The sequence below is a fragment of the Meridianimarinicoccus roseus genome, from assembly GCF_003172915.1.
Classification (GTDB): domain Bacteria; phylum Pseudomonadota; class Alphaproteobacteria; order Rhodobacterales; family Rhodobacteraceae; genus Meridianimarinicoccus; species Meridianimarinicoccus roseus.
This window is the reverse complement of the sequence record NZ_QGKU01000025.1, coordinates 1-112814: the sequence shown is the minus strand read 5'-3', so window position 1 is coordinate 112814 and position 112814 is coordinate 1. Positions and strand designations below refer to the sequence as shown.

Sequence of the window (112814 nt, the reverse complement as noted above, 5' to 3'; positions counted from 1 at the left end):
GGTTTGTGTGATGGTGTAGGGGGGGTTGATGTCGTGTTCTTGCAGGTTCGCTCCGGGGCCGATGCGGTCGATGACGGCGAACAGGCCCGGGGGGTGCAGCGGGGTCAGCACGCCGTGCCAGGTGCCGCGGCGCAGGTTGATGCCCTGGCCGGGGGCCGTCACGAAGGCCAGCGGGCGGCCCGGCACCCCGCCGTCGTCGGGCGCGACCACCACAAGGAACGGCTCGGGCCCCATCGGCACGAAGGCCTGGCTGCCCTCCGGGTGCCGCTCCAGCAGGTCGAGTTCCAGCGGCAGCGTGCGCGGCACGGCCTGGAACAGGCTGATCCCCGCCCGCCCGTCGCCGAAATCCAGCCCCGCCCGGTCGTGGAACCGCCCGCACAGCCCGCGATTGATGATCCGGTCCGGCGCCCCCGCCGCCTCCAGCACCTCGCCGAAGGGCGCGAACCCGGCCTGCGTCAGCGGCTGTGCGGCGATCGTCCGGCTCATCGCGCCAGCAGGTCCCGCACCCGCAGCGCCGCGATCCGTTCCACCTGGCGGCAGGCCTCGGCGAACTCGGCCTCCGGCGCGTTGCCCAGCCGCCGCTCGAACGCGCGCAGGATCCCCGCCTTGTCGTGGTCGCGCACCGCGATGATGAACGGAAAGCCGAACCGGTCCGTGTAGGCCGCGTTCAGCCGCGTGAACGACGCCCGCTCCGTGTCGGTCAGCGCATCCAGCCCCGCCCCCGCCTGTTCCGCCGCGCTGTCCGCCGTCAGCCGCCGCGCCGCCGCCAGCTTGCCCGCGAGGTCGGGATGCGCGCGCAGCACCTCCAGCCGCTCCGCCTCCGATCCGCCGCGGAACGCCCGCACCAGCGCCGAGGACAGCCCCGTCGCCGTGTCATGCGCCGGGCCGAGTTCCAGCGCGAAGGCCCGCTCCGCCACCCAGGGCGAATGTTCGAACACGCCGCCGAAGGCCGCCACGAACCCGGCCCGGTCCATCCGCGACGGGCGCGTTCCGGCCGCCGCGGGCGGATGGGTCGCCGCCCAGTGATCCGCGATCTGCTCGCGCGTGGCGAACCACACCCCGTCATGGCCGCGCACGTGATCGAGGAACCGGCGCAGCGCAACCGCCCGCCCCGGACGCCCGGCAAGACGGCAGTGCAGCCCCACCGACATCATCTTCGGCGCGCCCGCCACCCCTTCGGCGTAAAGACAATCGAAACTGTCGCGCAGGTAGGTGAAGAACTGCTCGCCCGAATTGAAGCCCTGCGGCGTGGCGAAGCGCATGTCGTTCGCGTCCAGCGTGTAGGGCACGACCAGCTGCGCGCGCCCGCCCGCCTCGATCCAGTAGGGCAGATCGTCGGCGTAGCTGTCCGCGACATAGGCGAAGCCGCCCGTCTGCGCGGCCAGCTCCACCGTCTGCATCGAACAGCGCCCGGTGTACCAGCCGCGCGGGGCTGCGCCCGTGACCTCGGTGTGCAGGCGGATCGCCTCGGCCATGTCGGCGGCCTCCTGCGCCGGGTCCATGTCCTTGTACTCGATCCATTTCAGCCCGTGGCTGGCGATCTCCCAGCCCGCCGCCTGCATCGCCGCAACCTGTTCGGGGCCGCGCGCCAGCGCCGTGGCCACGCCGAACACCGTGACCGGAAGGTCCGCCATCATCCGGTGCAGCCGCCAGAACCCGGCCCGCGCGCCGTATTCGTAGATCGATTCCATGTTCCAGTGCCGCTGGCCCGGCCAGGCCGCCGCGCCCACGATCTCCGACAGAAACGCCTCCGACGCCGCGTCCCCGTGCAGAACGCAGTTCTCGCCCCCCTCCTCGTAGTTCAAAACGATCTGAACCGCGATCCGCGCACCCCCAGGCCAGCAAGGATCCGGAACCAAAGGCCCATGACCACAAAAATCACGAGGGTAACGAGACATAAAGAAAATCCTCCGGAAGATCGGGCTTACTGCCCGGACCTTGGCGCGCTTTCATGCCGCGCGAAAGACCCGGATCGTGATTTTCGCACGTCAGTCCGCGCGGCGCAGCGCGCCGAGCCAGCGCAGGTCCGGCTCCTGCGGATCCGACGGCCGGTATTCCGCCCCGATCGCCCCGCGATAGCCCACCCGCGCCAGCGCCGCCAGCACCGCGGCGGGATCGAGCGTGCCGCGATCCGGTTCGTTCCGGGCCGGAACGCCGGCGATCTGCACGTGCCCGATCAGCTTGCCCAACCGCGCCAGCATCGCCGGCACGTCGTGTCCCATGCGGGCAAGGTGGTAGCAGTCGGCCATGATCCGCAGGTTCGGCGCACCAAGCCCGGTGATCAGCCGCACCGCGACATCGGGATCAGACAGCGCATAGCCGGGTACGTCATGGCGGTTGATGGGTTCTATCAGCAGCGTGACCCCGTGCGCCGCCGCGGCCCGGCAACAACACTCCAACGTATTGGCAAACACGTCCAGCGCCTCGGGCGCGGTGCTGATCCCGGCCATCACGTGGATCATGGGCACCCGCGCCTGCACCGCGTAGGCCAGTGCCGTGTCGAAAGCCGCACGCGCTTCGTGCTCGCGGCCCGGCAGCGCGGTCAGACCGAATTCGCCCGCCCCGCCAGGCGCCGTGTTCAGACTTAGCAATTCCATCCCGGCGCGGTCCAGAACCGCGCGCAGATCCGCGGCGGGGATGGCGTAGGGCCAGTGACACTCCACCGCGTCGAAGCCCGCGGCGGCGGCTGCCGCGATCGCGTCCGGCAGGTCGAGATGCGTCCAAAGTAGGCCCAGATTGGCGGAAATCCTCACCCCGCCAGCCGCGCCAACGTGACGCCGTCCGCCTCCAGCGCGCCGCGCACGGCAGCCGCGATCGCCACCGCCTCGGGTGTGTCGCCATGCAGGCAGATCGTGTCGATCCGTGCCGGCAGGCTCAGCCCGCCTTCGGTCAGGATGGCACCCGCCGCGACCATTCCTGCGATGCGCCGCGCGGCCACCTGCGGGTCGTGAATCACAGCCCCCGGCAGGGACCGGTCGACCAGCGTCGCATCATCGTTGTATGCGCGGTCGGCGAAGATCTCGCCCGCAATTCGGCATCCCAGTGCCTCGGCCGCGCGTTCCTGCGCGGTGCCCACCAGCACCATGACGATCAGGTCGGGGTCGATTTCCAGCGCGGCCTCGTAACAGGCGGTGGCCATCGCCGCATCATCCGCCGCCATGTTGGCCAGCGCGCCGTGCAACTTGAGATGTGCCACGCGACCGCCCGCCGCGCGCGCGATCGCCTGCGCCGCGCCAAGCTGGTATTGCACGAGGTTGCGCAGTTGCGACGCGGGCAGAGACATGCGCCGCCGTCCGAAACCCTGCAGATCGGCGAAGCCCGGATGCGCACCGATCCCAACACCGTTTTCGACCGCAAGGCGCATCGTGCGCGCCATAACGTCCGGATCGCCCGCGTGGAACCCGCAGGCGATATTGGCAGATGTCACGATGCGCAGGAGATCAGCATCGCGCCCCATCACCCAGGGCCCGAAGCTTTCGCCCATGTCAGCGTTGAGATCCACCTTCCGTGCCATCGTCATCCTCCGTCTGCTGGTGCGCTCATGGTGGGATGCGGCGACGGGAATGGCAACACGGGTCAGTCATAGCGCAGGTCGGTCGCCTTGCCACGGAACACGGTGTAGGCGAGTACCGAATAGGCGATGATCACCGGCAGCACGACCAGCGCACCGATCAGTATGATGAACAGGCTTTCCGGCGCGGCGGCTGCCTCGAACACCGTAAGGCGTTCGGGCACCACGTAGGGGTAGAACGAATAGGCCAGCCCGCCGAAGGCCAGCACGAACAGGCCAACGGCGCCGGTGAAGGGCAACCAGCACCAACGGTCCTGCGGCGCGGGCAACCGGCCCAGCAGCCGCCACAGCCCGATAACCAGCGCGACCGACCCCAGAGGCAACGGCGCAAGAAGGATCACTTCGGGCCAATTGAACCATTTGTCCCAGATCCGCGCGCTGACCATCGGCGAGGCGGCCGAGACGGCGGCCATGCCCAGCCCCGCGCCCCATAGTCCGCCGCGCGCCCAGCCTACCGCCTTGCGCTGCAGGTCGCCCTCGGCCTTTCCGATCAGCCAGACCGCGGCGATAAAACTGTAGGCGACGGTGAGAAACACCCCGGTCAGCACCGAAAAGGCCAGAGTCGCAGCGGTGATCTGCAGCCCCATGATATAAAGGCCAAGCATCACCCCCTGCGAAAACGCTGTCAGGAACGATCCGGCAAAGAATGCGTGGTTCCACATCACCTTGCGCGGCGCGGGCGCCTTGGCACGGAACTCAAATGCAACACCGCGCAGGATCAGGCCGATCAGCATGACCGCCACGGGCAGGTAGAGCGTGCCGAGGATCGCGCCATGCGCCTGCGGGAAGGCCACCAGCAGCAGGCCCACCGCCAGGACCAGCCAGGTTTCGTTGGCGTCCCAGAACGGGCCGATCGAGCCGACCATGCGATCCTTCTCGGCCTCGGTGGCGAAGGGAAACAGCAGCCCGACGCCCAGGTCGAACCCGTCGAGGACCACGTAGATCAGGATGGAAAGACCCATCAGGCCAGCAAAGGCGAGCGGCAGCCAGATGGCGGGATCACCGAACATGTTCATGGCATCACTCCGCAGGAAGGGGCAGCGGGCCTTGCGGCGCGGACGGGCCGCCCTGCGCCGACGCCTTGCGCGCAAGGTGCAGGACCGCGCCAACATAAGCCAGCATCAGCGCCGCATAGACCGCGAGATAGGCGATCAGCGTCCCGGCGACCATACCGCCCGCCACGTCTCCCACCGCCGCCTCGGTGGTCAGCACGCCCTGCACCAGCCATGGCTGTCGGCCGATCTCGGTAGTGTACCAGCCCGCAAGCGTCGCAACCCAGCCCGACAGGGCCATCGGCACCGCCGCCAGCAGCACCGGGGTGGGCAATCCGTCCACGCCGCGGCGGCGCAGCAGCAGTACCGTTGCCCAGGACAGCGCCAGCATCCCAAGTCCCGTGCCGACCATCACGCGGAACGACCAGAACACCTTGCCCACAGGCGGATGCAGCACCGTTCCATCCTCGGCAACGAAATCGTTCAGGCCCGGCACGACGCCGTCCGCATGGTGCGTCAGGATAATGCTGGCGAGGTTCGGGATGGCAAGTTCAAGCCGGTTCTCGCGGGCCGCCTCGTCCGGTAACGCGAACAGCAGCAACGGCGTGTTCGGTCCGGTCTCCCAGTTGCCTTCCATCGCGGCCACCTTGGCAGGTTGGTGTTCGAGCGTGTTCAGCCCGTGCATGTCACCCATGAAGATCTGCACCGGGATCAGCGACGCGCCAAGCACAGCGCCGGTGACCAGCGTGCGCCGCACTTCGTCCGATCGGTCGCCCCACAGGCGCCGGAGCGCTGAGAGGCCCAGCAGAAGGAAGGCCACGGTCAGGCCCGATGCCAGCAGCATGTGCGCCAGCCGGTAAGGCATCGAAGGGTTGAACACGATTGCCGCCCAGTCGGTCGCATGGGCAACGCCGTCGCGCATTTCGAACCCTTGGGGCGTGTGCATCCAACTGTTCAGCGCGATGATCCAGAACGCCGATACGGTCGTTCCCAGCGCCACGATGACGGTCGCGCCGGTATGCGCCCAGCCCGGCACGCGGCTGTAGCCGAACAGCATGATGCCGACAAAGGCCGCTTCAAGAAAGAAGGCGGTCAGCACCTCGTAGGCCAGCAGCGGACCGGCGATGTTGCCTACCGTGTTCATGAAACCCGGCCAGTTGGTGCCGAACTGGAACGACATGGTGATCCCGGACACGACGCCCATGGCAAAGGAGAGCGCAAACACCTTCACCCAGAAAAAATAGGCCCGCATCCACGCCGCGTCGCCGGTGGCGGCGAAGCGAAACTTGAAGAACACCAGCACCCAGCCAAGCGCGATTGTGATGGTGGGAAACAGGATGTGGAACGAAATGTTTGCCGCGAACTGGATCCGCGACAGGACAAGCGGGTCAAGCACGTCCATCGGTGTCTCCTTTTTGCCGTACGCGGCCCAGCGAGAGCACATCCGCCGGTCCGCTGATGAATTTCTGCAGCCTCGCGCCCATCTTCAACAGCGCGACCAGACGTTCGGTTTCCAGCCGGGCCATATCGTCATGCCAACCGGTCAGAAGCTCGATCAGTTCGCGCATCTCGGTGATGCGGGCGCGCGCGACCGCGTCCTCAGGGGCCGTGTCGGCCAGAAGTTCGAGGTCGCGCAATTTGGTCAAGGTCGGGTCGATCTCGCGCTTGCGGCGTTCGGCCACCAGCGTGCGCAGCATCTGCCACAAGTCGTCTAGGGTGGTAAAATGGTCACGCCGGTCGCCGGGAATGTGCCGCAGCAGAACCAGGTTCCAGCCCTGAAGCTCCTTCAGGCCCATCGAGACGTTTGATCGCGAAACGCCTAGCGCTGCGACGATATCGTCGGCGCAAAGTGGACGTTCGGACAGGTAAAGCAGCGCGTAGATTTGCCCGACCGTGCGGTTGATGCCCCAGCGCGAGCCCATTTCACCGAAATGGAGGATGAATTCCTGACGAAGATGCGAGAGCGCCATCGGCCCCTTCCGTGATTTCAGTTATTTCTGAAAAGACAGATAGGGCGAAAGGCGGATGGTGGATGCGACATATGCGCCGCACCCTGCTCCGTCGCGGAAAGGCGCAGTGCGCGTGCCGATCAGGGCTTGCCGCGCTTGGGAAAAGCGTTGCCGCCCCGGGGGACGCCGCCCTTGCCGTGGGGTGCGCCGCGCGGCTTGCCGACGGGTTTTCCACCGGGTTTCCCGGCAAACTTTCCGGTCGGCTTACCACCCGGCTTGCTGCCCGGCGGGACGAAGCGCTGAGAGGTGTCGCTGGCGCGCGGGGCTGGCGCGCGCGCGTCGCCTTCGGGAGCGCGGCGCGGCTTGCCGTTACGTAAACCGGGCTTGCCGCCCTTACCAAACGGCGCCGAGCCGCGCCCGTCACGGCCCGGCATGCCGCGCGCATCGGGGCGCTTGCCCGATGGCGGGCCTGCCCGCTTGGCTGAGGGATCGGCATCCGCGCGGCGCGGCCCGGGCGTGTCACCGGACTTGTGGCGCGGCTTGCGCTCCGCTGCCGCAGCGTCCGGCGCGGCCGGTCGGGGACGCGCGGCGCGCTCTGCCCTGTCAGGACGTTCGGTCCGGTCCGGACGTGCGGCCTGTGCCTGTCCGTCGGGGTTCCAACCTTCGGCGCGCGGGGACTCGCGCAAAGGCGCGTCGGCGTCGCGCGAGGCCCGGGCGGAGGCAGGATCAACCGCCCGTTCGCCCGCCCGTTCGGGGTCCGGCGCGCGGTCAGGACGCGGGGCACGGTCGGAACGCGGCGCACGGTCGGGACGCGGACCACGGTCGGGACGCGGTGCCCGCGCAGCCGGCGGCCCCATATCCGGCTTTCCTTCCAGCACCGTCAGCACCATCCCCTCTTCTAGCGTCCGCTCCGGGCCAAGCGCGGCAAGAAAGCCCGGCATCGCGGCCTCCGCCAGTTCGACAAAGCTCTCCGTCTCTTGCACGCGGATCGCTCCGATGGCGGTCTTGTCGATGTTACCGGCGCGGCACAGGAGCGGCAGCAGCCAGCGCGGCTCAGCCCGCTGAGCGCGGCCCACGGGTACCGACACCCAGACGCCCGGCCCGAACTCGCGCGGCGCGCGCGGCGCCGCGGCCTGGTCGGGCGCCCCAAGATCCTCGGGCGCGGACACACCCTTGCGAAACAGCCGCAGGTAGGCAGCGGCGATCTGGGACGCGCTGTACCGCTCCAGCAGCCGGTCCGCGAAAGCGGTTTCCGCCTCGGTCGGGCTGTCGGACCAGGACGGGTCGTTCAGCAGCCGTTCCTCGTCGCGCTGCAGGATGTCCTCAGCCGAGGGCGCGACGGTCCATTCGGCCGTCAGGCGGGCAAATTTCAGGATGCGTTCGGCCTTCTTGCGGGACTTCGGCGGCACGATCAGCGCACTGATCCCCTTGCGCCCGGCGCGGCCCGTGCGGCCCGACCGATGCAGCAAAGTTTCGGGATTGGACGGCAGTTCGGCATGAACGACAAGATCCAGCCCCGGCAGATCGATCCCGCGCGCGGCCACGTCGGTCGCCACGCAAACGCGCGCGCGCCCGTCGCGCATCGCCTGCAGCGCGTGGGTCCGCTCGGCCTGGCTCAACTCGCCCGACAGCGCGACTGTTGCAAAGCCGCGGTTGGCGAAGCGCGCCGCCAGCCGTGACACCATCGCGCGCGTGTTGGCGAACACGATGGCATTGTCGGCATCGTGGAACCGCAGCACGTTGATGATCGCGTTCTCGGCATCCGCCTGCGCCACCGCCAGCGCCTGATAGGCGATATCGGCGTGCTGCCCCTTGCCGCCCGTGACCTGCACGCGCTCGGCATCGTTCTGATACTTGGTGGCCAGCGAAACGATCGCGGGCGGAACGGTGGCCGAGAACATCAGCGTACGCCGATCCGCTGGCGCGGCGGCGAGGATGAATTCCAGATCTTCGGAAAACCCGAGGTCCAGCATCTCGTCCGCCTCGTCCAGCACCACGGCGCGCAGCCCCGACAGATCGACAGACCCGCGCTGGATGTGGTCGCGCAGTCGGCCCGGCGTGGCCACGACGACATGCGCCCCGCGATCGAGCGCGCGGCGTTCGTCGCGCATGTCCATCCCGCCGACACAGGTCGTGACCACCGCGCCCGCCTTTGCATAAAGCCAGGACAACTCGCGCATGACCTGGAAGGCCAACTCCCGTGTCGGCGCGATCACCAGCGCCAGCGGCGCTTCGGCACGGCCGAACCGGCCGTTCTGCGGCAGGATCGTGGGCGCGATGGCGAGCCCGAAGCCCACCGTCTTGCCTGACCCGGTCTGCGCCGAGACCAGAAGGTCGGACCCGCTGAGCGCGGGATCAGTGACGGCGGTCTGCACGTCGGTCAGCGTCTCGTAGCCGCGTTCGGCCAGCGCCTGCTGCAATGTCTCGATCATGGTGCGATATCTTTCGTATCAAGCCGGGCCGCGCCCCTTGCGCCTTGGCCCCGAAAGGTCTCACCCGCTCCCATGCCGGACAGACCCGAAGCGCGGGCCATACGCCTGCGTCGCCGCGCTGTCGAGGGGTCTTGTTCATTTGCCCCCCGGCATCCGGCAGGGGCGGCGCGCGCGGCACATCCCCGGCACGCCCCACCGTCCGGTGAAGCTGGCGCGTCAGTCGGCGCCAAGCGGGCCGTCGCCGCTGGCAAGCCCTTGCAGGATCGGGCAGTCCGGGCGGCCGTCCCCGGCACAGGATCCGACAAGCTCCGCCAGCGCCAAACGCATTGCCGTCAACTCTTGCAGCTTGCGGTCGATCCGCCCCAGATGATCCTCGGCAATGCGCTTCACATCGGCGCTGGCGCGAGCCCTGTCCTCATAGAGCGCCATCAGCCCCCGGCAGTCCTCGATGCTGAACCCGAGCGACCGGGCGCGCCCCAGAAAAATCAACTTGTGCAGGTCGCTTTCCCGGAAATGTCGATAGCCGTTCTCGCCGCGCGGCGGTCGCACGAGGCCAATCTCCTCGTAGTAGCGGATGGTCTTGGCCGGAAGTCCCGCACGGCGGGCCACATCCCCGATGTTCATGGCGGCCCCCGTCATTCGGCCGGTTGCCCGCGCAGCGCGCCGCCCGGGGCTCCGCCCGCATCGGGCAGTCGCGGCGGGCGGGCGCGGCGCAGCCGCAGCGCGTTGCTGACGACGAAAACGCTCGACAGCGCCATTGCGCTGGCTGCCAGCATCGGAGAAAGCAGCACGCCGAATAACGGATAAAGCGCCCCGGCGGCGACAGGCACCAGCGCGGCGTTGTAGCCGAATGCCCAGAACAGGTTCTGACGGATGTTGCGCAGCGTGCGGCCCGACATGTCGAAGGCGGCGACGGCGCCACGCAGGTCGCCCGACATCAGCACCACGTCGGCCGCCTCGACGGCGACGTCGGTGCCGGTACCGATGGCGATGCCCACATCGGCCGCCGCAAGCGCGGGCGCATCGTTGATCCCGTCCCCGACGAACGCCACGCGCCTGCCGCCACGCCGCAGATCGTCCAGCGCGGCGACCTTGCCGTCCGGAAGCACCTCGGCGACGACATCGTCGATGCCGACCTGCGCGGCGACCGCGCGCGCCGTGCCCCACGTATCGCCCGTGACCATCGCCGCGCGCAGGCCGAGCCGATGCAGCGCCGCGATCGCCTGCGCGGCCTCGGGCTTGATCGGGTCGGCCACCGCCAGCACCGCCACGATGCGCCCGTCGAGCGCCGCGAAAATCGGCGTTCGGCCCCGCACGGCAAGATCGTCCGCTCGCGCCGCCAGTGCGCCGGGGTCGATCCCTTCGCGCGCCATGAGCCGCGCCGCGCCGACCAGCACACGCCGCCCCCGTACGGACCCGGACACGCCAAACCCGGGATGCGGCTCGAATTCCGTCACCTCGGCGGGCGCAGCTCCCTCGGCCCGCGCTGCCGAAAGGATCGCCTGCGCGACCGGGTGCTCCGACCGGGTTTCCAGCGCAGCAACGGCGGCCAGCACCTCCGCCCGGTCCGCGCCGGGGGCCAGGTGCAGGTCTGTCAGCTCCGGTCGGCCCTGCGTCAGCGTGCCCGTCTTGTCGAAGGCAACGACATCTACACCCTGCAGCGCCTGCAGCGCGTCACCCCGGCGAAACAAAACGCCCAATTCGGCGGCGCGCCCTGTGCCCACCATGATCGAGGTCGGAGTCGCAAGCCCCATCGCGCAGGGGCAGGCGATTATCAGCACCGACACGCCGGCCACCAACGCGTGGCTCAGCCGCGGGTCCGGCCCGACCAGCAGCCAGACGAGTACGGTCAGCGCCGCGAGCGCGAGGATTGCCGGGACGAACCACAGCGTCACCCTGTCGACCAGCGCCTGGATCGGCAGACGTGCGCCCTGCGCGTCCTCCACCATGCGGACGATCTGGGCCAGCGCCGTATCGCCGCCCACCCGCGTCGCGCGCAGTGTCAGCGCGCCGCCTCCAACAACCGTGCCGCCCGTCACCGGATCGCCCGGCCCCTTCGGCACCGGCAGCGGTTCACCGGTCATCATACTTTCATCGACCTGCGCGCGGCCCTCCGTCACCTCGCCATCGACCGCGATCCGCTCTCCGGGCCGCACAAGCAGCAGGTCTCCGACCGCGATACGCTCCAGCGGCACATCCTCGCCCGCCGCGTTGTCGGGCCCACCGCGCAAGACGCGCGCCGTGCGTGGCTGCAGCCCCACCAGCCGCCGGATCGCGGCGCCGGTGCGGCCTTTTGCGCGCGCCTCCAGCCAGCGTCCGACGAGAATCAGTACGACGATCACCACCGCAGCCTCGAAATAGACCGCGCGCGCGGTTTCCGGCAGCAGGCCCGGCGCGAAGGTCGCCACCAGCGAATAGGAATAGGCGGCCCCGGTGCCGACCGCGACAAGGCTGTTCATATCCGGCGCGCCGCGCAGCAACGCCGGAATGCCGCTGGAAAAGAACTGACGGCCCGGCCCGGCGAGTACGAGGCTGGCCAGAGCGCACTGGATCAGCCAACTCGCCTGGTGCCCGATCGTGCCGCCTATCCAGTGATGGAAACCGGGCAGCAGGTGGCCGCCCATTTCCAGCACCACAACGGGCGCGGCGATCAGACCTGCCCCCAGCGCACGGCGCCGTTGCAGCTGCGCCTCGGCCAGCTTGCGTGCGCCGGGCATCTCGGGTTGCGTTGCGTCACGCGGGGTGGCCGGATAGCCCGCTGCACCTGCAGCCTGCGCGATACGCCCGGCATCGGTCGCACCGGCAAGGAAGCTGACCTGCGCCTCCTCGGCGGCAAGGTTCACCGACACGTCCAGCACGCCGGGTACGGCGGCCAGCGCGCGCTCCACCCGGGCCACGCAGGACGCGCAGGACATGTTCGCCACGCTCAGGCGAAGTGTTTCCCGGCGCGGGGGATAGCCGACCTGCGAAAGCGCCTCCGCCGCGCGGGGCAACACACCCGCGTCGGCGACCCCCAGCCGTGCCGTTTCTGCCGCAAGGTTCACCTCGGCCGCGGTGACACCAGGTACGGCAGCAAGCGCCCGCTGCGCCCGCCCGGCACAGCCCGCGCAACTCATCCCCTCGATCGCGACAGTGACGGTCAGACCAGCATCCCCTGTGTTGGGTCCGGGGCGTGTGCTCTGGTCGCTGCGGAGATCGGCGTCGTTCTGGGTCATCAGATTCCCTTTCGCTCTTAGTTCCAGATAGGGGTTCCCACAACTGGAAGGTCAAGAGGCCGCCCGTGCGGATGAATAAAACGCGGACACCGGCGAAACTTTCCGCAAGCACGCGGCGTATATGGTTAACGGGCCTCTTGTCGGGCCCGCACAAAAACAGGGAAGAACCGATGTCAGCTTACCAGATCCGCGCCCGCGCCCTCTGCATGGCGATGGCCGTGACCCTTGCCCAACCCGCCACTCTGGCGGCCCAAACCGCACCCGACAGCATCCGGGTGTATTTCGACACCGGCAGCGCCAGCGTGGCCACCTCTCAGCAGGAGGCACTGGACCGCGCCGCGCGTCTGTTCCGCGAAGGCAACCCGTTCGTCATGATCGTGGCGGGCACCGCCGACCGGGTCGGCGCACCGGGCGTGAACCTGCAACTGTCCGTGCAGCGCGCGGCGGCGGTGGCCAACGGTCTGGCCGCGCGGGGGATCCCCGCCGACCGCCTGCAGGTCGTCGGGCGCGGGATAAGCGAATTGCCGGTAGAGACGCCGCAGGGAGTGCCTGAACCCGAGAACCGAGTTGTCGAGATCACCTGGCGCTGAGATGCGGCAGGCCGGGATACGCGAAAGGGCAAGTGCGGCGCTGTCTATCGCGCTGGCCGCCGCTATTGTCGCGTCGCCCCTCGCCGCCCAGACCCCGCCGGGGGAGGCCGCCTTCGCCGCGCGGGATTTCATTCGGGCCGCGCCCCTACTCCGCCGCGAAGCCGCGGCGGGATCGGCGCAGGCGATGCTGCACCTCGGCACGATGGCCGACCTCGGGCTGGGCGCCGCACAGGACGCGGCGGCGGCATTTCGCTGGTATCTCGCCGCCGCCGGCGCGGGCAACGTGGACGCACAGTTCAACGTCGCGGTGATGCTGGATGCCGGCGCGGGACGGACGAGAGAACCCCGCGCCGCGGCAACGTGGTACGCCCGCGCGGCGGCACAGGGGCACACGCGCGCGCAGTATAACCTCGGGCTGCTCCTTGCGGCGGGTGACGGTGTTCCGCGCAACACCCGGCTGGCAAGACTTTGGCTGAACAGGGCGGCGCAGTTGCTGCCCGCCGCCGCTGAACGGGCCGCACGTCTGCAACCGCCAGCCGATGCGGGCGCCGATCCGGCCGCAGCACCCGAACTTGCCAGCGTTCTTGTCGTAGGTCCGGCCGATGCGCGACTGGGGCTGTTCAGCTGGGCCGCCGCGCCCGGCGCGCCGGGCGAGCGCTTCGTGCTGGAGATCGTCACCCGCCCCACCGCTGCGCATCCGCGCAGCCGCGACGTGGCGCGCATCGACACGCCCGCCACCGCCATCACCGTGCCGCTGGCGGGTCCGAACGACCTCGCGTGGCGGGTGCGCCGCACCAACCGCCGCACCGGCTCGGACGCCGCGAGCGCTTGGCAGGCGCTCGACCTCGGCCCGGCGGCGGCCGCACCGACGGCACTGGCGCAGCCCACTGCGCGCGTCACGCTGCGCCATGCGCCCGGAGACGCCGGCGCAATCCGCCTTGCCGGGCGGCTCGCCGATGCGCTGGCCGAAGAAGGGGCGTGGGTGGACGTGCGGCAGGCTGCGGCTCAGAACGCCACGAAGCGCACGCAGGTGCACTTTGCGGACGCGACCGCGGCGCCCCTGGCCCGCCGCATTGCCGCGAGCCTGCCGGGACCAGATGGCCTGTCCGCTCTGCCCGCGCCCTTCGACACAGCTGCGTCGGCCCCCGGCGAGATCAGCGTGGATATCGTCGGCGGGCCGAACTAAACGGGGCTGCTCAGCCCGGCGGCGTCCAGATCTCCAGCGTTCCGGGCGGGGGCGCGGGACGATAACTTGTGAAATCCTGCACAGGCAGACCCGCGAGGAAGCCCGCCACGCGGGCCGCGTCCCCATCGGATGTATGGAAGAACCGCACCTCTGCGGGTCCGGCCAGTGCGGGCACGGCACGCGGCGCGGGCACCGCAAACCCGGCAGCGCGCAGCGCGGCGGACTGCGCGGCGAAGTCGGCGGCAGCATCGCCGGAACCTGCGCGGTAGACGCGCAGCACGGCAGCAGCCGGATTTACCGCCGCGGTGATCCCGCGCGGGACGGGCTGGATGGCGGGCGGCTGAACTGGCCGCGCCGGTCCGGAGGAGCGCTGTGGTGGGGCGAGCCGCGCCGCTGGCTCCGGCAGCAGTGCCAAGGCTTGCGGCACGGCCCGAGCAACCGGGACGGCCGGTGCGGCTTGCATCGGCGCCGTTCGCACGGGCGGCGGTGTCAGCCGGGCCTCGGGCAACGCGGCGGGGATAGGGGCAGGTGCTGCCGCCATACCCGGCGCAGCGCCGTCGATCCGCTCCTGCGGCACACCTGCCACCTGGTCTGAACCGAAACGCGCGCCCACGACTACGCCGACCCCGCTTGCAAGGCCGATCGCGATGCCGCAGGCCAGTCCGACCGCCATTGCACCAAGGGGAAGGTCGCGGGCCGCCCTGCCTGCGCCTGCCCCGGCACCAACCTGCTCCGGGGCGGGGGACACTGCGGAAACGGGCGGCGGCGGCGCCTGCTGCGCATCGGCCTTGTCCGGCTCCGCCCCGACGGTGTCCTCCGCCAGCGGAGCTGCCCGACCGCGCTCTGGCAGCGCATACGCTGGCGACAAGGCTTGAGCCGGCGCTTGGGGCGGGACGCCGGAAGGCAAGCCCCCCCCGCCCTGCGCCTCCCTCGCGGCCAGAACGGCTTTTCGCCGCGCCCGCGCTTCCTGAAGCCGCGCGTCCCAGTCGCTGTCCTTCAGCAACTCCTCTATGCTCGGCGGCTCCGCCGCGCTGTCAGCGTGTCCCGTCATGGCAAGCCCCCTATCGGCTGTGTCTGCCAGCAGACACGCAGCGCGGGGCCAATTGGTTTCACTCAGCCGCCATCGGACCAGCGCGTGCGGTAAAGATCAAAGCGACGGTCCCGCAGGTTGCGCACAGATCCTTGCGCGCGGGCCCATTGGACCATCGACAGGTTCAGGTCGGCGACGATGATCATCTCGACATTCTCGGACGCCTCGGCCGCGATGCCGTCCCGCGCGAATGGAAAGTCGCACGGCGTCAGGATCGCCGACTGGGCATACTGGATGTCGATGTTGGAAACGTTGTCCAGATTGCCGACCATCCCCGCGGTAACCACGTAGCACTGGTTTTCCACCGCGCGCGCCTGACAACAGTAGCGCACCCTCAGATGTCCGTGTCGCGTATCGGTGTTGTAGGGCACGAACACGATCCGCGCGCCCTGGTCGGCAAGCCGCCGCGCCGCTTCGGGAAACTCGCTGTCATAGCAGATAAGCACGCCGACCGGCCCGCAATCGGTGTCGATCACGTCAACACTGTCACCGCCCTTGATGTGCCAGCTCGACCGCTCGTCCGGCGTCGGGTGCAGCTTTTCCTGCGTGTGCACGGTGCCGTCGCGCAGGAACACGTAGCCGACATTCTGGATGTCGCCGTCATCGGTCACCGTCGCATGGCTGCCCCCGACGATGTTGATCGCTCGACCGATGGCCATGGCCTGCAGCTTCTCGACGAATTCGGCCGTGTGCTCGCTGGTGCGTTGGATCGCTTCGTCCGGAGGCAGTTCGCTGTCCTCGCACGACAGAAGCTGGAGCGTGAAATGTTCCGGGAACACGACGAAATCGGCGCCGTACTCCGACGCGATGTTCACGAAGTAGTCCACGTTGGCATAGAACTCGCCTGTGCTCTTCAACGTGCGCGCCTGAAGCTGCACCGCCGCCACGCGCACCGTGTCGGGATCGGTCCGGGTGACCGGCTGGGCCGCATCCGCGTCCGACACATAGGGATTGCGCCAGACCATCAGCACCGCGTGCCCGCCCGAGGCCGCATCGTCGGGCGCGTAGTTCGGCAGCGCATGCACGGGTTCGAACCCTGCCTTCATCTGGAAGCTCATTACCGGGTCGCGCAGATCGCCCGCGCGCACCGCCGCCACGTAGCCGTGCGGGTCGGGATGGGTCTTGCGGTGGCGCCGGAACCCCGGCAAGCGCCCGCCGAAGGCGATGCCGCGCAGGCCCAGATCGGTGCACAGCCGTTCGCGCGCCTGATAGAGCCGCTTTCCGAGCCGAAGCCGCCGGAACGCCGGATCGACCATAACCTCGATCCCGTATAACCAGTCGCCGCGCGCGTTGAACTGGCTGGCATAGCCCGCGCCGGTGATCTCGTCCCAGCTGTGCGGCGCCATCACCCGCGCCTCCAGCACCCGCAGCGTCGCGGCGTAGCCCGCGACCTCGCCATCATATAGCGCCACAAAGGTGCCTGCGGCGAAAGCGTTGATCTGCCCCATGATCTGCCCGGCGGTATAGGGGCCCTGGTCGGCATAGACCTTGCAAGACAGCCGGACGATGCCTGGCACGTCCGACGGGCGCGCGGTGCGGATCTCCAGCCGGGCGGCGTTGGTGGCCCGGGTCGGGCTGGCGGGCGAACGCGGCGGTGTATCGGTCATCTCGGTCCCTTCGTGCAAACGGCATGACTGCGGCAAAGGGGCCATACATTCTACGCCTTCCGCTGCCAACCGGGCGCGACGCGCGGCGGAAGGACTTGCCCGAAGCCCGCCACTCGCTCAGGTTGACGATAGCTTCGCAGGAAAAGGACCGCATGACGACAGAGACGACCGATGAGATCCGGCACGCGGCCGAGACGCTGGCGGCTTTCGATGCGCGCCACGGGCCACGCGGCTTGCTGCAACGCTATGCCAGGGGCCGGATTGCGAATTTCGGCCGCCGGCAGGTTCTGACCGCGACCGGTGCGATCTCGCTTGCCTTACTCAGCGCGCCGTGGGTCGGGGCACTGGCGGCAGGCCTCGCGCTGCTGGGCGAGGCGGTGGATTGGCTCGTGCTGTCCCATGTGCTGCGGCGTCTGGACGCCGGAGCGCCCGATGCCCCGTTGCGCCGGGCCGCAGCGATCGCCGCGGGCCTGCAGGCGCTGAGCATCGCAAGCTGCGTGGTGCTGGCCTGGGTGACCGCCACGGCCGGCGCCGCGACCTTCTTCGCGCTGGCATTCCTGACCGGGGCAGCGATGAACGCGGGTTTGGTGGTAGCGTTCCACCGAGGCGCGGCGCTGGCGCGGCTGGCGGTCTACGCGGCAACACCGCTGGTGGTGTTCGGGCATGACGTCGCCGTCGGTAAAACCGCCGGTCTGGGCTACGATCTGCTGGGCGCGGCGATCATGGGCTACGTCGTATATGTCTTCATCAAGTACGTCTCGCAGGGTTATGCGCGGTCCGCGGACACCAACCGCGACCTGCTGGAGCGGCAGGTCGCGCTGGCCGACTACGCCGCGCAGTTGCGCGCGCAGCAGCGCGAGACACGAAAGCTGGCGCTGGTCGCACGCCATGCCAACGACAGTATCCTGATCGCCGGGCCGGACTGGCGCATCAACTGGGTCAACGACGCCTTCATACGACAGACCGGTTTCACGCTGGACCAGGCGCGGGGCAGGCGCCCGGGCGAGTTGCTGCATGGCCCGCGCACCAGCGCAGACGCGATCGCGCGGATCGATCTTGCCGTGGCCGAAGCCCGCGCTCACCGCGAAGAGATCGTGAACTATTCGGCAACCGGCCGCGAGATGTGGGTTGAGGTCAACATGGTGCCAGTGATCGGACCCGATGGCCAGGTCGAGATGATCGTGTCGGTGGAACGCGAAATCACCGCCGCCAAGGACCACGCCCGCGAATTGGCCAAGGCCAAGCTGGCCGCCGAGGCCGCCGCGCAGGCCAAGTCCGATTTCCTCGCCACCATGAGCCACGAGATCCGCACACCGATGAACGGCGTGATCGGCATGGCCGAATTGCTGTGCGAGGCACAACTCGATACCCAGTCGCACGTCTATGCCCAGACCATACGCGGGTCAGCCGAAGCGCTGCTGAGCATCCTCAACGACATCCTCGACCTGTCCAAGCTGGAGGCCGGCAAGCTCGACATCGTGGCACAGACCTTCGACCCAGCCGCCTGCGTGGAGGATGTCGTTCGTCTTTTCCGTCCAGAAGCGACCGCGAAGGGCCTGACGCTGGACTTTGCGCCCGATCCTGGAGTCCCGCCGCTGGCGATGGGCGATGCAGGGCGCCTGCGCCAGATCCTGCTGAACCTGATCGGCAATGCGGTCAAGTTCACCGCAGACGGCACCATCACCGTCAGTGTCGGCTGCGAGGACGGCCCGAATGGGCATGTACTGCGCGTCGCTGTGGCCGATACCGGCATCGGCATCGCGCCGCAGATGCTGGACCAGGTGTTCGACCGCTTCACGCAGGCAGAGACGACGACAACCCGAAGCTTCGGTGGCTCGGGCCTCGGGCTGACGATCTCGCGAATGCTGGCGCGGCTGATGGGCGGCGATATCGTCGCAAGTTCAGTCGCGGGCAGCGGGTCGGTCTTCACGGCAACGGTGCGGCTTGGCCGCGCCAGCGCCGAGGCCGCCGCACCAGACCAACCCGTAGTTCCCGCGCCGTCCGGGGTGCCGCCCGCTACGTCGGAAACCGAGGCAACGACGCCGCTTTGCGTGCTGGTGGCCGATGACAACGCGATCAACCGGATGCTGCTCGAAAAGGTGCTGGAGACCCTTCAGATCTCGGCGCTGTTCGCCGAGGACGGGCAGGAAGCGGTTGAGGTTACGCTCGCCCGTACGCCGGACGTCGTGTTCATGGATATGTCGATGCCGCGGCTCGACGGGCTGGACGCAACCCGCGCGATCCGCGCCGCGCCGATCGCGCAGCCGGTGATCGTCGCGCTGACCGCAAACGCCTTCGATGCCGATCGCGACAAGTGCCTTGCCGCCGGGATGGACGATTTCCTGTCCAAGCCGGTGCGCAGGCCACAGTTGCTGGAAAAGCTGGCGGCGGCGGCAGTGGCGCGCGGCCGCGCGATCCCGCAGATCGTCGCCCCGCCGCCCGAGGACGAGCCGCGTTGAAACTGCCGCTCAGGGCAACGCGAAGAGCGGCGTGCTGGCTGCCAGCGCCCAAGCCAGCGCCACCGCGCTGCCCAGCCCTGCAGTGGTCGCCCCAGCGCGCATGGCAGTCCAACGCCCGAAGCTGCCATAGACCAGCCAGAACAGGACCAGCACGGGCAGCACCGTAAAGATCAGGCCCAGCGTGCCGGGCGCCGCCATTATCGTGCCGCCCAATGCCCCGAGCACCGCGAGCCGCGATACGACGCGGCGCCACAGTGGCGCCCCCTGTGCCAGCGCGGTGTCCGCCAGCGCGAAGGGCAGCGCGCCGATCAGCAGCAGCAGCATCAGCGGGCCGCGGATCCCGGCGGGCACGAAAGCGGATCCGGCGCGGTCCAGCGCGAGCGCGAAGACCAGGCCCCAAACCAGCAGCAGCCCCAGCGCGGGCCAGTGCGCCCGTCCCGGCCGCCAGCCCGCGCCGCGCAACACGGCCAGTTGCACCGCGCCCCAGACCCCAAGAAACGCGGCAAGCGGCACCATCCCCGCCACCGGCCCCTGTCCGGCCAGCGCCAGCATTGCCGTGGCGGCCGGCAGCACCGGCAGCGCCAGAGCGGCAAGGAATCGCCCACGCGGCGGCACCGGGCCAGGCGCCGGGGGCGCCGCAGCGCCCGGCACGGCATGCAGCAGCGCGGGAAAGGCCAGGACCAGCCCCGCCAGCAGCCCCAGCACCGGCCAGCCGATTGCAGCGACCGGTCCGCCCGGCGCGCGGCCCATCGCCTGCGCGATCCAGTCACGCGCGGCGGCCAGCGTGACGGGGCTGTAAAGCACCCCGACATGTTCGGTGCGCGGGGCCGCGATTGCGCGGCGCAGCACGCCTTCCGCGCGGGCAGTCTCGCCCTCTCCCAGCGCGGGATCGACCTGGTGCAGCAGCCGCAATCCGACTTTGCGCAGACGGCCCTCCCAAGCGCCGGACACGATCAACAGACGTTCCGGAAACCGGGCGGTGACAGCGTCGGAGTACATCGAGATCGCCACAATGGCCGCCGTGTCTGGCACGCCGCGCGCCGCGCGGATCACCACATCCGTTGCCATCGAGTGGCCCAGCAGGGCGACCGGCCCGGCGGCGGCGCCATCCAGCCCGCGCGCGGCCTCGATCACCGCCTGCGTCTGACGGACAAGCTGCGCCGTGGTGCCCTCGATCCGCGCGACGTCCGGCGAAAGCAGCCGGTCGTCGCGGCCGTGGCCGATGAAATCGAAGGCGACCACAAGGAAACCAGACCGCGCCAGCGTCAGCGACAGTGACTGCATCATCCGGCGCGAGCCCGCGAAGCCGTGCGCGACCACCACCAGCGGCGCCTCCCGTTTCGCGTCCGGTGGGCGATAGACCGTCGCCGGGCTGCCCGCCAGCGTCACCTTCGCCTGAACTGTCCCACCATGCGCCGTCCGCAGTTGCCACAGCGACAGCACGACAAGGCCCGCCGCCAGAAGGCCGAGCCCGATCCGCCATGCCGCCGTGATCCGTGCGCCGCGCATGTCATTGAGATAGGGCAACGCGGGCGCAGCGCACAACCCGGGTCCGCGCTCGGTGCTGGCGCACGACGCCAGCGCGCCCTAGATTGACCTGCATGATCTTGATCGCGCCCAATACCGTGTGGAACCCCCGCGCGCTGGAAACCCGCCGCGTGCCCCGCAAGCTGCTGGGCAGGGTCGCCATCCTGCCGCGCCAGCGCCTGCCCGTTCGGATCTGGGCGCGGCTGGTTGTGGAAGGGCAGTTCCTGCGTTTCAGCCTCGCGCTGTCGCCCTTTGTGGCGGCGATGTTCATCTGGCCCGAGAGCGCCCTTCCGATCAGCCAGGCTCCGCTGGCGATGCTGCTGGTGATCGGCGTGGTCGAGATGAAGCTGCTGCGTGTGCCGCGGGACCGGCGCGACGAGGTGGTGGATGCCGCCACTGCGGACCGGACACTCGACACGCTGCGCTTTCGCGCTCGCCGCGTGCTGGGCCGGATCGCGGCGCGGCGCGGCCTTGATCGAGGGGCGATGCACCTCGTGGTGGAACAGTCGGAACTGGCGCGAATCGCGCCGCTTACACTGGTCTCTCTCCAGGCGGAGCCGGGAGTCGGCGCACCGCAGGCAGCAGTGCTGACCCCCGATCCCGAAGAACGCGCATGGCTGGCGGGCCTTTTCGACGACACGCTGACCGAGCGTGACCTGCACCTCGCCAACCAGCGCGCCGACCTGTTCCTGCGCGACATCGCCTTCGAGGCGCAGACCGTGTCGGCCCATTCCCGGCTTGCGGCACTGATGGACGCGGCCCCGGCATGACCGTGAACGCGTCGGAACTGGCCGCGGGGCGCGCGTACGACATCCTGCTGGCCGGCTGGCAAGCGCAGGCGACCGGCGCGCTGACGGCAAGCTGGATGCTGCATGGTCGTCCCGGTGTCGGCAAGACGCAGATCGTGACCCAACTGGCCGCCCGGATCGGCGCACAACTGTTCGACCTGCGTCTGACCACCATTGAACCGCAGGACCTGCGCGGACTGCCCTACTACGACCACGACACGCGCAAGACGGTATGGTATCGGCCCGAAGACTTGCCGGACGACCCGGACAGCCCCGCGATCCTGTTCCTCGACGAACTGACCGCCGCATCGCCCTACCTGCAGCCCACCGTATACGGGCTGTTGCAGGAACGCCGCGTCGGGCGCCACCGCTTGCCGGACAGCGTCATGGTCATCGCCGCGGGCAACGATGTGGGCGACGGCGCGGTGGCTCATGATATGGGCACAGCGTTGTCGGACCGACTGATCCACCTCGTGGTGCGCAGCGATCCCGCCGACTGGCTGGCCGGCTTCGCAGTTCGGGCGGGGGTGCACCCGGCGGTCACCGCTTTCATCCGTGCGCGGCCAGATCTTTTGGACACGACCGAGGACGCGCTGCGCCGCGGACAGACCATCGCTTGCACGCCGCGGTCCTGGGAACGGGTCAGTGCGATCACCGCGGCCGTGCCGGACCGTACGTTGCGCAACGCCATGGTCGCCGGCACCGTCGGCGCGGCGGCGGCGGCCGAGTACGCGGTGGTGGCCGACGACATCGCTGCCAGCCTGCAACTCGATGCGCTTCTGGCCGCAGCGCCGGGCAAACGCGCCGCGCTCTATCCTGACACACTGAACGGGCTCAACGCGCTTGCCTTCGCTCTAGTGGGCGCCGCCGACGCAACCCGCATCGACGCCGTGATCGACACGATGGCGGGTATCCGCACACTCGACCGTGTCCGGCCCGGCGAAGGCTTCGACGCGCTGCCGCTGGCCGAATTGTGCGCCTTCGGCTTCGAGATGCTGATCGACCGCGGGCTGAAGACCGGTCTGCAAGACGCCTTCCTGCAGTCCGAAAGTTATGCCGCCTACGCAGCCGAGCGGCGCGCCACCGGACTGGACTGAGGCAGCGGCGTGCAGGGTCACAGCAGCCGCGCGCGCCGCGCCCTCGCCCACCTGCCCGATGCGGACCCGGCGCTGGCTGCGCTGGCGCTGTGGTGCACGCATCGGGACGGCGACGGGCCCACCTGCACGCGCGGCGACACGGTTCTGTACGGGCCGGACTTCGCCGCGCTCAGCCTGCCGGAACAGGTCGGGCTGGCCGGGCATCACGTTCTGCATGTGGCGCTGCGCCATGGGCGGCGCATGGGCGCGATGGCTGCACGGCAAGGCGATGCCTTCACCCCCGACATTTACAACATCGCGGCAGACGCGCTGGTGAACGAGGCGTTGCTGCAGGCAGGCCATGCCCTGCCGCGCCCGGCTCTGCGTCTGACGGACCTGCTTCGTGCCACGCTCGGCCCGCAGGCAGCGGGCCCCGACGCGCTGGCAGCGTGGGAATTGGACCGGCTCTATCTCGCGCTGCTGCGGGACGGGGCGGCGGCGGCAAGAGCCCATGCGGATGCGCAGGGCACGGCGCGCGACCTTTCGCCGGATGGCACGGGCGATGCAATGGACAGCGGCGCGCCGGACTGGCAGGGGCGACTTGCACAGGCACTGGCAGCGGGCCGCGCCGCGGGTCGCGGGCTGGGGCTGCTGGCCGGGCGGATCGGCGACGCGCCCGCCGCGCGTACCCCATGGGAACGGCTGCTGCGGGGCCTGCTGGCGCGTGCGCTGACAGACACGCCCCGCCGCAGCCATGCACGCCCCGCGCGGCGCTGGCTGGCGATGGATGCACACGCGCACTCGGCGGGCGGACCCGCGCCGGTGTTCGAACCCGGCGCTCTGCGCGGCGGACTTCGCGCGCGCATTGCGGTGGGGCTGGACACTTCGGGATCAATCCCAGACGACGTGCTGGCTCGCTTTGGCGCGGAACTGGCGGGCATCGCAGGCCGCACCGGCGCCGAAACCCACCTACTGGCCTTCGACGAAACTGTGCACCTGCAGCGGTGCCTCGGGCCCGGCGACTGGTCCGGCGGACTGCCCCGCCTGCCCGCGCGCCGTGGAGGCGGCACCGCCTTTGGCGAAATGCTGGCACAAGCGGATCGGCTTTCGCCCGCACTGATCGTGGTGCTGACCGATCTCGACGGCGGATTCGGCGCCCTTCGGCCTGCGGCGCCTGTGCTCTGGGCGGTGACCGCACTGCCTGCTGCGCCCCCCCCGTTCGGCCGTGTTCTCGAGCTCGCGGGCTAGGCCGTCCCGCCTCCGTCCCCGTTGCGTAGCCGGGCAGCCAGCCCAGCCAGCGGCAAGACCGCGCGCGTGACGACCGGGATCAGCGCCACGCCCACAGCAAAGCCGACCGCGACGGTCAGCACAGCGCCCAGTGTCCATTCCAGCGCCCCGCCGACGCCCGGCACCCAGCCCACGAGATGCGCTGCGGCGTGTACCACGTGCTGCGGCGCGGACAGACCCAGGACCTCCAGCCCGTGCAGCAGGATGCCGCCGCCGACCATCAGCATCGCAATCATCCCGATCACCGTCAGCGCGTTGAGCAGTCCTGGCATGACCCGCACGATCCCGCGTCCCAGCGCGGGGATCAGGCGACCGGATCGCCCCGCCAGCGACACGCCCACGTCATCGGCCTTCACGATCAGCGCCACAGCACCATAAACCAGCGCCGTGATGCCGATCCCGACCAGGGCCAGCACCGCCGCCTGCTGCGCAAGACCGGCCTCTGGGACTGTAGAAAGTGTAAGTGCCATGATCTCGGCCGAGAGGATGAAATCGGTCTTTATCGCCGAGGCGATGCGCTTCTCCTCCAGCGCCTGCGGGGTGCCTGGCAACTCCCCACCTTTCGCGCCGTTCTGCGCAGCGGCGTCTTGCCCGCCGTCATGTCCTGTGCCGTGCGCCCAGCCCGGCATCAGAGTTTCGGCGACCTTTTCGGCACCCTCGAAGCACAGGAACAGCCCGCCGAACATCAGCAGCGGCGTGATCGCCCACGGCGCAAGGAAACTCAGCACCAGCGCGCCAGGCAGCAAGAACAGCAGCTTGTTGCGCAGCGATCCCTTGGCGATGGACCAGATGATCGGCAATTCGCGCTGTGCGCTGAACCCGACCACGTAGCGCGGCGTGACCGCGGCGTCGTCGATCACCACGCCCGCGGATTTTGCGCCGGCCTTCATCGCCAACCCGCCAACGTCGTCCACCGACGCCGCCGCCACCTTGGCGATCGCAGCCACGTCGTCCAGAAGTGCCAGAAGTCCCGAAGCCATCGCGCGTCCCTTCGCTGCATCCCTGTGCATAAACGCAAACGGCGCCGGATTGGTCCAGCGCCGTTGCAGTCTTTCGGCCGATCCCCGCCGCAAAGGCGGCGGGGGCCGGATCAGGCTTTTTTCTTCTTCGGCGGCATCAGGTCGGTGATCGTGCCCTCGAACATCTCGGCCGCGAAGTTCACCGTCTCGGACAACGTCGGGTGCGGGTGGATCGTGTGACCAAGGTCCACCGCGTCCGCGCCCATCTCGATCGCCAAAGCGGCCTCCGAGATCAGGTCGCCGGCATTGGTGCCGACGATGGCGCAACCGATCACCCGGTCGTCCTCGGGATCGAAAAGCAGCTTGGTCATTCCTTCGGAGCGCGCGTTCGACAGCGCACGGCCCGACGCGGCCCAGGGGAAAACGCCCTTCTCGTACTTGATGCCCTTCGCCTTCGCCTCGGTCTCGGTCAGGCCGGCCCAAGCAACTTCGGGGTCGGTATAGGCAACCGACGGGATCACGCGGGCATCGAAGGCGCGCTTGTGCCCGGCGGCGACCTCGGCCGCGACCTTGCCTTCATGCACGGCCTTGTGCGCCAGCATCGGCTGGCCGACGAGATCACCGATGGCGAAGATGTGCGGCACATTGGTGCGCTGCTGGTTGTCCACGGCGATGAACCCGCGCTCGTCCACGGCGACGCCGGCCGCGCCTGCCTCGATCTTGCCGCCATTGGGGCGGCGGCCGACCGCGACCAGCACCTTGTCGAAGATCGCGGACGAACTTTCGCCCTTTTCGTCCTCGAAGGTGACCTTCAGCCCGTTCTTCTGAGCCTTTACATCTGTGACCTTGGTCTTGAGCAGGATATCCTCGTAGCGGCCCTTGATCCGGGTCATGAGCGGCTTGACGATGTCCTTGTCGGCGCCTGGGATGATCTGGTCCATCAACTCGACGACAGTGACCTTGGATCCAAGCGCATCGTAGACGCAGGCCATCTCCAGACCGATGATCCCGCCGCCAAGCACCAGCATCTTCTTGGGGATGTCGGCAAGTTCCAGCGCGCCGGTGCTGTCGATCACGCGCGGATCGTCATGCGGCACGAAAGGCAGCTTCACGGGTTCGGACCCGGCGGCGATGATGCACTGGTCGAAACTGACCGTCGAGGTGCCCGCGTCGCCCGCGACCTCGATCATGTTCGGGCCGGTAAAGGTGCCAACACCCTGCACTGTCGTGACCTTTCGGGCCTTGGCAAGCCCGCCCAGCCCGCCCGTCAGCTGACCGATCACGCCGTCCTTGAACTTGCGCAACTCGTCGAGGTCGATCTTCGGCTTGGCGAAGCTGACGCCGTGATCGCCCATTTCCTCTGCCTCGGTAATGACCTTGGCGACGTGCAGCAGCGCCTTGGACGGGATGCAGCCGACGTTCAGGCAAACGCCCCCGAGCGTGGGATAACGTTCGATCAGAATCACGGACTTGCCGAGGTCGGCAGCGCGGAAGGCGGCGGTATAGCCGCCGGGACCAGAGCCGAGAACCACCACCTCGGCGTGCTGGTCGCCCCTCCCGGTCGCCGTGCCCGTCGCGGGTGCGGCGGCGGCGGGCGCCGCCGGCGCGGGCGCGGCGGAGGACGGGGTCTCGATGGCGCCGTTCTCCGCGGTCCCCTCCGCCTCCAGTTCCATAATGACGGTGCCTTCGGACACCTTGTCGCCCTCGGCCACGACGATCTTCGTGACCTTGCCCGCGGCGGGGCTGGGCACTTCCATCGTGGCCTTGTCGCTTTCCAGTTCGATCAGCGGGTCTTCGGCGGCGACCGTGTCGCCGACCGAAACCAGCACCGAGACCACCGGCACATCGGAGAAATCGCCGATATCGGGTACTTTCACATCCATGTGTCTGATCTCCTTACCACATCAACTTGCGCATGTCGCCAAGCAGCGTCTTCAGCGTCACGCAGAACCGTGCCGCCAGCGCGCCGTCGACGGCCCGGTGGTCATAGCTCAGCGAAAGCGGCTGCATCAGGCGCGGCACGAATTCGGATCCGTTCCAGACCGGCGCCATCTTCGAGCGCGTCAGACCGAGGATCGCCACTTCCGGCGCGTTCACGATGGGCGTGAAGCTGGTGCCGCCGATCCCGCCGAGGCTGGAGATGGTGAAGGTCGCGCCCTGCATGTCCGGTCCCTTCAGTTCACCCTTTCGGGCCTTGCCGGACAGCTCCATCAGGTCCTTGGAAATCTCCACGAGTCCCTTGCGATCGGCATCCTTGATCACCGGCACCATCAGCCCGTTCGGAGTGTCCGCGGCAAAGCCGATGTTGTAGTAATGCTTGCGGATCAGCTTGTCGCCGTCGGGATGGATCGAGGAATTGAATTCCCAGTGCTCCTTCAGCGCCGACACACTCGCCTTGATGACGAAGGACAGCAGCGTCACCCGATAGCCGTCGTCCTTGGCCATCGTGTCCATCTCCTTGCGGTACTTGTCCAGCTCGGTGATGTCAGCCTCGTCGTTATGTGTGACATGCGGGATGTTCAGCCAGGACCTGTGCAGCGCGGGCCCCGAGATCTTCTTGATCCGGGACATTTCCACGTCCTCGACCTTGCCGAACTTCGAGAAGTCCACCGGCGGGATCGGCGGAATGCCCATGCCGCCCTGCGCCGCAGCGCCACCGCCCGACGCGACCGGGGCGGCCGCCTGCTTGTAGAACTTCGCCACGTCCTCGCGCAGGATGCGTCCCTTGCGGCCGGTGCCGTTGACCTTGGTCAGGTCGATGTCGAGCGACCGGGCGAAGGCCCGTACCGAAGGTGAGGCATGCGCCTTGCCGAAGCCACTGTCCGTGACCGGAGCCGGCGCCGCTGCGGGCGCAGCGGCCTGCGCCGGAGCAGCCGGTTTCGGCGCCTCCGTCTTCGGGGCTTCGGCCTTGGGCGCATCGCCCGAGCCCTCGCCTTCGAGCACGATGATCAGCGTGCCCTCGCTCACCTTGTCCCCTTCGGAGACCTTGATCTCCTTGACCTTGCCGGCGGCGGGGCTCGGCACTTCCATCGTCGCCTTGTCGCTTTCCAATTCGATCAGCGGATCCTCGGCGGCGACCGTGTCGCCGACCGAAACCAGAACGCTCACCACCGGAACGTCGGTGAAATCCCCGATATCGGGCACATGTACGTCAGTCGTCATAGTCAAAGTCTCCCTCGTCCCTGCGGGCTCATGCCAGCCGCGGGTTCGGCTTGTTGCCGTCGATGTCGTATTTGCTCAGCGCCTTGGTCAGGTCGGTCTTGCTGACCGCCCCCGCCTTGTAGAGATCCACCATCGCGGCCGCTGCGATATGAGCTGCGTCCACCTCGAAGAAGCGACGCAGGTTCACGCGGCTGTCGGACCGGCCGAAGCCGTCGGTGCCGAGCACGGTGAAGCTGCGGCCCTCCGGAATGAAGCCCCGGACCTGTTCGGCATAGTTCTTCATGTAGTCGGTGGCGGCGATGATTGGCCCGCTCGAACGCTCAAGCTGTTCGGTCACGAACGGCACTTTCGGTTCGGCCAGCGGGTTCAGGCGATTGTGCCGGAGCGCGTCCTGGCCGTCGCGTGCCAGCTCGTTCAGCGACGGTGCCGACCAGATTTCCGCGCTCACGCCGAAGTCTTCCTTCAGCATCGCGGCGGCCTTCATGGCCTGGATCAGGATCGTGCCCGATCCCATCAGCGTGACATGCTTCTTGGTGGGCTTCTTGACCTCCTCTAGGCGGTAGAGACCCTTGATGATGTCCTGCTCCACGCCCATCGGCATGTCGGGATGCTGGTAGTTCTCGTTCATCAGCGTGAGGTAGAAATACACGTCCTCCTGGTCGACGAACATACGCTGAAGCCCGTGCTGCACGATCACAGCTACCTCGAACTGGAAGGTCGGGTCATAGGTGATGCAGTTCGGGATCGTGCCGGCGAGGATGTGGCTGTGCCCGTCCTCGTGCTGCAGCCCCTCGCCATTCAGCGTCGTGCGCCCCGCCGTGCCGCCCAGCATGAAGCCGCGCGCGCGGCTGTCTCCCGCTGCCCAGGCGAGGTCGCCGATCCGCTGGAACCCGAACATCGAGTAGTAGATGTAGAACGGGATCATCGGTTCGCCGTGCACGCTGTAGCTGGTCGCAGCCGCGATCCAGTCCGCCATAGCGCCCGCTTCGTTGATACCTTCCTGAAGCACCTGACCGTCCGCGCTTTCCTTATAGTAGGACATCTGGTCCCGGTCCTGCGGGGTGTAGGTCTGGCCAAGCGGGTTCCAGATCCCGACCGACCGGAACAGTCCTTCCATCCCGAAGGTGCGCGACTCGTCCGGCACGATCGGAACGACCCGGCGGCCGATCTTCTTGTCGCGCAGAAGCGTTGTCAGGATGCGCACGAAAGCCATTGTGGTCGAAATCTCGCGGTCGCCGCTGGATTTCAGTTCCTTCTCGAACTTGTCGAGCGCGGGGATCTCCAGTTTGGGGGTATCGCGCCAGTGCCGCACCGGGAATGCCCCGCCAAGCGCCTTGCGACGGTCGGCCAGATACGCCTTCTGTGCGTTGTTCAGCTGTACGAAGGGCGCTTTCGGCAGATCCTCGTCGGACACCGGTATCTTGAAGCGGTCGCGCATGGCGCGGAGCTGATCCTCGGCCAGCTTCTTTTGCTGGTGCGTGGTGTTCTGCCCTTCGCCAGCGGTGCCCATCCCGTAACCCTTCACGGTCTTGACCAGAAGGCAGGTGGGCTGGCCCTTCACCTCGGTTGCCCGCTTGAACGCGGTATAGACCTTCTGGGTGTCGTGCCCGCCGCGGCGCAAGTTCCAGATCTCGTCATCGGTCATGTCCTCGACCATCGCCGCGGTCTCGGGATACTTGCCGAAGAAGTGCTTGCGGATATAAGCGCCGTCCTTCGACTTGAAGGTCTGGTAGTCGCCGTCCACGGTTTCGTCCATCAACTGGCGCAGCCGCCCGGTGACGTCCTTCTCCAGAAGTTCGTCCCAACCGCGGCCCCACAAGAGCTTGATGACTTCCCAGCCCGCGCCGCGGAACTCGCCTTCGAGTTCCTGCACGATCTTGCCGTTGCCGCGCACCGGCCCGTCGAGACGCTGCAGGTTGCAGTTCACCACGAAGATCAGGTTGTCGAGCCCCTCGCGCGCCGCAAGGCTGATCGCGCCCAGGCTTTCGGGTTCGTCCATTTCGCCATCGCCAAGGAAGCACCACACCTTGCGGTCGGCCATGTCGATAAAGCCGCGAGAGTGAAGGTATTTCATGAACCGCGCCTGGTAGATCGCCATGAGCGGGCCAAGCCCCATGCTCACTGTCGGGAACTGCCAGTAGTCCGGCATCAGCCAGGGGTGCGGATAGGATGACAGACCAGAGCCATCGACCTCCGACCGGAAATTCTCAAGCTGCTCGGCGCTGATGCGGCCTTCCATGAAAGACCGCGCGTAGATGCCCGGCACGACATGCCCTTGGAAGAACACAAGGTCGCCGCCATGCATCGCCGACCGCGAGCGCCAGAAATGGTTCAGGCCGACGTCATACATCGCAGCCGAGGAAGCGAAGGATGCGATATGCCCGCCGTATTCGCTGCTTTCCTTGTTGCGACGCACAACCGTGGCCATCGCGTTCCAGCGGTTGATCGCCCGGATGCGTCCCTCGATCTCGAGATCGCCCGGGAACTCCACCTGGTCGTCGGTCGGAATTGTATTTTGGTACGGCGTGGTGGCCGAGAAAGGCAGCATCGCTCCCGCGGCGCGCGCCTGCTGGACTGCCCTGTCGAGCAGGAAATGCGCGCGATCCGCGCCGTCCCGTTCGATCACATCCTGAACCGCGTCCTGCCATTCCTGGCTTTCGACGGGATCGAGATCTTCGTATCCGCTCATGTAGCGACCTCCCTTGGATCTACATTTCCGCGCGGAACATTATGTCCGCGCTTACCGGGGCAAACGAAACAATGTTGCGATGCAAACGTCGTTTTTCCCTTGATTATCAAGTGTCTAGCCTTCGCTGATATCCGTTTACCGAAAGATTCGGGCTTTGCCACCCCGCCGGGACGCATAGCTGACCCTACGGTCGCGCATACCAACGACGCAGACACACCGGCCCGCGCACTGCCCGACCCAGCGTAAAGTCTCGAATCGCAACGGGAATTTCGCGCTGACCAGATAAAGGCGCGGAACCGGACCCGTTGACCGCCCACAGGGTGCGTCAGTTTCGCCGCAATGACCTTCAGCGCTAACACTGCGGGATGTATGACGTTTCCGTCCCGTCGGCGCGCACCGCGCAGAGTAGCCCGCTGCGGTACCTCCCGGAAACGGTCTTGCGACCGCACCATGTCTTCCTCCCTTTTGGGGAAGCTTGCACAGGCGACGTGCAAGGTGCAATCCCGACGCGCATCTGGCCGCGCCGCGCAGACCCGCTAGGTGACCCATGGTGCAACTGCATACCAAAGGACCCGCCATGACCGCCCGCCCGCTCTTTGCCCGTCTGACCGGCGCCGCGCCTCAAGACCTGCCGGACGGCGAGGCCCGCAACGGGCTGATCCACATCGCCGCGCTGAGCCTGAGCAAGACCGCCGACAGCCTGCTCGATCCAAAACTGGTACTGTCCTGGCTGCTGTCCGCGCTGGGGGCGCCTGGCGCGATGGTTGGAGCGCTGGTTCCGCTGCGAGAGGCCGGAGCACTGCTTCCACAACTGGCGCTGGCGCGGCTGGTCGAGGGCACGCGCCGCCGCAAGCTGGTCTGGGCGGTCGCCTCACTCCTGCAGGGTGTGGCCGCGCTCGGCATAGCCGCCAGCGCGATATTGCTGGAGGGCGCGGCGGCGGGCGCGGCGATTCTTGCGCTGCTGGCGATGCTGGCGCTGGCCCGCGCGGGCGCGTCGGTCAGCCAGAAGGATGCGCTGGCCCGCACCGTCCCCAAGGGCCGCCGCGGCGCGATCACCGGCTTTGCGGGCAGCGTCGCCGCAGTGCTTGGCTTTAGCTTCGGAGGCCTGATGGCGCTTGGTGTGTTTCCCTTGGCGGTGCCCACTTTGGCGGGGGCGGTCGCGCTGGCGGGCGGCGCGCTGATCGTGGCAGGCGCCGTGTTCAGCCTGTTGCGCGAGACGCCGCGCGAGCCGCAGGACCCGGAGGGCACGCCGCTCGACGCGCTCGTGCAGCCACTGGCCGAAGACGGCCAACTGCGCCTTTTCATCGCCGCGCGCGCAGCGCTGGCCGTCACCGCGCTGGCCCCGCCCTTCATCGTACTGCTGGCGCAGGGCACCGAACGCAGCGCGCTGGACCAACTCGGACCGCTTGTGATGGCCGCAACGGCGGGGTCGGTGCTGGCCGCCTATATCTGGGGCCGTCTGTCGGACCGGTCGAGCCGCCGCACGCTTATGGCCGCGGGCATTCTGGCCTGCCTGTCCTTTGTTGTGATCGGTGCGGCGGGCACAATGGCGGATGGCTTCGGCAGCGGCACGGCCGGACAGATTGCCGCAGCGGCGGCGATGTTCACGGTGCAGATCGCCTATGAAGGTGTGCGCGCGGGGCGAAAGCTGCACCTGACCGACATGGCCGAGGACGCGCTGCGCGCGCGTTATACCGCGCTGTCGAACACTCTGGTCGGGCTCGCGCTGCTGCTCGGCGGCGCGGCGGGCTGGGCCGCCGACGCCGTGGGCGCGGGGCCGGTCCTTCTGGGCTTCGCCGTTCTGGCCGCCGCCGGGGTCGCGCTGGCCGCGCGGCTGGACGAGGTGCAGCAGGACGCCGACTGATCGGCATCCGGCGCGGTGCGGGCTTGCCGCCCGGCCGCGATCTGCGATGCTGACTTGGCGACTTTCGCCCGGCCCAGCCGAGCAACCCAACGCCACCCGGAAAGGCCCCCGCATGATATCCCGCCATATCTGGAACCTGCGCAACGCGCTGCGGAAGATCTGGGTCCGTGTCGTGGCATTCGCCGTGCTGGCGGTTGCATCTGTCGTACTGGCACAACTTCTGTCACCGCTCCTTCCCGACTGGGCGGCGACGCGCACGGGCGCCGCGTCGGTGGACCGGATCCTGAACCTGATGGCGTCCTCCATGCTGGCGGTGACCACCTTCTCGCTGTCGATCGCCGTATCGGCCTTCGCCGCCGCCGCGCAGAACGCCACTCCCCGCGCCATAGCGCTGCTGCAGCAGGACCCGATCACGCAGAACGTGCTGGCAACCTTCCTCGGCGCGTTCCTGTTCAGCCTGCTGGGGCTGATCGCGCTCGGGGCCGAGCTTTATGACACCGCCGGACGGGTCGTTCTGTTCTTCGTCACAATCGTCGTCACCGGCTTCGTGATCCTGGCGCTGATGCGCTGGATCGGCCACCTGATGAGCTTCGGGCGCATGGGCAACACGCTCGACCGGGTGGAAACAGCGGCGGCGCGGGCACTGGCGGCCTGGCGTCGCGCACCGCATCTGGGCGGGCACCCGGCCAACGGCGCGGCGCCCGGCGGCGGCACCGACGTGACCGCACGCCGGTCCGGCTATGTGCAGCACCTCGACATGCCGTCGCTGAACGCGCTGGCCGAGAAGGCGGATTTGCAGATCCATCTTGCCCTGCGTCCGGGGGGCTTCGTTGCCGCCGGCCAGCCGCTGGCGACGGTGCAGGGCACTCCGCCGGACAGCGCCAGCCGGCAGGGCATCCGCGACGCCGTGACCATTGGAACCGACCGCGTGTTCGAGGAAGATCCGCGCTTCGGGCTGATCGTGCTGTCCGAGATCGCCTCACGCGCGCTGTCGCCCGCTGTTAACGACCCCGGCACGGCGATCAGCGTGATCGGCCGGATCGTCCGGCTGTTGTCGGAATGGCCGGACCGTGGCGCACCGGACATCCGCTTCGCCCGCCTGCACGTGCCGCAGATCGACGCGCAGGACCTGCTGACCGACGCGCTGCGCCCCATCGCGCGGGACGGGGCAGGGACGATCGAGGTGCAGATGCGGCTTCAAAAGGCGCTTGCCTCGCTGAACCGGACAGCCCCCGAAATGTTCGCCGGACCAGGCGCGCGCATCGCCCGCGACGCGCTGGCCCGCGCGGCACGCGCTGGCCTCGGCCGCGACGAGATGGACACACTGGCGGCGCTGGCCGACTGGGCCGGACCGGACCCGGGCACCGACAGCTCAGGCGGCATGTCCGACGGCGCGAAAGGGGGCTAGCCTCCGTCCGGCGCGCGGCGCGCGAGGAACGCCGCGATCCCGGCGGCGGCGTCCGGCGTCTCCCAGATGTCGGCAAGACGCGTGACCGTGTCCTCGATCACCTTGGCATCAATGCGCGGCCCCAGCGCGCGGGCAAGCCCCTTGGCCGCCCCGACCGCCGCCCGAGAGGTCTGCAGGTAGGGCGCGGCTTCCGCCGCCGCCGCGGCCTCCAGCGCCTCCGGTGGCACCACGCGCGCCACGACGCCGAGGCGCGCCGCCTCGGGCGCGCCGAAGACACGCGCCGACATGAAAACCTGCCGCGCCCCGCCTTCGCCTATCCGGGCCAGAACGTACGGCGCGATCGTCGCCGGAATGAGGCCCAGGAGCGTCTCCGTCAGCCCGAAGCGGCAATTGTCCGCGGCCAGCGCCACATCACACACGCAGGCCAGCCCGACCCCGCCACCGAACGCGCCGCCGTGGATCGCGCCAATCAGCGGAACCGGCATTTCGTTCAGGGCCAGCAGCATTTCGGCCAGCTTGCGCGCCTCTGCCATGCGAGTCGCGCGGTCGGCGCGCATCTGCGCCTGCATCCAGCGCAGGTCCCCCCCCGCGCAGAACACGGGGCCCGCGCCGGACAGGATCACCGCCCGCACGGCACTGTCGTCACCGAGGCGGCGAGCGGCATCGGTCAGATCGTCGATCATCCGCGCATCAAGTGCGTTCCGCGCATCCGGGCGGTTCAGCGTCAGCCGCGCGATACCGTCCGCGTCGCACACCATGTCCAGCGTCGGCCAACTCATGCCGGATCCGCCTCGCGCAGGTCCCGCGCCAACGCCTCCGCCCGCCGCAGCGCCGCCGCATCGAGCCCGGTCGCCACCCCCCGCGCCGTCAGCCAGTCTGCCACGGCACCGGTGGACACGTTGCCCGGTGCGCCCGGCGCATAGGGGCAACCGCCCAGCCCGCCAATCGCCGTGTCGAACACCCGCAGCCCGGCATCGAGGCAAACGGCGATGTTGCCGATCGCCTGCCCGCCCGTGTCGTGGAAATGCCCCGCCAGCAGGCCGGGCGGCACTTCGGGCAGGACGGCATCCAACAGCGCGCGCACCTTTGGAGGGCGCGCCCGACCGATCGTGTCGCCAAGCGAAATCTCGGTGCAGCCCATCGCCAGCAGCCGTGCGGCAAGGCGCACCACCTGCTCGGGCGGCACGGGGCCGTCGAACGGGCAGTCCGTCACACAGGAAATGTAGCCCCGCACCGGCAGGCCCGCCGCGCCCGCCGCCGTCACCACCGGCTCGAACCGCGCAAGGCTTTCGGCTACGGTGCAGTTCAGGTTCGCGCGACTGAACCCTTCCGAGGCAGAGGCGAAGACCGCGACGGCGTCGGCCCGCGCCGCATGCGCCGCCTCGAACCCGCGCAGGTTCGGGGTAAGCGCGACATAGGCCACGCCCGCGGCCCTGTCGATTCCGGCCATCACCTCCGCTGCGTCGGCAAGTTGCGGGATCGCCTTCGGGCTCACGAAGCTCGTCACTTCGATCCGCCGGAAGCCACAGGCCGACAGTGCATCGACCAGCGCGATCTTGCGCGCTGCGGGAATCAGCGCCGCCTCGTTCTGCAAACCGTCGCGCGGGCCGACCTCGAACAGTTCCACACGGTCAGGGCACATCGGCGGGCTCCAGCGCCACCAGAACGGCGCCCTGCGCGACCGTGTCGCCGGGCTGCGCCCAGATGGCGGCGATGATGCCGTCGCGCGGCGCGGTCAGGGTATGTTCCATCTTCATGGCCTCAAGCACCGCGAGCGGCTCGCCGGACCTCACCCGATCGCCCGCAGCGACAGGCATGGCGCGCACCAGCCCCGGCATCGGCGCAATCACCGCGTCGCCCGCCGCCTCGGCGGCACCGCGCGCCTCCAGCGGGTCCGGCAGATCGAACACGAAGGGGCGGTTGCCCGCGAAGACTGTGATCCGGCCCGGTGCGCGGTGCAGATGCAGGCGATGCGCCTGGCCGCCGACGGAAAGGGTCACGAACCCGTCCGCCGCAGCGCCGTGCGGGACATCGAATTCCAATGGCGGGCCGCCCGCCACGACCGCATGGCGCGTGCCACCCAGCAGCGTCACCTCGGCGACGAAGCTACGTCCGCCAAAGGACATGTCGGAAAAGCAGCGCGCCGGGCCCCAAGCGCGGAAACCTCTCAGCGCCATATGTTCCGCGCCTTCCTCCTTCAGCAGGCGCGCCGCCGCCAGCACAGCCAGCGCGACCACCTCGGGCGGCGGGTCGGGCTCGGCGCACAGGTCCTCGGCACGGCGCGCGATCAGCCCGGTATCCACCACGCCGCGCGCTACAGCGTCGTCGCTCAGAAGCGCCGACAGGAAAGAAAGGTTGGTGACCGTCCCCGCGATGCGGCAAGAATCCAGACCGCGCCGCAGACGCGCGAGAGCAGTCGCCCGGTCCGGCCCGTGGGCGATCAACTTGGCGATCATCGGGTCGTAATGCGGCGTAACCGTATCACCTGCCGCCACCCCGGCATCAAGCCGCAGCACACCCGGTTCGAACCGGGCGGCTTCGGGCCAGTGCAGCGCCGCGATGCGCCCCGGCGCGGGCAGGAAGTCGGCCGACGCGTCCTCGGCATAGATCCGCGCTTCGATCGCGTGACCGTCGATGCGCAGATCGTCCTGCGCGAAGGGCAGCGGCGCGCCAAGCGCGACCCGGATCTGCCATTCAACGAGGTCGATCCCGGTGATTGCCTCGGTCACCGGATGTTCCACCTGCAGGCGCGTGTTCATTTCCATGAACCAGAACCCATCCGGGCGCAGCCCGTCGGACCCATCTGCGATGAATTCCACGGTGCCCGCACCGACGTACCCGATGGCGCGCGCGGCCTCAACGGCCGCGTCACCCATCGCGCGGCGCACCGCATCCGTCATGCCCGGCGCCGGGGCTTCCTCGATCACCTTCTGGTGGCGGCGCTGGAGCGAGCAGTCCCGTTCAAACAGGTGCACCACACGCCCATGCGCGTCGGCGAGGACCTGCACTTCAACATGCCGGGGCGTGGAGATGTATTTCTCCACCAGCACCGACGGGTCGCCGAAGCTCGCCTGCCCCTCACGCTGCGCGCCTTCCAGCGCTTCTGTGAATCCGGCCGGATCGTCGACACGGCGCATCCCCTTGCCGCCGCCGCCCGCGCAGGCCTTGATCAGCACCGGGTAACCGATGCGCGCGGCCTCCCGCGCCAGCACTTCGGGCGTCGGGTCTGCGCCGTGATGGCCGGGCACGACGGGCACGCCCGCCGCTTCCATGCGCGCCTTGGCGGCGTGTTTCAGGCCCATCGCACGGATCGCGTCCGGCGGAGGGCCGACGAAGATCATCCCGGCCTCGGCCACCGCCTGCGCGAAGGCGGCGTTCTCGGACAGGAAGCCGTAGCCGGGGTGGATGAGATGCGCGCCCGTCATACGCGCGGCGGCCAGGATCGCGCCGACATCAAGATAGCTTTCCGCAGCAGGCGCGGGGCCGATCCGCACCGCGACGTCGGCGGCGCGCACATGAACCGCCTCCGCATCGGCATCGGAATGCACGGCAACGGTGCGCAGGCCCATGCGCCGGGCGGTGGCGATAACGCGGGCCGCTATCTCGCCCCGGTTCGCGATCAGGATGGTCTGCATGGCGGTCACATCCTGAAAAGGCCGAAGCGAGTGTCCGGCACCGGCGCGTTGCGCGCAGCGGCCAGTGACAGCGCCAGCACCGACCGGCTGTCACGCGGGTCGATGATCCCGTCATCCCAAAGCCTGGCGGAGGCGTAGAGCGGGTGCGCCTGCCGGGCGAATTGCGCCCGAACGGGGGCGCGCACGGCTGCATCCTCGGCCTCGGACCACGCGCCGCCGCGCTTTTCGACCGCCGCGCGCTTGACCGTCGCCAGCACGCCCGCGGCCTGTTCACCGCCCATCACGCTGATCCGGCTGTTGGGCCAGGTCCACAGGAAGCGCGGCGAATAGGCCCGCCCGCACATGCCGTAATTGCCCGCTCCGAAGGAGCCGCCCACCAGCATCGTCACCTTGGGCACCGCCGCGGTCGCCACCGCCGTGACCAGCTTGGCGCCGTCCTTGGCGATCCCGCCCGCCTCGTAGGCACGCCCGACCATGAAACCGGTGACGTTCTGCAGGAACACCAGCGGGATGCGCCGCTGGCAGCACAGCTGCACGAAATGCGCCCCCTTCAGCGCGCTTTCGGAAAACAACACCCCGTTGTTGGCAAGGACCCCCACTGCCATGCCGCCCACATGCGCGAAACCGCAGACCAGCGTTTCGCCATAGCGCGGCTTGAATTCGTCGAAGCGCGACCCGTCCACCAGCCGCGCGATCACCTCGCGGATGTCATAGGGGGTTCGCAGGTCGGCAGGCACGACGCCCGGCAGTTCAGCCGGGTCGTAAAGCGGCGGCTCAGGCGGCTGATCCGGGCCAGGCGGGGGCGGCAGGTTGAGGCTTGCCACCGCCTGCCGCGCCAGCGCGAGGGCGTGGGCGTCATTCTCGGCCAGTTGGTCCGCCACACCCGACAGGCGGGTGTGCACGTCGCCGCCGCCAAGATCCTCGGCGCTGACGATCTCGCCCGTGGCGGCCTGCACCAGCGGCGGACCTGCAAGGAAGATCGTGCCCTGCCCTTTCACGATGATGGTCACATCCGACATGGCGGGGACGTAGGCTCCGCCCGCCGTGCATGACCCCATGACGACTGCGATCTGCGCGATGCCCTGCGCCGACATGCGCGCCTGGTTGAAGAAGATGCGACCGAAATGGTCGCGGTCGGGGAATACCTCATCCTGATTGGGAAGGTTCGCGCCGCCGCTGTCGACAAGATAGATGCAGGGCAGCCGGTTCTCCTGCGCGATCTCCTGCGCGCGAAGGTGCTTCTTGACGGTCATCGGGTAATAGGTGCCGCCCTTCACGGTGGCGTCGTTGCACACGATCATTACGTCGCGGCCCATCACGCGGCCGATCCCGGCGATGGCCCCGGCGCAGGGCGCGGCCCCGCCATACATCCCGTGCGCGGCGAAGAGGCCAACCTCGAGGAACGGCGATCCGGAGTCAAGCAGCCGGGCGATCCGGTCGCGGGGGGCCAGCTTGCCGCGCGCGGCATGGCGCGCCTGCGCCTCCGGCCCGCCGCCGGCCAGCGCCAGATCGGCGGCGGTTTGTACCTCGGCCAGGGCGTTCGCATGGGCTTGGGCATTGGCGCGGAACATGTCCGAGCCGGGAAGTACGGCGGAGCGCAGGACACTCATGGCGCCCCCTCCAGATAGGTCTCGAGCGTGGCGACCTGCGCCGCCGTCAACTGCAGCATGCAAGCGCTCGCCGCCGGACCACGGCCCGTTCCGGAGCCCCATTGCGACGCTTCATAGGCGCAGGCAGCGTCACGAAAGTCGATCCAGGCCCGCTGCATGTCGCGCAGCGCTTCTGCCCGCGAAGGGGCGTCGGGTTCCCATTCCGCCGCTTCCCGGTCAAGGACTGCATCACGCGTTCTGAGGTTCGTGTAGACCTCGTTCAGGCGTGCATCCCACCATCCGGCTTCCTCGGACAGGCAAAAGATCATCCCATAGGTGGTGTATCCGCCGGGCTGGTCCTGGCAGGCATTGGCGGCACGCCCGGCGCAGGACGTCGCTTGTCCAACAACAACGCAATCGGCGGTCGGACGAGGGTCGAACGCAAGGTCCTGCGCGGAAAGCCCTGCTGGCACAGCCGCCGCGAGAAGAAGGGCAAGCGGCGCACCAAAGTGATGCGCAAGAGCAGTCATGTCACGCCATCGCCCCCATCAGTTCCCGTCCTATCAGCATGCGGCGGATCTCGGAGGTGCCCGCCCCGATCTCCATCAACTTGGCGTCCCGGAACAGGCGCGAAACGGTGCTGTCGTTCATGAAGCCCGCGCCGCCCATCGCCTGCACCGCCTGATGTGCGACGACCATCGCCTCTTCGCTGGCATAAAGGACGCAGGCCGCCGCGTCGTGCCGGGTCACCGCGCCCCGGTCGCAGGCGCGCGCCACCTCGTAGACATAGGCCCGCGCGCTGTTCATCTTGGTGTAGATGTCGGCGATCTTGCCCTGCATCAGCTGGAAATTCCCGATGCTCTGGCCGAACTGCTTGCGGTCGCGCAGGTAGGGCATGATCTCGTCAAGGCAGGCGGCCATGATGCCGGTGCCAATACCCGAAAGCACCACGCGTTCGTAGTCCAGCCCCGACATCAGAACTGCGACGCCGCGCCCTTCCTCGCCAAGCACGTTGTCGAAGGGAACCTCCACATCGTCAAAGACAAGCTCGGCCGTGTTGGAGCCGCGCATGCCCAGCTTGTCGAAATGCGGGCTGCTGGAAAAGCCGGTCATCGCCTTCTCGATCAGGAAGGCGGTGATGCCCTTGGCACCAGCCTCCGGGTCGGTCTTGGCATAGACCACGAGAGTGTCGGCGTCGGGGCCGTTGGTGATCCAGTACTTCGTCCCGTTCAGCCTGTAATGATCGTTGCGCTTTTCCGCCCGAAGCGACATCGAAACGACGTCGGAGCCCGCGCCGGATTCCGACATCGCCAGCGCGCCGACATGCGCGCCGGTGATCAGGCCGGGCAGGTAGCGCGCCTTTTGTTCCGGCGTGCCGTTGAGCGCGATCTGGTTGACGCAAAGGTTGGAATGCGCGCCGTAGCTGAGCGCGATGGAGGCCGATGCTCGGGCGATCTCCTCGATCGCGACGGTATGGGCCAAATACCCCATGCCCGCGCCGCCATCCGCTTCGGGCACCGTGATGCCCAGCAGGCCGAGATCGCCCATCTCGCGCCACAACTCGGACGGAAAGCTGTTCTGCCGGTCTGTGTGGTCGGCCAGCGGCTTAACACGCTCCTGAGCCCAACGATGGACGGTGTCGCGCAACGCAGCAACCTCCTCTCCGAGATCGAACGTCATGGATGCGGTGAACATCGGCTTCCTCCCTTGTGCCTCTTGCGGGCAATGCGGCTTTGCAAGGCGCTTGGTCGCAGTGTGCGGCGCGTCTGCGCCGGATGCCAGAGGGAAATCACGCTCGGTCCAGCAACGCACGGGCGGCTGCGACGATGCCCTCTACCGATGGCAATGTCGCGGCATGGGCCGGGCCGGTGGCGATGAAGCTGTCTTCGGCGGTCAGCCGGGCCGCCCGCAGATCCGTGCGTTCAGCCAGAAGACAGATCAGAGCCTCGGAAAGATTGCCCGAGCGGCGACATTCATCCACCACCAGCGCCGCGCCACAGCCCGCCAGCGCATCGAGCAGCGCCGCCTCGGGCAGCGGGCTGAGCCAGCGCAGATTGACGATGCGCGGGGCGATGCCGGTATCGGCCAGTCGCTTGGCCGCCTTGTGGCAAAGGTAATGCCCGTTGCCATAGCTGATCAGCGCGATATCCCGGCCCGGTCCGTGCACCCCAACGGAGCCTAGAGGCACCGTCGCATCGGCAGGTGCGGTCTGCCACAGGCCGTCGCCCTCAGCGTGCAGATCGCGCATGGGATAGAGCGCGATGGGTTCGAGGAACACCGACACCCGGTTCTCTTCGCGGGCGAGGCGCACGCATTCGCGCAGCATCGCCCCCGCCTCCGCCCCGCTGGACGGGCACGCCAGGATCAGCCCCGGAATGTCACGCAGCACGGCCAGCGAATTGTCGTTGTGGAAATGCCCGCCGAAGCCTTTCTGGTAGCCAAGCCCCGCGATGCGCACCACCATCGGGTTCGCGAACTGACCGTTGGAGAAGAAGGGCAGTGTCGCCGCCTCGCCGCGCAACTGGTCCTCGGCATTGTGAAGGTAGGCCAGGAACTGGATCTCGGGGATCGGGATGAAGCCGTTGTGCGCCATGCCAATCGCCATACCGAGAATGGTCTGTTCGTCCAGCAGCGTGTCGATCACGCGGCCCGGCCCGAACCGCGCCTGCAACCCGCGCGTCGCACCGTAGACCCCGCCCTTGGCGCCCACGTCTTCGCCCATCAAAACGATCTCGGGATGGGCCTCCATCAGCTTGCCCAGCGTGTCCGCGATATGGCGGACCATCGGCTGCGGCGGCGCGCCCGCTCCATCCGTCAGCGTCGCCGTTGGGAGTGCCATGCGCAGCGGCGGCACGATCGGGGCCATGACCTCTTCCGCGTCGGCCAGCCGCCGCCAGTTCGGCGCGGCCTGCGCGGCGGCCCGGGTGCGCTCCAGCACGGCGTCGTAAAGCTCCAGCGCGGCGGCGGGCGCCAGCGCACCGGCATCTCGGAGAAGACGCACGCCGGTCAGCAGCGGGTCGCGCGCTTCTGCTTCCGCAATCTCGTCCGCGGAGAGGTAGGTTTCGGCGACATCCGCACCGGCATGGCCATAGAGGCGCACCATGGACAGGTGCAGCACGGCCGGCTGCCGGGCCCGCCTTACATGCGCCGCCGCCTCGCGCGCCGCCGCGAAGGCGGCATAGAGGTCGCACCCGTCGGCCGCAAAATAGCGCAGGCCCGGACGGGAGCGCAGGCTGCGGGCCACCCAGTCCCGCGGGGTGCGGACCGAGATCCCGATGCCATTGTCCTCGCAGACCAAAAGCAGCGGCAGATCGGCCCCGCGCGCGACGGCCCAGCCCCCGGCGTTGATCGCGCCCTGCGCGGTGGAGTGGTTCAGCGAGGCATCCCCGAAACTGGCCAGCGCGATGGCGTCGCGCGGCAGGATCGCGCCCTCCGGTCTGGCCCGACGCGCCGCGCCGATCCCGAAAGCGGTACCAAGCGCCTTGGGAAGGTGGCTGGCGATGGTCGAGGTCTGCGGCGGGATCATCAGCGCGCGCGATCCCAGCACCTTGTGGCGCCCGCCCGAGATCCGATCGTCCGCGGCGCAGGCAAAAGACCGCAGCATGTCGCCGGTAATCTGGTCCCGGTCCTGACCGGCCTGCGCCGCGCGGGCGATCTGAAACGCCGCGTCGCGGTAATGCAGGAAGGCGATGTCATCGGACCTGAGCGCCTGCGCGACCGCCGCCATGCCTTCATGGCCGGACGATCCTATCGTGTAGAACCCCTGCCCGGCCTTCTGCATCTCGCGAGAGACGATATCGAGCGCGCGCGACAGGACCTGCGCCTCGAACATGGCTGCAGCATCTGGCGCATCGAGGCCGGGTGTGGGCGCGGCCCCGCCGGGCAGATCGCCGACTGCGACCCGGTGGCGAAATGCGTCGTGGACACGGCTGACGGCATCCATTCGTCAGCCCATCCGTGCGCTGAGTCCATGCATCGCGCACCCCGCCGGATGTCCGTGCCGTATCATGCCCTGCCGCATCCTCGTCCCCTCGTTTTCACCCAAGCCTAGGGGCTGGGCGGGTGCGGGTCTAGGGGGCGGTGCCGGGGGTCGCGATCACGCCGAAAGCCGCGCCCACAGCGGTGCCCGCAAGCGCGCCGGGCAGGCCACCCACCGCAAGCCCGCTTGCCGCCCCGAGGCCCGCGCCCTGCGCGATATTGGTGTTCAGGTTCTGCGTGCACGCGCCCAGCAACAGGGCGGCGCAGGCAATCACGATGCGGGCGGCGGACATTTGGGATCCTTGCTTGGAGTGACATCGCGGTCTTAGCCGCGCCGCGGGCTATTGACCACACCTGCACGCGCATTCCGGTCACGGGCAGACGACGGGTTGCGGGAAGCCTGCAACACTGTATGTGTTAGCGCAACCAGACGCGCGGACCTAAGGCGGTCCTTTGCCGCGCCCGGGCCGGTCTTGACCATCGGGCCGTGGTGGGCACGTGATAAGGGGTGTTTAACCGGTAGGGCCGCACAACCATGCGGCACGGGAAAGGATCGAGGCATGACATCGTCGGATTTGCGCGACAGCATTCTGCACCATCTGAAGTACTCGCTTGGCAAGGACGCCGCCCACGCCGTCACGCAGGACTGGCGCATGGCGCTTTCCCTTGCCGTCCGCGACCGGATCACGGACCCTTGGTTCGACGCCACGCGCACCGCCTATGCCGGCCAAAACAAACGTGTCTACTACCTGTCGATGGAATTCCTGATCGGCCGCCTGCTGCAGGATGCAATCGTCAACCTCGGCCTTCTAGAAACGGCGCACGAGGCGTTCACAGATCTCGGCCTGCCACTCGACACCGTGCTGTCGAATGAACCGGATGCCGCCCTCGGCAATGGCGGGCTTGGGCGCCTTGCGGCCTGTTTCATCGAATCGCTTTCCAGCCTCGCGGTGCCCGCTATGGGTTACGGCATCCGCTACGAACACGGCCTGTTCAAGCAAAGCTTCGTGCAAGGGCGGCAGATCGAGGCGCCGGAGGACTGGCTGCAACAGACACATGCCTGGGAATTCGAACGCCCCGAGTCCACCTACCACATCGGCTTCGGTGGCCGCGTTGTGCAGAAAGACGGACGCAGTGTCTGGGAACCCGAGGACGGGCTTATTGCGCAGGCCTATGACACTCCGGTGATCGGCTGGAAGGGCCGCTGGGCGAACACGCTGCGCCTGTGGTCTGCCAAGCCGACGCAGATTTTCGATCTCGACCGGTTCAACAGCGGCGACTACATCGCCGCCTCCGCGCCCGAGACGCTGGCGCGCACGATCAGCCGGGTGCTTTACCCCGACGATACCACGCCGCAGGGCAAGGAGTTGCGGCTCAAGCAAGAGTTCTTCTTCACCGCGGCGTCATTGCGCGACGCGCTGCGGCGCTTCGAATCGGAATACGACGATCTTCACCTGCTGCCGCAGAAAGTGGCATTCCAGCTTAATGATACGCATCCGGCCATTGCAGGGCCGGAACTGGTGCGCCTGCTGCACGACGAGCGCGGCCTACCAATGGACGAGGCGATCGCCACCGCGCGCGGCTGCCTGGCCTACACCAACCACACGCTGCTGCCCGAAGCGCTGGAGCGATGGCCGGTGGAGCTGATGGGGCGCCTGCTGCCGCGCCACCTTCAGATCATCGAACGGATCGACGCCGCGCACGCTGCCGAGAAGCCCGATCGGCGCGCCAACGCGCTGGAGGACGGCGAAGTGAAGATGGGCGAGCTTGCGTTCATCATGGGGCACAAGGTCAACGGCGTTTCGGCGCTGCACACCGACCTGATGAAGCAGACCGTTTTCAAAGAACTTCACCGCCTTCATCCCGACCGTATCATCAACCAGACCAACGGTGTCACGCCGCGCCGTTGGGTGCTGGGCGCGAACCCGCGTCTGAGCACGCTGATCACCGATGCAATCGGCGACGGCTGGGTCGGCGATCTCGAACAACTGTCCGGGCTGGAGACGCATCTCGACGATGCCGGGTTCCTCGACCGTTTCGCCGCCGCCAAGCGCGGCAACAAGACTGACTTGGTCGACTGGGTCCAGCGTAACCAGGGCATCGCGCTCGATCCCGACGCGATGTTCGACGTGCAGATCAAGCGAATCCACGAATACAAACGCCAGCACCTGAATATTCTGGAAGCTATCGCGCTTTGGCAGGAGATCCGCGACAACCCCAACGCGGACTGGACGCCTAGGGTGAAAATCTTCGGCGGAAAAGCGGCGCCAGGCTATGTTTTCGCCAAGGAAATCATTCACCTGATTAATGACGTGGCAGCCGTGCTGAACGCCGATCCAGTCACGTCTAAATACCTCAAGGTCGTATTCCTGCCGAACTACAACGTCACGCTGGCCGAACGGCTCATTCCCGCATCGGACCTGTCGGAGCAGATATCGACCGCGGGCAAGGAAGCCTCCGGTACAGGCAACATGAAGTTCGCGCTGAACGGCGCGCCGACCATCGGCACGCTGGACGGAGCGAACGTGGAAATCCGCGAGCACGTTGGAACTGACAACTTCTTCTTGTTCGGAATGACCGCCCCCGAGGTTGACGCCCGGCGCGAGCTTGGCGATCACGCGGCGCAGGCGATCGCGGCGGACCCGCGGCTGGCCCGCGCCCTCGACGCCGTGCGCGACGACACCTTCGCGCCCGGCGATCCGGGGCGCCATGCCGGGATCGCGGAAAACCTGTCGGGGCACGATTACTTTGTCGTCTGCTCGGATTTCACCGACTACTGGCGTGCGCAGCGCGAGGTTGACGCTGCGTATGCCGATCAGGGCGGCTGGATGCGCATGGCGGCGCTGAACACCGCGCGCTCGGGCTGGTTCTCGTCTGACCGCTCGATGCGCGGCTATCTGGCGGATATCTGGCGGACAGGGCCCGCGCTTGGCGCCGACGGAGAGTGACCGGAAAGGCGCATTCCAGACGCGGGATTTGCGTCCTGTGCGGATGGCGTTAGCATAGGAGCATGTCCATGACATCGAACACCCCCGCCTTTCCGCCCCTCGATGCCCTTAACAAGCTTGCCGCCGCCCGCCACGGGGACCCGTTCTCCGTGCTGGGACGCCACATGCACGAGGACACGCCGCACCTGACCGTGCTGCACCCGGACGCAGCCGCCATCACTGTCCTCGTCGGCGATGACGAGATCGACCTGCCGCGCCATCCAGAGGTCGGGTGCATCTTTACCGGCCCCGTGCCGGATGGACCTTACCGGCTACGCGGCACCGGCCGCAACGGCGCCATCTGGGAGTTCGAAGACCCCTACGCCTTTGGCCCGGTGATCGGCGAGATGGACGAATACCTTCTGGGCGAAGGTACACATCAGCGGATCTGGCAGGTGCTGGGCGCCCATCCCTGCCACCACGACGGCAGCCGCGGCGTGCATTTTGCCGTCTGGGCGCCGAACGCGCAGCGCGTGTCCGTGGTGGGCGAATTCAATCAATGGGACGGGCGCACCCATCCCATGCGCCTGCGCGGCGCGACTGGCGTTTGGGAAATCTTCATTCCCGGCCTCGGCGAAGGAGAGATATACAAGTACGAACTGCTGTCTCGCGACGGCACCGTGCTGCCGCTCAAGGCAGATCCCGTCGGATTCGGATCACAGCACCCGCCCGAGAACGCGTCGGTGGTACGAGACATAAGCGGCTATGGCTGGCGCGACGGGGAATGGATGGCCGAGCGCGCGGGCCACAACGCCCGCGGCGCGCCGATCTCTGTGTACGAGGTGCACCTGGGATCGTGGCGGCGCGTCGCCTCCGAAGGCAACCGCGCGTTGTCCTACAAGGAGGCGGCCGAGCAGCTTGTGGCCTATGTCGCCGACATGGGTTTCACCCATATCGAGTTGATGCCGGTCAGCGAATATCCCTTCGACGGTTCCTGGGGATACCAGCCGGTGGGCCTGTTCGCACCGACGATCCGGCACGGCCCCCCGCACGAATTCCGCGACCTGATCGACGCGGCACACGCGGCCGGCCTCGGCGTGCTGATCGACTGGGTGCCGGGGCATTTCCCCACCGACGCGCACGGCCTCGGCCGGTTCGACGGAACTGCGCTTTATGAACACGCCGACCCGCGCGAGGGGTTCCACCAGGACTGGAACACACTGATCTATAACTTCGGCCGCACCGAGGTTGCCAACTTCCTGATCTCAAACGCGCTTTATTGGCTGGAGGAATACCATGTCGACGGGCTGCGCGTCGACGCTGTGGCATCCATGTTGTACCGCGACTATTCGCGCAAGGACGGCGAATGGGTGCCCAACGTGCATGGCGGGCGCGAGAACCTCGAAGCGATCTCGATGCTGCAGCGCACCAACACGATCACCTACGGCGCGCAGCCGGGCATCATGACGGTGGCAGAAGAAAGCACCAGCTTTCCGGCCGTGTCGCGCCCGGTGGACGGCGGCGGGCTGGGCTTCGGTTACAAGTGGAACATGGGCTGGATGAACGACACCCTTTCCTACATGGCCAAGGACCCGCTGTATCGCCGCTATGACCACCACAAGATGACGTTCGGCATCCACTACGCGTTCTCGGAGAACTTCATTCTGCCGATCAGTCACGACGAAGTCGTTCACGGCAAGGGGTCGATGCTCGGCAAGATGCCCGGAACCGAATGGGAGAAGTTCGCCAACCTGCGCGCCTACTACGGCTTCATGTGGGGCCATCCCGGCAAGAAGTTATTGTTCATGGGCTGCGAATTCGGCCAGCCCGAGGAGTGGAACCACGCCGCGCAGCTGAATTGGGACGCAGCGGCCCGCCCTGAACATGCCGGGATCGCGCGGCTGGTGCGCGACCTTAACACTACCTACCGCGCCCGCCCCGCGCTGCACATGGCCGATTGCGATCCCGAAGGCTTCGCCTGGATCGAGGCGAACGATGCCGATACGTCGGTCTATGCCTGGGTGCGCCGGGGCGACGCAGGCACCGACCCTGTCGTCGTGCTTTGCAACTTCACCCCTGTGGAAAGAAGCGGCTACACCGTCGGGCTGCCCCATGCCGGGCGCTGGTGCGAGATACTGAACACCGATGCCGCGATTTACGGAGGAGGAGACCGCGGCAATATGGGCGCAGTGACCGCCATCGACAGTCCGCATCACGGCCAGCCCGCATCCGCGGCAGTCGTGATCCCGCCCCTGTCGGTCGTGTTCCTGGCACCGGACAACGACTGAGGGACTTCAGGGAGGAACGAGACGATGGAAACTTCACATACACGGTTATCGAGCCGGACAATGGCCTTCGTGCTGGCCGGCGGGCGCGGTTCTCGGATGAAGGAGCTGACCGACCGGCGCGCGAAGCCGGCGGTCTATTTCGGCGGAAAGGTTCGAATCATCGATTTCGCGCTGTCGAACGCGCTGAACTCTGGCATTCGCAAGATGGCGATCGCAACGCAGTACAAGGCGCACAGCCTGATCCGGCACTGCCAGCGCGGCTGGAACTTCTTCCGCGCCGAACGCAACGAATACCTTGACATCCTGCCCGCCTCGCAACGGATCGACGAGATGTGGTATCGCGGCACTGCAGACGCCGTGGCGCAGAACATCGACATCGTGGACAGCTACGGAGTGGACTACGTGCTGATCCTGGCGGGCGACCACATCTACAAGATGGACTACGAGTTGATGATCCGCCAGCATGTGGACAGCGGCGCAGATGTCACCGTGGGCTGCCTGACTGTCCCGCGCGCCGAGGCGTCGGCCTTCGGCGTCATGGCCGTGGACGCCAGCGGGCGCATCACCGAGTTTCTCGAAAAGCCCAAGGACCCGCCCGCCACACCCGAGGATCCGTCTCTGGCACTGGCCTCCATGGGGATCTACGTGTTTTCCTGGGCCTTCCTGCGTGACCTTCTGCTGCGCGATTCCGAGGATAGCAATTCAACCCATGATTTCGGAACCGACCTGATCCCGGACATCGTGAAGAACGGCAAGGCGATGGCGCATCGCTTCACAGAAAGCTGCGTGAAAAGCAGGTCCGACGCGCCGGCCTATTGGCGCGATGCCGGCACGATCGACGCGTTCTGGAAGGCCAATATAGACCTGACGGATTTTTCGCCCGACCTTGACCTGTGGGACAAGGACTGGCCGATCTGGACCTATTCGGAAAGCGTGCCGCCAGCCAAGTTCATCCACAACGAGGAAAACCGCCGCGGGTCAGCGGTGTCTTCGCTAGTGGCTGGCGGGTGCATCATCTCGGGCACCGACGTGCGCAACTCGGTTCTGTTCACGATGGTGCACACCAATTCCTTTGCCGCGCTCGAGAACGTCGTCGCGCTACCATATGTCAATGTGGGCCGCCACGCGCGTCTGAAGAACGTGGTGATCGACCGCGGCGTCGCAATCCCGCAGGGGCTGGTCGTAGGCGAAGACCCGGCCGAGGACGGCAAGTGGTTCCGCGTCTCCGAAGGCGGGATCACACTGATCACGCAGGACATGCTGGACCGGAAGGCCGCCGCCGAATGAAGGTTCTGTCCGTCACGTCGGAATGTGCGCCGCTGATCAAGACCGGCGGGCTTGCCGACGTGGCGGGCGCACTGCCAGGCGCGCTCGCCCCGCATGGCTGCACTTTGCGCACGCTGCTGCCCGGTTATCCCAAGGTGATGGCGGCGGTGGAGGACGGCGAGGTGCTGACCAGCCTGCCCGACCTGTTCGGTGGCAGCGGGCGGATCATTGCGGGTCACGCCGCCGGTCTGGACCTTCTGGTGCTGGACGCTCCGCATCTCTATGCACGCGACGGCAGCCCCTATCTTGGCCCCGACGGGCAGGACTGGCCGGACAATCCCGAACGGTTCGCTGCGCTTTGCTGGGCGGCGATGCTGCTGGCGCGCGACGGGCTGCCGGACGGCTGGACGCCGGACGTGGTGCATGGCCATGACTGGCAGGCCGGCTTGATGCCGTATTTCCTGCAACGCCACGCGCCCGGCACCAGATCTGTGCTGAGCGTGCACAACATCGCCTTCCAGGGACTGGCCCCACCCTGGCGACTTGGCTCTCTTCGGGTGGCACCGGCGGATTTCCACCCAGGCCTCGCCGAATATTATGGCCAGGTCAGCGCCTTGAAAACGGGCCTCATCTGCGCCGATCGGCTGAGCACCGTCAGTCCGACCTACGCACGCGAATTGCTGACGCCGGAGTTCGGCATGGGCCTGCAGGGCGTGCTGCGAGATCGCCGGGCGGACCTGGTTGGCATCCTGAACGGCATCGACCTCGAGATGTGGAACCCAGCAAACGACCCGGACATCACGCCCTACACCGCACCCAGCGGCAAGGCACAGAACCGGGCTGCGCTGCAGGCCGAATTCGGCCTGCCGGACGGCGAGGGTCCACTTTGCATAGTCGTTTCGCGGCTGACCGAACAGAAGGGGTTGGACGTTTTGCTCGAAGCGCTGCCTGCACTGACGTCGCGGGGCGGGCGTCTGGCGCTTCTCGGAAGCGGCCAGCGCGAGTTGGAAGCCGTGTGGCGCGACGCGGCCGTGCGCGACCCGAACCTGTCGGTGCACCTTGGGTATGACGAGGCGCTGTCGCATCGCATGATGGCCGGCGCTGATGCGATCCTGATCCCGTCCCGCTTCGAACCCTGCGGGCTGACCCAGCTTTACGGCCTGCGCTACGGCACAATCCCGCTTGTGGCGCTGACAGGCGGGCTGGCCGACACTGTGATCGACGCCTCCGATGCGGGGCTGAAAGCAGGTGCAGCGACCGGCGTAACGGTTTATCCGCTGACCGCCGAGGCGCTGACTGCCGGTCTGGAACGACTGTGCACGCTGTTTTCCGCGCCCAAGGTCTGGACCCGCATGCAGAGCAATGCCATGCGTCACCCGGTGGGCTGGGACAGCTCCGGCGCGGCCTATGCCGCGCTCTACCGGGACCTTGCAGGCAGGAGCTAGATGCCGAAAAACACCACCATGAGCGCCGGGCGGTCCAAGCCGGTCGGGGCCACGTTCGACGGGGACGGCGTGAACTTCGCCGTGTTCTCGCAGAACGCGACCCGAATGGAGCTGTGCCTGTTCTCGTCCGACGGCACGCAGGAACTGGCCCGCCACGACATGCCCGAACGCAACGGCGACGTGTGGCACGGCTATATCTCGGGGCTGCGGCCGGGGCAGCTTTATGGCTACCGCGCACACGGGCCTTTCGACCCGGTCGCGGGCCACCGCTTCAACCCGCACAAGCTGCTGCTGGATCCATACGCCAAGCGGCTGACCGGCCATCCGATCTGGCATGACGCGCTGCTGGGCTACGATCCCGCACGCGACGATCTGAGCTTCGACACCCGCGACAGCGCCGCCTACATGCCCAAGGGGGTCGTCGTCGATCCATCCTTCGAATGGGGCTCCGACTTGGCGCCAGGCACCCGGACCCGCGAATCGATCATCTACGAAGGCCATGTGAAGGGGCTGACGGCCGGCCGCCGCGACGTGCCCGAACGGGGCACCTTCCTTGGTGTGGCATCAGATCCGATGCTGGACCATTACACAAGCCTGGGGATCACTGCGCTGGAACTGCTGCCGGTGCAGGCTTTTCTGAACGACCGTTTCCTCGTCGACAAGGGGCTGACAAACTACTGGGGCTACCAGACCCTGGGCTTCTTCGCTCCGGACCCGCGCTACCTGCTGGACGGCGACATCGCCGAATTCCAGCAGATGGTCGCGCGATTGCACACCGCAGGGATCGAGGTCATCCTCGACGTTGTGTATAATCATACATGCGAGGGCAACGAGCTTGGTCCTACGTTGGCATTTCGCGGTCTCGACAATGCCAGCTACTACCGGCTGGCGGACGACCCGCGCTACTACATCAACGATACCGGCACCGGGAACACCGTGAACCTCGATCACCCGATGGTGCTGCGCATGGTGATGGACAGCCTGCGCTACTGGGTGGAGGTGATGCATGTGGACGGGTTCCGCTTCGATCTGTGTTCCACACTGGGGCGCACCGATGTCGGATTCGACCGCGGCGCGTCCTTCTTCGATGCGATCCGTCAGGACCCGGTTCTGGCCGATGTGCGCCTGATCGCCGAGCCATGGGATATCGGCCCCGGCGGGTACCAGCTTGGCGCATTCCCGCCCCCGTTCCTGGAATGGAACGACAAGTTCCGCGACGGGGTCCGGCGGTTCTGGCGCGGTGACGCCGGCATGGCGCCGGAACTGGCCGAAAGGCTTACCGGGTCGGCGCTGCAGTTCGACCATTCGGGCCGCCCTGCCACCGCATCGGTGAACCTGCTGACGGCGCATGACGGGTTCACGCTGATGGACGTTGTCAGCTACAACCAGAAGCACAACGCCGCCAACGGCGAGGACAACCGCGACGGGCACGGCGAGAATTTTTCTGACAACATGGGGGTCGAGGGACCAACGGGCACCCGGCGGATCGTGGCCGCGCGCGGGCGGCGGCGGCGAAACATGATGGCCACGCTTCTACTGAGCCAAGGCACCCCGATGATTCTGGCGGGAGACGAGCTTGGCAACAGCCAGGGCGGCAACAACAACGCCTACTGCCAGGACAACGAGATCGGCTGGATCGACTGGGACAACGCGGACACCCAGATGCTGGAGTTTACCCGCGCGATGATCGCCTTCCGCAAGGCGCATCCGATCCTGCGCCAGAAGCTGTTTCTCCATGCCGAGGAACGCGCCAGCGACGGCAAGCCTGACCTGTTCTGGTGGCGGGCAGACGGGCAGCCGATGACACCGGCGGATTGGGAAGACCCGGCGCTGTCCTTCGTCGCTGTCGAAATGCGCACCGCCAGCGGCACCCCGGCCTACGACGTGCTGGAAGAGGCGCTGTTCGTGGTCTTCAATTGCGGCGACCGACTGGAGGTGCGCCTGCCCAGACTTGCCGCCGGGCAACGCTGGTTGCGCTGCGTGGACACTGCGCGCACGCCCCCGGTGCGTGACGAACGCACCGGCGAGCGGATCAAGCTGTCGGCCAATTGCGTGACGGTCTTCCGGCTGGACACGGGGGCATGATCGTTCCCGGCTCCGCTCTCGACCGGCTGGCGACGGCGGCCGGGATCGTGCCGCGCTACCGCGATGTGACCGGCGCGCTGCGCGAAACCGGCGCAGATGCCGCCCGCGCCCTGCTGGCCGCAATGGGACTTCCCGCCGGAACCGAGCCAGAGGCGCTGGACGCGCTCGACATGCTGCGCGCGCCGCCTGCGGAAGGCGGCTATGACGGCTGGCACGTGGTGACATCAGGCGCGCCAGCGCAGATCGAAGGACAGGGTCCTTGGCACCTGCTGGCCGAGGACGGCACCGAAGCGGGCGGCGACGCGGCGGGCCGCGTGTCCTTGCCCGCACTATCCGCGGGCTATCACCGGCTGTTGCTGGACGGTCGCGCGCTACTCGTGATCGCCGCGCCGCCCACCCTGCCGGCCCCCGCCCGCGGCTGGGGCGTGACGCTGCCGCTTTACGGGCTGCGCACCGCTGCGGAAGGGGGCTTCGGTGACTACGCCGACCTTTCCGCCGCAGTGACCGGACTCGGAGGCACAGGTGCCGATTTCGTCGGCATCAACCCGATCCATGCGGGCTTCCCGACCGATCCGGACGCGTTCAGCCCCTACTCGCCGTCCAGCCGTCAGAGACTGAACACCGCACATTTGGCATTGCCCGGCCGCCCCGGTAGCCCGGGCGATCTCATTGACTACGCAGCGGACCGCCCGGCGCATCTTGCCGCACTGCGGGCCGCCTACGCGGCGCTGTCCGATGCAGCGCGCGCCGCCTCCGTCGCACACGCCACTGACGACGCCGACCTGTGGCGTTTCGCCGTGCACCAGGCGCTCGCGGACCGTCACGGCCCCTATTGGCCCGACTGGCCCGCCGCGCTTCGCCGTCCGGACAACCCCGAAGTCGCAGCCTTCGCCGCCGCAGCCGGAGACGGCCCGGCCTTCCATGCCTGGGCGCAGCAAGAGGCCGCGACGCAACTGGGCCAGGTGCGCGACGCGGCGGCGGCGGCGGGCATGCGGCACGGTCTGTATCTTGACCTGGCCGTGGGCACGCATCCGGGCGGCGCAGAAACCTGGGCGGAGCCCGAAGTGTTCGCGCGCGGCGTGTCGCTGGGTGCGCCCCCCGACGCGTTCTCGCCAGGCGGACAAAGTTGGGGGATCGCGCCGTTTGATCCACGCGCCCTTGCCGCGCGGGGCTTCAAGCCCTTCATCGACACCCTGCGCGCGCAGTTCCGCTTTGCGCGGCTGCTGCGGGTTGACCACGTGCTGGGATTCGAACGCGCATTCTGGGTGCCGGAAAACGGCGCGCCAGGAGCCTATGTCACAATGCCCCGCGCGGCGCTGCTGGCGATCACCCGGATCGAAGCCGCGCGCGCCGGTGCGACCGTCGTCGGGGAGGATCTTGGCAATGTTCCCGAGGGGCTGCGCGACGCGATGCAGGAGGCCGGCGTGCTGGGCTGCCGGGTCGCCATGTTCGAACGCGACCAGGAGGCGGACGTCACCCGCTACCGGCCCGGTTCGGCCTACGACACGCTGACGCTTGCTTCGTTCGCGAGCCACGATCTGCCGACCTGGAAGGGCTGGCGGACGGGACGCGATCTGGAATGGTGGGCGCGCATCGGCCAGTTGCCGGGCGAGGACCTGCCCGCCGCCCGCGCTACCCGCGCCGCCGAAGTCGCCGCCTTCGACACCGCGCACGGAACCGCAGACGGAACGGCGGACGCGCTGCACCTCGCGCTTGCCGGATCTGCCGCAGCCCTTGTCGCCGTGCAGGCAGAGGATATGCTCGGGCTGACCGAACAGCCCAACCTTCCGGGCACGATCGACGCCCATCCGAACTGGCGGCGCCGCCTGCCGGTTCCCGCGGCAGATCTTGGCCGCGACGCGCAGGTCCTGCGCAGCGCGGCGCTCATGCGCCGCTGACCCACCCTTGAGAGGAGCCTTCATGACCGATCTCGCACAGCGCCTTCACGCCGACGCCGACGCCGCCCACGCCCTTGCGGACTGGTGCGCCCGGACCCTGAACTCGGCCCCGACAGCCTTCGACGGGGAGCGCGAGATCGCGCTGCGGCTGGGCGCCCATGCCGGGGACGGCCGCGCGACCTTCGGCTTCTGGACACCGGAACTGCTTGACCACCGGGTGCCCGACGGCGACGTTTTCCTTGAAGTGCTCAGTCCGTGCGAGCCGCTGGACCTTACCCGCGCACATCAGGAGGTTGATTTCCACCGCGCCTACATGCCCGTCGCCCGCTACGAAGCGCATACCTTCGCGGTGATCGACGGCATGATTGCCGGCACCCGCGAACAGGTTGGTGACTTCTATGCGCTGGTGTGGCGCGATGCGGCGGGTGAATGGCACCGCATACTCGACCCTCTGGCCATGTCGCTGCCTTTCGGTGCTTTCGCCCCGGCCGAGCTTTACGACGTGGGGGCAATGCAGGCGGCGCGACGCGACCTCGCCTATTACGCGGACCTCGCCGCGGATGCGGCGGACGGCGCGCCGCACAAGTTCACCCCGCCCACCAACATTCTGCAGATCCACGTGCCGACAGCCACCGCGGGGGGAACGCTTGCGGCGTTGACACGGCAGTTTGAACGGCTGGCGGACCGCTTCGCCGCCGACCTGCCGCTCGAGCCGTCGGACCAGCTTTATCTCGGCTATGACGCGGTGCAGCTTCTGCCGGTGGAGCCGACGACAGTTTACGAGACCGGGCCGGCCTTTTGGCAGGAAGCTCCGCACAGCACCGAACGAGCCACGATCAGCCTGACCCGGCCCGACACCACGAACTGGGGCTATGACGTTGTGATCGCCGGAATGGCGACGGTGAACCCGGTGCTGTTGGAAAGTGGCCGCCCGGACGAACTGGTCGATTTCGCAGCGGCGCTGCACAACTTCCCCAAAAAACGCAAAATGCTGATCCTCGACGTGGTGTTCGGCCATTCGGACAACCAGGGGCTTGGCGCACTGAACCCGCATTTCTTCGCCGGGCCGAACATGTACGGGCAGAACCTTGATTACCGGAACCCGGCTGTGCGCGCGATCCTGCTGGAGATGCAGCGCCGCAAGGTAAATTTCGGCGCGGACGGGGTGCGTGTGGACGGCGCGCAGGATTTCAAGTGGTACGATCCAGCGACCCAGACCATGCGCCACGATGACGACTACCTGCACCTGATGGCCGATGTTCCGCAGCAGGTTGCCGCCACTCCGTTCCGCCCATGGTTCGTGTTCGAGGATGGCCGCCCCTGGCCGCAGGAGGATTGGGAGCTTTCCTCCAACTACCGTGCGGTGATCGAGAACATGGCCGACAACGACCCCGACGTGTTCCAATGGGGCCCGCTGACCTTCGCGCACAACACGCCGTTCATCTACGGCTTCTGGCTGTCAAAATACTGGCGCATCCGCGAGATGATGGACGTCGGATCAAACTGGATCTCGGGCACAGCGAACCACGACACGCTGCGGCGCGGCACGCAGGTCAGCCCGAAGCTGAACATCAACACGCGCCTCGGCGACACCAGGATGGACATCCTCGACAAGGCCTATGACAACCCGGCGGTGTCGATGCTGACCTACGCGGCCTTTCCCGGCGTGCCGATGGATTTCCTGAACGCGACAAGCCGTGCAAGCTGGGGTTTCATCCGCAACCAGGACGACCGCTACGGCGTGAAGGTGGTGGCTGAGGAAGCGATCAGCCTCAAATGGCAGGTGGACGAATACAGCTACTCAGTGCCCCAGAACTTCCGCCGCCTGAAGGAGATCGGATTCGAGACGCGGGACGACCTTCTGCGGTTCTTCGAATTCCTGCCCGCACTGGTCGAGGTGACGGAATACGACCTGAATGTGATCCCCGACCTGCTGAACTCGGTGGAGCCGAAGCTGGCGGGTCCGGCCTATTTCACCGCGCAAGAACTCAAGCATATCGCCCGCGCGTGGATGGACGACATGCACGAATATTGCAACGTGTCGAACTCGGTTTCGGGACTGGACCCCGTACAGACCGGCTACATGTTCGAATTGCGAAAGTTCCGCAGGGCGAACCCGTGGCTGCGCGGCAATCTCGGGCCGAAGGACCATTTCGACTACCTTCGGCCGATTGACGGACGGACGGTGTTCGCCTGCCTGCGCCACGCGCCGGACGGCCGACAGACGTTCTGCATCGCGCACATGGAGGGCGGCGAGACCGGCGATTTCGACCCTCTGACGCTGCCGATCCCGGGGCTGGAGGGGTTCGGCTGGTCGCTGCGTCTGCGCGCTCCCTCCATCGGACCCGACTACGAAGGCGGGCCGATCACCCTGCGGGACAGCATGGCGCTGCTGTTCGAACGCGATCCGGCCCGCGCATGAGGGTTGCGCCCGCTGCTGCCGAAGGCAATCATGCGGCAAGACGGCGGGTCGAAGCCGCCGCGGTGCAAAGCGGGGTGTCCGATGAAGGTCAATGGGGTTTCCTACAGGTCGATCTGGCGCGATGCGTCAGACGGCGCGGTGCGGATCATCGACCAGCGCTGGCTGCCCCATGACTTCCGCATCGCGGTGCTGGACAGCCTTGATGATTTCGCCGCCGCGATCCGCGACATGTGGGTCCGCGGCGCGCCGCTGATCGGCGCCACCGCAGCCTATGGCGTCGCCGTGCAGATGGCCCGCGACCCGTCAGACGCGCATCTGGACCATGTTCACGCGGTTTTGAATGCCACCCGACCGACCGCCATCAATCTTGCCTGGGCGCTTAACCGCTGCCGCGCCGCACTGCGGCCGCTTCACGCCTCGGACCGCGCCGGGGCCGCCATGCGCCTTGCGGATGCCATCGCGGACGAAGACGTGGAAATCAACCGTAGGATCGGTGAACACGGCCTTGGCCTGATCCGCGAAATCGCCGCCGCCAAGCCCGCGGGCGAACCGGTACGTCTGCTGACCCATTGCAACGCGGGCTGGATCGCGACCGTGGACTGGGGCACCGCCACGAGCCCGATGTATCATGCCGCTGAGGCCGGTATCCCGTTGCAGGTCTGGGTCGACGAGACCCGCCCACGCAATCAGGGCGCACTGACCGCCTGGGAGCTTGGCAGCCACGGCATCGCCCACAGCTACATCACCGACAACGCGGGCGGGCACCTGATGCAGCACGGATTGGTGGATATGGTCATCACCGGCACAGACCGCACCACCGCCACGGGCGACGTGTGCAACAAGATCGGCACGTACCTGAAGGCCCTCGCCGCGCACGACAACGGGGTTCCGTTTTATGTCGCGCTGCCCTCACCCACGATCGACTGGACCGTCGCGGACGGCCTGCGCGAGATCCCGATCGAGGACCGCGCGGCAACCGAGGTCAGCCATGTGCAAGGCCGCGACGCCGCGGGCGGTATCGCCAGCGTGGAGGTCACGCCCGCAGGCAGCGGGGTTGCGAACCCGGCCTTCGACGTGACCCCGGCCCGGCTGGTCACCGGACTAATCACGGAACGCGGCATCTGCCCGGCCAGCCGCGCGGGCCTTGCGGGGCTTTTCCCCGAACTCGCCAGCGCGGAAAGCCGCGCATCCTGACGCGCCCGCCCGACGCGGCGCGACTTTTCTCCGCGTTGTCCTATCTTTCGACGAGCCGGGCGTGGAAGCCTATCCGGCAGACCGGAACGCGCGCAGGCCCCAAGGGCGCTAAAAAGCAGGAGAAGACCGACACGATGCAGGACCTCGCCTGGAAACGGATGATCGACGACACCGGCGCCGCGCCGGGCCCGACGGGTGGCCCCGCACCACTGCGGCGCGCCTTTGCCCCCCTCGTTCAGGCCCGGCGCGCTGACGGGTGCTATGTCGTGGGGCAACTCGGGCTTTCGCTGGACGGTCGCATCGCAACCGACAGCGGCGAGTCGCGCTACATCAACGGCAAAGACGCGCTGCACCACCTGCACCGCCTGCGCGCGCTGGTTGACGCGGTTGTCGTCGGCGCCGGGACCGTGGCGGCAGACGACCCGCAACTCACCGTGCGCCACTGCGCGGGCAAAGATCCGGCGCGCGTGCTGATCGATCCCAACGGGCGCATCGGACGGGAGGCGAAGATATGGGCCGACGGCGGGGCAGCGCGCTACGTCTTCGGCGGGGCAGCGAACCTGCCCGACGGCGTGACGCGCCTTCCGGTGCCGGGCGGCGCGCTGCCAACCCGATGGATACTCGATGCGCTTGCAGATCTCGGGATGCGCCGGGTGCTGGTCGAGGGCGGAGCGGACACGCTCGGACGTTTCATGGCTGAAGGCGCCGTGGACGGGCTGCATCTGCTTTACGGCCGGGTGATCATCGGGTCAGGCAAACCGGGTGTCGCGCTGCCGCCGCTCGCCTCGCTCGACGATGCGCCGCGCCCGCGCACCGACACCCACGTTTTTCCTGACGGCGACTTCCTTGTCGCCTGCCGCTTCGGCGCAGATCAGGACGGCGGTTCGGCGTAAAGATCCGTGTGCCCGACCGTCAGGCGCTGCGTGTCCGCCAGCCGCGCGGCACGCCAGTCCTGCGCTGTCTGTACGCCGACAAGACCCTCCATCGCACCGGCCCAGCCCGTCACCAGTTCGGTCATCAAGGCACTGTCCCGGTCCTGCATCAGTCGCCACGCGCTGTCGGCGAGGGCAACACGGTAACCGCGTGTTCGCAATGCCTCTGCCAACAGTGCAACCGCGCCTGGTCCGGCCGCAGGACCGCCCAGCCCCTTGTCGCCGCGCTGGTGGCGGTTGAAAGCCGAACAGAGCGCCGCGTCACCGGGCCGCGCGGGCACGCAACCCAGCCGACCATCATAGGTGAGACAAGCCAGCAGCGGCAGCCGGTCCGCTGCCAGACAGTCCGCAAGCCGCGCGATCCAGCCTGGCGCGGCCAGGTCGAATAGCGCCGTCGCAGTGACGAGACGGCATTCTGCGGGCCAGGGCGCAGGGTTCGCGGCAAGGTCGGCCAACGCGGTCTGCACAGCCGGCGCGCACCCGGCCAGCGCCAACGTGTCCGGGTCATTGTCGGTCAAAAGCCAGCGCGTGTCGGGCGGAAACGAAGGCGCGAAGGCGCGCATCCCCGCGCCGGTCCCAGACCCCAGATCGCAGACCAGCGGTGCCGCATGACGGGCCAGCGCCGTTCCCGCGCGGTCGATCAGGCCCGTCGCACGGGCGCGGGCATCCGCCACCTCGCGGAGCGCCAGCCAGTCGGCAGTGAACCCGCTCATGCCCCGGCGACCGGCCCTTCCAGCCAAGCCCGCGCGACATGGCTTTCGTTCAGCGTCACCTTCATGCGGACGATCTCGCGCGCGTCCTCACCCAGCCGCCCAGCCGCGATCTCGGCTGCCATGGCGTCGAAGACGTATTTGCAAAGCACCTCGGTGGTGGACCGCTTGCCGCCGAACAGGTCAAGCTCGTCCAGGTTCTTGTAGTTTACCGGCGCAATCACACGCTTCAGCGCATCCGCCGCCAGCCCGATATCGACGACGATATCGTTTTCGGTCAGTGTCTCGCGGAAGAAAGCGACATCGATGACGAAGGTCGCACCATGCATGCCCTGCGCGGGGCCGAAAGCCTCCCCGGGCAGCGAGTGGGCGATCATGATGTGGTCTCGGACTTCTAGGGCGAACATGTCGGGTCTCTCCGTTCAGGGATAGGTAAGGACGGGGCATAGCGCATCCGCACCGGGTGCCAGCAGCGCGGGCAGCCTGTCGGGCGCGTCGGCCAAAGGAATGTCGTGTGTCAGCAACCGGTCAAGCACTGGCGCGTCGCGAAGAAGCCGCAGCGCAAGTCCAAGGCGACGGGCATAGTTCCAGCGCGGCTTGCGGTCGGCAGGCAGGTCGCCCACCTGGCTGGAAACCAGCGCGAGCCGCCTGGCGTGAAACGCACCGCCGAGCGGCAAGGAGACATCGGCGGTCCCGTGCCAACTCGCCTCGACCACGCGCGCGCCCTGACCGGCCGAGGCCAGTGCGCATCGCAGCCCGGCCGCGCTGGCCGATGTGTTGATGGCGATGTCCCGATCCGGCGGCGTCTGGTCGGGGTGCAGGAAAGCCAGCCCCAGCGCTTCGGCGACTTCCGCGCGGTCTGGAGCGATATCGGCGACCGCAACCTCGGTGCCTGGAATGCCGGAAAGCACATGCGCGGTCAGGAGGCCAACCACGCCCGCGCCGACCACCAGAACTCGGTCGCCCGGCCCCGCGCCGCTGTCCCAGGCGATGTTGACAGCGGTTTCCATGTTGGCCGCAAGAACTGCGCGGCGCGCGGGCAAGCCCTCGGGCAGCGGATGCGCGGCAACGGCAGGCAGAACTGTGCGGGTCTGATGCGGATGCAGGGCAAAGCAGATCTGACCAATGCGGGAGGCCGGGCCCTGCACGATCTCACCCACAAGCGCGTAGCCGTATTTCACCGGAAAGGGAAAGTCGCCCTCTTGGTTTGGACAGCGCATGCGCTCATGTTCGCTGTCCGGCACGGCGCCGCGCGCGACAAGGCCCTCGGTCCCGCGGCTGATGCCGGAATACAGCGCGCGCAGCACCACATCGCCGGGCCCGGCCAGGGCTGGCGATGCGTCGCGCACCGCGAAGCGGTTTTCCGAAATGGTCCAAAGCGCTTGTGCGGTCACGCTGCCATCCTTCCTGTCGCCACGCCGCTTGCCCGGCACAGCCTGTTGCGCGTCTGTGTCAGGCCTTGCGCAGCGAAGTGCAATCCCCGAACCGCTACTTAGGAGGCGCACGCCGGACGAACAGGGGCGGGTCCGGAACAGATGACACGCGGTGTGCTTCCTGGGCGCAACCGCCCTGCCCGCGGAACGAGGGCAGGGCGGGGCCCAACGGGATGAGACGCGGCAGCGTCGAAGACGGGCGGGAGCGCCCCTTTTCGGTACGAAGGCCCTGCGCCGATCAGCGCGCCAGCAGACCTTCGATCTCCTCGCGCCGCGCCATGGAATTGGCCGCGCCGGGCCGGGTCACCGACAGGCTCGCCGCCGTTACGCCGAAGCGAAGCGCCTCTTCCGGCGACCTGCCCTCGGCCAGCGCCGCAGCGAACGCACCGTTCAGCGCATCGCCCGCCCCCGTCGTTTCAACAACCGGCCCAGCCGGAACCACCGGTACATGCGCGCTGACCCCCGGCCCGTGCAGCAGCGCGCCGTTCTCGCCCAGCGTGATGATCGCAGCCCCTGCGCCTTGCGCCACCAGCGCATCCGCCGCGCGCCGCGCATCGTCCAGACCGTGCACCGCGATCCCGGTCAGCCCCTCCGCCTCGGACTCGTTCGGGGTCACGTAGTCGCACAACGCCAGCATGCCCGGCGGCAGATCCGCCGCAGGCGCGGGATTGAGGATCGTCACCGCCCCTGCTGCCCGGCCACGCGCAAGAAACGCCTCCGCCGCCGCCATCGGCTGTTCCAGTTGCGTCATCACCACGCCCGCCCCGTCGATCACCGGGCCCCACTGCGCGATGTCAGCCACCGACAGATCCGCGGCCACGCCAGGGCAGACGATGATCGCGTTCTGGCCCGTCGTGTGCTCAAGAAAGATGAAAGCAGCGCCGGTATATCCCTCGGATTGCACGATCGCGTGATCGGTGACCCCAGCCCCGGCCCAGATCTCGCGCGCCATGCCCGCGAATGCATCATCCCCAAGGCGCGTCAGCATTCGCGCATCCGCCCCCGCGCGAGCTGCCGCGACCGCCTGGTTCGACCCCTTCCCGCCAGGACCAAGCGCGAATTCGCGGCCAAGGATCGTTTCTCCATGGCGCGGCAGACGGTCGGCGCGAAAGGCGGTATCGGCGACGAATACGCCAAGGATCACGACGGGAGCGGACATGGGCAATCTCCTTGCTGGCGGATGGATCTGGAACGGTCGGGCCGCGGCCGTCGCGGTTGTTCCCTGCCCGCCCGGCGGCGCGTCACTCGGCGGGCGGGATCACGCCCTTGCGCAGGATGATACAGCCATAGAACCGGCGCTCTCCGGTCTGGATCACGGCATAGGCGCTGCGGGCGAGGTCGTAGAAGGCGAAACGTTCGGCGGCAAGCATTGGGCGCACGCGCCCTTCGACACGGTCGATCTCGGCTTGCGCCTCGATCTGGGGGGCGGGCAATGCGCCGGGGTCGCCCACGACCTCCATCCGCACGGCAAAGTCGTCTACGAACGTGTCGAGCGGCAGCACCGACAATACGGCCTGCGCCGCCTGCGGCAGCGTCAGGTTCTCCATTCGCAGAAGCCGCCCGAGTACAGTTTCGCGGGCAACCCGGTCAGACGGGAAATTCGTGTCCGAAAGTACGACCGTATCGCCATGTCCCATGGCGCGGAGCGCACATAGCACATCCGCGTTCAGCCGCGGATCCAGACCTTTGAGCATTCCGTCCTCCCGGCTCGTCCGTCCCTTGCGGGCAGACTAGCCGCGTCGGACGAGCTGCGGAAGGGGAAAGGCACGCGCGCTGCGCGAGGATCCGATGGCCAGTTCGCGCATCATCTTGATCAGCTTGGTCGTCACCGCATCGGCCAGCGCAAGGTGCCCGGCCTCGGTCAGATGGACGCCGTCGATCGGATCGACCGTCGCGACCGCCCCGGCATCCAGGAACTCGCATCCCCGGCGTTCTGCCAGCAGGTCGTAATGCGCAGGCAGATGTTCCGAGAACTCGCTGCCACCCGCGAAATGCCCACCCAGCAACCCGACTTCGCGGATCGGAACCGGCGCGATCAGAAGTACCCTGGGCGCAACCCCGCCTCGCCCGGCGCCCGATTTCTCGACCACGTCGATCAGCCGGTCCATAGACCGGGCGATATCCACTGGCGTCAACGAAAAGCGCGTCTTCAAATCGTTGGTGCCCAACATGAGGACGACGATATCAACCGGCTGATGGCTTTCCAGCATCGCCGGCAGAACCTTGATGCCATTCTTGTGCGCCCCCTCGATCGGGTCGTCATGCACCGTCGTGCGTCCGGGCAGTCCTTCCGCGATGACGCGCGCCTGCCCCTTGAGCGCCCGCGCCACATTTCCGGGCCAGCGCACATGGCTGCGATAACGCCAGCGCGCGTCTGGATCGGCATTGGCGCGCGTGCCGTGCGTGTTGCTGTCACCGTAGCACAGGATCGTGGGGCGAGGCGTGTCTTGCATGGCAGTCCCATTGCGTAATTTTTTCTCGGGGAAGAGCGTTCATATTCGTCAGGTCATCTCTCCCGATCAAGCAAACGGTCCGAAACGGGTTAATGTTAGCGCCCTGCAATTGCTGCATAGCAGCATTTCGCAGACGTGCATTGTGCAGGCGCAGCATCTGGCTACATCGTTGACTGTAACGGCGGGTCCGCCCGCCCCTCAGACAACCAGGAAAAAGACAATGGCTTTCACAACCGACATCACCCGTTTCGAAACCGGCTTCGCACAACGCATGGAGTCTCTGATGGATGTGCTGCGCACGCAACGCGCTCGCCGTGCCGCGTTCCGCCGCACCTATGACGAACTTTCGGTTCTCAATGACCGCGAACTGAACGACCTCGGCATCTCTCGCGCCGACATCAGCACGATCGCGCGTCAGGCCGCTTCCGAGATCTGATCGTTCCCGCCCGGTTTCCGCGCCGTTCCCATGTAAAGCAGCGCGGTTCCGGGCAGCCGCCCGAACACGGGGTCGCCCCGCCGGTTCACCCCGCGCGGACCCAGCCCAGTCATTGGGCCTACGCCGAAGCCGCGCGCCTCAAGCGCGGCCCGCAACTCGCCAGGTTTGATGAACATTGCCGGGTCGTGCGTGCCGCGCGGCAGAAGCCGAAGCACGCCCTCAGCCATCGTGACGACCGCGAACCGCGCCAGTGGATTGCGGTTTATCGTGTCGAACAGGAACAAGCCGCCCGGGCGCAGCACGCGGCGCACCTCGTCCAGCACCGCGCCCAGATCGCCGACATGTTCCAGCACGTCGACGCAAACGACACGGTCGAATGTCCCGTCGTCGTAGGGCAGCGCCTCACCCTGTCCAACGTCGTACTTGACCGCCAGACCGGCCTGCGCGGCGTGCGCCCGCGCCGCCCCGATGGCGCCGGTAGACGGATCGATGCCGGTGACCTCGGCGCCGCGCTGTGCCAGCGCTTCTGCCATGAAGCCTCCCGCGCAGCCGAGGTCAAGCACCTTGCGCCCCTCCCAGTCCGCGAACTTGTCGAACCACGACAGCCGCCCCGGCACCATGTTTTTCAGTGTCCGAACCCAGCGCACTTCGTCCGACCACCAACGGTCGGCATGGGTGTCGTAGATGCTTTGATCGTTGCGGCGGGGCCCGGCGGCGGAACTTCGTGTCATGGGCGGCAGATAGTCCGCTGCCGCGCCCTGTCACGCGACCGTCAGCGCTGCGCCGTCTGCCATTCGGGGTGAATCCACGGCCGGTCATTCGCGGCTGGCAGTGGGTCACGGCCAAGAATGTGATCAGCGGCTTTTTCGCCGATCATGATCGAAGGGCCGTTCAGATTGCCGTTGGTGATCTGCGGGAAGATCGAACTGTCGGCCAGGCGCAACCCGTCGACGCCGATGACGCGCAATTGCGGGTCCACCACCGCACCCGGATCGTCGGCCCGCCCCATCCGGCAGGTTCCGCACGGGTGATAGGCGCTTTCGGCATGGTCGCGGATGAAGTCATCCAGCGCAGCGTCGCTCTGGACATCGGCGCCGGGCTGAATTTCGTGCTTCACGAACGGCTTGAATGCGTCCTGTCCGAAGATCTCGCGGGTCAGACGGATGCAGGTGCGGAAATCCTCCCAGTCCTGCGGATGCGACATGTAGTTGAAGACGATGCGCGGCGCGGCGGCCGGGTCGGCCGAGGCCAGCGTCACCGCCCCGCGCGAAGCGGACCGCATTGGTCCGACATGCGCCTGGAAGCCATGCCCCTCGGCCGCGGCCTGCCCGTCGTAGCGCACGGCGATGGGAAGGAAATGGTATTGGATGTCAGGGTATTCCACGCCCGCCCTGGACCGGATGAAAGCCGCGCTTTCAAACTGGTTCGACGCGCCGAGCCCAGTTCCGGTAAACAGCCATTGCGCGCCGATCAGGGCCTTTCCGAAGAGGTTCCAATACTTGTAGAGGCTGACCGGCTGGCTGGCGGCCATCTGAATGTAGAGTTCAAGGTGATCTTGAAGGTTCGCGCCAACGCCGGGCCGGTCGGCCAGCGGGGTGATCCCGTGTTCGGCCAGATGTGCCGCCGGGCCGATGCCGGACAGCATCAGCAGCTTGGGCGAATTGATTGACCCGGCCGCCAGAACGACCTCGCAATTTGCTGAAATCGTTTCAGACTTTCCGCCGCGGCGGACCTGTACGCCGTTCGCGCGACCATCAGTGACGACGACCTTCTCCACAAGGCCGCGCACAAGAGTGCAGGTGTCGCGCTTCAGCGCGGGCTTGAGATAGGCATTGGCTGCAGACCAGCGGCGTCCCTTGAACACTGTCTGCTCCATCGGGCCGAAGCCTTCCTGCTTCTCGCCGTTGTAGTCGTCCGTGACTTCGTAGCCGGCCTGCCGCCCGGCATCGACAAACGCCTGAAACAAAGGATTTTTCCGGGGGCCCCGGCTGACGTGCAGGGGACCGTTCGTCCCGCGCCAGGCGGCGTCCCCGCCATGCCCGCCGCTGTGCCATGTCTCCATCCGGCGGAAGTACGGCAGCACATCGGCGTAAGACCAGCCGTCCGCGCCCATCTCCGCCCAAGTGTCATAATCGCGCGCGTGGCCGCGCACATAGACCATCCCGTTGATCGAGGACGATCCGCCCACGACCTTGCCGCGCGGCGTGGCCAGTCGCCGCCCCCCAAGATGTGGTTCCGGTTCGGAGCGATACCCCCAGTCATAGCGTTTCATGTTCATCGGATAGCTGAGCGCGGCGGGCATCTGGATGAACGGGCCGGCATCGGTTCCGCCGTGTTCCACGACGATGACGGAGCGGCCGGCCTCGGTCAGGCGATAGGCCATTGCGCAGCCGGCGGACCCGGCTCCGACGATCACGTAATCGGCTTGCATGGTCGGTTTTTCCTCTTTGTCTTGGTCGGCCCGAAGGCGCATTGGACCCCTTTAGGAATCGTGTAGGGGTCTCGTGAGAGTCGCGGCGGCGGGCGGCGCGCCTCAGAACGGCGCCTCGACCCCGTTCATGGCGACGTACACGCTTTTTAGCTGCGAGTAGTGTTCGATGGCAGCCGACCCGTTCTCGCGGCCGACGCCGCTGTCTTTCACCCCGCCGAAGGGCATTTCCACCGGCGTCAGGTTGTAGGTGTTGATCCAGCAGGTGCCCGCCTCGAGCCCGGCGACGACGCGATGCGCGCGGGCAAGGTCTCGGGTGAACACGGCGCCAGCCAGCCCGAAGGCGGTGGCGTTGGCGCGGGCGAGCGCCTCGGCCTCGGTTTCGAAAGAGAACACGGTTGCGACCGGCCCGAAAATCTCTTCACGGGCGATGGTCATGTCATCGGTCACGTCCGCGAAGATCGCGGGCTGCATGAAGAAACCCGGCCCGTCGATTGCCGCGCCGCCGGTGACCAGCCGCGCGCCTTCGGCGATGCCCTTCGCAACGTAGCCAAGCGCGATGTCGCGCTGTGCCGCGCTGACCATCGGGCCAAAATTTGTCGCCTCGTTGCGCGGGTCGCCGATCACCGCGCCCTTCAGCCGCTCGCACAGACGGTCAACGAAAGCGTCATGCAGGCCGGACTGCACGAAGAGCCGCGTCCCGTTGGAGCAGATCTGCCCGGAGGAATAGAAGTTCCCGTTGATGGCGGCGCTGACCGCATCGTCGAGATCGGCATCGTCGAACACGATCATGGGCGACTTGCCGCCCAGCTCCATCGTGACATGCTTCATACGCTCGCCGGCCGCGGCATAGACCTTGCGGCCGGTCGGCACCGACCCGGTAAGCGACACCTTGGCGACGCGCGGATCGGTCGACAGCGCTGCGCCGACGTCGCCGCGCCCTTGCACGACGTTGAACACGCCCGGTGGCAGCCCGGCTTCGGTCAGGATCTCGGCCAGCATCGGGGTGCAGAGCGGCGTCGTTTCGGACGGCTTGAAGACCATCGTGTTGCCGCAGGCGAGTGCCGGGGCAGCCTTCCAGCAAGCGATTTGCGTTGGATAGTTCCACGCCCCCAGCCCGACGCACACGCCCAGAGGTTCACGGACAGTATAGGCCCAGTCGCCGCCGGGCAGCGGGATATGCTCTCCCGAGAGGCCGGCCGCGACGGCGCCGAAGTATTCCAGCGCATCGGCGCCGCTGGCTGCGTCGGCGACGAGCGTTTCCTGAAGCGGTTTGCCGGTATCGAGCGTTTCGAGTTCCGACATAGCCCGGTTGCGGTCGCGCAGCAGGTCCGCAGCGCGGCGCAGGATGCGACCCCGTTCGGATCCGGTCATTGCGCGCCAGCCGGGCAGAGCTGCGCGCGCGGCATCGAGCGCGGCATCGCGCGTGGCCGGGCTTGCGGTGGTCAACGTAGCGACGGTTTCGCCCGTGGCCGGAAACACGACCGGCAGCGGGTCGCCCGCCGGGTCGTCGTGCCATGCACCATTGATATAGTGGCTTGCTTTCGGAAGCGGAGCGGTCATGGGCGGTGGTCCTTGCTGTCTTGGGGTTTGGCACCGAGCACGCCGTCGAGATAGTCTGTCACCAGACCGATCGACGCCGCAGCATCGAGGCTTTCGTTGCGCAGGGCCTGCCGGATATAAAGCCCGTCGATCAACGCGCCGACGGTCTGTGCGATCTGCGGGGCACGGACATCGGCCACCGGGCGCAGTTCGGCCAGAAGGTTGGAGTGCAGGCGCCGTTGGTAGACGCGAAGCAGGCGGTGCGCTTCGCGCGATGTCTGCGCGAGAACGTAGAAATTGAGCCACGAGGCGACGACCTCGGGCCGGAAGTTGCCGGGCGAGAAGCAGGTCCGTACGATGGCATCGACCCGGCGGCGGGGCGTCTCGAGGCCCGCGCATTCGGCCCGCACCTCGGCGCCGAAATCGGACAGGATGGCGCGCATCGCGGCAAGGAAAAGCTGGTCCTTGGAGCCGAAATAGTGATGCGCCAGCGCGCTGGACACGCCAGCCTTGCGCGCGATCTGGCTGACCGTCACTTCCAGCGAACCGGTCGCGCCGATCTGGTCGATGGTGGCGGCGATCAGGGCGGATTTCCTGAGCGCCTGCACGTTCGCCCGTTTCATTTTATTCACCTTGCCTGTTGCATTGCGCAGTCTTTCGGTTTTTAATTGACTCGTCAATCAATAATTTTGGGAGCGTGACATGACCTATAAGACCGCCGTATCGGCCCTTGCCCTGGGGCTGGGCGCCAGCACTGCCTGGGCGAATTGCGACAGTGTGACCTTCTCGGATGTGGGCTGGACCGACATCACCGCGACCACCGCGGCGACCACGGTGCTGCTGGAAGCGCTTGGCTATGACACCGATGTGCGGGTTCTTTCGGTGCCGGTGACCTATACCGCGATGGCCGATGGCGATATCGACGTCTTCCTCGGCAACTGGATGCCGACAATGGAGGGCGATATCGCCCCCTACCGCGAGGCAGGCACGGTGGACACGGTGCGCGCCAACCTGACCGGTGCGAAATATACCCTGGCGACCAACGCCGCAGGCGCCGCGCTCGGGATCGCCGATTTCGCCGACATCGCGACCCATGCCGACGCGCTGGACGAGACGATCTACGGCATCGAGCCTGGCAATGACGGCAACCGGCTGATCCTCGACATGATCGAGGCGGATGCCTTCGGGTTGTCCGGCTTCGACATCCGCGAAAGCTCCGAGCAGGGGATGCTGGCGCAGGTGGACCGCCTGAGCCGCCGGGAAGAGCCGATCGTCTTCCTGGGCTGGGAGCCGCACCCGATGAACGCCAACTTCGATCTGACATACCTGACCGGGGGCGACGATTGGTTCGGCCCCGACCTTGGCGGCGCGACGGTCTATACCAACACGCGCGCCGGTTACGTCGCCGAATGCCCCAACGTGGGGCAATTGCTGCAGAACCTGGAGTTCACTCTGGCGATGGAGAACGAGATCATGGGCGCGATCCTGAACGACGGGCAGGACCCGCAGGACGCGGCGGCGGCTTGGCTGAAGGCGAACCCTGACATGGCGATGGGCTGGCTTGACGGCGTGACCACCGTGGATGGCGGCGACGCGGCCGCGGCGGTGCGCGAAGCGCTGGGACTTTGATCTTTCGCCCCTGCTCGCTCCGCGCGGGCGGGGGCCGACCAGAAAGGACGGTTCCATGAACTGGCTGACCGATGCGAAGATCCCCGTGGGCGATGGGGCCGCGATCCTGTTCGACTGGCTGCAGATAAACGGCGGCTGGTTTTTCGACGGGCTCGCCACCGTCATGGAGGCTCTGATCGACGCGATCCTGTGGGTGTTGCAGACGCCGCATCCGCTGATCGTCGTCGCCGCCTTCGTCGCGCTGACCTTCGCGGTGCAGCGCAACTGGAAGATCGCGCTGTTCGTAGCGCTGGGGTTCCTGTTCATCCTCAACCAGGACTACTGGGAGGAGACGACCGAAAGCCTGACGCTGGTGCTGTCCGCCTGCGTGGTGTGCATGGCGGTGGGAGTGCCGATCGGCATCGCGGCCGCGCACCGGCCCGCGCTCTATTCGGGGATGCGGCCAGTGCTGGACCTGATGCAGACGCTGCCCACCTTCGTCTACCTGATCCCGGCGATCGTCTTTTTCGGTATCGGCATGGTGCCCGGGTTGATCGCAACGGTGATCTTCGTTCTGCCCGCCCCGATCCGACTGACGCATCTGGGCGTGAGTTCCACCCCGAAGCCGCTTCTTGAGGCGGCGCAGGCGTTCGGCGCCACGCCAACCCAGACACTTTGGAAGGTCGAACTGCCCTATGCCATGCCGCAGATCATGGCCGGGCTGAACCAGACGATCATGCTGTCGCTGTCGATGGTGGTGATCGCTGCGCTGGTGGGCGCGGACGGGCTGGGCGTACCGGTGGTGCGCGCGTTGAACCAAGTCAATACCGCGCTGGGTTTCGAAAGCGGCTTCATCATCGTGGTGGTGGCCATCATGCTGGACCGCATGTTGCGGGTGAGGGAAAAATGACCAAGGCCGTCGAATTCAACAATGTCTCCATCGTGTTCGGAGCCGATCCGCAGGCGGCATTGCCCCTGATGGACGCGGGCCAGAGCCGGTCCGAGATCCAGGAAAGCACGGAACAGGTGCTCGGCGTGCACGACTGCGCTCTGAGCGTGGCCGAGGGCGAGATCCTCGTGCTGATGGGCCTGTCCGGATCAGGCAAATCCACGCTGCTGCGCGCGGTCAACGGGCTGAACCCGGTGGTACGCGGCAACGTGACAGTCAATGACGGCGGGCAGATGGTTAACGTAACCAATGCCGACGCCCGTACGCTGCGCCGCATCCGGCAGGAGCGCGTGGCAATGGTATTCCAGCAATTCGGCCTGCTTCCGTGGCGCAGCGTGCGCGAGAATGTCGGGCTCGGGCTGGAACTGGCCGGGCTCGACAGTGCTGCGCGCACCGAACGGGTGGACCGGCAACTGGCGCTGGTCGGGCTGTCAGACTGGGCCGAGCGCAAGGTGGGCGAACTGTCCGGCGGAATGCAGCAGCGCGTCGGGCTGGCGCGCGCCTTTGCGACGGACGCGCCAATCCTGCTGATGGACGAGCCCTTCAGCGCACTGGATCCTCTGATCCGCTCGCGGCTTCAGGATGAGCTTCTGGACCTTCAGCGAGATTTGCGCCGCACGATAATCTTCGTCAGTCACGATCTCGACGAGGCGTTCAAGCTGGGCGACCGGATCGCCATCATGGAAGGTGGACGGATCGTGCAATGCGGGACCCCGCGCGACATTTTCTCGGCCCCGGCGTCAGAGTATGTGGCGGATTTCGTGGCGAACATGAACCCGCTGGGCGTGCTGACCGCGCGCGACGTGATGGCGCCGGACACCCGAGCAGGCACGCCGGGCACCGACCCGGTCGGCCCGGAAACCCCGGTGATCGAGGTGATGGACCGCCTGAAGGGCGACCCATCCCCTGTGCCGGTAACGGAGAACGGTCAGGTGATCGGCTGCGTGAGCGCGCAAAGCGTGGTGGACCGCCTGCGCGCCTGAAGTACCGCGCCGCGCGGGTCCGCAGCCCTGCTTCCAGCCATGCATCGGCCGGGACGGCGCGGCGCCCGCGGCGCGCGTCATGGCGGGGACCAAAGGCCAAGCATCAGAGCCAGTTCGGCCAACAGCACGAGCCCAAGAACCGCCAGCGCGACGCGTTTCACGGCGCGGCCTTCTCGAACCAGATGATCACCTCGCCCAGCGGGACGCCGGAGCGGGACATGTAGGCGCGGTTCAGCAGGGTGCGATCCGACATCAGCCACATCCAGTCGTTGAACGTGGCGCGCAGCGTGCCTTCGCCGACCGGCAGGTCGATCGTGTAGCGCCAGTTGAACGCATCGCCGCTTTCGGTGCCGCGCGCGATGCCCAGAACACCGGGGGCGGTGCCCTCCCACGTCTCCGGGCCGGTCTTGACCAGCGTCCAGACCCGGCGTTCGGTGCTGCCGTCGTCATAGGTGAAATCCTCGGTCAGCGTCAGAGTCTGCCCGTCCCAGCGACTGGCGATGTCCACGTCGAAGCGCCGACGCACGGCGCCGAAAACGTCCTGGAATTGGCCAGAAGCGGTGACCGGCCCATCGAAGAACGCTTCAAGATCCAGCGTGCGGTCGCTGAGCGCAGGATCGTCCAGCGCTGGCTTTCCCGAACATGCTGCAAGCGCCAGAAGCGCGGCCAGCGCGGAGCGCCTCATGATGCGGCCCCGGTGGCGGGCGGCAGGCCAAGACGGGGGCGCAGCGTATCCATCCCCGCGCCAAGCGCAGCAGGCGCGCCCAGATCTTCGAGCGCGGCGCGCAACGCGGCGTTGAGCCCGCCTTCGGTGGCAAGGCTGTCCAGAAGGCCGGCAAAATGCCGCCCGGTGCCATCCGGGGTCATGTAACCGGCGAACAGAGCGGTAACATAGGCCTCCGCCGCGACCGGGTCGCCGGTTTCGCGCGCCAACCAGCCGGTCCCTTCGGCCAGCAGCCGCAGGATCGGCGCAGACAGCGCCGAAGCCGCGAAATGCGCGTTCAGCGCAACTTCGCTGGCGACCGGCAGCACGAGGTTGCGCGCGCCGAAAAGCGCAGTGACCGACGCCGCGTCCGGGAAAACCGGCAGCGGGCAGCCACCGCTGGAGATGAAGGGCATCGGGATGGTCAGCGCGATGTCGGTGGCAGGCGCGCAGAGCGTGGCGAGATCGCCATGCGGCACGTCCACCATGACCGAGATAATGGTGTGATCGGAGCGCCATGGCAGGTCGGGCAGCACCTGCCGCGCCGTGGCCGCCATCAGGCAAGCGATAACAACGTCGGACCCGGCCACGACCTGCGGATTTGCGGCAATTGTCACTTCAGGGATGGTGCGGGCCAGCATTGCGGCATGGTCGGCATTTCGCTCGCTGACGAGGATGCGGTGCCCCTGCCCCGCAAGCCCGCGCACCATCGCACCCGCGATCTCGCCTGTTCCAAGGAACCCTATCCGTGCCATCGACTGCCCTTTCCAATCCTGCGTGCTTCACGCTAACACCCTGCCAGCTTTGCACAAGACGGGGGAGGAGACGGCATGATCCGGATGGCGCAATCGGTGGGCCGACTGGGCACGGAATCGGCGTTCGACGTTCTGGCGCGGGCCGGGCGGCTGGCGGCCGAGGGGCGCGACATCATCAACCTTGGGATCGGGCAGCCGGATTTCCGCACCCCCGAACACGTGGTCGAGGCGGGCATCAAGGCGCTGCGCGACGGGCATCACGGCTACACGTCGGCGAACGGGCTGCCCAGCCTGCGCGAGGCGGTGGCCGCGGATCTCGAGGTGCGGCACGGCGCGGCGGTAGATCCCGATTGCGTGGTCGTTGTGCCGGGCGGCAAGCCGACGATGTTTTTCGCAGTGCTGCTGCTGGGTGAGCCGGGGGCCGAGATCCTGTATCCCGACCCGGGCTTTCCGATCTATGAAAGCGTGATCCGCTATTCCGGCGCGACACCGGTGCCGATCGCGCTGCGGGAGGCCGACGGCTTCGCCTTCGACGCGGCGACGGTGCTGGGGCAGATCACGCCGGCGACGCGGCTGATCATCCTGAACTCGCCCGCGAACCCAACGGGCGGTGTGGTGCCGAAGGCCGAGATCGACGCACTGGTCGACGGGCTGGCGGACTGGCCCGACGTCGTGGTGCTGTCGGACGAGATCTATTCGCAGATGCTGTATGGCGGTCGGCGTCATGTGAGCCTTCTGCAGTATCCGCAGATCCGCGACAGGCTGATCCTTCTTGATGGCTGGTCCAAAACCTATGCCATGACAGGCTGGCGGCTGGGATATGCCGTCTGGCCGAAGGCAATGGTGGATGCCGCTGTCCGGCTGTGCATCAACGACCATTCCTGCGTGAACGCGGCGGCGCAATACGCGGGTCTAGCGGCGCTGACCGGCCCTCAGGATGCCGTTAGGGACATGGTCGCGCAGTTCGATGCCCGCCGCGCGGCGATCGTCGCGGCACTGAACGACCTGCCGGGCGTGCGCTGCGCCGATCCGGGCGGGGCGTTCTATGCCTTTCCGAACATTGAAGGGACGGGCATGACCGCGCGGCAGGCGCAGGACCGGTTCCTGACCGAAGCGAGCGTCGCCACGGTGGCGGGGACCAGTTTCGGCAAGGGTGGCGAGGGGTTCGTACGCTTTTCCTACGCCAACAACCTCGAGAACATCGAGCGGGCGATCTCGCGCATCCGCGCCGTGCTCTAGCCCAGTTCCAGCGTACCCGCGCTGGCCACCAGCGGTTGCGAGAGGGGGGCGGGCCCGCGATACATCCGCGCGGTGGTGAATCCGCATGCCATGCCCTCGGCCTCGCACAGCGCATTCAGCGCGGTCTGATCGCCCGGCACGTCTACGATCAGAGGACCCCCGCCCGCATCTTGCGCGGCCGCGCGCAGCAGCGTTTCGGCCTCAGCCACCGTTGTAGCGACCAGTGGGCCGATCTTGGTTCCGATACGGCAGGCGCGCAGGGTGACGAACCCCATCCGCTTTCCGCCCCGGTCCAGCACCAGCGTGCGCCGCGTGGCGGTATCTGTCAGCCAGACGCGCAGGAAAGCTGCCTTGGAATAGCCGTTCGCGGCGGTGTCCATGGCGATCAGGCCGGGCAGATCGTCGGGGCGGACCGTGCGGATGTCGGAACCGGCCGCGCCGCGCACCGCGCCCTCGTAGCGGGCGGTGTGCCCTGCGGCGGCGAAACCCGAAGCGCGGTAGTTTTCCTGCTGCGCGGGCACGCCGTCCAGCCCGACGGTGCGCGCTTCGGCATGGGCCAACGCGTGCTGCCAGAGTGCGTAGCCAATCCCCTGGCCGCGCCAATCCGGATGCACGAGGTAAAGCCCCAAGAAGGCAAAGCCGGGATCGTGATTCACGACGCTGATCGCGGCGACCGGTGCCTCGGGTGGCCCCGCGGCGAAAAACCCGCCCGGATCGGCCGCGAGGAACGCCGCCGCGTCGTCATGGCCGGGGTTCCAGCCCTCGGCGGCTGCCCAGTCCAGCACGATGCGCAATTCGCCCGGCAGCATGGTGCGCGGCGCCGGGATCACGGTTTGCCCAAAGCTTCGGCCAGCGTCCGGGCGGGCCGGGCGCCGGGCGACAGGTCCAGCAGCGACAGCAGGTCCACGAGATGGCTTTTCATCAGCGCCTCGGCCTCCGGGCCATTTCCGTCGGCCAGCGCCCGCAGCAGCGCATGGTGCGCGTTGCTTTCGCAGATCGCGTTACGCCGCCGCCAGTAGAGCGCGATCACCAGTGACGAGCGCGACACTAGGTTGGCGATGAAGGCCGCGATCGTCGCCTGGTCGGCGATGCGTGCAATATCGAGGTGGAACTGCCCTGACAGACGCAGCGCGCGACCGGTCTCGCCGGCGGCGAGAGCGTCGTGTTCGGCCGAGATATGCGCCTCCAGGAGGGCGATGTCGGCGGGCGTGGCGCGCAGCGCAGCGGAATGGGCGGTGCGCGGCTCGAGCAGGGCGCGGGCTTCGAACACTTCGCGGGCCTCGCGCATGTCCGGCTGCGCGACGAAGGCGCCCCGGTGCGGCGCGATGGAGACAAGCTGTTCATGCGCCAGCGTCTGAAGCGCAGCCCGGACCACGGTGCGCGAAACGTTGAAGGCGGCCCCGACCTCGTCTTCGCCCAGTTTCATGCCAGGGGTCAGACGGTGTTCGTGAATCGCCGTGGCCAGTCCTTCGGCCACCGCCGCGCCCGCGCCGCGCGCCTGTCGCGCGGACGGATCCGGAACAGGGCTGAAAAGGGAATCGGTCATGGCAGGGGCGTCCGGGGCATGGACCAATTGGTGACCCCAACGCCTGCCGGGTGCAAGATCGCTGGTAGGAGACGTGTTTGAATACGAAATCGTACACAATCAAAGCGACAATTTTGTGCACAGGAAAGCGGCAGTGCCCATTTTTCAGTCAATGCGCAAGAAAGCGGCGCGCATGACCCTGCACGCGGCCAAAAACGCTTCTGTCAGAACGCGACTTTGGCCCAGCCTTGGGGAAATCGAAAGGAAGCCGCATGTCCACGCCGCCCGATCTGGAACTGGTCAGCCTGACAAAGCGCTACGGCAGTACTGTCGCCGTGGACGCCATCAACCACCATTTTCATGCCGGCGTCTACGCCTGCCTGCTTGGCCCGTCGGGCTGCGGGAAGTCGTCCACGCTGCGGATGATCGCCGGGCACGAAAGCGTCAGCGACGGGTCGGTCGTGCTGGGCGGCGCCGACGTGTCACATCTGCCGCCGGCCAAGCGGGGGACGGCGATGATGTTTCAGAACTATGCGCTGTTCCCGCATCTGAGCGTGACCGATAATGTCGCGTTTTCCTTGAAGATGAAGGGGGTGGACACGGCGACACGACGCAAGCGCGCGCTGGAGATGCTCGAACTGGTGGACATGACCGCGCAGGCCGAACGGCTGCCCGCGCAGCTTTCGGGCGGGCAGCAGCAGCGCGTCGCGCTGGCGCGCGCGCTGATCACGCAACCGCAGGTGCTGCTGCTGGACGAACCGCTATCGGCGCTGGACCCCTTCCTGCGCATTCGGATGCGGAGCGAGTTGAAGAAGCTGCAGCGTGAATTGGGTATCACCTTCGTCCATGTCACACACGGTCAAGACGAGGCGCTCGCGCTGGCCGACGAGATCGTGGTGATGAACAACGCAGTGATCGAACAGGCCGGCCCCGCGCGGGAGGTGTTCAACGCGCCGCGCACCGACTTCGTGGCCCGCTTCATGGGCGGGCACAACGTGGTCGCACTACCGCAGGGCCGGGTCGCGATCCGCAGCGACCGGATCGGGCTTACGGAGCCGGCGCAGGGCCGTCTCGACGGCCGGATCGTCACGATCGAGTACCAGGGCACGGCGGTCACGCTCAACCTTCGCGCCACCGGCGATCAGGACATCGCAGCGCTGATCCCCGAGGAGGAGTTCTTCGCCAACCCGTTGACCGAGGGCGCCACGGTCGGGCTGACCTGGGACGATGCGGCGATGCACCCGCTGCGCGCCTGAGCGACACATTTCCCGAAAACCCCGAAGCGAACAAACCAATGGAGAGGACCATGACCAACAGCGACAAGACCGGCGGGCTCAATCGCCGCAGCGTTCTTAAGGGCGCCGCCGCAACGGCCGCCATCGCGGGCACCAACACCATCGGTGCGCCGATGATCTGGGCGCAGAACATCAAGGACATCACCCTTCGCCAGTTCGGCACCGGGGTGTCGAACCTCAACGACGTGGCCACCAAGGTAAAGGAAGACCTTGGCTTCACGCTTGAGATGACGGCGCTGGACAGCGACGCCGTCACGCAGCGCGCGGCGACCCAGCCCGACAGTTTCGACATCGCCGACATCGAATACTGGATCTGCAAGAAGGTCTGGCCGACCGGCAACCTGCAGGCGATGGATACCAGCAAGATCGCCAATTATGACAAGATCGTCGGCATCTTCCGCGACGGCAAGCTTACCCCCGAGAGCGAAATCGCCCAGGGCACCGCACCGCATACCGTGGGTTTCGTCGATGGCCCCGGCGGCCGCGAATTCGTGGACAACGAAAGCGGCTGGATGACGCTCATCCCAACGATCTACAATGCCGATACGCTGGGCATCCGCCCCGACCTGATCGGCCGCCCGATCGAAAGCTGGACCGAACTGCTGAACCCAGAATTCAAGGGCAAGGCGTCGATACTCGACATCTCGTCCATCGGGATCATGGACATGGCCATGGTCTGCGAAGCGATGGGCGAGATCCAGTACGGCGACAAGGGCAACATGACCCGCGACGAAATCGACGCCACCTTCGCGATCTTCACCGAAGCGAAGAAGGCCGGCCAGTTCCGTGCATTCTGGAAGACCTTCGACGAGAGCGTCAACCTGATGGCGTCGGGCGAGGTCGTGATCCAGTCGATGTGGTCGCCCGCGATCACGGCGGTCAAGTCGCGCGGCATTCCCTGCGTCTACCAACCGCTGAAGGAAGGCTATCGCAGCTGGGGCGGCGGTATCGGCCTGTCGAAGAACCTGTCCGGGCTGGAGCTGGACGCGGCCTATGAATACATCAACTGGTACCTGTCCGGCTGGGTCGGCGGCTACTTGATGCGCCAGGGCTACTACTCGGCCGTGCCGGAAACCTCCAAGGCGTTCATGTCCGAAAACGAATGGGGCTACTGGTTCGAAGGCAAGCCCGCCACCGGCGACATCACCAGCCCGACCGGGCAGGTGATGGACACCGCGGGCGCTGTGCGCGACGGTGGGTCGTTCTACGACCGCATGGGCGCTGTGGCCTGCTGGAACGCCGTCATGGACGAAAACCAGTACATGGTCCGCAAGTGGAACGAGTTCATCGCGGCCTGAGCCATCGACAGACCGCCGCCCCCGGAACGGCCGGGGGCGGCATTCTTTGCACGGGGCGATCATGCAAAACCTTCTGAAATCGCGCCACATTGCAGGCTGGCTGCTAGCTTCGCCGCTGGCGGTGGTGCTGGCCCTGTTTCTGGTGCTACCGATCGTGATGATCGTCATCGTCAGCTTCTGGGGGGCGACCGAATTCTCGATCTACCCGGCCTTCCAGTTCGACAATTACGAGTTTCTGTTCGGCTCGCCGGTGACCTACTCGGTGTTCCTGAATACGTTCAAATACGCCGCAATAACTTGGGTCTTCACGCTTGTGATCGGTTTTACCGTTGCGTATTTCCTCGCGTTCCATGTCCACAGCCTGACATGGCAGGTGGCGCTGTTCCTGCTGTGCACGATCCCGTTCTGGACCTCCAACATCATTCGGATGATCTCGTGGATACCGTTCCTGGGGCGCAACGGGCTGGCCAATTCCACCCTGATCTCGTGGGGCGTAATCGACGAGCCGCTCGAATGGCTGCTTTTCTCGGATTTCTCGGTGATCCTGACCTTCGTGCATCTCTACACATTGTTCATGGTTGTGCCGATCTTCAACACGATGATGCGGATCGACAAGTCGCTGATCGAGGCCGCCTACGACAACGGCGCGACCGGCTTTCAGACGCTGACAAACGTGATCATCCCGCTGACCAAGCCGGGCATCATGATCGGGTCGATCTTCGTGGTCACGCTGGTGATGGGCGATTTCATCACCGTGCGCTTCATGTCCGGCAGCCAGTCGGCCAATGTGGGGCGGCTGATCTCGAACGACATCGCGCTGCTCCAATACCCTTCCGCCGCCGCGACCGCGGTAGTGCTGCTGGTCACCGTACTGATCGTGATCGCGGTGCTGCTGCGCTTCGTCGATATCCGCAAGGAGCTTTGAGATGGACGGCAAGCGCCCACGCTCTTTCTATGTCCTCGCCGCGTTCTTCGTGCTGTTCCTTGTGTTCCTCTACGGGCCGACGATCACGATCGCGATCCTGTCCTTCCAGGGACCTGAGGGCGGGCTGACCTTCCCGATGCGCGGCGTGTCGCTGCACTGGTTCCGCGACTTGTTTCAGGAACAGGCGGTCGGTGACATCTGGGGCAGCTTCCGGCGGTCCTTTGCGCTGGGGCTGATGGTGATGGTCACAACCGTCGTTGTGTCCGTGATGGGCGGGCTCGCATTCCGCAAGCGCTTTGCCGGGTCGGGACTGTTGTTCTACCTGATCATCACCTCGCTGGTGATCCCGTCGATCCTGATCTCGCTGGGCGTCGGGCTGATCTTCAGTCAGACCGGCCTTAACGTACACTGGGCCAGTTCGGGCTTCGGCGCGCAGCTGACATGGACGCTTCCTTTCGGTCTGCTGATCATGTTCGCGGTGTTCAACCGCTTCGATCGCAGCTTCGAGGAAGCCGCCCGCGACCAGGGCGCAAGCCCTTGGCAGACGATCCAGCACGTGGTGTTGCCGATTATCGCACCCTCGCTGATCGGGGTGGCGCTGTTCGGTTTCACCCTGTCCTACGACGAATTCGCACGGACGCTGCTGACGGCAGGCAGCTACAACACGCTCCCGCTGGAGATCTACGGGATGACCACAAACGTCACGACGCCGGTGATCTTCGCGCTCGGCACGCTGACGACGATCTTCTCGTTTCTCGTGATCGGAGTGTTCCTGCTGACCGTGCTGGTGCTGGGACGCCGCCGCGCCCGGCAAGGATCGGACGCGGGCAAGGGCATGGTGTGAAACGGTGAGCATCGTCCTGATCAATCCCAACAGCACCGCGAGCATGACCGCCGCCATGCTGCACGGCGCTCGGCTGGCTGCGCCTGACCTCGTGTTCGACGGCTGGACATCGCATGGCGGCCCGCCCGCGATCCAGGGCGCCGCGGATGGCGCGCTCGCGGTTCCGCCCCTGCTGGAGCTTGTCCGCGAAGCAAGCAACATGGGCGCGTCCGGCATCATAATCGGTTGCTTCGACGATACCGGCCTCGACGAGGCCCGCGAAATCGCCGCCTGCCCCGTGATCGGCATTGGCCAGGCCGGGTATCACATGGCAACGCTGCTGGCGGGCCGCTTCTCGGTCGTGACCACACTGGGCGTGTCCGTGCCGGTGCTACGCGCCAATATCGACGCGCAGGGCTTCGCGCCGCATCTTGGGCGCGTCCGCGCCAGCGAGGTGCCCGTCCTGGCGCTGGAAGCAGACCCGGACGCCGCCCATACCGCGATCCTGCGCGAAACACGCGCCGCGATGGCCGAGGATGACGTGCGCTGCGTCGTGCTCGGCTGCGCCGGGATGGTGGACCTGCCGGTGCGGCTGTCGGCCGAAACCGGTGCGACCGTGATCGACGGCGTGACAGCGGCGGCCCGGCTCATGGCGGCGCTGGCGGGACTCCACACCGCACCCGCCGCGCAGTTGCTGCCGCAGGTCTAGCCGCGGCCGATGAAAGGCATGTTGGTGGCCATCACGGTCATGAATTGCACGTTGGCGTCCAGCGGCAGGCCCGCCATATGGAAAACCGCGTCCGCAACATGCCCGACATCCATCACCGGTTCGGGCTTCACGCTGCCATCGGCCTGCGGCACGCCCGTCGCCATCGGCGCCGCAAGGTCGGTCATCGCGTTGCCGATGTCGATCTGCCCGCAGGCAATACGGAACGGCCGACCGTCGAGGGAAAGGGTGCGCGTCAGTCCGGTCACGGCGTGCTTGGTCGTGGTGTAAGCGACCGAACCAGGCCTCGGCGCATGGGCAGAGATCGACCCGTTGTTTATGATCCGCCCGCCCTGCGGCTCCTGCCGCCGCATCAGTCCGAAGGCAGCGCGCGCGCACAAGAACATGCCGACAACGTTGACCTCGACCACGCGGCGGAATTCGGCCGGGTCGATCTCGTCGATGAGCTTGCCACCAAGCCCCCCGCCCGCGTTGTTGAACAACACTTCAAGATGGCCCCAGTCCTCGGCGACGCGCACGAAAGCGCCGGTAACCCCGTCCTCGTCAGTCACATCGCAGGGCAGGACCAGCGCGCCCTCTGCGCCGTCCGCCGTTTCCTCAAGCGCGTCTGCGCGGCGGCCGACCAGCGCGACCCGCCAGCCCGCGCCAAGGAAACGGCGGGCGGTGGCGCGGCCGATGCCGCTGCCCGCGCCGGTGATGAGGATGGTGTTCGCGCCGGTCATGCGGTGCTCCTTGCGTCAGTGACTGTCGCGCGGCAGGTCCCGCGCGATCTTGTGATAGGCGGTCGCCAGTTCAAGGCAGCCGCCCTCGGCCAACTGGCCGACGGTGCCGCGGTAGATCTCCTGCCACGGCGTCTGGTTGTGCAGCGCGGGCGGTGACCACGCGGCGCGGCGCGCGTTCCAGTCGTCCGCGTCGACCACCGCATCGAGCCGCCGTTCGTTCAGGTCGAGCCGCACGCGGTCGCCCGTCCGCAGCAGCGCCAGCCCGCCGCCCACCGCTGCTTCCGGAGAGGCGTTCAGGATCGACGGGCTTTCCGACGTACCGGACTGCCGCCCGTCGCCCACCGTGGGCAGATGCATCAGCCCGCCGCGGATCAATGCGTCTGGAGGCTGCATGTTCACCACTTCGGCCGAACCGGGATAGCCGACGCAGCCCACGCCGCGGATGAACAGGATCGTATGCGCATCAATGTCCAGCGCCGGATCGTTGATCCGTGCGTGGTAGTCTTCGGGTCCCTCGAACACAACCGCAGTCGCCTCGAACACGTTCTCGGACCCCGGCGTTGACAGAAAGCGGGCCCGGAAATCAGCCGAGATAACCGACGTCTTCATCAACGCGCTGTCGAAGAGGTTCCCCGACAGGACCACGAACCCCGCCTTCTCGCGCAGCGGGTCCGACGCCGGGCGGATCACGTCGGCGTCGCGCGAGCGTGCCCCCGCCAGCGCGCCCTCCATGTCGCCGCCCGCCACGCTGGGCGCCTCTGCGTCAAGCAGTCCCGCTGCGGCCAGTTCTCCCATCACTGCGGGCACGCCGCCCGCGCGGTAGAACGCCTCACCCAAATAGGCACCCGCGGGCTGCATGTTCACCAGAAGCGGTACGTCTTGGCCGATGGTCTGCCAGTCCATGATGTCTAGCGCTACGCCCGCATGGCGCGCGATGGCCTGCAGGTGCGGCGGCGCGTTGGTGGACCCGCCGATCGCCGAGTTGACGCGGATCGCGTTCTCGAAGGCGGCGCGTGTCAGGATGTCCGACGGTTTAAGGTCGTCCAGCACGATTTCCACGGCGCGGCGGCCGGTGCGATAGGCCATCGCCATGCGTTCGCGAAACGGTGCGGGAATCGCGGCGCAGCCCGGCAGCGACATGCCAAGTGCCTCGGCCAGCGCGTTCATCGTGCTGGCCGTGCCCATCGTGTTGCAATGACCAAGGCTCGGTGCCGAGGCGCACACCCGTTCCATGAACTCGTCATAGTCGATCTTGCCATCGGCCAGCAGGCGGCGGCTTTCCCAGATGATCGTGCCCGACCCGGCCAGCTTGCCGTTCCACCAGCCGTCCAGCATCGGCCCTCCCGACAGCACGATGGCGGGCAGGTCCACCGTCGCGGCGCCCATCAGCATCGCGGGCGTGGTCTTGTCGCAACCGGTGGTCAGCACGACGCCGTCGATGGGATAGCCGTGCAGCACTTCTACAAGGCTCAGGTAGGCGAGGTTTCGGTCCAGCGCCGCGGTCGGCCGCTTGCCGGTTTCCTGGATCGGGTGGACCGGGAATTCCATCGGCACACCGCCCGCATCGCGAATGCCCGCCTTGATCCGGTCCATAAGGAACACGTGGATCTTGTTGCAGGGCGCAAGGTCGCTGCCGGTCTGCGCAATGCCGATCACCGGCTTTTCGCCCTGCAACTCCTCGCGGGTATATTCCTGGTTGAGGTAGCGTTCGAGGTAGAGCGCGGTCATGCCGGGATTGTTCGGGTTGTCGAACCATTCCTGCGAACGGAACCTGCGATGGGCGCGGGTGTCTGTCATGTCGCTCCTCCGGGTCTGTGCTACCGCCGCTGCGGGCTGCCTGCCCGCGCAGTGGTATCGCAAACGGCAAGGATGGCAATGGGGGCTCGGCTCAGGGCAGGTGCACCGCCCGGAACAGCGCCGTGACCTCGCCGTGCGCGTCGCTCAACACCAGGGTCTGGCCGGTGACCCGATAGTTGCGGGTCTGCGCCAGCGCCTCAGCCAGCCCGCGCTCCAAAGCGTCGACCGGCGGCGGACAGGCCATCAGCGTGGCCATCGCCTGCCCGAATTCCAGGTGGCCGCCTGCGCGTCGGACATAGCCGCCCGCCATCGTGTTGCAGCCCGCCGTCGCGGCGAAGCGCGGCCCGCCCGCCTCACCTTGCTGCGCGCCGTGCAGGATAAGATGCGGCTCGCGCCGGTCCGGCAGGGCCGGAACAGGCGCCTCACCGGTGCCCAGCCGCTCCAGCTTCCAGTAGGTATTCACCAGCGGCGCTGTTGCCCGCTCCCGCGCGCAACTCTCGCCCGGTCGCGTTGCGATCAGCCGGTCCACCAGCACTGTGCGCCGCACGGGCCCCTCCATGCCCGGGCGCGGCGCGATCCGGCCCTCGATCACCGCGAGCAGCGGCGCCTGCGGCGCAAGCCCAGCCTCAAGATAGGCGCGCTCCAGTTCGATATATGCACCCTCCATCGCGACCGGCATCCGGTGACCGCTCTCGCAATGCTCGAACATCGCGGAATCGGCGAAGTAGACGAACTGCCCGGTCATGCTCAGCGGCACCTCCACCGGCACCAGCGTACCGTCGCCCACCAGCCCGTAAGGCAAGTAGGACGCGATCGGGCTGCCGTCCCGTGCCAGCGCGCGCAGGCTGTCCGGGCCGGTGATCTGCCACCGCAGCGGGGGCGTGCCCGTGCCATGGAGCACGACAGCCCCGGTCGCGGCATCGACGGACCAGCGGCCCAGATTGCCCTCCACATGATCCGGCGTGCGCCCCAGCCAGTCCCGGCGCAGCTGGAAGCTGCCATCCTCCCATAGATCTAGGTGATGCGCTATCCCGGCGCAATCGGCGCAGGGCAGCGTGCCGGTGAAACTGGCGGGCAACCGCAGCTCTGCCGGGCCGACGTCGCCCGGCACGGCGGCCTGCGCCGGACCCGCCGCGCGCACCATCACGATCTCCACCCGGTCCGGCGCACCACGCGTCAGCACCGGGTGGACACTGTCCGAGGTGAAGATCAGCCCCTCTGGTCCGATAACACGCGCGCGCACTGCATAGGTCCGGGCGGGGTCAATCTCCGCCCGATCGTAAGTGATCGATATGTCATAGGGCGGCGCGCCCGGCTCTGGCAGCGCCATGCGGCCCAGCAGGCGTGCGGCCGCATCCGCCCGCGAGATGTCCTCCAGCACCGCCTCGAACGCCGCACCGGGCGGCAGGGCCATCCGCTCACGATAAAGGGCGCTTCCGGTCACGACCCCCGTCGATGTTCCGCCCCCGGCAGCCGCGGCGGACGGTATCGGCTGGCCGACCGACATCAACCCTGTCAGAAACGCGACAAGTGTCGTCAATCGGCGCATGGCCCGCATCCTTTTCCTGCGGCATTGGGGCCGCGACAAAGCCGCCCGTCCCACCAGCGCCTCAAGTCCCATTCCCTTCCCCACCATGCATCAACGCCGTGATCGCGGCCACGTCCTTCTGCACGGCCTGCGCGGCGCGCTGTTGTATCCGGCGGTAATGGTCCAACACCGTGCGGCCGGTGTCCGTCAGCACCGCGCCGCCTCCCTGCGCCCCACCCCTGCTGCGCAGAACCAGCGGTTCGCGAAATGCCGCGTTCATGGTTTCCACCAGTGACCACGCCCGCTTGTAGCTCATGCCCATACGCCGCCCGGCTGCCGCGATGGACCCGGTTTCGGCGATGCCCTCCAGCAGGTCCGCCTTGCCCGGCCCAAGCATCACACCATCCGGGTAGCACAGCCGCAGCCGCAACCGGGGCTTTGACAGCGCGGCGCCGGACCGGGCCGCCTGCCCGTCCATGCCTTCGTCCGCGCCCGCCCCATCACAGGCGGTACCGGCCGGACCGGGCCGGATTTCGGGCACGTCGCGTGAGACTGCCTCGGGGGACATTTTGCGGTCGGGGTCGGGCGCTTCGTGCATCATGGATCCATCTCATCCGTCCGGCATGCGTTTTGCAAGTACGTCTCGCCGGGATCTGCGACTGCTCTTTTGACAGGGCATCAGGGTCGCGCCCTCGATACGGGAGATGTCCATGCAGCGCCTTCGCACCGCTCTCGCCCTCTTCGGGGCGTTCAGCCTCGCGACGCTGCTGGCCGCAGCCGTCATGGTGCACTTGGCATTCGGTACAGTGCAGGCCGATGCGCCGGGACACTACTGGTCCGCCGCGAAAGTGCTGCTGCGCACCGGCGATCCGGCAGAAGCGACGGTCTGGAAAGCCCGCGTCGGCGGTGGGCTCAGCTTCGCGCAGGTCGAAACGGCGATCCGCAGGCTCACCCGTGACATGACCTTGCATGAAGCCGCGACGCTGCCCCTTGGCGACGACGTGGCTGCGATGCAGGGCACTCCGTGGCGCAAGCTGCATATCTATCTCTATTGCAGCCCGCTGACCGCCGCCCGGATGATCGAATACTCCGACGCCTTCGCCGCGCATCTGCCCTGCCGCATCGCGCTGCTGGAGGACGCACAGGGCGCGCTGTGGCTCTATGCGCCGAACCTCGACCTGCTGTTCGAAGGCGGGCGGCGCCTACCCGACGGGGTACGGAGCGCAGCCTCCGAGTTGCGCGACCTGGTGCGGGACCTGATGGAGCGCGCGGCGGCCGGTGCGCTTTAGCGCCGCGGCGTGCCGACCGGGCCGGACCTTGGCGCCAGAAGCGCATCAGTGGCGCGTCGCAAAGGGCGTCCCGTCATGGGTGGGCGTTGGCTCAGATCCCGCCGCCACGGCGCCACCGGGCGCGCGTTCCAACTCCAACCCAAGCTGCCGCGCGGCGGTGACCAATGGCCACATCTGGTCGGCCGGAACCAGCAGCATCGCCATGAGCAGCGCGTCCTCCTCGGCTCCACCCGCCGCGACGGCCACGAAATGCGCCATCAGCACCTCGTCGAGGCCCGCACAGGGGCAGCCACTCGCATGACGGCAGAAACGCCGCCGCCCGCAGCCCAGCAGGATCGCCAGGGTGCGCTCGAACCCGTGCAGCGCTGCGCGACCCCGCGACGGACCAAGCCGCTGCGCCAGATCGGACCAGACACGCGCCTGCCCGTCGGGCCCATCGCACCAGTCGCGCAGCGCCTGCACCAGCCAGCGCTCCAGCGCGGGCAGTTCGGCCAGCACACGCACCGGTGTGCCGCCCCGAATGTCGACCTGCGGCGTCATTTCGTCAGGATCAGTTTGCCCGCGCGGGTGATGCGCAGGGTGTAGACTTGGCCGTCCAGCACGATCCGCGCGGTCCGATCCGGGCCTGTCAGCCTGCGCGCATCGTGCAGCGGCGTGGATTCTGGGGCCTCTCTCCCGTCCGGTCGCGACGGCGCGGCGGCGATCGAGGGCGCTCCGGCGGGGCGGAATGCGACCGTCATCGCCGCGCCTCGACCCAGTCTAGCAGCGCCTCGAGACTGGGCGGAGCGGCTGGGCGCAGCATCGCCTCTTCCAGAAGCGCAAGCGCCTGCGCGGCACCCGATACGGCCGATCCGGGGCCGGGTTCGGACCGCCCGGACGGCGGCTGAGCCAACGAGACCGGTGAAGGTCCGGTGCCTCGCGCCCCGCAGGCGGCCACCGTCACGGGCGGAACGGGTCGCGGCAGTGTCGCCGCCGCCTTTGGGGATAAACGCGAAGCAAGCCGGGGGCGCGCGATGCGCGCGGGCGTCGGGCGGTCAGGAATCTGGGTCATGCCGGTGGGGTCCTTCGATCAGGGTCGGGGTTCTGTCCGGTCCCGGGCTTCCCTTCGGTGGCTGGGGCACTCTTTATTCCTGAGTGAAAGAGTCGCCTATGTCAAGCGCCGCTTGTTTGCGCGCGCCACGACCGCCTACGGAGGCCGTCACACAGCCGCGCGCCAGAACCGGAACCGGGCCTGCCCGGTGACCTCGCGCACCAGCCCGAGATCCTCGAACCGCAACATGTTGCGCTGAACGGCGGCCCGCGACGCGCCGGTCTGCGCCTCCAGCATCGGAGCCGAGGCCAGCGGCCAGTCCAGCAGCGCCGCGACCAGCCGCGACGGCGTGCGCCCTGAAAGCGGCGCGATACGCTGTTCGGCCAGCACCAGCCATGCCGCCAGCCGGTCGCATTCCATCAGACCGCGCAGCGCCGCCTGTTCTATGCCGCGCAGCCAGGCGCCAAGCCGGGCGGACGCATCGCCGGAAGCCCGCAGCGCATCGCCCCCACCCAGCGAGAGCGGCACGAAGCCCATTCCGCCGGTTCGCAGCGCCTGCGCCGCGATCTTGGCGGCCAGAACGCCGCCCTCCACTTCAGCAAGATCGCCCGACAGACCCCGCGCGCGCCAGCCCTGCCAGGCGGCGGCAGCCACCACGAACGGATGCCTGCCGGACAGGGTCTCGACCTCGCGTGCCCAGTCGTGCACCAGCGCATCGAATTCCGTTCCCATGGGGCGGGTGATCAACTCGGCACCGGGCAGGCCCGCGACCGCCTCCCGGCCCAGAAAGGCGCTCAGCGCGGCGGGGTCCGACAGGTCCGGGAGCCCGGCATGGTCCAGCCTCCTCTGCGCCCAGGCCGCGCGTGCGAGCGACTGAGCGTCCTCGCCAAGCGCGGCCAGTCGCAGCACGAGGTATAGCGCCAGCCGGTCCACCGTCACCCGGTCACCAAGGTGCCAGCCGAGATCGGCCACCTCGGCGCAGATCAGTCGCCGCCGCAAACCGGCCGGCCCGCAGCGCAGCCGGTCGTCGAGCGCGCCGACCGCAAGTGCAGTGCGGGCCAGCGCCGCGGCACAGCCCGCCTCGGCCCGCGCCCAGTCGTCCGCCTGCGGAAGCTCGGCCCCTGTACCCCGCGCAGGCCCGGCCAGCCACGGCATGTCCCCAGGGGCCGCGTCGTCGTCAGGCGGAGCAGGCATGAACCACAGATCGTCTTCGGCCGCGTCCGGATCCGGATCGTAGGGCCCGCGCCAGTCCGTCCCTCCGGCATCGTCCAAAGAGGGCGAGCGGTCCCGGGGCGCATCGTCACTGCGCCCGGCCCCCGTATCGATGGCGGCACCGAAATCGCTCTCAGCGGCGTCGCCGACCCCTTCCCGTGCCCCGAATTCCGCGTCGGTTCCACCCGGGAAACCGGAACGGGGCGGGCGGCGGGGCGGAAACGGTGGGCGGCGCATCATACGCCCAGACTAGATTATCGGCGCGCCGTCACCAATCGCTTTTGTGGGGCGCCCCGGCCCGCCGGCACGCGCCCGCACGCACCCGAGCACCAGCAGCACGCCGATCCCGCCGGCCAGCATCGGCAGCGCGGGCGGCAGCGACACCGGCGCGGGCGGCGGCGCGCCGAACACCTCGAAGGCAATGACCGAGCCATTGGACGCCGTCACCGCCGAAGTGCCGCCCGACAGCGTGCTGTAGGGGGACACGCGGAAGCCGGTCATTCCGCTGGTCAGGTCGGTTTCGGGCAGGTCTGTCAGAGTTTCGGTTTGCGCGAAGCGCTGCCCGGTAAAGCGGATGTAGCCGCCGATCCCGGCCAGCACGGCGTTGTAGCCGTCCAGCGCAGCCGGAGCGTTGCCTTCCGCCACCAGCAGGACGGACCCGCCCGCAAGCCCGTAAGCACCGACGGCTGCAAGCTCAGGCGCGGTGAAATCGAAAGAGGTGTTGTAGCTCGTCGTCAGCACCAGCAGGTCCACGCCCGCCAGCACAGCGCCGGTAAGCGGCCCGGCCCAGTCCTGCGCCGTCGCCCCGACAGACCGGAAATGGCTGACCACGCCACCAAGCTGCGCGAAGCCGCGCGCGAACAGCACCTCGCGCCCGGATCCAAGGACATTGCCATAAAGCGTCAGGTTGTCGGCGGACCCTGCATTCACATCGCCGATCACGGTCAGCGTGCCCGCGCGCACCGCGCCGGGCGGGCAAACGGCGGACAGCGCAAGGCCCGCGGCCAGCGCAAAGGACAGCGCCGTGCTAGGCATTACGGGTCGGCGCGGGCGGCGTGGGCGGAACAGGCGGCGGAACCGGTGCATAAACGGTGTCCTTTCTGGAACAGCGGCAAGAGTGCAATGCGCGGACTGCAAGCGCCGCCCGCACCCGCCATGCTTCGCACGCCCTTGGTTGACAGCGCGTTAACCGTGTCTCCCGTCTTGCGGTCGGCAGCCCGCCCGCCGCGCCCGCGCTCAGCGCCGGTAGGTGCCCGGTACGAGGCCGCGCACCGGCACGTCCACCACGAACAGCCCGCCTGCATGCGGCGCCGCTGCAAGCGCGTCCTCGGTCATCTCGATCCGCGCCGTTGTTATGAACAGGCGCCGCATGGTTCTGCCGCCAAGGGCGCAGCAGGTCACGTTCGGTGCCGGCACGCGCACGACAAGGTCAGGCGTGCCGTCAGGCAGATAGCGCGCGACCGAACCGCCGCCGAACCGCGCGTTCCATAGCGCACCCTGCGCATCCACGGTGGACCCGTCCGGTTTCCCCTCATCGGGCGCAAGCACAGCGAAGTCGCGCCGCTGCGACGGCGTACCGGTGGCCGGGTTGTAGGCGTAGGCGCGGATCACCCCCTCGGGCGTGTCGGCGAAATACATCACGGTGCCATCGGGCGAGAACGCCGTGGAATTGGCTATCACGACGTTGTGCAATATCTCGCGCACACGACCGCGATCGACGGACCAGACCGGCGTGACCGGCTGACGATCCGCCTCGTCGATGCCGCCGACGACAAACCGGCCCTGCCGGTCCAGCGCGCCGTCGTTCATGCGGGTGCCCGGCCGGTCCGGCTGGTAAGGTTCGAAAAGCCTCCGCCGCCCGGTAAGCGGGTCGACCCAGGCCAGCCCATCGGCGAAGGCCGCGAGCATCCTCCCGTCATCGCAGAACGCAAACGAGCACAGCGGCGCCTCGAGGTCCAGCCGCCGCACCCGCCCGCCGTGCTCATCGCAGGACCACAGCACGCTGGCCTTGATGTCGGTCCAGAAGACGCGGCGGTGGCGCGGGTGCCATTGCACACCCTCGCCCAGTTCGGTGTCGCAGGCGACCAGCAACTCCGCCTCCAGCGGCATGTCGGCAAGCGCCCCACGATCATGCAGCGAGGTCATTGCGCTCGCCGCCCGTGAGACTCGAACCGCGCCAGCAGCGCCGAGAAGTCGCGCCCGCGCCCGTCCTCGCCCGGCCCTTCAACGAAGTTTTCGTAAAGGGTGGTCGCGCAGGCCCCCAGTGGGGTATCGGCATCGACCTGAACCGCCGCCTGTTGCGACAAGCGCAGGTCCTTCAGCATCAGCTCCGCCGCGAAACCGGGGCGATAATCGTTGTCGGCGGGCGAGACCGGCCCGACCCCCGGCGCCGGGCAATAGGTCGAGATCGACCATGAATTTCCCGACGAGGTGGACACCACATCGAACATCGCCTGCCGCTCGAGACCCAGACGGTCGGCCAGCGCGAACGCCTCGCAGGTGACCGCCATCGTTGCGCCGAGGATCATGTTGTTGCAGATCTTCGCCGCTTGCCCGTTGCCCGCCGGGCCACAATGCACCATGCGCGCGCCCATCACGTCGAACAGCGGGCGTGCCGTCTCGACGGCATCGGAGGGGCCGCCCACCATGAAGGTCAGCGTACCGGCTGCAGCACCGCCCACGCCGCCCGACACCGGCGCATCGAGCGCGCGCAGCCCCGCCGCGGCGGCAAGGTCGGCCACCGCGCGGGCGCTGTCCACGTCCACGGTGGAACAGTCCAGAAGCACTGCGCCGGGCGCCATCGCCGGAACGAGCTGCGCCGCGACCCCGCGCAGGACGTCTCCGGACGGCAGCATCGTGATCACCACCTCCGCCCCCGCCGCCGCTTGCGCCGCATCGGCGCAGGGGCGCACCCCTTCCGGCAGCACCGAGACCGGGTCGTACCCGGCTACCGCGTGTCCCGCCGCGACCAGGTTGGCGGCCATCGGCCCGCCCATGTTGCCAAGACCCACGAAGCCGATCTTCATGCCGGTTCCCCATCCAGTATCAATGCATTCTCCCCCAGCGCCGCCAGCATCGCCGCGACCTCTGCCGCCGGAACGCCGTCCGGCGCGGCATGGCGCCAGCGCGGCGCCCGATCCTTGTCTATCACCGCCGCGCGCACGCCTTCCAGGAAATCGCCCTGCTCCATCGCGCGGCTGGTGAAACGATATTCCAGCGCCAACGCCTCGGCCATGTCGGCCGAGGGATCGGCCCGCAGCCGCGCCAGCAGCTCAACCGCGCAGGCCATCGCCAGCGGACTCATACGGCCCATCGCGTCCAGCGTGGCGCGCGCCCAGTCATCATCCCGCATCCGCAGCGAGGCAACGATGCCCTCAAGCTCGGGCGCGGTGAAACAGGCGTCAATCGCGTCCCGCTGCGGTGCCAGCGCGGCGTCCGGCGCCGGGCGAGCGGCCCCGCGGACAAGCGCGGCATCGCCCGTCTCGCACAGCGCGGCGGCGAGCGCAGGCCAGTCCGCGCGCGGCACGAAATGGTCCGCGAACCCCACGAGGATCGCATCGCCCGGCCCCATCCGGGCCGCCGTCAGGCCGAGATATGTGCCCAGCCGCCCCGGCGCGCGCGCCAGCAGCAGCGAGCCGCCCACGTCCGGTACCAGCCCGATGCCGACCTCAGGCATTGCGATGCGGCTGTCCTCGCACACAACGCGATCCGACCCGTGGCAGCCGACCCCGACACCGCCACCCATGGTGTAGCCCTGCAGCAGGCTGACGACCGGCTTGCCATATCCCGCCAGCAGCGCGTTCAGCCGGTACTCGTCGCGCCAGAAACGGCGGCCGTAGGCGAAATCGCCCGCCATGCCGGTGGCGTGCAGATCGGCGATGTCACCGCCCGCGCAGAACGCCTTCTCGCCCGCAGCGTCGATCAGCACGAGCGCAACGCGGTGATCCCCGGCCCAGTCCCGCAGGGCGGCATCGATGTCGGTGACCATGTCATGGGTCAGCGCATTCAGCGCGGCAGGCCGGTCCAGCGTGATGCGCCCGGCCCGCCCCTCGATCCGGATCTTTGCCCCGGAAGATCCCAGCGCGCCCGTCATGCCGCCTGTCCCACCAGGCCGCGCGCGACGATCAGGCGCATGATTTCGTTCGTGCCCTCGAGGATGCGGTGCACCCGCAGATCGCGCGCGATCTTCTCGATCCCGTAGTCGGCAAGATACCCGTAGCCGCCGTGCATCTGCAGGCAGGTATCGACGACGCGACTGCCCATCTCGGTAACGAAGGTCTTGGCCATGGCGCAGTGCAGCGTCGCGTCCGGCGCAGCCTGGTCCAGCTTCCACGCCGCCTGCCGCAACATCACCCGCGCCGCCTGCAATTCGATCTCGCAATCGGCAAGTCGGAACTGAAGCGCCTGGAACTGGTCGATCGGGCGGCCGAAGGCCCGCCGTTCGCGCATGTAGCCAAGCGTTGCCTCCAGCGCGGCCTGCGCGGCGCCAAGGCTGCACGCGGCGATGTTCAGGCGCCCGCCGTCCAGCCCCGCCATCGCGTAGGAAAAGCCGCGCCCTTCGTTGCCCAGAAGGTTGTCCCCGGGCACCCGGCAGCCGTCGAACTGAACCGCGCGGGTCGGCTGCGCGCGCCAGCCCATCTTGTCCTCCAGCCCGCCGAAGGACAGGCCCGGCGTGCCGTCCTCGACCAGCAGAGCCGAGATGCCCCCGGCCCCGTCGCCGCCGGTGCGCGCCATCACGACATAGGCATCCGAATAGCCGCCCCCCGAGATGAACGCCTTGGATCCGTCCAGCACATAGCCATCGCCGTCGCGCCGCGCGCGGGTCCGCAGCGCCGCCGCATCCGACCCGCTTCCCGGCTCGGTCAGGCAATAGGACAGAACGCAGTCCATCGCCAGAACGGCGGGCAGCAGACGGGCGCGCAGCGCGGGCGCGCCATGTCGCTCCAGCATCACCGCGCACATGTTGTGGATCGACAGAAAGGCCGCGACAGACGCACAGGAGGCGCTCAGCCCCTCGAAGACAAGCGTCGCCTCTAGCCGCGACAGGCCCGACCCGCCCGCGTCTTCCGGCACGCACAGCCCGCCGAACCCCAGCGCGGCAAGATCCGGCCACAGCGCGCGCGGGATCGTCCCTTCGGACTCCCAGGTCCGGGCGAAAGGCGCGATCCTGTCAGCACCGAATGACTGCGCCATCTCCAGGATAGCGGCCTGTTCCGCGCTCAGGGCGAAATCCATGTCTCCCTCCGGATGGTCTGCCTCGCGATGGGCCCCTCGCGGGCTTTTGTGCAAAACTGCTATTATATTGTTCCGGGCAAGTCCATTGCGGTGCGATGATCGTACCTCAAGGGGCGTTGTGACGTGTGACATAGGGCGTATACGGACGAAAAGGGTGGCGAGGTCTGGAAACGACACCATTATGTCGCTAGGGTCCAAGCACTCTACGACAGCGACATCGCGTAAAAGTAGAAACAGGGGAAGTAGATGAAAGTCAAAATAGCAACGGCTGCGCTGATTGCCGCATCGTTGGGCACTGGCGCCCATGCCGAGTGCGGCGAGGTTACCATCACCGAGATGGACTGGGCGTCCAGCGCCGTGGTGACCGGCGTATCCAAGTTCCTGATGGAACAGGGCTATGGCTGCACGGTGCAGACAGTTCCGTCCTCGACGGTGCCCTCGCTCGTGTCGGTGGCCGAGACTGGCAAGCCCGATATCGTGACCGAACTGTGGATCAACGGTGCGCCCGCCTATAACGAGATGGAAGAGGCCGGGACGATCACCACCGTCGCCGATGTGCTCTCCGACGGCGGAAACGAAGGCTGGTGGCTGCCCAAGTACCTTGTGGACGAGCATCCCGAACTGGCGACCATCGACGGTCTGCTGGCCAACCCCGACCTCGTCGGCGGCCGGTTCCACAATTGCCCGGACGGCTGGGCTTGCAAGAACACCAACACAGACCTGACGCGCAATTTCGGGCTGGTCGATGCCGGGTTCGAGATTTTCGTGCACGGGTCTGGCGAAACGCTGGCGACCTCCATCGCGTCGGCCTACGAAAGCCGCGAGCCGTGGCTGGGCTACTACTGGGCGCCGACCGCACTGCTCGGCAAGTACGAGATGGTCGCCGTCGATATGGGCGAATACAACGAGGAAGTGTTCCTCTGCGCCGCCGATGCCGACTGCACCGCGACCGGCGTGTCTGGTTGGCCCGTGGGCCCGGTCAAGACCGTCGTGACCAACGATTTCAGCGATCGCGAACCCGAGATCGCGGAACTGATGAGCAACGTATCCTTCACAAACGCGCAGATGAGCGACGTTCTGGCGTGGAAGGAAGCCAACAATGCCAGCAACGAAGAGGCGGCGGTCTACTTTCTGACCACTTATTCCGACGTATGGCCGGGCTGGCTGAACGACGACGCCCGCGCCCGACTGTCGGCGCTGTTGCAATAATCTCGAAAACCCCGCCCGGCGCGCACCCGCGTTGCTGCGGGGTTACCCATGCCCCCGGCGCGCACAGCGCGCCGGGAAATTTTATTCTTGGCGGGACACCCATCGCCTTGCGCCCTCCGAGAACCGGTTTCGAAAGGATGCACCGACATGATTTTTTCCGAAGTTTCGCGCAGGCCTCGCCAGACAGCGACGGCCGTCGCCCTGCTGACCCTCGGCGGCACGGCGGCCCATGCCGACTGCGGCGAAGTGACGATCACCGAAATGGACTGGGCGTCCAGCGCCGTGGTCAGCAGCGTTGCAACTTTCCTCATGGCACAGGGCTATGGCTGCGATGTGACATTGGTTCCATCGTCCACGACGCCCGCGCTCCTGTCTGTCGCCGAAACCGGAACTCCGGACATCGTGACCGAGATGTGGACCAACGGCTCCACGATCTACGATCAGCTTCTGGCCGAGGGCAAGGTCACACCGGCTGCCGACGTAATCTCTGACGGCGGACAGGGCGGCTGGTGGGTGCCCGACTACCTGGTCGAACAGCACCCCGAGCTTGCCACGGTCGAAGGCGTTCTGGCCAATCCAGACCTTCTCGGCGGGCGCTTCCACTCCTGCCCTGATGGCTGGGCCTGCAAGTACGATACGATCGACCTCGTTAATGCTTTCGGGATGCCCGAAGCGGGATACGAGATTTTCGAACACGGATCCGGTGAAACGCTCGCCAGTTCCATCGCTTCGGCGGTGGAAAACCGCGAGCCGTGGATCGGCTACTACTGGTCGCCGACTGCGATCGTCGGGCGCTACAACCTCGTGAAGGTGGACCTGGGCCCCTACAACGCCGAAGCTTACGATTGCGCGCTCAGCCCGGATTGTACCGGTGGGGGCACCTCGGACTACGCCACAAGCCCCGTCAAGACCGTGCTCACAAACGACTTCATCGACCGCGAGCCCGAAATCGCCGAGCTGATGGAAAACCTGAGCTTCACCAATGCGCAGATGAACGATGTTCTGGCCTGGCAGCAGACCAACAATGCCTCGAACGAAGAGGCGGCGGTGCATTTCCTGACAAGCTATCCCGATGTCTGGTCCGGCTGGCTGAATGACGCCGCCCGCGAACGTCTCGCGGCGCTGCTGCAATAACATTCCGGCGGCGCGGCCCCCCGCCGCCCGCCCTTTCTTCACGACCGAAACCACAAACGCGAGGCCGCCATGGCATTCTACGACGGACTATTCGATACGCTCGGATTGCGCGATTGGTGCGATGGCGCGGGCGATGGCGGCCCTATGACGATGGCCGAACTGTTGGCGAAAAGCTCCGGCCGCACCGCCGAGGAAGCTGCGGCGGACCCGACCCCGCTGTTGCAGACGCCGTTTCCATCGCTTGACGCGCTGAACGATGCCTGCCCCGCCGTGACCCGCACCCGCGACATGACCGACGGGGTGGAGAACGCGTTCCTCGCCATCAAGGACCCGCTGAAGGTCGTGCTCGATCCGATCACGCAACCGCTCAGCTGGGCGCTGAACGGCTCTCTCGAAATGTTCCAGGCAATTCCGTGGTTCGTCCTGATCCCGCTGCTGGGGCTGCTCGTCTGGGTCGCCTCCCGCTCCGCCGGGCTGGTGGCCTTCGTGATCGGGTCTTTCCTTTTTCTCGGGTTCATCGACCACTACGTGTACGCCGTCCAGACGCTGTCGATCATCTTCGTATGCACCCTGATCTGTGTCGCGCTCGGCGTGCCCGTTGGCATCGCCATGTCCCGCAGCGACACCATGCAGCGCGCCACCATCCCGGTGCTCGACATGCTGCAGACCCTGCCCACCTTCGTCTACCTGATCCCGCTGATCTTTCTGTTCTCCGTCACCGAACCCAAGCTCTACGGCATCGCGATCATCCTTTATGCCATCGTGCCGGTGATCCGCTTGACCGATCTCGGCATCCGGCTGGTGGACAAGGACGTGATAGAGGCGGCGGACGCCTTCGGCATGTCTGACCGCCAGAAACTCTGGGGGGTGCAGGTGCCACTCGCGCTGCCCAACATCATGGCAGGCGTGAACCAGACCATCATGATGTCGCTCGCCATGGTGGTGATCGCCAGCCTCGTGTCCGCACCCGGCCTCGGCGTGCTGGTGCTGCGCGGCATCCGCAACCTCGAACTCGGTGTCGGGCTGGTGTCGGGCTTCGGCATCGTGCTGCTCGCCGTGCTGCTCGACCGGGTGACGAAAGCGGCGCTCAGCCGCATCAACGTAAGTCAGAAGGCCTGAGGTGACCCAACACATGACCGAAACACCCATCATCTCCATCAAGGGCCTCTACAAGATCTTCGGCAAAGATCCGACCTCGGCCCTGCCACTCGTGACGTCGGGCATGGGCAAGTCGGAACTGCTGGAAGACCACGGCCACGTGCTCGGCCTGCGCGACATCAACATCGACATGGCCCCGGCGAAGATCACCGTCATCATGGGACTGTCCGGGTCGGGCAAGTCCACCCTGATCCGCCACCTGAACCGCCTGATCGATCCCACCGCAGGCGAGGTCATCGTGAGCGGCGAGGACGTTCTGCGCTATGACGAGGCGCGCCTGCGCCGCCTGCGGCAGGAAACCATGTCGATGGTGTTCCAGAAATTCGCGCTCCTGCCGCACCGCACGGTGCTGCAGAACGCAGGCCTGTCCCGGCGCGTGCGCGGCGAAGATCAGGAAACAGCAGACCGCGAAGGCGCCAAGTGGCTCGACCGCGTGGGCCTCGGAGGCAACCACGCGCAATACCCGCACCAGCTTTCAGGTGGCATGCAACAGCGCGTCGGCATCGCGCGCGCGCTGGCCTCGGACAGCCCGATCATGCTGATGGACGAAGCCTTCAGCGCGCTTGACCCGCTGATCCGCACCGACATGCAGGACCTGCTGCTCGAGCTTCAGAACGAGCTCAAGAAGACGATAGTGTTCATCACCCACGATCTCGACGAGGCACTGAAACTCGCTGATCACCTCGTCATCCTCAAGGACGGCGCGATCGTGCAGCAGGGCGAACCGCAGCACATCCTCCTCAACCCGTCCGACCCCTACATCGAGGACTTCGTGAGCGACATCAACCGCGCCCGCGTGTTGCGCGTTCGGTCGGTGATGCAGCCATTCCACGTCAACGGCCACGCCTTCGCGGGCACGGTGGACAGCAACGCGACACTGGAAAGCCTGATCGAGATCTCGGGCGGCGACACCAGCCACTGCTACAAGGTCGCCGATGACGGCCGCGACGTGGGCATCCTGGAAATGAAGGACCTCGTGCGCGCGCTCGTGCCTTCCCGGCCTGGCAACGACGACGGCCCCGCGCCGCACGCCTGACACGCAACGCCGGAAGCGGGCCGCCCCCGGCCCGTTAACACGGCCTTCACCCCGCGGCGGGCATGACGGGAGCAGTGAACTTCCCTGCGGTAGTCATGTCACCTTCGGCCTACACCACACGTCTTGTCGCTGCCGGTCTGCTGGCATTGCTTCCGGGCACTGTCCCGGCTGGCCCGGTCGTGCCCTTCGACCCGGTGCTCGACACCCTGCCCGGCTTCACCACCTTTGCGCCCGGGCGCGCCACACTGTCCGGCGGCGATCAGACGCGTGCGGGCCTCGCGGCCCGTCTCGCCGGTTTCGAAGCAGGTCTGCGCTTCGGCACACCCCCCCTGCCTGGAACGGGCCGCAGCTTCGCGGTCCTGTCGCCCGCATCTGTTGGCGTGGCAATGGCGGGCTTCGTGGGCAGCGTGACCGGCTTTACGCCCTACGATGTGCTGCGCGTGGTGTTCGGGTTCGACCTCGCCCTGCCGGTGCAACGCGGCAGCATCATCGCCGATCCGGCCAGCGGCATCTCGCTCGGGCCCATCAGCCCCCCGGCGGCACGTCCTGTCCCCGCACCCGACCCAAACGCGGGCAGTATCGGGCAGGCTCCTGCGGAGAACGTCCTACCTGTCGGGGCCTTCACACCCGGCGGGCCAGTCCTTGCCCGCAGCAGCACGGGCAGCACAATCGGCACACAACCATCGGAAGCCCCGGGCTACAGCGGGCCTGGCGGCAATGCAGGACGGATCGTGGCCGACCTTCTGCCACCGGAAGGCGGCCCCTTCGGCGGCTCGACAAAGCCCGGAACCGGCCCCGCGACCGGTGTACCGGCCTCCCCTGCCCCGCCGCCACCCCCGGTGCCTCTCCCGGCACCGTTCTGGGCGCTGATGCTCGGCCTCGGGGCGCTGGCCCGTATCGCGCGCCACGGCCGCACCAACAGCTCGCTTGTCAGGAGCGACGCCACATGCGACGCGCCATCCCAGTCGGGACATGATCAGCGCAAACCGGTTTCTTCCAGCAGGCCCTTGCGCTTGGCCTCATAATAGTAACCGCGCGCATACCACTTCACGGCATCATCCGGGTCTTCGTCCGCGACCAGCCACGCGCCGCGCAGATAGCGCACAGCATATTCGAGGTTCGTCTCCGCATCCAGAAGCCCCTCGGGCGCACCACGATATCCCATCGTCGCCGCAGTCTGCGGCAGGATCTGCATCAGCCCGTAATAGGGACCGTTGCGCGCCTTGGGACGATGCGTGCTTTCCCGCACGATCACGCGCTGGACCAGCGACACCGGCACCTCATGCCGGTCAGCCGCCGCCACGATCTGCGCGCGCAGTTCCGGTGTCTCGTTCGGATAAAGCCGCGCCGTGGCACCGGGATCCTCGACCGATCCGGCACAGCCCGCCACCACCGCCAGCGACAGAAGCGCTGCGCAGGCCCGCCCGGCCCTCCGCCCTGCCCCGCCGATGGCCAAACCTCGCTCGTCCCGCGCGCCTGATCGCTGGGTCATCGCCTGCCTCTGCTCCGTCTTGTTGATGTTGAGCGGAGTCTGCCACCGCCTGCCGCGCCGCGCCAGCCGCGAAATGCGCACAGACCGGGCCGTGGCCACGCCCTAGGCGCCTTGCCGCCGATCCCGGGCAAAGGTGCCCGTTTTCGGGACGGCTCGCGCAGCTTTGGAACCCGTTTACAGGATGCCGCTTGCCGGGCCTTGCGGATGTATCCTGACCGGTCTTCCAGCCCCCTCATGCACGAAAAGCACCCATTTGCAGGAGCCTTTCGCAACCATTGGAACCCGTTTGCAGGAAGCGCCGATATGGCAAGGAACCTGTTTACAGGACCAATCCCGAACAAAAGTCTTCATCGGCCTGCGCTCCTCGATTCAATGACATCAAGTTTTCGCGCGCAAAAAGCCGCCAGAATGATTATCACTCCGGCGGCGGGTCGGTTTCAGTCATGTGCGCCGTTTTGCGGCAGGGCAGCAGATCAGCGCGGCTCCAGCAGGCGCTTGATCTCGAACATCACGGTTTCGACCATATCGGCATCGACCTGCTTCCCCTCCAACCGGATGTAATAGCCCTTGCTGTCGCTTTCGCGGCGGATCGTGACACCATTGTCCAGGCGGAAGAAGCCCGGCCCTTCCGACGATCCCTTCGGTGCGGCGGCGTTCCGGCGCGGCCGACCGCCGCGCGCAGGCTCACGGGTCTCGGCCTCGGCGATTTCGACAACCGGCTCCAGCAGCGCCCATTCACTTTCCGCATCAACCCCCTGCCCCGTTGCCAAAGCCTCACGCAGACGGCCCGCAAGACCGGCTCGAAGCGCAACGGCAAGCCTCAGCCCCGCTCGCTCTGAAAGGTGCTCGGGAAAGGCCAGCATGTCGCCCAGTTCCTCGTGAACCAGTGCGAAGGACCGGATCTTGGACCGCTTGGCCTTGCTCGCCGCGTGAAACAGCCCGTTTACCGCCTGCTCCACGCTGTCATAGGCGCCCTGCTGGACGGCGAGCACACCCACCCGGCCCCGCTCGTAAGGGGTCAGGCTGGCGCGTATCTCGTTCTCCTCCACCATCGCGAGGTACGCCCCGGCCACGTTGCCCGGATGGCGCAGGATTGCCCGGACCCGCCCGTACGCCCGATCCCCGGTCTCGGCCTCCAGCGCCCGCAGCGCGGCCAGCCGCCGGAAGCCCGACAGCAGCCCGAACTTCGGCCCGTCGCCGGGCTCGGCGATCTCGAACACCTCGATCGGCAGCCGCAGCCCGTTCAACGCGATGGAGGTCTTCAGTTCATCCATCGCCTCGGGATCCATGATCATCCGGTCACGGGTCAACTCGTCGGCGACAATCTCCGCCGTCGGGACCTCCAGCAGGATCAGCCCCTCCGCCTCGGCCTGCCGCAGCCGCTCCGCGTCGCGCTTGTCGCGGGCCGCCTCGGCGCGCATGTTGGCCGTCTCGGTCGGGGTCAGCGCCGCGGCCTCAGCCGCGACCTGTGCGATAGGCGGCATAAGCCCGGCCATTCCAGCCGAGGGTTTCGCCGCGAAACCCTCTTCCAGCGATTGCAGTTCCTCCGCAGAGGGCGCGGTCAGCTTGGTGCGTCGTGCCATTGATCAGCCCCCTTCACTCAGCCGCGGCCGTGCCGGGTTTCGCGGCGAAACCGGGCCCGTCGCCCTCCGCCGTGGCACCCCTCGCCAGTTGCTCGTCGCGCCACCAGGACCCGATCAGGATCTCCTTCAACTCGGCATAGGTTCGGTCAAACGCTTCACGGCCGCGAACATAGGTCTCGCGGTTGAACTCCCTGTAGTCAGCCTCGTAGATGCCATTCACCTGCTCGCCGGCCTGCCCGACGAGCGCGGTGAATTCCTGCCGGTGGGCATTCATGAAATCGCCAAAATAGGCCTGGATCACGTTGGCAAGATCGCTTTGCTGGTTGGCGTCGAACCGGGTGATGAGGGTCCGGACCACATCCCATTCAAATTTAACCTCATCGATCCCGGCGGCACGGCGCGCCGCGTTCTCGCCATCCTCGATGCTGGCGAAGGTGGAATAAAGCATGTCGAAGAACCGGCCCGTGCTGTCGAATTCCAGAAAGGACGCGCCCAGGGGCACCAGCAGGATGTCGGCTGCGGCCAGCGCGTTGATCGTCAGGTAGCCGAGGGCAGGGGGCGTATCCAATAGCACGATGTCATACTGGCTGAGCAGGTCCTCGTCGTGCAGGAAGTTGGTCAGCGCATCCCACAGCGCCCAGCGGCGCAGGTTCATCCGCCAGACCGGGATCTGGAATTCCGCCCAATATAGGTTCAGCTGCGCGCCGATCAGATCGATGTTCGGCCAGTGCGTCGGCTGCACGATATCGGAAGCACTGATGTTGAGCGCTTCGGTCAGTGTTTCATCGAGGGGCAGGGTGGCTTCGCCCCGCGCTGCGCGGACCTCGTTCTCCTCGTTGACTTGGCGGGCATAGTCCTTGGCGATGAGTGGAAAGACGGTCTTCCATTCGTCGGGAACCTGCCCGCCCATGATCGAGGTCATCGACCCCTGGCTGTCCAGATCGATCACCAGCACGCGGTACCCGTCGAGCGCGGCGGACATCGCCAGATGCGCGGCGGTGGAGGTCTTACCGACCCCGCCCTTGAAGTTCGCCACCGCCACCACCTTGGCGGGCAAGCCCTTCGGACGGTAGGGCCGGTATTCCTTGGAAGCCGCGCCGCCCGCCGCGAAATGGTCGCGCAAGGCGATGACCTCTTCCAGCGTGAACCACTTGGAGCCGCTCGCCCCTTCGCCTTGGGGCAGGTCCGGGTGCTGCTTAAGCACGCGCCGCAGATGGGCGGGCGCCACGGGAATCAGGTACCGGCAAATCTCCCAGGTGGAGAATTTACGCAGGCGCTTGCGGCCGTCGGGAGCATAGCCGCGCTTGGCAAGATCCTCGCGCCCGCGGGCAGCGAAAGCCGCAGCTTTTGCGAATCGGGCGGTATCGCTAGGCTTCGGCAGTCGCCCCGCAGCTGCCTTTGGATCCAGGTTGAAATAGGGCGGCGGGGGAAGGTCCGACTTCTTGGTCATGATGTGCCTGTATGTATCCGTGATGCTCGATGTGCGACGTTTCTTGTGATTTGCGCTGATTATCACACATCACGTCTGCGGAGGGAATCGCGTTGTTTGGCAGGATGTATCCTGAACCGAAGTACAAGTTTCGCGGCGAAACCCTGTTATCAAAGGAAAAAAACAGGAACGACACTGAAAGCTTTAGAGATTCTTTGGAATATTTAGAGACTTTGCTGATTAAAAACTGTTTTTTCGCAGAGCCTTACGGGCACTTAGGTGACCGGATACGGGAGGAAAGGCCACCAAATGCGGTCGGCACGGTGTCCGACTACGGGACGGGGCGTGCCGATTCCCGGTCACGTGCGGCCCCGCGTGCGGGATGGGCCTTTCGGGCAGGGTTCTGCGCATTCACGTGCGTCCAGTGCTCCAAAGAGCGGCCGGGAAGTGGCCGAGGGGCAGGGGAGTGCGGGGGATTCCGACCCGCGAAGGCACCCATTTGCGGGAAGGTGCCTGTTTCCGGTGGCGCCGCGCGGCCTGACCGGGGCGGTCCCGGAAAAGGGTACCCTTAAGTGTCTTGTCGGAAGGTGCCTGATCTGCGACACTTTCCATCAATCGGCGACGACAAGATCGCCATAGAGCAGTCATAGCGGGAACAGGCACATGCCGGGCGAAGCGATCGCGGGGGATATCCCCGCCGACAGACTGACAGGGCCATTGCGCCGTGCGTCTGTGAAGAAGAACGTGGCCGCGATCCACGTATCCGGCAAACTGACGCTGTTGCAGCGCAAACTGAGCAATGTTCTGCTGCTCAATGCCTATGACGCGCTGGCCACGCAACCGACCCACCGGATCGATGCGCGCACACTGTGCCTGATGATCGGTTACAATTCGAACGACATGGACACTCTGAAGGCCAGCCTGCGCGGGCTGGCCGAAACGGTCGCCGAGTGGGACATGTTGGGCGAGGACGGGCAGCAGGAATGGGGGATCTCGGCGCTGCTGTCCTATGCCAAGCTGAAGGGCGGGGTGTGCGAGTATGCCTACTCGCCCGCGCTGGCGGCCAAGCTGCACGACCCGAAGGTTTTCGCGCTGATCAACCTGAACATCCAGCGTCGTTTCGCGAGCGGTCATGCCCTTGCGCTTTACGAGAATTGCTATCGGTTCGTGCGCACGGGCAGCACAGGCTGGTGGGATCTGGGACTGTTCCGCCGACTGATGGGTGTGGACGGATCGGATTACTACGAGACTTACAAGCACCTGAACGCCAAGATCATAAAGCCCGCCGTGGCCGAGGTGAACCGCACCAGCAACATCATCGTGACGCCGGAGATGCGCAAGATGGGACGGACGGTCACGGATATAAGGTTCCGTATCCGCCAGAACCCGCAGCTTGCGATGATCGACATGGATGATGGAGGTGCAGTGCGGCAGGGCGCGGTCTATGACAGTCTGCGCGGGCTGGGCGTGAGCGATAGGCTGGCGCGCCAGTGGATCGCCGAGCACGGCGAAGCCTATGTCGCCGAGAAGCTGGCCTATGTCGGCCGCCAGTCGCATGTGAAAAGCCCGGTGCGTTACCTCACGGCGGCAATCCGGGACGGATTCACAGCTGCGGAGCCAGAGCCGGTGCCTGAGCCCGCTCGGGTTCCGGACCCGGGGCGCAGTGCGGCGCAAGAGGCACGCGAGCGCGCAGAGGCCGAGCGCGAGGCCGCGCTGGCCGAGGAGCGCCGCGGCCGGGCGGCCCGCATGGCGCGGGTCCGCGACGCGGCGGCGGCGCGCACGCCGACCCAGCGCGACGCCGACAAGCGGCTTTTCTTGGCCGGGTTGCGCGACCCCCTGGAGCGCGAGGACTTCACCCGTTTTGGCTGGGGATCGGCCTTGAACGCGCGAGCGATCTTCAGCTTCTGGGAAGAGATGCAGCCCGGGCTTTTCGATGGGCTCTGAGTGCTGCGCAAAGATGGCCGATTTTGCGCGCCGGGGTTGGAGCGCGTTGAAGTGAAACTCTCCTCCGGTGCTCGCCGTCCGGCAACCAAGCCTTAACGACCGGCCGCTAGGCTGCGGCTCGCTAGGGCTTGGAGGTGATCTTGGAACACGCGATGACGGAGGCGGCCCGCATTGTCGCCTGGCGGCTGCGCAGGCCGTCACTGGCGCCGGTGCGCATCGCGCTGCTGGCGGCGGGCGCCGAGGCGGCTGTGCTGGTGCTGGCGGCCTGGTTTGTACAGTTCGCAGTGGTGCCGGGCTTTTCCGCCGTTCCAGCGACGGGCTGGGCGGTGCTGATTGCAGGCTGGGCGGTGCCGCTCGCGGCGATGGGCCGGGCCTATGGTATGGGGCGGCTGTTGCGCCTGCGGGCAGGTCTGCCGCCGGTGCTCGGCGCGCTGGCCGGTGCCGCTGCGGTTGCGCAGGTGTCGGGCGCGCCGGGTTTCACGATCGCCGCAGGCTGCATTCCGGTTGTACTGCTGCTGCGGCTGGGCTTTGCCGCGTCGGTGGGTTGGGCGGTTGATCAGGGCCTGACCGAGCGGCGCGCGGTTCTGGTCGGCGGCGGCGCGGGTGCCGCGGCATTGATCCGCGGGCTTGCCAGCCGCGCGGGCAATGACATCCGGATCTGCGGTATCTTCGATGACCGGGGCGGGGACCGCGCGCCTGATGTGGTGCTGGACGTGCCGAAGATCGGGCGGTTCGATGAACTGGTCGGGTTCTGCCGCGCGGCGGAGGTGGACCTGATCATCGTCACCCTGCCGCCAGAGGCGGAAGCGCGGATCGCGACGCTGTTGGACCGGCTCAGGGTGCTGCCGGTGCCGGTGCACCTGTCGGCCTTCAGCCGGGATTTCGGGTTTCGGGACACTCCCGAGGGGCTGAGCGCGCTGCTGCCTGCAAGTTTTCAGCCCGAGCGACGTGTGGCCAAGCGTGCCTTCGACCTTCTGTTGGGCGGGCTGCTGCTTGTGCTGCTGGCGCCGGTAATGCTCGTGGCGGCGATTGCGGTGCGGCTGGACAGCCCCGGCCCGGTGTTCTTTCGGCAGGACCGGCACGGGTTCAACGACCGGCCGATCCGGGTGTGGAAGTTCCGGTCGATGTATCACGATAAGGCGGACGCGGCAGCGGTGCGGGTCGTGGTGCGGGGCGACGCGCGTGTGACGCGGGTCGGGCGGTTGTTGCGCAAGACGTCCATCGACGAACTGCCGCAGCTGTTCAACGTGCTGGGCGGGACGCTGTCTCTGGTCGGGCCAAGGCCCCATGCGGTGGCGGCGCGGTCGTCGCGGCAGGAGGCGTTCGACAGGATCGTCGATGGCTATTCGGCGCGCCACCGACTGCCGCCCGGGATTACCGGTTGGGCACAGGTAAACGGCTGGCGCGGCGAGGTGGATGACCCTGACAGCCTGCGCGCGCGGTTTGCCCATGACCTGTTCTACATCGAGAACTGGTCGATCTGGTTCGATCTCGCGATCTTGCTGCGCACGCCGGTCAGCCTTCTGGATACGCGGCGCGCTTATTGAGACTTGCCGGACTGTGCGGGTGCGCCGTGCCGGAGCGGGGTTGCGGTCAGGGTGTCAGCCCTGCTGTGTGGCACGGCGGACCTGCTGCAGGCGGCGCGCGAAGGCTGCGCAGAACACCGCCGTGAGCACCAGAACGATGGTCGGCGCGGGCGCGCTGTCGAGGAAGAAACTGGCATAGGTGCCGCCCATGCTGGCGCTGAAGGTCACACCCACCGCCACGAGCAGCATCCGATCGAACCGCCGGGTCAGCAGGAAGGCGATGGCGCCGGGCGAGATCAGGAGCGCGATGGCGAGGATCAGCCCGACCGAGGACAGCGTCGCGACGATGGTCATCGAAAGCGCAGTGAGCAGACCGTAGTGCAGCCAGCCGGTGCGCAGCCCACTGGCGCGCGCCTGTGCCGGATCGAAGGCGTGCAGCAGCAGGTCGCGCCATTTCGCCAACAGCCCTGCGGTGACCGCCAGCGCGATCAGCCCAGACGTCCAAAGATCCTGCGGTCCGATCCCCAGCATGTTGCCGAACAGGATGTGGTTCAGGTGCCGGTCGCTGGGAAACGCCACGAACAGGATGATCCCCAGCGCGAACATGCCCGAGAATACCACGCCCATCACCGTGTCCTGCTTGAGACGGCTGTTGCGTTCGAGCGCGCCCGTGAGCAACGCACAGACCATGCCCGCGCCGAACGCACCGACGATCAGCGGCAGACCGGCGAGCCATGCCAGCACGATGCCAGGCAGCACGGCGTGGCTGACCGCGTCGCCCATCAGCGACCAGCCCTTGAGCACGAGAAAGCACGACAGCAGCGCCAGCGGCGGCGCGATCAGCGCACAGATCGCGAAGGCGTTCTGCATGAAGGGCAGTTGAAACGGCAGCAGCGCAGCGTCGATCATCGCGGTGCTCCGTCATTGCCGGTCGTGGCAGCGGCCAAAGGTGACGCGGGCGCCGGGGCGCGCAGCGCATCGCGCGCGCGGCGCCTGGCTGCGAGCCAGCCGTGCCGGGGCGCGAGCAGGTACACGGCGAGGAAGATCAGGGTCTGCAGCGTCACGATGATCCCGCCGGTCGCGCCATCAAGGAAGTAGCTGGCATAGGCCCCGACAAAGCAGGTCACCACCCCGATCGCCACGCTGACGACGATCAGCCGTCCGAACCGGTCGCACAGCAGGTAGGCCGTCGCGCCAGGCGTCACAACCAGCGCGATCACCAGAAACGCCCCCACGGTCTGCATCGCTGCCACGGTCGCCGCCGCCAGCAGTGTGAAAAACACCCCGCGCAGCAACCCGGGCCGCAGCCCGATCGTGCGGGCATGGGTTTCATCGAAGAAGACGACCATCAGGTCGCGCCACTTGGCCAGAAGCACCGTCAACGACACCGTTCCGATCAGCACCAGTTGCACCGTATCCGCGGGCGTGATCGCAAGGATGTTGCCCATCGTGATCGCCTGCAGGTCCACCGCCACCGGGTTGAGCGAGACCATGAACAGCCCCAGCCCGAAGAACGACGTAAAGATCAGCCCGATGATCGCATCTTCTTTCAGCCCGGAGCGCTGGTTGAGAAACAGCATCGCCGCCGCCGCCAGCCCGCCGGACAGGAAGGCGCCCGCCGCGAAGGGCAGGCCGAGCATGTAGGCACCCGCAACGCCCGGCACGATCGCGTGGCTGAGCGCGTCGCCGATCAGTGACCAGCCCTTGAGCATGAGGTAGGCCGAAAGGAAGGCGCAAAGCCCACCGACCAGCGCCGACACCCACATCGCATTGGTCATGTAGGCATAGCCGAAGGGTTCGAGCAGCAAGTCGATCATCGGCGTGGCCCCGCGGATTGGCTAGCCTCGACAGCGTTTGGGGCGGGGCCGCGTGCAGCGGTGTCCGCCGGTCCATCGTCTGGCCTGACAGGGTCTGGCGTTGTGGGGTCAGCAGCGGCGGCGTGCGGTGGGGTGCCGCTTCGTGGCTGATCAGCGGGTCTTCCGGTCGCCGACCCCGGCGCATCCGGGGCGGGGGGTGTGTCGGCCGAACCGTCCGGCGCGGACGCACCCGACCCGTCGCGCACCGTGGGCGCGTTCGGGTCGGGCACCAGCGCCCCGGCATGTTTTCCGCCATAGGTCACGAAGGGGCGTTCGTCGTCGGTGATCACCCGGATCCGGCGGGGGTCGTCATCGTCATGCAGATCCTGGCCGCCCAGCGTGAAGTGGCGCAGCACACCGCCGAAGGCGCGTTCCAGATTGTCGCGCGTGAATATCTCGTCCGTCGGGCCATGCGCCAGCACCGTGCCCTTGACCAGCACCGTGCGGTCGCAGAATTCCGGCACCGACCCGAGATTGTGGGTCGAGACCAGCATCACGCGACCCTCGGCCCGCAGGTCGCGAAGCAGCGCGGTGATCTGGTCCTCGGTTTTCACATCGACGCCGGTGAACGGTTCGTCCAGCAGGATAACGGCGGCGTCCTGTGCCAGTGCGCGGGCGAGGAACACGCGCTTGCGTTGCCCGCCGGACAACTCTCCGATCTGGCGGTGGCGGAACGGCGCCATGTCCACGCGCGCCAGCGCCGCGTCCACCGCGGCGCGGTCGGCGGCCCCGGCGCGGCGGAAAAAGCCCATATGCCCGTAGCGGCCCATCATCACCACGTCCTCGACCAGAACCGGAAAGGACCAGTCCACTTCCTCTGCCTGCGGAACATACGCGACCAGATTGCGCCGCAGCGCCTGCGGCACCGGCAGGCCGAGCACGCGAATGGTGCCCGCAGCGGCCGGCACGAAGCCCATTATCGCCTTGAAGAGCGTGGACTTGCCTGCACCATTCACCCCGACCAGCGCCGTGATGGTGCCGGTCGGGATGTCGAAGCTGGCGCGTGTCAGTGCGGTGTGCCCATTGCGGTAGGTGACTGTCAGGTCCTGCGCGCTGATCCCGCCGCCCGGGCCCGGAGAGGAGGGCAGGGGGGTCACTGCGACCCTCCAGTCAGCCCGTCCGCGATGGTTTCAGCGGTTACGCGCAGCAGATCGAGATAGGTCGGCACCAGCCCGTCCGGCCCGCTGAGGCTGTCGACGTAGAGCACGCCACCGAAACGCGCGCCGGTTTCGCGGGCGACCTGTTCGGCGGGCGAACTGCTGACGGTGCTTTCGCAGAACACCACGGGGATGTTGTTTGCGCGCACCCCGTCGATCACAGCACGGACCTGTTGCGGCGAGCCGGTCTGGTCCGCGTTCATGGGCCAGAGATACAACTCCTTCAGGCCGAAATCGCGGGCGAGGTAGCTGAACGCGCCTTCGCAAGTGACCAGCCAACGTCGGTCCTCGGGCAGCGCTGCGATCCGGTCGCGCAGCGGGTCGAGGGTCTCGCGAATGCGTGTCTTGTAGGCCTCGGCATTGGCCATGTAGGTCGCGGCATTGTCCGGGTCGTGCGTCGCGAAGGCTTGGGCGATATTGTCCACGTAGGTCATGGCGTTGTCTCGACCCATCCAGGCGTGGGGGTTGGACAGACCCTCATAGGCACCGCTGGCGATCGGGATCGGATCGATGCCGTCGCTCAGCACGGCGGCGGGCACGTTGCGCAGGTTGCGCAGAAACTGTTCGAACCACAGCTCCAGGTTGAGGCCGTTCCACAGCACGAGGTCGGCGTCGAGGGCAGCTACGATGTCGCCCGGTGTGGGGTCATAGCCGTGGATCTCGGCGCCGGGTTTGGTGATGGAGGCGACGTCGGCGGTGTCGCCCGCCACGTTGCGGGCCATGTCGGCCAGCACGGTGAAGGAAGTAACTGCCTTGAAGCGGTCCTGAGCCATGGCAGGACCGACGAGCGTTGCGAGGGTGGCAATTGCTGTGGCCAGAAGGGTCTGTCGGCGGAGCATGGTGTGTCCTGCTGTTGAGATGCCCATGAGGTATGCGAACGGTTCGCAACTGGCAAGAGTTTTGAGAACGGTTCGCAAAGTGGTGAAGGCGGCCGCTTGCCGCCTGACAGGGGCCGCTGCCTTTGGGACGCGCAGGGCGGAACGATGCCGGGCCGGTTGCTCGAAGCTGGACTGCCGGTGCCGAGGCAGTGCTGATACGGCGGCGTGTCGGCTGGCGCCAGCGCAACGAGGCGGCCGCTTTTCAAGGCGGATTGTCGCCTGCACCCTTTGCCGACAGCGGTTTCCGGCCTGTTCTCGTCGGGCGGCGCGGAGCCATCGTCTTGCGGCAAGGGGCTAGCGCCGCAGCGTTCGCCTGGTCTGCGCTCGAAGGCGTCGGCCCGCAGGCCGGTCGCGCGGCGTTGGGCGTCCCGGACCACGGCAGCTCGACACGCTGGGCTGGAACGGTTTCTTCGCCTGACGGGCGAGGAGTGGTCCTTGAGCTTCTGGCGCTGCGCCGTCAGCCGGGACGATAGTCCTCGGTTCGTGCGCTGCGGCGCTGCGGAGAAGCCGCAGGGCCGGGCTATCACCGGCAGCAGTGCGCGCCTCCCCTTGCTAGTGCGGCGCGCAAAGGCTAGCACCAAGTCACGGAGCGGTGGCCGAGCGGTCGAAGGCAGTGGTCTTGAAAACCACCGTGCGTGAAAGCGTACCGTGGGTTCGAATCCCACCCGCTCCGCCATCGCCTTTCGCCAAGCCATTGTACATGCTGTGGTTTTCCTGATTTTTGGTCAATCGGGTACCATTTCGGGTACCATCTGGTTTTGCCGGGTGCGCCGCGGACGTCTTGCGGTCGGCGACTCGTGAAGGTGGTGATCACTCTCCGAGGTTTGGCGTCCGGAGAAGGGAAATTCAAGGCACTTGATCGGGGTGTGTCTTTCCGTTGAGAAGGGATGTCTTTGGGTTTGGGACCACGCTCGCGCTCGTTGTTCGGTTCGCGTCCTCGTGGCTCCCGTCCTCTTGGCACAGGTGGCCTCGCCTGACATGTGAGGGCTTCGTGGTCTCACCGCGCCGAGGGGTGTGGTGTTCCTGGCGCGGCGGTTTGGTGGTTCTGTTACCTGAGCGGGACGACGGTGGCATTGCGCCTTTCCAGCTCCGGCTCCGGCGGCGGGGTCGGGTCGAAGTCCCGCAGCAGTTTCTGGAGGTCGGCCCGGTCGAGGCTGCGCTCGGTGGCGAGGGCCTTGGCGATGCGGGCGAGGTGCGTCTTGTGCGCGATCAATGCATCGAGCGCGATGTCCTCGGCCTCATGCAGGAGCACGCTGACCTTGTGGCGCAGGGCGTCCGGCAGCCAGGCGCGGCGGTCCGGCGGGACCGGGGCGTGCAGCAGGCCGCAATCGCCGAGGCCCCATTCCAGCTCCATCCGGACCAGCAGGTCGGTTGCGCGGTCGAGATCGCTGCCCTCTCCGGCGCCCGCCGCCGAAGAGGCCGCGCCGAGCAGCACGTGTTCGGCCGCGCGGCCGCCGAGCAGCATCGCCGTCCAGTCGAGCGTCGCCTCGGCCGTCAGGAAGCGCGGCATCGGCAGCTCCGCCGCCCCGCCAGTGGCGCCGATGGTGACGCGCTTGGGCATCGGCAGGACGCGGGCGGCGGCCAGCAGGATATGGCCCGCCTCGTGGACCGCCATGCGCCAGAGGTCCCCGGGCGGGAGTGCGGGCGCGTGGCGCGCGGTGGCGGCGGCGAGATGTGCAGGGCCGATCGGCGCGGTGTCGTCGCGGGCCAGCCCCAGCGCCTCACGCGCGACCGCCGCGGCCGTGGCGCCGGTCTGGCCGAGAAGCGCGCGCGCCGCCTCGATCAGCGCTTTCGCGTCCGGGGCCGCCGCGCCGAGATGGGCCGCCAGGATCGCGCGCAGCCCGGCGAGGTCGGGCGGGCCGATCTCGAGCGTCAGGTCGAACCGCCCGGCGCGGCGCAGCGCGGGGTCGACAAGCTCCGGCGCGTTGGTCGCGGCCAGCACGACGACGCCCGGCGCGTCGTGCAGGCGGGTCAGCTGCTGCAACATGTCGTTCACCACTTGCCGGGTATAGTGGCCGCCATGATCGCCCGTGCTCCGCCGCCCGAAACTGTCGAACTCGTCGAGGAAGAACACCGACGGCGCCCGGGCGATCGCCGCGTCCACGGCGCCGTGCATGGCGGCGAGGTAGTCGCCCAGGTGCCCCGCCGCCTGGCAGGCGGTGTAGGAGGTGGCGATCAGCGGCACGCCCATGGTGCCCGCGAGCGCCCCGGCCAGCATGGTCTTGCCGGTGCCGGGCGGACCCCAGAGGAGCGCGGA

The 112814-nt window shown here is 67.6% G+C and carries 94 protein-coding genes, 1 tRNA gene and 1 pseudogene; 36 read left to right on the top strand and 60 right to left on the bottom strand.

Annotated elements, in window-relative coordinates:
* The 10 genes from DKT77_RS05815 to DKT77_RS05770 form a co-directional block, all read right to left on the bottom strand.
* Positions 1-486: ureidoglycolate lyase (locus DKT77_RS05815; RefSeq protein ID WP_109810119.1), on the bottom strand; the 486-nt coding region annotated here is incomplete at its 3' end.
* Positions 483-1898: an allantoinase PuuE gene (gene puuE / locus DKT77_RS05810; RefSeq protein ID WP_109810120.1), complete on the bottom strand. Its 1416-nt coding sequence runs from the start codon at positions 1896-1898 to the stop codon at positions 483-485. The genes DKT77_RS05815 and puuE, both read right to left, overlap by 4 nt.
* Positions 1899-1988: 90 nt before the next feature.
* Entirely contained in the window at positions 1989-2753 is a 765-nt protein-coding gene (locus DKT77_RS05805) for a hydroxypyruvate isomerase family protein (protein ID WP_109810773.1), read from the bottom strand.
* The gene (locus tag DKT77_RS05800) at positions 2750-3514 is read right to left on the bottom strand and encodes a LamB/YcsF family protein (protein WP_109810772.1); all 765 of its coding nucleotides are present in this window, start codon (positions 3512-3514) and stop codon (positions 2750-2752) included. The genes DKT77_RS05805 and DKT77_RS05800 overlap by 4 nt, the downstream gene beginning before the upstream one ends.
* 62 nt (positions 3515-3576) lie before the next feature.
* Entirely contained in the window at positions 3577-4587 is a 1011-nt protein-coding gene (locus DKT77_RS05795; protein WP_109810771.1) for a cytochrome d ubiquinol oxidase subunit II, read from the bottom strand.
* Between the two features lie 4 nt (positions 4588-4591).
* The gene (locus DKT77_RS05790; protein WP_109810770.1) at positions 4592-5965 is read right to left on the bottom strand and encodes a cytochrome ubiquinol oxidase subunit I; all 1374 of its coding nucleotides are present in this window, start codon (positions 5963-5965) and stop codon (positions 4592-4594) included.
* A complete protein-coding gene (locus DKT77_RS05785) occupies positions 5952-6533 on the bottom strand; it encodes a GbsR/MarR family transcriptional regulator (RefSeq protein ID WP_109810769.1) in 582 nt (193 codons plus the stop codon). The genes DKT77_RS05790 and DKT77_RS05785 overlap by 14 nt, the downstream gene beginning before the upstream one ends.
* Positions 6534-6652: 119 nt before the next feature.
* Positions 6653-8944 carry a DEAD/DEAH box helicase gene (locus DKT77_RS05780; protein ID WP_109810768.1) on the bottom strand — a complete coding sequence of 764 codons (2292 nt, stop codon included), beginning with the start codon at positions 8942-8944 and terminating at the stop codon, positions 6653-6655.
* Between the two features lie 216 nt (positions 8945-9160).
* Entirely contained in the window at positions 9161-9568 is a 408-nt protein-coding gene (cueR, locus tag DKT77_RS05775; RefSeq protein ID WP_109810767.1) for a Cu(I)-responsive transcriptional regulator, read from the bottom strand.
* Positions 9569-9579: 11 nt separating this feature from the next.
* Complete coding sequence (locus DKT77_RS05770) at positions 9580-12159, bottom strand: heavy metal translocating P-type ATPase (RefSeq protein WP_109810766.1); 2580 nt, start codon at positions 12157-12159, stop codon at positions 9580-9582.
* 170 nt (positions 12160-12329) lie between these two features.
* Here DKT77_RS05770 and DKT77_RS05765 point away from each other — a divergent pair, with 170 nt between their 5' ends.
* Together DKT77_RS05765 and DKT77_RS05760 are read left to right on the top strand one after the other, a co-directional pair.
* Complete coding sequence (locus tag DKT77_RS05765) at positions 12330-12749, top strand: OmpA family protein (RefSeq protein ID WP_109810765.1); 420 nt, start codon at positions 12330-12332, stop codon at positions 12747-12749.
* A gap of 1 nt (position 12750) precedes the next feature.
* A complete protein-coding gene (locus tag DKT77_RS05760; RefSeq protein ID WP_109810764.1) occupies positions 12751-13935 on the top strand; it encodes a tetratricopeptide repeat protein in 1185 nt (394 codons plus the stop codon).
* Positions 13936-13945: 10 nt separating this feature from the next.
* Here the strand turns inward: DKT77_RS05760 and DKT77_RS05755 are convergent, their stop codons facing one another.
* Complete coding sequence (locus DKT77_RS05755; RefSeq protein WP_146204965.1) at positions 13946-14986, bottom strand: hypothetical protein; 1041 nt, start codon at positions 14984-14986, stop codon at positions 13946-13948.
* A gap of 62 nt (positions 14987-15048) precedes the next feature.
* A complete protein-coding gene (locus DKT77_RS05750) occupies positions 15049-16632 on the bottom strand; it encodes a bifunctional GNAT family N-acetyltransferase/carbon-nitrogen hydrolase family protein (RefSeq protein WP_109810762.1) in 1584 nt (527 codons plus the stop codon).
* Between the two features lie 152 nt (positions 16633-16784).
* On the opposite strand from DKT77_RS05750, the gene DKT77_RS05745 reads away from it, so the two are divergent.
* Positions 16785-19091: a hybrid sensor histidine kinase/response regulator gene (locus tag DKT77_RS05745; protein ID WP_238547713.1), complete on the top strand. Its 2307-nt coding sequence runs from the start codon at positions 16785-16787 to the stop codon at positions 19089-19091.
* 9 nt (positions 19092-19100) lie between these two features.
* Here the strand turns inward: DKT77_RS05745 and DKT77_RS21325 are convergent, their stop codons facing one another.
* Positions 19101-20636 (bottom strand): alpha/beta hydrolase, encoded by a 1536-nt coding sequence (locus tag DKT77_RS21325; protein WP_274520051.1) that lies wholly within the window; start codon positions 20634-20636, stop codon positions 19101-19103.
* Positions 20637-20692: 56 nt separating this feature from the next.
* Between DKT77_RS21325 and DKT77_RS05735 the strand changes: the two genes are divergently transcribed.
* The 3 genes from DKT77_RS05735 to DKT77_RS05725 are packed head-to-tail and all read left to right on the top strand — an operon-like array spanning position 20693 to position 23730.
* The gene (locus DKT77_RS05735; RefSeq protein WP_109810759.1) at positions 20693-21388 is read left to right on the top strand and encodes a hypothetical protein; all 696 of its coding nucleotides are present in this window, start codon (positions 20693-20695) and stop codon (positions 21386-21388) included.
* Positions 21385-22503, top strand: coding sequence for an AAA family ATPase (locus tag DKT77_RS05730; protein WP_109810758.1), 1119 nt, complete (start codon positions 21385-21387; stop codon positions 22501-22503). The genes DKT77_RS05735 and DKT77_RS05730 overlap by 4 nt, the downstream gene beginning before the upstream one ends.
* 9 nt (positions 22504-22512) lie before the next feature.
* Complete coding sequence (locus tag DKT77_RS05725; protein WP_109810757.1) at positions 22513-23730, top strand: vWA domain-containing protein; 1218 nt, start codon at positions 22513-22515, stop codon at positions 23728-23730.
* Here DKT77_RS05725 and DKT77_RS05720 read toward each other — a convergent pair.
* The 4 genes from DKT77_RS05720 to aceE form a co-directional block, all read right to left on the bottom strand.
* On the bottom strand, positions 23727-24749 hold the full coding sequence (locus DKT77_RS05720) for a DUF808 domain-containing protein (protein ID WP_109810756.1): 1023 nt from the start codon (positions 24747-24749) through the stop codon (positions 23727-23729). The two genes, DKT77_RS05725 and DKT77_RS05720, sit on opposite strands and share 4 nt — an antisense overlap.
* Positions 24750-24859: 110 nt before the next feature.
* Positions 24860-26611, bottom strand: coding sequence for a dihydrolipoyl dehydrogenase (lpdA, locus tag DKT77_RS05715; protein ID WP_238547712.1), 1752 nt, complete (start codon positions 26609-26611; stop codon positions 24860-24862).
* 13 nt (positions 26612-26624) lie between these two features.
* Positions 26625-27890 (bottom strand): dihydrolipoyllysine-residue acetyltransferase, encoded by a 1266-nt coding sequence (gene aceF / locus DKT77_RS05710; RefSeq protein WP_238547711.1) that lies wholly within the window; start codon positions 27888-27890, stop codon positions 26625-26627.
* Positions 27891-27918: 28 nt separating this feature from the next.
* Entirely contained in the window at positions 27919-30579 is a 2661-nt protein-coding gene (gene aceE / locus DKT77_RS05705; protein ID WP_109810753.1) for a pyruvate dehydrogenase (acetyl-transferring), homodimeric type, read from the bottom strand.
* Positions 30580-31156: 577 nt separating this feature from the next.
* On the opposite strand from aceE, the gene DKT77_RS05700 reads away from it, so the two are divergent.
* Complete coding sequence (locus DKT77_RS05700) at positions 31157-32443, top strand: MFS transporter (protein ID WP_109810752.1); 1287 nt, start codon at positions 31157-31159, stop codon at positions 32441-32443.
* A 112-nt stretch (positions 32444-32555) separates the two neighbouring features.
* The gene (locus DKT77_RS05695; protein WP_238547710.1) at positions 32556-33851 is read left to right on the top strand and encodes a DUF2254 domain-containing protein; all 1296 of its coding nucleotides are present in this window, start codon (positions 32556-32558) and stop codon (positions 33849-33851) included.
* On the opposite strand, the gene DKT77_RS05690 is transcribed toward DKT77_RS05695, so the two are convergent.
* From DKT77_RS05690 to DKT77_RS05655, 8 genes are all read right to left on the bottom strand, one after another.
* On the bottom strand, positions 33848-34630 hold the full coding sequence (locus DKT77_RS05690) for a crotonase/enoyl-CoA hydratase family protein (protein ID WP_109810750.1): 783 nt from the start codon (positions 34628-34630) through the stop codon (positions 33848-33850). The genes DKT77_RS05695 and DKT77_RS05690 overlap by 4 nt on opposite strands.
* Entirely contained in the window at positions 34627-35493 is an 867-nt protein-coding gene (locus DKT77_RS05685) for a hydroxymethylglutaryl-CoA lyase (RefSeq protein WP_109810749.1), read from the bottom strand. Before DKT77_RS05685 ends, DKT77_RS05690 begins: the two co-directional genes overlap by 4 nt.
* On the bottom strand, positions 35483-37486 hold the full coding sequence (locus DKT77_RS05680; RefSeq protein ID WP_109810748.1) for an acetyl/propionyl/methylcrotonyl-CoA carboxylase subunit alpha: 2004 nt from the start codon (positions 37484-37486) through the stop codon (positions 35483-35485). Before DKT77_RS05680 ends, DKT77_RS05685 begins: the two co-directional genes overlap by 11 nt.
* A 5-nt stretch (positions 37487-37491) precedes the next feature.
* On the bottom strand, positions 37492-39096 hold the full coding sequence (locus DKT77_RS05675) for a carboxyl transferase domain-containing protein (RefSeq protein ID WP_109810747.1): 1605 nt from the start codon (positions 39094-39096) through the stop codon (positions 37492-37494).
* The gene (locus tag DKT77_RS05670; protein WP_109810746.1) at positions 39093-39605 is read right to left on the bottom strand and encodes a lysozyme inhibitor LprI family protein; all 513 of its coding nucleotides are present in this window, start codon (positions 39603-39605) and stop codon (positions 39093-39095) included. Before DKT77_RS05670 ends, DKT77_RS05675 begins: the two co-directional genes overlap by 4 nt.
* A 1-nt stretch (position 39606) precedes the next feature.
* Positions 39607-40770 (bottom strand): isovaleryl-CoA dehydrogenase, encoded by a 1164-nt coding sequence (locus DKT77_RS05665; RefSeq protein WP_109810745.1) that lies wholly within the window; start codon positions 40768-40770, stop codon positions 39607-39609.
* Between the two features lie 94 nt (positions 40771-40864).
* A complete protein-coding gene (locus DKT77_RS05660; protein WP_109810744.1) occupies positions 40865-43018 on the bottom strand; it encodes a thiamine pyrophosphate-dependent enzyme in 2154 nt (717 codons plus the stop codon).
* A 127-nt stretch (positions 43019-43145) separates the two neighbouring features.
* Positions 43146-43346 (bottom strand): hypothetical protein, encoded by a 201-nt coding sequence (locus tag DKT77_RS05655; protein ID WP_109810743.1) that lies wholly within the window; start codon positions 43344-43346, stop codon positions 43146-43148.
* 267 nt (positions 43347-43613) lie between these two features.
* Between DKT77_RS05655 and DKT77_RS05650 the strand changes: the two genes are divergently transcribed.
* From DKT77_RS05650 to DKT77_RS05610, 9 genes are all read left to right on the top strand, one after another.
* A complete protein-coding gene (locus DKT77_RS05650; protein ID WP_109810742.1) occupies positions 43614-46001 on the top strand; it encodes a glycogen/starch/alpha-glucan phosphorylase in 2388 nt (795 codons plus the stop codon).
* Positions 46002-46063: 62 nt separating this feature from the next.
* Entirely contained in the window at positions 46064-48268 is a 2205-nt protein-coding gene (gene glgB / locus DKT77_RS05645; RefSeq protein WP_420798295.1) for a 1,4-alpha-glucan branching protein GlgB, read from the top strand.
* 24 nt (positions 48269-48292) lie between these two features.
* The gene (gene glgC, locus DKT77_RS05640) at positions 48293-49555 is read left to right on the top strand and encodes a glucose-1-phosphate adenylyltransferase (RefSeq protein WP_109810740.1); all 1263 of its coding nucleotides are present in this window, start codon (positions 48293-48295) and stop codon (positions 49553-49555) included.
* Positions 49552-50979 carry a glycogen synthase GlgA gene (gene glgA / locus DKT77_RS05635; protein WP_109810739.1) on the top strand — a complete coding sequence of 476 codons (1428 nt, stop codon included), beginning with the start codon at positions 49552-49554 and terminating at the stop codon, positions 50977-50979. The genes glgC and glgA overlap by 4 nt, the downstream gene beginning before the upstream one ends.
* Complete coding sequence (gene glgX / locus DKT77_RS05630) at positions 50980-53064, top strand: glycogen debranching protein GlgX (protein WP_109810738.1); 2085 nt, start codon at positions 50980-50982, stop codon at positions 53062-53064.
* Positions 53061-54962 carry a 4-alpha-glucanotransferase gene (locus DKT77_RS05625; protein ID WP_109810737.1) on the top strand — a complete coding sequence of 634 codons (1902 nt, stop codon included), beginning with the start codon at positions 53061-53063 and terminating at the stop codon, positions 54960-54962. The genes glgX and DKT77_RS05625 overlap by 4 nt, the downstream gene beginning before the upstream one ends.
* Before the next feature lie 22 nt (positions 54963-54984).
* Positions 54985-57384 carry a glucosylglycerol hydrolase gene (gghA, locus tag DKT77_RS05620; RefSeq protein ID WP_109810736.1) on the top strand — a complete coding sequence of 800 codons (2400 nt, stop codon included), beginning with the start codon at positions 54985-54987 and terminating at the stop codon, positions 57382-57384.
* Between the two features lie 81 nt (positions 57385-57465).
* On the top strand, positions 57466-58578 hold the full coding sequence (gene mtnA / locus DKT77_RS05615) for an S-methyl-5-thioribose-1-phosphate isomerase (RefSeq protein WP_109810735.1): 1113 nt from the start codon (positions 57466-57468) through the stop codon (positions 58576-58578).
* 134 nt (positions 58579-58712) lie between these two features.
* Positions 58713-59471 carry a RibD family protein gene (locus tag DKT77_RS05610; RefSeq protein ID WP_238547709.1) on the top strand — a complete coding sequence of 253 codons (759 nt, stop codon included), beginning with the start codon at positions 58713-58715 and terminating at the stop codon, positions 59469-59471.
* On the opposite strand, the gene DKT77_RS05605 is transcribed toward DKT77_RS05610, so the two are convergent.
* The 6 genes from DKT77_RS05605 to DKT77_RS05580 form a co-directional block, all read right to left on the bottom strand.
* Entirely contained in the window at positions 59450-60223 is a 774-nt protein-coding gene (locus DKT77_RS05605) for a class I SAM-dependent methyltransferase (RefSeq protein ID WP_109810734.1), read from the bottom strand. The two genes, DKT77_RS05610 and DKT77_RS05605, sit on opposite strands and share 22 nt — an antisense overlap.
* Complete coding sequence (locus DKT77_RS05600) at positions 60220-60627, bottom strand: 6-pyruvoyl trahydropterin synthase family protein (protein WP_109810733.1); 408 nt, start codon at positions 60625-60627, stop codon at positions 60220-60222. Before DKT77_RS05600 ends, DKT77_RS05605 begins: the two co-directional genes overlap by 4 nt.
* Positions 60628-60642: 15 nt before the next feature.
* On the bottom strand, positions 60643-61614 hold the full coding sequence (locus DKT77_RS05595; protein WP_238547708.1) for a zinc-dependent alcohol dehydrogenase: 972 nt from the start codon (positions 61612-61614) through the stop codon (positions 60643-60645).
* Positions 61615-61891: 277 nt separating this feature from the next.
* On the bottom strand, positions 61892-62812 hold the full coding sequence (locus tag DKT77_RS05590) for a ribokinase (protein ID WP_109810731.1): 921 nt from the start codon (positions 62810-62812) through the stop codon (positions 61892-61894).
* Positions 62813-62894: 82 nt separating this feature from the next.
* On the bottom strand, positions 62895-63347 hold the full coding sequence (locus DKT77_RS05585) for an RbsD/FucU family protein (RefSeq protein ID WP_109810730.1): 453 nt from the start codon (positions 63345-63347) through the stop codon (positions 62895-62897).
* A 36-nt stretch (positions 63348-63383) separates the two neighbouring features.
* Positions 63384-64106 carry an SGNH/GDSL hydrolase family protein gene (locus DKT77_RS05580; RefSeq protein WP_109810729.1) on the bottom strand — a complete coding sequence of 241 codons (723 nt, stop codon included), beginning with the start codon at positions 64104-64106 and terminating at the stop codon, positions 63384-63386.
* A gap of 220 nt (positions 64107-64326) precedes the next feature.
* On the opposite strand from DKT77_RS05580, the gene DKT77_RS05575 reads away from it, so the two are divergent.
* Positions 64327-64542: a DUF1127 domain-containing protein gene (locus DKT77_RS05575; protein WP_238547707.1), complete on the top strand. Its 216-nt coding sequence runs from the start codon at positions 64327-64329 to the stop codon at positions 64540-64542.
* Here the strand turns inward: DKT77_RS05575 and ubiG are convergent.
* The 4 genes from ubiG to betI form a co-directional block, all read right to left on the bottom strand.
* Positions 64521-65273, bottom strand: a complete 753-nt coding sequence (gene ubiG, locus DKT77_RS05570) for a bifunctional 2-polyprenyl-6-hydroxyphenol methylase/3-demethylubiquinol 3-O-methyltransferase UbiG (RefSeq protein ID WP_109810728.1) — start codon at positions 65271-65273, stop codon at positions 64521-64523. The genes DKT77_RS05575 and ubiG overlap by 22 nt on opposite strands.
* Positions 65274-65314: 41 nt before the next feature.
* Complete coding sequence (gene betA / locus DKT77_RS05565) at positions 65315-66973, bottom strand: choline dehydrogenase (protein WP_109810778.1); 1659 nt, start codon at positions 66971-66973, stop codon at positions 65315-65317.
* A gap of 102 nt (positions 66974-67075) precedes the next feature.
* Positions 67076-68533: a betaine-aldehyde dehydrogenase gene (gene betB / locus DKT77_RS05560; protein ID WP_109810727.1), complete on the bottom strand. Its 1458-nt coding sequence runs from the start codon at positions 68531-68533 to the stop codon at positions 67076-67078.
* Complete coding sequence (betI, locus tag DKT77_RS05555) at positions 68530-69135, bottom strand: choline-binding transcriptional repressor BetI (RefSeq protein WP_109810726.1); 606 nt, start codon at positions 69133-69135, stop codon at positions 68530-68532. Before betI ends, betB begins: the two co-directional genes overlap by 4 nt.
* 79 nt (positions 69136-69214) lie before the next feature.
* On the opposite strand from betI, the gene choX reads away from it, so the two are divergent.
* From choX to choV, 3 genes are read left to right on the top strand one after another with little or no spacing between them, the layout of a single operon-like run.
* Positions 69215-70141, top strand: coding sequence for a choline ABC transporter substrate-binding protein (gene choX, locus DKT77_RS05550; RefSeq protein WP_109810725.1), 927 nt, complete (start codon positions 69215-69217; stop codon positions 70139-70141).
* 55 nt (positions 70142-70196) lie between these two features.
* Positions 70197-71030, top strand: a complete 834-nt coding sequence (gene choW / locus DKT77_RS05545) for a choline ABC transporter permease subunit (RefSeq protein ID WP_109810724.1) — start codon at positions 70197-70199, stop codon at positions 71028-71030.
* Positions 71027-72052: a choline ABC transporter ATP-binding protein gene (gene choV / locus DKT77_RS05540; protein ID WP_109810723.1), complete on the top strand. Its 1026-nt coding sequence runs from the start codon at positions 71027-71029 to the stop codon at positions 72050-72052. Before choW ends, choV begins: the two co-directional genes overlap by 4 nt.
* A 157-nt stretch (positions 72053-72209) precedes the next feature.
* Here the strand turns inward: choV and DKT77_RS05535 are convergent, their stop codons facing one another.
* Positions 72210-72737 (bottom strand): DUF3833 domain-containing protein, encoded by a 528-nt coding sequence (locus DKT77_RS05535; RefSeq protein WP_109810722.1) that lies wholly within the window; start codon positions 72735-72737, stop codon positions 72210-72212.
* Positions 72734-73510 (bottom strand): NAD(P)-binding domain-containing protein, encoded by a 777-nt coding sequence (locus DKT77_RS05530; RefSeq protein WP_109810721.1) that lies wholly within the window; start codon positions 73508-73510, stop codon positions 72734-72736. The genes DKT77_RS05535 and DKT77_RS05530 overlap by 4 nt, the downstream gene beginning before the upstream one ends.
* A 75-nt stretch (positions 73511-73585) precedes the next feature.
* Between DKT77_RS05530 and DKT77_RS05525 the strand changes: the two genes are divergently transcribed.
* On the top strand, positions 73586-74749 hold the full coding sequence (locus DKT77_RS05525) for a pyridoxal phosphate-dependent aminotransferase (RefSeq protein ID WP_109810720.1): 1164 nt from the start codon (positions 73586-73588) through the stop codon (positions 74747-74749).
* Here DKT77_RS05525 and DKT77_RS05520 read toward each other — a convergent pair.
* Together DKT77_RS05520 and DKT77_RS05515 are read right to left on the bottom strand one after the other, a co-directional pair.
* The gene (locus DKT77_RS05520) at positions 74746-75579 is read right to left on the bottom strand and encodes a GNAT family N-acetyltransferase (protein WP_238547706.1); all 834 of its coding nucleotides are present in this window, start codon (positions 75577-75579) and stop codon (positions 74746-74748) included. The two genes, DKT77_RS05525 and DKT77_RS05520, sit on opposite strands and share 4 nt — an antisense overlap.
* Positions 75576-76295, bottom strand: coding sequence for a GntR family transcriptional regulator (locus tag DKT77_RS05515; protein ID WP_109810719.1), 720 nt, complete (start codon positions 76293-76295; stop codon positions 75576-75578). Before DKT77_RS05515 ends, DKT77_RS05520 begins: the two co-directional genes overlap by 4 nt.
* A 251-nt stretch (positions 76296-76546) precedes the next feature.
* Here DKT77_RS05515 and DKT77_RS05510 point away from each other — a divergent pair, with 251 nt between their 5' ends.
* From DKT77_RS05510 to DKT77_RS05490, 5 genes are all read left to right on the top strand, one after another.
* Positions 76547-77530 carry an ABC transporter ATP-binding protein gene (locus DKT77_RS05510; protein WP_109810718.1) on the top strand — a complete coding sequence of 328 codons (984 nt, stop codon included), beginning with the start codon at positions 76547-76549 and terminating at the stop codon, positions 77528-77530.
* Positions 77531-77580: 50 nt separating this feature from the next.
* Entirely contained in the window at positions 77581-78867 is a 1287-nt protein-coding gene (locus DKT77_RS05505) for an ABC transporter substrate-binding protein (protein WP_109810717.1), read from the top strand.
* 61 nt (positions 78868-78928) lie between these two features.
* Positions 78929-79792 (top strand): ABC transporter permease, encoded by an 864-nt coding sequence (locus DKT77_RS05500; RefSeq protein WP_109810716.1) that lies wholly within the window; start codon positions 78929-78931, stop codon positions 79790-79792.
* 1 nt (position 79793) lies between these two features.
* The gene (locus DKT77_RS05495; protein WP_109810715.1) at positions 79794-80636 is read left to right on the top strand and encodes an ABC transporter permease; all 843 of its coding nucleotides are present in this window, start codon (positions 79794-79796) and stop codon (positions 80634-80636) included.
* A gap of 4 nt (positions 80637-80640) precedes the next feature.
* On the top strand, positions 80641-81324 hold the full coding sequence (locus tag DKT77_RS05490; protein ID WP_109810714.1) for an aspartate/glutamate racemase family protein: 684 nt from the start codon (positions 80641-80643) through the stop codon (positions 81322-81324).
* On the opposite strand, the gene DKT77_RS05485 is transcribed toward DKT77_RS05490, so the two are convergent.
* The 4 genes from DKT77_RS05485 to DKT77_RS21420 all read right to left on the bottom strand — a co-directional run bounded on the left by DKT77_RS05485 (position 81321) and on the right by DKT77_RS21420 (position 85990).
* A complete protein-coding gene (locus DKT77_RS05485; protein WP_109810713.1) occupies positions 81321-82064 on the bottom strand; it encodes an SDR family oxidoreductase in 744 nt (247 codons plus the stop codon). The two genes, DKT77_RS05490 and DKT77_RS05485, sit on opposite strands and share 4 nt — an antisense overlap.
* A gap of 15 nt (positions 82065-82079) precedes the next feature.
* A complete protein-coding gene (locus DKT77_RS05480) occupies positions 82080-83861 on the bottom strand; it encodes an IlvD/Edd family dehydratase (RefSeq protein WP_109810712.1) in 1782 nt (593 codons plus the stop codon).
* A gap of 91 nt (positions 83862-83952) precedes the next feature.
* A complete protein-coding gene (locus DKT77_RS05475) occupies positions 83953-85410 on the bottom strand; it encodes a YbaY family lipoprotein (protein WP_238547705.1) in 1458 nt (485 codons plus the stop codon).
* A gap of 61 nt (positions 85411-85471) precedes the next feature.
* Positions 85472-85990, bottom strand: coding sequence for a winged helix-turn-helix domain-containing protein (locus DKT77_RS21420; RefSeq protein WP_338016068.1), 519 nt, complete (start codon positions 85988-85990; stop codon positions 85472-85474).
* A gap of 109 nt (positions 85991-86099) precedes the next feature.
* Here DKT77_RS21420 and DKT77_RS05465 point away from each other — a divergent pair, with 109 nt between their 5' ends.
* Complete coding sequence (locus DKT77_RS05465; protein WP_238547704.1) at positions 86100-86678, top strand: DUF302 domain-containing protein; 579 nt, start codon at positions 86100-86102, stop codon at positions 86676-86678.
* A 45-nt stretch (positions 86679-86723) separates the two neighbouring features.
* Here the strand turns inward: DKT77_RS05465 and DKT77_RS05460 are convergent, their stop codons facing one another.
* The 9 genes from DKT77_RS05460 to DKT77_RS05420 form a co-directional block, all read right to left on the bottom strand.
* A complete protein-coding gene (locus DKT77_RS05460) occupies positions 86724-87218 on the bottom strand; it encodes a hypothetical protein (RefSeq protein ID WP_109810709.1) in 495 nt (164 codons plus the stop codon).
* Positions 87215-87418 carry a hemin uptake protein HemP gene (gene hemP / locus DKT77_RS05455; RefSeq protein ID WP_109810708.1) on the bottom strand — a complete coding sequence of 68 codons (204 nt, stop codon included), beginning with the start codon at positions 87416-87418 and terminating at the stop codon, positions 87215-87217. The genes DKT77_RS05460 and hemP overlap by 4 nt, the downstream gene beginning before the upstream one ends.
* Positions 87415-87729 carry a hypothetical protein gene (locus tag DKT77_RS05450; RefSeq protein WP_109810707.1) on the bottom strand — a complete coding sequence of 105 codons (315 nt, stop codon included), beginning with the start codon at positions 87727-87729 and terminating at the stop codon, positions 87415-87417. Before DKT77_RS05450 ends, hemP begins: the two co-directional genes overlap by 4 nt.
* Before the next feature lie 147 nt (positions 87730-87876).
* Entirely contained in the window at positions 87877-88980 is a 1104-nt protein-coding gene (locus DKT77_RS05445; RefSeq protein ID WP_146204964.1) for a hypothetical protein, read from the bottom strand.
* A 189-nt stretch (positions 88981-89169) separates the two neighbouring features.
* Positions 89170-90006, bottom strand: coding sequence for a hypothetical protein (locus tag DKT77_RS05440; RefSeq protein WP_109810705.1), 837 nt, complete (start codon positions 90004-90006; stop codon positions 89170-89172).
* A 150-nt stretch (positions 90007-90156) separates the two neighbouring features.
* Complete coding sequence (locus DKT77_RS05435) at positions 90157-91065, bottom strand: SMP-30/gluconolactonase/LRE family protein (protein ID WP_109810704.1); 909 nt, start codon at positions 91063-91065, stop codon at positions 90157-90159.
* Positions 91062-91946, bottom strand: coding sequence for a 3-hydroxyisobutyrate dehydrogenase (gene mmsB / locus DKT77_RS05430; protein ID WP_109810703.1), 885 nt, complete (start codon positions 91944-91946; stop codon positions 91062-91064). Before mmsB ends, DKT77_RS05435 begins: the two co-directional genes overlap by 4 nt.
* Complete coding sequence (locus DKT77_RS05425) at positions 91943-93013, bottom strand: enoyl-CoA hydratase/isomerase family protein (protein ID WP_109810702.1); 1071 nt, start codon at positions 93011-93013, stop codon at positions 91943-91945. Before DKT77_RS05425 ends, mmsB begins: the two co-directional genes overlap by 4 nt.
* On the bottom strand, positions 93010-94155 hold the full coding sequence (locus DKT77_RS05420; RefSeq protein ID WP_109810701.1) for an acyl-CoA dehydrogenase family protein: 1146 nt from the start codon (positions 94153-94155) through the stop codon (positions 93010-93012). Before DKT77_RS05420 ends, DKT77_RS05425 begins: the two co-directional genes overlap by 4 nt.
* Before the next feature lie 246 nt (positions 94156-94401).
* On the opposite strand from DKT77_RS05420, the gene DKT77_RS05415 reads away from it, so the two are divergent.
* From DKT77_RS05415 to DKT77_RS05395, 5 genes are all read left to right on the top strand, one after another.
* Positions 94402-95364 (top strand): ABC transporter substrate-binding protein, encoded by a 963-nt coding sequence (locus tag DKT77_RS05415; RefSeq protein WP_109810700.1) that lies wholly within the window; start codon positions 94402-94404, stop codon positions 95362-95364.
* 147 nt (positions 95365-95511) lie between these two features.
* On the top strand, positions 95512-96498 hold the full coding sequence (locus DKT77_RS05410; protein ID WP_109810699.1) for a glycine betaine ABC transporter substrate-binding protein: 987 nt from the start codon (positions 95512-95514) through the stop codon (positions 96496-96498).
* Between the two features lie 69 nt (positions 96499-96567).
* On the top strand, positions 96568-97617 hold the full coding sequence (locus DKT77_RS05405; protein WP_109810698.1) for an ABC transporter permease: 1050 nt from the start codon (positions 96568-96570) through the stop codon (positions 97615-97617).
* A gap of 13 nt (positions 97618-97630) precedes the next feature.
* Positions 97631-98692, top strand: a complete 1062-nt coding sequence (locus DKT77_RS05400; RefSeq protein ID WP_109810697.1) for a quaternary amine ABC transporter ATP-binding protein — start codon at positions 97631-97633, stop codon at positions 98690-98692.
* Positions 98693-98787: 95 nt separating this feature from the next.
* On the top strand, positions 98788-99717 hold the full coding sequence (locus tag DKT77_RS05395) for a hypothetical protein (protein ID WP_109810696.1): 930 nt from the start codon (positions 98788-98790) through the stop codon (positions 99715-99717).
* On the opposite strand, the gene DKT77_RS05390 is transcribed toward DKT77_RS05395, so the two are convergent.
* The 3 genes from DKT77_RS05390 to DKT77_RS05380 all read right to left on the bottom strand — a co-directional run bounded on the left by DKT77_RS05390 (position 99669) and on the right by DKT77_RS05380 (position 103217).
* Positions 99669-100184 carry a lytic transglycosylase domain-containing protein gene (locus DKT77_RS05390; RefSeq protein ID WP_109810775.1) on the bottom strand — a complete coding sequence of 172 codons (516 nt, stop codon included), beginning with the start codon at positions 100182-100184 and terminating at the stop codon, positions 99669-99671. The genes DKT77_RS05395 and DKT77_RS05390 overlap by 49 nt on opposite strands.
* A gap of 473 nt (positions 100185-100657) precedes the next feature.
* Complete coding sequence (locus DKT77_RS05385; RefSeq protein ID WP_109810695.1) at positions 100658-101767, bottom strand: ParB/RepB/Spo0J family partition protein; 1110 nt, start codon at positions 101765-101767, stop codon at positions 100658-100660.
* A 13-nt stretch (positions 101768-101780) separates the two neighbouring features.
* Positions 101781-103217, bottom strand: coding sequence for an AAA family ATPase (locus DKT77_RS05380; protein ID WP_109810694.1), 1437 nt, complete (start codon positions 103215-103217; stop codon positions 101781-101783).
* 642 nt (positions 103218-103859) lie between these two features.
* On the opposite strand from DKT77_RS05380, the gene DKT77_RS05375 reads away from it, so the two are divergent.
* Both DKT77_RS05375 and DKT77_RS05370 read left to right on the top strand, forming a co-directional pair.
* The gene (locus tag DKT77_RS05375) at positions 103860-105140 is read left to right on the top strand and encodes a replication initiation protein (protein WP_109810693.1); all 1281 of its coding nucleotides are present in this window, start codon (positions 103860-103862) and stop codon (positions 105138-105140) included.
* Between the two features lie 152 nt (positions 105141-105292).
* The gene (locus tag DKT77_RS05370) at positions 105293-106687 is read left to right on the top strand and encodes an exopolysaccharide biosynthesis polyprenyl glycosylphosphotransferase (protein WP_109810774.1); all 1395 of its coding nucleotides are present in this window, start codon (positions 105293-105295) and stop codon (positions 106685-106687) included.
* A gap of 54 nt (positions 106688-106741) precedes the next feature.
* Here DKT77_RS05370 and DKT77_RS05365 read toward each other — a convergent pair whose 3' ends face one another.
* The 4 genes and pseudogenes from DKT77_RS05365 to DKT77_RS05350 form a co-directional block, all read right to left on the bottom strand.
* On the bottom strand, positions 106742-107575 hold the full coding sequence (locus DKT77_RS05365) for a metal ABC transporter permease (RefSeq protein ID WP_109810692.1): 834 nt from the start codon (positions 107573-107575) through the stop codon (positions 106742-106744).
* Positions 107572-108480, bottom strand: coding sequence for a metal ABC transporter permease (locus DKT77_RS05360; RefSeq protein WP_146204966.1), 909 nt, complete (start codon positions 108478-108480; stop codon positions 107572-107574). Before DKT77_RS05360 ends, DKT77_RS05365 begins: the two co-directional genes overlap by 4 nt.
* 293 nt (positions 108481-108773) lie before the next feature.
* A pseudogene (locus tag DKT77_RS05355) lies at positions 108774-109619 on the bottom strand (manganese/iron ABC transporter ATP-binding protein); the annotation flags it as partial.
* A complete protein-coding gene (locus DKT77_RS05350) occupies positions 109616-110518 on the bottom strand; it encodes a metal ABC transporter substrate-binding protein (RefSeq protein ID WP_109810690.1) in 903 nt (300 codons plus the stop codon). The pseudogene DKT77_RS05355 and the gene DKT77_RS05350, both read right to left, overlap by 4 nt.
* Before the next feature lie 625 nt (positions 110519-111143).
* On the opposite strand from DKT77_RS05350, the gene DKT77_RS05345 reads away from it, so the two are divergent.
* Positions 111144-111233 (top strand) — tRNA-Ser (locus DKT77_RS05345).
* A 372-nt stretch (positions 111234-111605) separates the two neighbouring features.
* Here DKT77_RS05345 and DKT77_RS05340 read toward each other — a convergent pair.
* Positions 111606-112814 (bottom strand): AAA family ATPase (locus DKT77_RS05340; RefSeq protein WP_146204963.1); only part of this gene is annotated, 1209 nt, incomplete at its 5' end.

Excerpts from the sequence above, each read along its gene's own strand:
- puuE (WP_109810120.1), bottom strand. The coding sequence starts at position 1,898 with ATGTCTCGTTACCCTCGTGATTTTTGTGGTCATGGGCCTTTGGTTCCG.
- DKT77_RS05800 (WP_109810772.1), bottom strand. The coding sequence starts at position 3,514 with ATGGCACGGAAGGTGGATCTCAACGCTGACATGGGCGAAAGCTTCGGG.
- DKT77_RS05795 (WP_109810771.1), bottom strand. The coding sequence starts at position 4,587 with ATGAACATGTTCGGTGATCCCGCCATCTGGCTGCCGCTCGCCTTTGCT.
- DKT77_RS05790 (WP_109810770.1), bottom strand. The coding sequence starts at position 5,965 with ATGGACGTGCTTGACCCGCTTGTCCTGTCGCGGATCCAGTTCGCGGCA.
- DKT77_RS05785 (WP_109810769.1), bottom strand. The coding sequence starts at position 6,533 with ATGGCGCTCTCGCATCTTCGTCAGGAATTCATCCTCCATTTCGGTGAA.
- DKT77_RS05780 (WP_109810768.1), bottom strand. The coding sequence starts at position 8,944 with ATGATCGAGACATTGCAGCAGGCGCTGGCCGAACGCGGCTACGAGACG.
- cueR (WP_109810767.1), bottom strand. The coding sequence starts at position 9,568 with ATGAACATCGGGGATGTGGCCCGCCGTGCGGGACTTCCGGCCAAGACC.
- DKT77_RS05770 (WP_109810766.1), bottom strand. The coding sequence starts at position 12,159 with ATGACCCAGAACGACGCCGATCTCCGCAGCGACCAGAGCACACGCCCC.
- DKT77_RS05765 (WP_109810765.1), top strand. The coding sequence starts at position 12,330 with ATGTCAGCTTACCAGATCCGCGCCCGCGCCCTCTGCATGGCGATGGCC.
- DKT77_RS05760 (WP_109810764.1), top strand. The coding sequence starts at position 12,751 with ATGCGGCAGGCCGGGATACGCGAAAGGGCAAGTGCGGCGCTGTCTATC.
- DKT77_RS05755 (WP_146204965.1), bottom strand. The coding sequence starts at position 14,986 with ATGACGGGACACGCTGACAGCGCGGCGGAGCCGCCGAGCATAGAGGAG.
- DKT77_RS05750 (WP_109810762.1), bottom strand. The coding sequence starts at position 16,632 with ATGACCGATACACCGCCGCGTTCGCCCGCCAGCCCGACCCGGGCCACC.
- DKT77_RS05745 (WP_238547713.1), top strand. The coding sequence starts at position 16,785 with ATGACGACAGAGACGACCGATGAGATCCGGCACGCGGCCGAGACGCTG.
- DKT77_RS05735 (WP_109810759.1), top strand. The coding sequence starts at position 20,693 with ATGATCTTGATCGCGCCCAATACCGTGTGGAACCCCCGCGCGCTGGAA.
- DKT77_RS05730 (WP_109810758.1), top strand. The coding sequence starts at position 21,385 with ATGACCGTGAACGCGTCGGAACTGGCCGCGGGGCGCGCGTACGACATC.
- DKT77_RS05720 (WP_109810756.1), bottom strand. The coding sequence starts at position 24,749 with ATGGCTTCGGGACTTCTGGCACTTCTGGACGACGTGGCTGCGATCGCC.
- lpdA (WP_238547712.1), bottom strand. The coding sequence starts at position 26,611 with ATGGATGTGAAAGTACCCGATATCGGCGATTTCTCCGATGTGCCGGTG.
- aceF (WP_238547711.1), bottom strand. The coding sequence starts at position 27,890 with ATGACGACTGACGTACATGTGCCCGATATCGGGGATTTCACCGACGTT.
- aceE (WP_109810753.1), bottom strand. The coding sequence starts at position 30,579 with ATGAGCGGATACGAAGATCTCGATCCCGTCGAAAGCCAGGAATGGCAG.
- DKT77_RS05700 (WP_109810752.1), top strand. The coding sequence starts at position 31,157 with ATGACCGCCCGCCCGCTCTTTGCCCGTCTGACCGGCGCCGCGCCTCAA.
- DKT77_RS05695 (WP_238547710.1), top strand. The coding sequence starts at position 32,556 with ATGATATCCCGCCATATCTGGAACCTGCGCAACGCGCTGCGGAAGATC.
- DKT77_RS05690 (WP_109810750.1), bottom strand. The coding sequence starts at position 34,630 with ATGAGTTGGCCGACGCTGGACATGGTGTGCGACGCGGACGGTATCGCG.
- DKT77_RS05685 (WP_109810749.1), bottom strand. The coding sequence starts at position 35,493 with ATGTGCCCTGACCGTGTGGAACTGTTCGAGGTCGGCCCGCGCGACGGT.
- DKT77_RS05680 (WP_109810748.1), bottom strand. The coding sequence starts at position 37,486 with ATGCAGACCATCCTGATCGCGAACCGGGGCGAGATAGCGGCCCGCGTT.
- DKT77_RS05675 (WP_109810747.1), bottom strand. The coding sequence starts at position 39,096 with ATGAGTGTCCTGCGCTCCGCCGTACTTCCCGGCTCGGACATGTTCCGC.
- DKT77_RS05670 (WP_109810746.1), bottom strand. The coding sequence starts at position 39,605 with ATGACTGCTCTTGCGCATCACTTTGGTGCGCCGCTTGCCCTTCTTCTC.
- DKT77_RS05665 (WP_109810745.1), bottom strand. The coding sequence starts at position 40,770 with ATGTTCACCGCATCCATGACGTTCGATCTCGGAGAGGAGGTTGCTGCG.
- DKT77_RS05660 (WP_109810744.1), bottom strand. The coding sequence starts at position 43,018 with ATGGATGCCGTCAGCCGTGTCCACGACGCATTTCGCCACCGGGTCGCA.
- DKT77_RS05655 (WP_109810743.1), bottom strand. The coding sequence starts at position 43,346 with ATGTCCGCCGCCCGCATCGTGATTGCCTGCGCCGCCCTGTTGCTGGGC.
- DKT77_RS05650 (WP_109810742.1), top strand. The coding sequence starts at position 43,614 with ATGACATCGTCGGATTTGCGCGACAGCATTCTGCACCATCTGAAGTAC.
- glgB (WP_420798295.1), top strand. The coding sequence starts at position 46,064 with ATGTCCATGACATCGAACACCCCCGCCTTTCCGCCCCTCGATGCCCTT.
- glgC (WP_109810740.1), top strand. The coding sequence starts at position 48,293 with ATGGAAACTTCACATACACGGTTATCGAGCCGGACAATGGCCTTCGTG.
- glgA (WP_109810739.1), top strand. The coding sequence starts at position 49,552 with ATGAAGGTTCTGTCCGTCACGTCGGAATGTGCGCCGCTGATCAAGACC.
- glgX (WP_109810738.1), top strand. The coding sequence starts at position 50,980 with ATGCCGAAAAACACCACCATGAGCGCCGGGCGGTCCAAGCCGGTCGGG.
- DKT77_RS05625 (WP_109810737.1), top strand. The coding sequence starts at position 53,061 with ATGATCGTTCCCGGCTCCGCTCTCGACCGGCTGGCGACGGCGGCCGGG.
- gghA (WP_109810736.1), top strand. The coding sequence starts at position 54,985 with ATGACCGATCTCGCACAGCGCCTTCACGCCGACGCCGACGCCGCCCAC.
- mtnA (WP_109810735.1), top strand. The coding sequence starts at position 57,466 with ATGAAGGTCAATGGGGTTTCCTACAGGTCGATCTGGCGCGATGCGTCA.
- DKT77_RS05610 (WP_238547709.1), top strand. The coding sequence starts at position 58,713 with ATGCAGGACCTCGCCTGGAAACGGATGATCGACGACACCGGCGCCGCG.
- DKT77_RS05605 (WP_109810734.1), bottom strand. The coding sequence starts at position 60,223 with ATGAGCGGGTTCACTGCCGACTGGCTGGCGCTCCGCGAGGTGGCGGAT.
- DKT77_RS05600 (WP_109810733.1), bottom strand. The coding sequence starts at position 60,627 with ATGTTCGCCCTAGAAGTCCGAGACCACATCATGATCGCCCACTCGCTG.
- DKT77_RS05590 (WP_109810731.1), bottom strand. The coding sequence starts at position 62,812 with ATGTCCGCTCCCGTCGTGATCCTTGGCGTATTCGTCGCCGATACCGCC.
- DKT77_RS05585 (WP_109810730.1), bottom strand. The coding sequence starts at position 63,347 with ATGCTCAAAGGTCTGGATCCGCGGCTGAACGCGGATGTGCTATGTGCG.
- DKT77_RS05580 (WP_109810729.1), bottom strand. The coding sequence starts at position 64,106 with ATGCAAGACACGCCTCGCCCCACGATCCTGTGCTACGGTGACAGCAAC.
- DKT77_RS05575 (WP_238547707.1), top strand. The coding sequence starts at position 64,327 with ATGGCTTTCACAACCGACATCACCCGTTTCGAAACCGGCTTCGCACAA.
- ubiG (WP_109810728.1), bottom strand. The coding sequence starts at position 65,273 with ATGACACGAAGTTCCGCCGCCGGGCCCCGCCGCAACGATCAAAGCATC.
- betA (WP_109810778.1), bottom strand. The coding sequence starts at position 66,973 with ATGCAAGCCGATTACGTGATCGTCGGAGCCGGGTCCGCCGGCTGCGCA.
- betB (WP_109810727.1), bottom strand. The coding sequence starts at position 68,533 with ATGACCGCTCCGCTTCCGAAAGCAAGCCACTATATCAATGGTGCATGG.
- betI (WP_109810726.1), bottom strand. The coding sequence starts at position 69,135 with ATGAAACGGGCGAACGTGCAGGCGCTCAGGAAATCCGCCCTGATCGCC.
- choX (WP_109810725.1), top strand. The coding sequence starts at position 69,215 with ATGACCTATAAGACCGCCGTATCGGCCCTTGCCCTGGGGCTGGGCGCC.
- choW (WP_109810724.1), top strand. The coding sequence starts at position 70,197 with ATGAACTGGCTGACCGATGCGAAGATCCCCGTGGGCGATGGGGCCGCG.
- choV (WP_109810723.1), top strand. The coding sequence starts at position 71,027 with ATGACCAAGGCCGTCGAATTCAACAATGTCTCCATCGTGTTCGGAGCC.
- DKT77_RS05535 (WP_109810722.1), bottom strand. The coding sequence starts at position 72,737 with ATGAGGCGCTCCGCGCTGGCCGCGCTTCTGGCGCTTGCAGCATGTTCG.
- DKT77_RS05530 (WP_109810721.1), bottom strand. The coding sequence starts at position 73,510 with ATGGCACGGATAGGGTTCCTTGGAACAGGCGAGATCGCGGGTGCGATG.
- DKT77_RS05525 (WP_109810720.1), top strand. The coding sequence starts at position 73,586 with ATGATCCGGATGGCGCAATCGGTGGGCCGACTGGGCACGGAATCGGCG.
- DKT77_RS05515 (WP_109810719.1), bottom strand. The coding sequence starts at position 76,295 with ATGACCGATTCCCTTTTCAGCCCTGTTCCGGATCCGTCCGCGCGACAG.
- DKT77_RS05510 (WP_109810718.1), top strand. The coding sequence starts at position 76,547 with ATGTCCACGCCGCCCGATCTGGAACTGGTCAGCCTGACAAAGCGCTAC.
- DKT77_RS05505 (WP_109810717.1), top strand. The coding sequence starts at position 77,581 with ATGACCAACAGCGACAAGACCGGCGGGCTCAATCGCCGCAGCGTTCTT.
- DKT77_RS05500 (WP_109810716.1), top strand. The coding sequence starts at position 78,929 with ATGCAAAACCTTCTGAAATCGCGCCACATTGCAGGCTGGCTGCTAGCT.
- DKT77_RS05495 (WP_109810715.1), top strand. The coding sequence starts at position 79,794 with ATGGACGGCAAGCGCCCACGCTCTTTCTATGTCCTCGCCGCGTTCTTC.
- DKT77_RS05485 (WP_109810713.1), bottom strand. The coding sequence starts at position 82,064 with ATGACCGGCGCGAACACCATCCTCATCACCGGCGCGGGCAGCGGCATC.
- DKT77_RS05480 (WP_109810712.1), bottom strand. The coding sequence starts at position 83,861 with ATGACAGACACCCGCGCCCATCGCAGGTTCCGTTCGCAGGAATGGTTC.
- DKT77_RS05475 (WP_238547705.1), bottom strand. The coding sequence starts at position 85,410 with ATGCGCCGATTGACGACACTTGTCGCGTTTCTGACAGGGTTGATGTCG.
- DKT77_RS21420 (WP_338016068.1), bottom strand. The coding sequence starts at position 85,990 with ATGATGCACGAAGCGCCCGACCCCGACCGCAAAATGTCCCCCGAGGCA.
- DKT77_RS05465 (WP_238547704.1), top strand. The coding sequence starts at position 86,100 with ATGCAGCGCCTTCGCACCGCTCTCGCCCTCTTCGGGGCGTTCAGCCTC.
- DKT77_RS05460 (WP_109810709.1), bottom strand. The coding sequence starts at position 87,218 with ATGACGCCGCAGGTCGACATTCGGGGCGGCACACCGGTGCGTGTGCTG.
- hemP (WP_109810708.1), bottom strand. The coding sequence starts at position 87,418 with ATGACGGTCGCATTCCGCCCCGCCGGAGCGCCCTCGATCGCCGCCGCG.
- DKT77_RS05450 (WP_109810707.1), bottom strand. The coding sequence starts at position 87,729 with ATGACCCAGATTCCTGACCGCCCGACGCCCGCGCGCATCGCGCGCCCC.
- DKT77_RS05440 (WP_109810705.1), bottom strand. The coding sequence starts at position 90,006 with ATGCACCGGTTCCGCCGCCTGTTCCGCCCACGCCGCCCGCGCCGACCC.
- DKT77_RS05435 (WP_109810704.1), bottom strand. The coding sequence starts at position 91,065 with ATGACCTCGCTGCATGATCGTGGGGCGCTTGCCGACATGCCGCTGGAG.
- mmsB (WP_109810703.1), bottom strand. The coding sequence starts at position 91,946 with ATGAAGATCGGCTTCGTGGGTCTTGGCAACATGGGCGGGCCGATGGCC.
- DKT77_RS05425 (WP_109810702.1), bottom strand. The coding sequence starts at position 93,013 with ATGACGGGCGCGCTGGGATCTTCCGGGGCAAAGATCCGGATCGAGGGG.
- DKT77_RS05420 (WP_109810701.1), bottom strand. The coding sequence starts at position 94,155 with ATGGATTTCGCCCTGAGCGCGGAACAGGCCGCTATCCTGGAGATGGCG.
- DKT77_RS05415 (WP_109810700.1), top strand. The coding sequence starts at position 94,402 with ATGAAAGTCAAAATAGCAACGGCTGCGCTGATTGCCGCATCGTTGGGC.
- DKT77_RS05410 (WP_109810699.1), top strand. The coding sequence starts at position 95,512 with ATGATTTTTTCCGAAGTTTCGCGCAGGCCTCGCCAGACAGCGACGGCC.
- DKT77_RS05405 (WP_109810698.1), top strand. The coding sequence starts at position 96,568 with ATGGCATTCTACGACGGACTATTCGATACGCTCGGATTGCGCGATTGG.
- DKT77_RS05400 (WP_109810697.1), top strand. The coding sequence starts at position 97,631 with ATGACCGAAACACCCATCATCTCCATCAAGGGCCTCTACAAGATCTTC.
- DKT77_RS05395 (WP_109810696.1), top strand. The coding sequence starts at position 98,788 with ATGTCACCTTCGGCCTACACCACACGTCTTGTCGCTGCCGGTCTGCTG.
- DKT77_RS05390 (WP_109810775.1), bottom strand. The coding sequence starts at position 100,184 with ATGACCCAGCGATCAGGCGCGCGGGACGAGCGAGGTTTGGCCATCGGC.
- DKT77_RS05385 (WP_109810695.1), bottom strand. The coding sequence starts at position 101,767 with ATGGCACGACGCACCAAGCTGACCGCGCCCTCTGCGGAGGAACTGCAA.
- DKT77_RS05380 (WP_109810694.1), bottom strand. The coding sequence starts at position 103,217 with ATGACCAAGAAGTCGGACCTTCCCCCGCCGCCCTATTTCAACCTGGAT.
- DKT77_RS05375 (WP_109810693.1), top strand. The coding sequence starts at position 103,860 with ATGCCGGGCGAAGCGATCGCGGGGGATATCCCCGCCGACAGACTGACA.
- DKT77_RS05370 (WP_109810774.1), top strand. The coding sequence starts at position 105,293 with ATGACGGAGGCGGCCCGCATTGTCGCCTGGCGGCTGCGCAGGCCGTCA.
- DKT77_RS05365 (WP_109810692.1), bottom strand. The coding sequence starts at position 107,575 with ATGATCGACGCTGCGCTGCTGCCGTTTCAACTGCCCTTCATGCAGAAC.
- DKT77_RS05350 (WP_109810690.1), bottom strand. The coding sequence starts at position 110,518 with ATGCTCCGCCGACAGACCCTTCTGGCCACAGCAATTGCCACCCTCGCA.